Genomic DNA, 115,343 nt, shown 5'->3' on the forward strand with positions numbered 1-115,343 from the left:
TGTTTGATTTTCTTATCTATAATCAGTCTCCTTTTGGGGATCATCTATGGTATTTAGGTTCCTTACTCTATGCGCTGATTATCATGTACGTACTTTGCAAAATAAAAATCAGCAAATACGCACTGTTTTTTGCTCCAGTACTGTTAGGGTGTTATATATATTTGGCAAACACAGGGGATCTAGAATTTTATATTTATAGAAACTGTCTAATCGTTACGCTGCCATATTTTATGATGGGGTGCTTAATACGTAGATATGAAAAGAAATTTTTGCCTAAAATACATGGACTGGTATTTGTTGGATTAGTTGTAGTTCTATCAATTACTAATATTCTGGAATTTTATTATTATCAAACGTTAGCTAGGACATTTGTAAGTGCTGAACTATTAATTTATATGTTGGTGCTTCTCCTGCTAAAATATCCTCGGTTGGGAAAAGGGTCTGTTGTTGAGGCAATTGGAGCAAAGTATTCCTTATTCATTTACATATTTCATATGATGCCGGTATTGTATTTATATAAAGGAGTCCATACTACACCAGACTGGTTTGATTATTGTGCACCAGTCATCGTGTTTGTTTTTTCTCTTCTTGTTGCAGTAATTCAAAGTGTAAATTCAGGAGAAAAATATTCTTAAAAAAATAAGTAAAGGCTAAAATAATTTTGTAAATCCTGTAAACCTTAATTGATGAAGGTTACAGGATTTTTTGTCTGCTGTTATAATTTCTTGTGAGTTGATTTTTTCAACCAAAGTCAACTGTAAATCCATTGAATTTTAAGTTTAAATTAGTATAATGAAAGTGTGAGGTGGTTAAATGAAAGAGATTAATATAGCAGCCGTGCTTGCGGATAAGCGCAGAGAAAAAGGAATTACCCAAGAGGATTTGGCAAGGTATATTGGTGTGTCTAAGGCTTCGGTGTCAAAATGGGAGACGGCACAAAGCTATCCAGATATTACATTATTGCCGTTGCTTGCTACATTCTTTAATATTAGCATTGATGAATTAATGGGGTATACAGCACAGATGTCAAAAGAAGACATTAATGAGTTATATAAAAAGCTGTCATTTAGATTTGCAACGGAGTCATTTCCAAATGTATTAGCGGATTGCAAAAAAATAATTAATAAATACTACTCTTGTTTTCCGCTTTTGTTAAAAATGTCTATTCTTTTGATAAACCACTATATGATGGATGAAAATAGTGAAAAACAAAAAGCAATTTTAGGTGAGGCAGTTGAATTATGTTTTCGGATTGAGAAGGAAAGTGAAGATGTCTGGTTATCAAAAGAAGCTGTCACTATACGAGCCTTTTGTTATTTGCTGCTTCAACAGCCTCAAGATGCCCTGGAGCTGTTAGGAGAAACAATTCGTCCTATTTCAATGGACGAAGGAATTATGGCACAGTCATATCAAATGCTGGGTAATACGGCAAAAGCAGAGGAAGTGATACAGATTCAAATGTATCAGCATCTCATGGCGTTAATTGGCTCTGTGCCCATGTACTTATTGTTAAATGAAAATGATGAAAAAAAGGTTGATGAAATTTTACGGCGCAGCATGGCATTGAAAGAGATTTTTGATTTAGATAAGCTGCATCCTAATACAATGGCTCAAATATATTTTGCAGCTGCACAGACTTATAGTAATAATAAGAAATACGAAGAAGCCTTAGAAATGCTTCAAAAATATACAGATTTATGTACAAAGAACTTTTTTCCGTATTCATTGCATGGGGATATATTTTTTAATAAAATTGACGGGTGGCTTGAAGAATTTGACTTAGGAAATAGTTCTCCTCGTAATGAAAAAGTGATAAAAGAAAGTATGCTGCAGTCTGTAGAGAGCAATCCAGCATTTAGAGTATTGGAAGAATATCCAAAATATAAAAACATACTGGAATTACTTAGACAGAATAACAAGTCATAAGAAATAGAATGATACCAGGAGGTAAAGAGAATGGAGTTATTTCAAACATATGCAGCAGCCATCATACCGCTGCTGATTCTTGAATATGGGCTGGCAATCGGTGCATTGATTCATGTAATAAAACATCCGAATTATCGCTTTGGAAATAAAGTGATATGGATTATTGTGGTACTAGGTATCCAGGTAATAGGTCCTGTTGTTTATTTTGTTTTTGGCAGGGGAGAAGAAGAATGAATATACTATGTAATGAACAGGTTTCAAAAAGATTTGGGAGTCATCAGGTTCTTGACAGCGTAACATTCTCCATTCCAGAAGGTTCTGTTTTTGGCTTTTTAGGACAAAATGGAGCAGGTAAAACTACTATGATGAAATTGATATTAGGTTTGTTAAAACCGGACAAAGGAACGATTAGAGTTTGCGATGAAACGGTAACATATGGACAGACAAAAACTAACCGCCATATAGGTTATCTTCCAGATGTGCCAGAATACTATGGTTATATGAAGCCGAAAGAGTATTTGAAAATGTGTGGTGAAATAACAGGAATGTCTCGTGAAGAGATAATAAAAAGGAGTCAGGAATTATTGGGGTTGGTGGGACTGGAGCAGGCGGATAAAAAGATAGGTGGATTTTCCCGCGGAATGAAACAAAGGTTGGGAATTGCACAGGCTTTGCTAAATGAACCTAAGCTGCTTATTTGTGATGAACCTACATCAGCACTTGATCCAATCGGAAGAAAAGAAATTCTAGATATATTAGGACAGATAAAGGGAAAAACCACTGTGTTATTTTCAACACATATTTTATCAGACGTTGAACGGATTTGTGATAGGATTGCAGTATTGCATGACGGGAAGCTGGCACTCTGTGGAACTTTGGCGGAAATGAAAGAAAACCACAAAAAGGATAGCATACAAATTGAATTTAATACAATAGAGGAAGTAGAAAAGTTTATGAACTCCAAGTTTATGATGGAATATTTGGATTCTAGTCAAAAAAAAGAGAACAGTATTGTGCTGCATGGAAAAGATATTAACACAATGGAGCGTGCAGCAATTTGTACACTGGAAAGTGAAATGCTGCTGCCTAAAAAACTTGAGGTGCTGGAGCCAACATTAGAGAGTTTATTTATGGAGGTGACAAGGTGAAAGCATATATAACATTTACAAAAAAGGAATTTAAAGAGATGGTTAGCACCTACCGGTTATGGATCATGATAGCTGTTTTTTTGCTTTTAGGGTTGATTAATCCCGTTACAGCAAAAATAACACCAGAGCTATTAAAAAACTTCCAGATGGAAGGTGTTGAAATAATAATAGCAGAGCCAGGTCCAATGGATTCATGGATGCAATTTTTTAGAAATATTCCTCAGATGGGACTTGTTGTTTTAGTAATCTTGTTTAGCGGTATTGTTTCAAACGAATTTGTTCAAGGTACCCTTGTTAATATGGTAACCAAAGGATTATCAAGAAAAACAATAATTTTATCAAAGTTTACAATGACTGTTGTTGTATGGACGGGCAGCTATTTAATTTGTTATGGAGTATCTTATTCATACACCGAATACTTCTGGGGTAATAGTAAAATAGATAATTTGAATTTTTCAGTATTTTGTCTATGGGCATTTGGAGTAATACTAATAGCTTCTCTTATTTTAGGCGGTGTTCTCTTTAGAAAAAGTTATGGAAGTCTGCTTTTTACAGCAGGTTTTGCAGCGATTCTTTTTACTCTGGGAATTGTGCCAAAGCTATCGAAATATAATCCGATTCTTCTTGCATCAAAAAATATGTCTTTGCTTCAACATCATATGCAGGTACAAGATTTCATTTCTTCTATAATGGTAACTGGAGTGGGAACTGTACTTTTTGTTGTTGCGGCAGTATTACTATTTAATAAAAAGGAATTGTAATAAGAAAAACAGAAAGGCACCAAAAATTCTATCTATACTATACCACAAAAACCATAAAAAGTCAATAGTTGTAATAAAACAAATGTTCGGTTATAATACGTAAAAGAACATGGGGGTGCCAAAATGAAAAACGATTTCAATTTACCAATTATGGCTTTGCAGAAAGAACAGGAAGTACTAGCTGTAAAAAAATGCAACGAATATACAAAGAAATTTGGCATGACATTATCGGATGCGGAAATAAAAGAGTTAATGCAGTGCAGGTTCGATGCATTAAAAAGTAATGGAAGAATTGAGTTTGGCATGGGCATTTTGCCAAAGCTAATCTATGAATTTTGTGATTCGCCATATATTTATCAGGACAATTATGTTGAAACTTTAGAACAGTTACAGGATATTTTCTATTTCTTTAAAAATGAGTCGATGGATGAACTAAGTGATGACGAGTTGATTCAAGCTATGAAAAAATATTTTGATAACGAGTGTCAAGGCTCTATTGAATATCTGGCAGAGACTAAATTACATGAGTTGTGCCGCGCTATCCGCTTCGGGAACAATAAGGAACAATGGGAGGCAGAGGATAATGATTGAGCATACTATGGAGGAAATTCTTCCACTTTTGGCAAGGCAGGTAAATCGTTATACAAGCGGAGACAGCAGCTCGGTAACGAATGAAACGGCAAAGGATATTCTGGCATCGATTTATTATTGTATGGATGCGTATGAGAAAGCAGGGACAGAAAACCAGTTGCAGGAGATTATATGTCAGCGGGAAGCACCTGAAATGGTTTTTGAAAAGGGGCTAATCATTGAGAAAAGAAAGTTTCAGAAGGCAAAAGGGCTGATGGAAACTATTCAAAAGGAAACCATGGCGATTGAGAACCAGGCTATGCAGGATACGATTTACTATGGAATTCCTCTCTTTTTTCAGAAGTATGATATTTGCTTTCATGCATGTAACGATGCAGGTAGTATTGATTACCCATTATGCCATGAGATATACAATTTATGTGGAATCGATTTTATATGGGAATATTTAAAAAATCTGTCGCTGGAAAACAAATTAATCAATCGGTTTGCGCTAAAGGATATCAATGAGATACTATGTGGCTATAGTGAAGAGTATGAAAGTCTTCTAATCAACGTGTTTCAGCTTGTACTGCAAAACGTTCTTGGTTTGACTATTTTGAATCAAAATTATCAACGACTTAGTATTTTTCCTGATGAAAGAGCGTATTTGCAAAAATACTTAGAAAAACTAAAACAGAAAGAGTTAGAAAACCTTTTGTGTCATGGCGCGGAAAAAATTTGCAGTGAATTTGGACTGGATGAAACATCGGTTTTCTATTATAAAAAGGCAGCGGTCAATTTTTCATTTCAATTAAATAAAAATTTATCTTTTCAGAAGATACAATCAGATTTTATCACTGGAAAGTTATTAAAAACAGAACAACAGACAGAATTTGAAGAAGGTGGCAAAATGGAGGATTCACAGTTAAGAAAGCTGATAGATGAAATGAAGATATGCAGACTGACATCCGATAAGACTGAAATGGTAAAACGTTATATTCACAGCTTAAGTGATTTAAAAGAAATTTTAGGAGAATGCTTTTGGGGAGAGGAATTTAAGGAAGTATTATCTCTTTTATCAAAAGAAGAAATTAGTTTTTTAAAAAAGGAAATTGAACTAGAGTTAGAATTTCTTTTTGGAAAAGTAGAAGAACTAGAGCCATGGAAACAAGAATTATTAAAAATAGAATCAAACTTTATACAGAATTCTTCTACATTATGACAAAACATATAGAAAAACCAAAGGGGAAATGGTATAATTATTTTAGTTGTTTAATATAACTAAATACGTGTGTGCATAGGAGGAGTTCCATGATAATTGGGGAAGTTCAAGGTAGTAATGCTGCTAATGTCAAGAAGGGTATTGAAATATTCTCACATAAATTAGGTTCATATTTAGAGACTTATATGAAAATAATGGACTTTCAGGGAAAAGAGATTTCAGAAGAAAGTAATTATAATGCAAAGGTACTTTTAAATTATCTTGCATTTCCAAATCAACCTGCTGTACTAAATGAGTACAGTAAAATTCAGGATAATGTAGATGAAGACTCACAGAAAATTTTTTCAAATAATATAAGAATCATTATGCAGCTGATAGGACAGATTGCGGAATGTATGATAATGGATAAGTGCAGTAAGGATCCTGCTGCTAATATGATTTGTATGAATACAGCATTGAAGAAGAAAAATATTTTTGAAAGGGACGAATCAATAAACTACGATGAGTATGTTTCGTTTTCACCATCCTATCGTTATATTTTGAAGGAAGATGAAGATGGCACTTTTAAGAAAAGGCTGGTATCCGATTATTCTCCCAAGCAGGCAAGAAAGGATATTTCCTGGTGCAGTAAGGAAAATTTTGTTTCTCAGTTTAAGCAATTAGGTGAAAATAATATTCAGGAATACATAAAACTGAATGTAATTGCCGCAATGTCACATCAGCATGTTATGCTGACGGAAGCTGATAAGAAGGTACCAATCATATATTTTGGACTGAGTGACGATTATTATCAGCTTATAGCCAAGTACCCAGATCATTTCATTGTACCAATTGAAAGGGTAGGTAAGGAGCTTGTAGCAAAGTGCCATGAATATTTTCGACTATTGTGTGCATTTTTATCTGGAATAGAGAAGAAGATAGAGATTAAGGATATTCATGTACTAGAGAATATGCAGCTGATTGAGGCATTTCAGGTAAAAGAGGATGATTTAGCTGTTGCCGTAAAGAATAAGAAAGTTTTTGATTTTATAATTAAGGAAATAAAAGAGTACGATACACCAATTGAAATGGGTGTGTAGAGAATAAGAAGAAAAGTACACTTTAGCTAAGGATGCCAGAGTGTGCTTTTTTTACACAGACAGAATACCTTGCGCAGCTGGGAAAAAAATATTATAATAGGTAAGAATTTAAGAAATGTATAATAGTGATAGCGGGAGGAATCTATGAAAGACTATGCATTAAAAAAGAAAATGATACTTGTTACGTATGCATTTGCGCTGTTATTTGTAGTTGTCAAGTTTGATTTAGTATGTGCGGTATATGAAAACGTAATGGGGATATTATCACCTTTCTTTTTAGGTGTTGTTTTGGCATTTATATTGAACAAGCCAATGCAGCTATTTGAAAGGCTTTATGGGAAAATAATGAAAAGAAGGTCATTGATAAAAGGTCTTTCACTGGCAACAGCATATATTGCCTTTTTTCTTGTTATCTCAATGATAATTGTATTTATTGTACCACAATTAACAACAAATATAAAAGCGTTTGTAGAAAGCTCTGGCGACTATATCAGCCGTCTTGAAATATGGGCATTAGATATTGCAGAGCGTTTTAATCTGGAAACATTAGATTTAAGTAATTTATTCTTGGAATTAAACGATATTATTAAGAATCTTGCTAGTTGGGTAATAAATTATATTGGCACTATACTGCCGACAGTTATTTCTGTTACGACAAATGTATTTTCCATGCTGTTTAAAAGTATTATTACCATTGTATTCTCAATTAATCTATTGGCGGGGAAAGACAGATTACTAAATCAAATTCATGTGCTTCACAAAACGTATTTACCAGAAAAATGGTCAAAGCGCTGTGAAAAGATAGGAGTGCTGATTCCTGATATCTTCGGTAAGTATTTAGTTGGACAGGTGACAGAAGCCTGTATATTAGGAGCATTATGTTTTATAGGAATGAATATTTTTCAATTTGATTATGCTGTTCTAATTAGTACGTTAATAGCAGTAACTGCATTGATTCCGGTGGCTGGAGCCTGGATAGGCGGTGGTATTTCATTCTTATTATTAGCATTGATTTCACCAATGAAGGCGCTGATGTTTTTACTATATCTCGCTGTTTTGCAGCAGCTTGAGAATAATCTAATTTACCCAAGGGTGGTAGGAAGCTCAATTGGATTGCCTGGTCTTTGGGTTATTTTTGCCGTCACAGTAGGTGGGGGACTATTTGGGCTGCCTGGTATTATGTTGAGTGTACCAACTATGTCTGTTATCTATACATTAATAAAAGATGATGTAAGGTTTCGTGGGAAGAAAAATTGAAGTTACGGTTTTGTTGTGATATAATGTGAAACAGAAAAAATTGCATTTGCCAGGAGGAAATATGATTAATAAATTAGTTGACAAGATTCAAAAAACAGAAGCACCTATCGTGGTAGGATTAGATCCTATGCTATCGTATGTACCAGAGCATCTAAAGAATAATGCCTTTGAAGAATATGGTGAAACTCTTGAAGGGGCAGCAGAAGCTATTTGGCAGTTTAATAAAGGAATTATTGATGCAACATATGACTTGATTCCAGCAGTTAAGCCTCAAATTGCTATGTACGAGCAGTTTGGCATTCCTGGACTGGCGGTTTTTAAGAAAACTGTTGATTATTGCAAGGAAAAAGACTTAGTTGTAATTGGAGATATTAAAAGAGGAGATATTGGTTCTACATCGGCAGCCTATGCGGTTGGTCACATTGGAAAAGTTTCCATTGGTTCAAAGTCATATGCAGCTTTTAATGAAGATTTCGTAACGGTAAATCCATACTTGGGATCGGATGGAGTAAATCCATTTATTGATGTGTGTAAGGAAGATAATAAAGGTATTTTTGTTCTTGTTAAAACATCAAATCCATCCAGTGGAGAGTTTCAGGATCAGATCATAGATGGTAAGCCATTGTATGAACTGGTTGGTGAAAAGGTACGTGAATGGGGAGAACTTCATATGGGAGATGCGTATAGCTATGTAGGAGCTGTAGTTGGTGCTACTTATCCAGAGATGGGTAAGGTCTTAAGAAAGCTAATGCCGAATACTTATATTTTAGTACCCGGATATGGTGCACAGGGTGGACTGGCAAAGGATTTAGTTCACTATTTTAATAAGGATGGATTGGGAGCAATAATTAATTCTTCTAGAGGAATTATTGCTGCTTATCAGCAAAAGCAATATGCTAAGTTTGAGCCAGCAGAATACGCAGATGCATCCAGGCAGGCAGTTCTTGATATGAAAGCTGATATTTTGAGCGCTTTAAATTGTAAATAAAGGAAAGTAGAAAGTTTTAGGAGAAAAAGAATGGCAGATAAATTTAGAGCTACTGCTCTTATTACAAGTTTAATAGAAATAGCAGATGGTATTTATAGTATGTGGATTAAGGAAAAAGAAATTGCATCACATGCGAAAGCAGGACAATTCGTATCGCTTTATTGCAAAGCAGGACAATTACTGTTGCCACGTCCTATCAGCATATGTGAGATAGATCCAGAGGGAGGAACCCTTAGACTGGTTTTTCGTGTTGCAGGTTCTGGGACAAGAGAATTTTCACTTTTGCAGCAGGGCGATTTTATCGACGTATTTGGACCGCTTGGAAACGGCTTTATGCCTATGGGGAAGAAAGCAATTTTAATAGGTGGAGGTATTGGCATTCCGCCTATGCTTCAACTGGCTAAATCATTGGAATGTGAAAAGACAATTGTACTTGGCTATCGTGATAAGGAACTATTTTTAAAGGAAGAATTTGAACTTTTAGGAAAGGTGTGTGTATCTACGGAGGATGGTTCTTATGGAACAAAGGGCAATGTCATAAATGCTATTACAGAAAATAAAATAGATGGAGATATAATTTTTGCCTGTGGACCAACACCGATGCTTCGAGGAATTAAGCAGTTTGCACAGGAAAAAGGTATTAAGGCACAGCTTTCTCTGGAAGAGAAAATGGCTTGCGGAATAGGTGCCTGTCTAGCTTGTGTCTGCCAGTCAGAGAGAAAGGATCATCATACGAATGTAAATAATAAGAGAGTATGTAAGGATGGTCCAGTTTTCTTTGCAGAGGATATTACTATTTGATAGGAAAATGGAAGCAGACAGGAGAGATAGATTATGAATATGAAAGTAAACCTTGCGGGGGTAGAACTAAATAATCCGGTTACAACAGCGTCAGGAACTTTTGGCTCTGGAGCAGAATATAGCGAGTTTGTTGATTTGAATAAACTAGGAGGTGTTGTTACAAAAGGAGTTGCCAATATTCCATGGACAGGTAATCCGACACCAAGAATTGCTGAGACGTATGGAGGAATGCTTAATGCAATTGGACTTCAGAATCCGGGAATGGATGTTTTTGTAGAAAGGGATATTCCTTTCTTAAAGGAATTTGATACAAGAATAATTGTGAATGTTTGTGGTAAAACGGCAGAGGATTATTGTGAAGTAGTAGAACGTCTTCAAGAACAGCCAGTGGATTTGCTTGAAATAAATATTTCATGTCCTAATGTAAAAGAGGGTGGAATTGCATTTGGTCAAAATCCAAAGTCAGTAGAAGAAATAACAAGTAAAATTAAACGAATTGCAAAGCAGCCAGTTATTATGAAGTTAAGTCCTAATGTCACGGATATTTGTGAAATGGCTAAGGCGGCAGAAGCAGGAGGAGCAGATGTGCTGTCTTTAATCAATACATTAACAGGGATGAAGATAGACATAAATAAGAGGGCATTTGCACTTGCCAATAAGACAGGTGGATTGTCAGGTCCTGCTATTAAGCCAGTTGCGGTAAGAATGGTTTATCAGGTTTCAAAGGCTGTTAAGCTTCCTATTATTGGAATGGGTGGAATTATGAATGGGGAAGATGCCATTGAATTTATGATGGCAGGTGCCACGGCTATCTCTGTTGGTACTGCCAATTTTGTGAACCCTGGAGCAACTATGAATATATTGCAGGGAATGGAAGAGTATTTAAAGAAGAACCATATTGAAGATATTAATGAAATTATTGGATGCGTATAAATGGAGGGAAAGATGGAACAATATAAAAAAGAATTTATTGAATTTATGGTAGACTGTAATGTACTGAAGTTTGGGGATTTTGTCACAAAAAGTGGAAGAAATACGCCCTTTTTTATTAATACAGGCTTTTATAGAACGGGAAAGCAATTAAGACGCCTTGCAGAATATTATGCAAAAGCCATTGAAGGAAAATTTGGATTAGACTTTGATCTTTTATTTGGTCCGGCATATAAAGGAATTCCTTTGAGTGTTGCCACATCAATGGCAATTAGTGAGCATTATGACAAGGATATCTTGTATTGCTCAAATCGTAAGGAAGTAAAGGATCATGGTGATACTGGGATCTTGTTAGGAAGTCCAGTAAAGGATGGGGATAGAATCATTATTATTGAGGATGTTACAACTTCTGGAAAGTCTATTGAGGAAACAATGCCAATTATAAAAGCACAAGGTGATGTGAATGTTATGGGACTTGTAGTTTCAGTAGACAGAATGGAACGAGGAAAAGGAGAAAAGAGTGCGTTGTCGGAAATAGAAGAAAAATATGGAATTGGCACAACGGCAATTGTTACGATGGAAGAAATAGTTGAACATTTATACAATAAGCCTTATAATGGTAGTATCATTATTGATGACAAAATAAAAGCAGCGATTGAATCCTATTATGAGATTTATGGAATAAAATAGTTATTATGTAAATAGAACGTAAGGAGGTTTTCATATGGGAGAAAAGGTTTATAAGACTATGAAGTCAGTAGGAATTGTTAATTTGGTTATGGGAATTGTTTTAATTTCAATCGGTGTTGCAGTTGGAACTGTAATGCTTGTAAGTGGTGGAAGGTTAATAAAAAATAAGTCAGAGGTTTTGTTTTGATGGTGTGAAAATCTGTCGAATCAACACATAATAAGAATATTAAAAACTAAAATACCCTATTTACATTTTTATGTTGATAGGGTATTATTATGTGCATAAGAGATTTCTTTGTTCTATTTTTCTGATGGTTAGCCAGTCTGATGAGATTCACGTTCTATCTTTTATTAATCGTATATTTGGCATAAGAGTTTTTAGTAAGGAGGTTTTAGGTGGAATTTTATAAATTCATAGGTGAACCTTGCTGTGATTTTATTTTGTATTTGGCTGCATTAAGTACACAAATCAACAGAAAGGTTGCTGTTTTAGATTATACAAATAATCGGCGTATTATAAATATGCTGTCTGAGGAAATACAGTCATCAAATATGATTCATTTTAAAGGATATGATGTTACTAGTAATTTGGAATATGATCCTGGCTGTCAATATGACCATATATTTGTAGTGTATGATTTTACAACAGATAGTCTGTTAGAAAGTCAATTTAGATTTCCATGGAAAGGAATATATGTTATTTCAGATGTGCATAAAAGGAATCTTCTTTTAGCAGTAGAAATATTATGCAGTGACGAGGCAAAAGGAAGATTAATTCTGAGAGATACTGGGTTGGGGAAAATTTCATATGAGTATATTAGCACCAACTATCTTCCTTCAGGAGAAAAATGTATAGTAATTGAATATGATGAAGAAGATTACATAAGACGAGTTGAATTAGAGTTTGAAGTAAATCAAAGAAAAGTATGCTTATCAAAATCTTATAAGGATGCACTTATAAAAATTGCAGAAGAAATTACAGGAGAACCTATGACAAAAATGAAAAAAGCTTTTCAGCAATTAGAAAGGGGAAAATAAGATTGAAGATAGCGTTTTGGAGTAATGCCAGAGGAAAGTGTGGAACAACAAGTAATCTGGCTTGTATGAGTGTTGCATGTACTCTTTTAAAAAGGCAAAAAATGGTTTTGTTTGAAAACCACTATAGTATTAACTCGTTGGAATATGCATTTTGTGGTTCTCGAAACAGAGTGAAAAACCTGCTAAGAGAGGAGGGTTATTATTATGATGTAACGGGGCTAGAATATCTGATAAAAAGAGTACAGTCAGATATGTTTTCGGATAAAGGCATTTCAGAATTTACGAACCAGTTTCTTGATCAGTCTATTTATTATCTTCCAAAAAACCCAGGGCTTAATAAAGAATATTTTGAGTTTGAATTAAATCAGGTCTTATCAAAATTGTTGGTGCTTTTAGAAACATTTGCTGATATGGTGTGGGTAGACACTGCATGCAATAATAATTTAAGCACAATATCGATTTTACAAGATGCAGATATAGTTGTTGTGAATTTGTGTCAAAGCAAAGCAGTTTTAGAACATTTTTTTGAAAATTATCAGTCTCTTTTGCCAAAAGCAGTGTTTATTCTTGGAAATTATCAGCCAAATTCCTTTTATAATGTAGCAAATGTACGTAGAAAATATCATATTTCAAAAGAAATAATTGGAGTGATACCCTATAATCCACATTTTCAGGATTCTCTGTCAAATGGTTCTGTTATTGAATTTTTAACTAGAAATTTTGCCTGTGACGGCAAAGATGAAAATTTTTATTTTATCGATCAACTAAGACGTTCTGCAAGTATTCTCTTAAAAACTGTGCATCAAAAGAGGGAGGTGTCAGTACGTGTACATTAGAAGGAAAGAAAAAAAATGTATGGAGATAAGTGAGTTAACAATAGAAAATCTGGTAAGGGAAGTAGGATGTGCATTTGCAGCAATGTTGAGAGATAATCCATATGAGATAGTCAGAAATAAACTGGAACTAAGTCTAAGGGTGAAATTTAAGTCGGAATTAAGATCAGCATTAAAAGCCTGTTCTGTTGGTGATATCCAGGCAAAAAAGTATATTAAGGAACATATTAAAGAGCTGCTGGTGCAGAGATTTTCTATTCAAGAGCATAATATAGAAAAACTTATTCCGTTTACCTATGAAGAAAGGCTATCCGTTCAAGAGAAGTTTGATATATTGTTGTATATGTATAGCAAGAAGCATGGAATAAAAGCATTTGAAGAATTGCTAGTAGCATATAACCTTGATTGTCCAAAACGAGATGAACTTGGAGAAAGCTTTTATGAAATAACAGAGGACGAAATAGCAGAAGTATATGCTTGTGAAGGTTTTATTCAGCTGAATTTTATGGACAAGTTAGAATTACTGGCGCAGAGAATATATCAAGAGTATAAGGGGAATGGCGTTTTAGACAACCTAAGAGAAATGAAGATAGATGGATTAAGCGGAGGTGTATCAGGAAGAGCTTTCCATGAAAGCATATGGGTTTTTTATATGGGGAAATCGATACACTTAAGCTTCCTCAAATTTTCATCCCAGACAGAGTTTATTCGTGTCTGCAAAAACATATACCGATATAATCAGCCAGGACAGCTTTCTCAAATGAAAGGATACATTGTGAATGACATGATGGATGGTTCAAGAGTTTCAGTAGCCAGGCCTCCCTTTTGCGAATCATGGGTCTTTTTTATCAGAAAGTTTGATGTACCAGAGAATTTGTGTCTGGAGAGTTTATTAAAAGATAGAAACAATTGTTTACCAATAGCACTTCTGCAATGGATCATAAAAGGAAATCAGGTGACTGCTATTACTGGAGAGCAGGGAAGCGGAAAAACTACCTTACTTATGGCAGTAGTTCGGTATATTAAGCCTAGTTTCAATATTCGGGTTCAAGAGTTAGCATTTGAATTGAATTTGAGAAGGCTCTATCCCCAAAGAAATGTCGTGACATTTCGTGAGACAGCAAATATTTCAGGGCAAGAGGGATTAGATTTTCAAAAGAAAAGTGACGGCGCAGTTAATATTCTGGGGGAAGTGGCTTCTCATGATGTGGCATCATGGCTGATTCAGATTTCACAAGTGGCATCTCAGTTTACTCTCTTTACGCATCATGCTAAGACAACAGAAGATTTAATACTATCACTTAGAAATTCATTGTTGCAGGCAGGCGGATTTTCAAATGAAATAGTTGCCAAGGAGCAGGTAATAAATGCAATTCGGTTTGATGTTCATATGAAGAAGGAGTTAAATGGACATCGATATATTGAACGGATTTCTGAAATTATTGATTACTCAAAAATAGAAAAAAATGGGGTAAACAGTGCAAAAGTAAACTATGAGTTACGCAATATCATTGTATGTGAAGATGGTGAATATAAAATGAGAAACAGAATGAGTGAGCAATCAAAGCAGCTAATATTAAGTCAGCTTTCAAGGGAAGAAAAGGCGTTGTTCTTAAGAGAAATCATGGAGTGGGAGGAGAGTTTTGAAAAAAAGTTATAAACAAGAAAAGGATGAGTTTTATTTCTATTTACATCAGATATTGGCCTATAAACCTATCCTAAACAGAATATTCTATTACCTAAAAAGAAGTCTAATCCTACTAAAGCCTAACCACGAGTATAGTATCTGCATAGAAGCAACGAAGTTATTTATCATTTGTTTCTATGTGGCAGTGGGCATTTTTTGTGGAAGTGTTTTTCTCTTACAAAATGGTTTATTTCAGATTTTATATGTTATTGGTGCAGTAGTTCTTTTTATTAGGCATTTTATTTTTCTGTATTTAGAACAAGAGGAGATTAAACTATTAAAGCAGTTTCAAAAATTCATTGGTTTGTTACGTCATAATTATCATAAAAGTAAAATGCTTGAGGAAGCTTTGGAAGAATCCATAGTGAAGGCAGATTTTGAGATAAGTCTTCATATGGAATGTATCTATAGTTTATTGAGGAGGGAGGAGGAAAGTGTCAAGGAGTATCAAAGAACCGCACCGAATAGGCTGTTTGTCTCATTTTATGCACTGTGTTTTGTGATTTTGAAATATGGTGATACAGAGTCAAAACAATATTCAGCATTCTTAAACAATCTGGAACAGCTGAAAGAAGAAATCTATATTGAACTTTTAAAAAGGGAGAAGCTGCGCCATAAGTTTTCAGGCCTTGTTTTAATTGTATTACTACCTATTTTGTTTATGAATACAATTCGAGTATGGGCGTTATGGAGCGTGCCAGAGCTGTATCAGTATTATAATAGTGTATATGGCGTAATGGTTCGTGTCCTTGTATTAGTAAGTACAGTTCTTGCATATGAAATGATAGCTTTACTGAGAGGAGAAAACCAATATCGGGAACCAGAATATGTAATTTTAAATAAAGTAAGTGAAATAAAGTGGATTGATAAATTATTAGACATTGCAATTCTATGGTCAGGTAAAAAGGTAAGGGCATGGTATTCTCGTATTCAGCCATTTTCAAAACATTTGACAATACGTATTTTTTTATTACAACGATGTCTTAGCTCTTTTCTAGGAATGTTTTGTTATATATATCTTTTGTTATGTTTTGACTTGCAAGATAGTCAAATACCATTCTATGTTCTTTTGGCAGTATTAGGAGTTTTACTAGCATCTTATTTTCCGTGGATTATTATATCTTTCAAAAGTCTCTTTCAAAAAGAAGCAAAAGCTTTAGAAATAGCGAATATGCAATATATAGTGTTGGTACTTTACCCTGTTAAATCTATGGAAGTACAAATTTTATTAGAGTGGATGGAGCTTTTTTCGGATTATTATCGTCTGTCAATGGAAAGCTGTGTAGATGACTACTCCAATCTTGGAGAGGCAGCATTGGAAAATTTGATAGAGAAAGAACCTGATAGTGAACTTGTAAAGATTGTGGATGCAGTCAGCTTATGTGAACAGATAGGAGTTGAAAGGGCTTTTGAAGGTTTGGAATCAGACCGTAAATATTTACTGGAAAAGAGAAAACAGGATAACGAAATGCATTTATCAAATAGGGAAGTATTAGCTAAATGTTTAACCTATCTGCCATTAATACTACTTATCGGGCTTTATTTAATAGTACCCTTTGTTCTAGAAAGTATTTCCCAACTTAAAGAGTATATTTTACAGTTTGAAGCAGCAATGCAATAAAGGAGGATTTATCAATATGGAAAATAGTTTAAAAGGTTTGCTTCTGGCAGCTGGTACAATTATTACATGCATTGTAATATCTCTTGGTTTTTTTATTGCAAGAGAAGCAAGGGATACAGCAGCAGGAGGTGCAGGGCAGATAAGTAAGTTAAATGCGGAGTTTAATGAAAGTGACAAAGTCATGTATGATGGGCTATCGGTTTCAGGAAGTGAAGTAATTAATGTTATTAATAAGTTTCGCAATAATGAGCTGTCAGTCAAAGTTATAACAAACAAAGCAGCATATTATTATAACTGGCTTCTTAAAAACGGTGATACAGAATTAGGCGAAAACAGTAGTATATCTATTAAAGAAGCGCAGAAACCCACCAGTGATAATTATATTAATCCTAATGCCCAGTTTTTAGGAACAATACTAAGAGATGTTAATAATGCTATTATTGCAATTGAATTTTCACAAATAGACTAGGAGAGTTATATGGAAAACGGGTGGAATATGTTATTTTATATGTTTGGTATTTTCATGTTTTGTGGAGCACTTAGTTTGTTTTCGTCTCTTTTTCAAAATGTTAAATACTTTGAAAGACAGGTAAAGGAAAGTATGTATAAGCAGCATGTAATAAGCAGCAGGGTTTATGGCTTTTAAAAATACGGATGGAGGATAATTGTTTTGAATGCATTCAGTAAAATGATTGAAATCATAGTTACAGTTTTTTTATTATTTCTTGTGCCGTTGCAGTATATTGAAATGAAGCAGGATTTAGTCTGTCAGGTATATGTTCAGAATGAGACAATCTATTTTGTTGATTCTGTAAGAAATTTGGGCTATGTAAATCGGTCCATGTATCAGTTGTTTCAAAAAAGAATTGAGCAGACAAATCATGTATATCATATTAATTTAGTTCATTATAAAAGGCTTCAGTCAGAAGAGACAGGAGGAAACCAATATGTTGGAACATATACAGAGTTAATTCTGGATGAATTATATGGGGAAGAGGATACCAAATACTCAATGAATAAGGGAGACTTTTTTTCTGTGGAGATTGTAAATAAGGATAAGACATTATCTACCAGAATTTTTGAAATGCTGATTGATAAAACAGTTACAATGGATGAAATATATGTTACATATGGTGGAGGAATACGAGATGAAATTATCTAATATGGGAATAATTTTTGTGGTTATAATTCTGCCCTTTTTCGTATTAGATGATATACGAACAAGGGATTTAACTGCTATTTCAACAAAGCAGACAGAATATAATTTAGCTATCGATAATGCAATAGAAGCAGCATTGTTCGAATGTATCGAATCAGATGATGGGAAAAATGCTGCTTTTAATAAAAGAGAAGTAGTTGAAAGGTTTTTTTCCTGTTTGTATTGTAATTTTGGAATTATGGAGAATGCAGCAGCTAAGCGGTACTGCAATTTATATGTTCCTGTAATTTGCCTGGTAGAAGAAAATGGGTGCTATTTTCGATATTATAAATTGAAGCAAAATGAGAATGGGGATAAAGTATATGAGGCGGAATTTTCTGACAAAATTTTATTTGAGAGCACGATTGAGCATTTTATTGTTTATTTTACGTTAACAGATTATTTATATGTAAAAGATTGTACTACCAAAGAGTATATAGAAGGAAAATATTTGGATTTGCAAAAAGAAATGCCGACACTTTTAAAGTGGAATCAGGATGAATTTGAGGAGCTGAGAAAAGGCGTAATTATTCAGACACTGGTTGAAAATATTACTTTTTTTATTAATCAACATAATAAAATTGCCAAGCAGTTTCATATTCATTATGAGTTTCATCTGCCTGTCATTGAAAAAGAAGACTGGTACAGGACAGTTAACAGCATTGGCATGCTTGTGCTATTTCAGGGGTATCCATATGGAGCTGGTGACATAGGAAAGTATAACAGAATGGCATTTGGGGGAGCCAGGCTAAAAAAAGAACCGTAAGAATTCCAATATTAGCAAGTCCTTACGGTTAGATTATCACTTGGTTAATTGTCTTCTACATCATCTTCTTTTGGCAAAATCAGAATATGTATCTTGTCTATTCGATTTTTGTCAACAGAGCGGACAGTGTACACAACATTATTATCTGTTACAGTCTCACCCTCCTCAGGAAGATGATCCAGCAAATTTATAATATGACCTGCAATTGAATCATAGTCATCAGATTCAAGAGAAAGCTCTAATATTTCATTTATATCAAATAATTTGGTAGATCCATTAACAAGATATTCATTTTCACCAATCTTCTGAATAGAGTCTTCTTCATCAGAGTCATATTCATCTCGAATTTCTCCTACGATCTCTTCTAAAAGATCTTCTAAAGTAATTAAACCTGCTGTAGCACCATATTCGTCTAATACAATTGCGATAGAACGAGATGCTTTTCGAAGTTCAATCAGAAGTTCAGGGGTCTTCTTAAATTCATAAGTAAAGTATGGTTCGCGTAATAGTTCTCTCATATTAAAATTTTCAGTTGAACCTTGATAAAAAAATACATCTTTTAAATTAATGATACCAACCACATTATCGCGGGAACCCTCATAAACAGGCATTCTTGAAAATTTATCTTTTGAAAACACTTCAACAAGCTCACTGTAACTATAATTGATATCAACAAATTCCATATCAATTCTGGGAACCATAACGTCCTTTGCAATTGAATCTCCAAAATCAACAACATTCGTTATCATTTTGCGTTCTTCACTTTCAAGAACTCCTTCTTCATGGCTTACGTTCACAATAGTACGTAATTCGTTTTCTGTAATAACATGTCCTCTATAGTTTGGGTCAATACGAAGTAATAGTAAAATAGCAAGGGACAGTTTATTAATTATAAATATAAAAGGAGTAAGTATTTGAGTTATCAAGTAAATAATTGCACTATATGAAAGGGACAATTTTTCTGCATAAATGGTGGCAACTGATTTAGGCGTTATTTCACCAAAAATCAGTATTAAAATGGTTAGTACTCCAGTTGAGATTCCGACTCCAAGGCTGGCGTTTTCTGCCAAACCAAAATTTTTACACAAGCTGATGGCAAAGGTAGTGGCAATTGAAGATGCAGATATATTAACTATATTATTTCCAATTAAGATTGCACTTAATAATTTTGTTGGATCTTCAATTAAATTACTTACCGTTTTTGCGCCTTTCACATTTTTTTCCACTAAACTTCGAATGCGAATTTTATTAACGGTAGTTAATGCTGTTTCGGCAGAGGAAAAAAAGGCAGAAAGTAATAGCAATACTATAAGGATTATCAGCTGCGTGACGTCACTAGGGTCCAAAATATCATCTCCATTTCTAATATCAATAAATTTAATAAGGCCAATGTACTCCACATTTTACAATATTTTCAATAGGCTTGTCAAGAGAAATATTAACATACAATATATTTTTAAAAACAAAGTACTATTTTTAGAAAGGCAATTATTACTATTGAAAATGATTTTCATTTTGGTATAATAGAAATAGAATATACAGCTGGAGGAGAATTCATGAGAAAGAAGTCACATATATCTTTAGCAAAGTATTTATTAAATAGTGCAGGTATGGAAGCACTACAAAAGCATAAGAAAGCTTTCTATGTAGGAAGTATATTGCCAGACTGTGTACCATCATTTATTACCAGGAGACATTCTATTGAGGAGACGTTTGCGGTTTTGCGTGATGAAATATGTAAAATAACAGAAAATTACAAAGTTGAGAAGGGTGCTGGAAGTTATTATTGCAGGCACTTAGGTGTTATAACACATTATGTTGCTGATTATTTTACTTTTCCCCACAATGAAATCTTTTCAGGAAGTATAAAAGAACATTGTATTTATGAGAAACATTTGAAACATGCATTAAAAGAATATGTTAATAGTGATACAGCTCAGAGAATCAGGGAAAAAATGCGAATTTTTCATTCTGTTGATGAACTACTTGCCTATATCTGGACCATGCATGCTGAATATTTAAAGGCAATAAAGGAAGTAGGAATTGATTGTCACTATATTGTTGAACTTTCACATAAAGTAGTCGATGCCATATTACAATTTTTAGAGTACAGTTTACATGAAAAGCAATTATATACAAAAGGATGTTCCCAGGGGTAAGGCTGGGACATCCTTTTATCTTTCATACATTTAATTATCTTCTTCTGCCTGAAAACTTAAGACTTGTCTTTTACGAGCTAATTCATCACTTTCAAGATATTCATCATACGTAGTAATTTTATCAATTAATCCGCCAGGAGTAAGTTCCATAATACGGTTTGCAATTGTCTGAATGAACTGATGATCCTGTGAGGTAAATAGAACAACACCAGGGAATTTAATCAGTGCATTGTTAAGTGCAGTAATTGATTCCATATCCAGATGGTTAGTAGGTTCATCCATAATTAATACATTAGAACCCATAATCATCATTTTAGAGAGCATTACACGAACTTTTTCACCACCAGAAAGAACATTTACTTTCTTAACACCGTCTTCGCCTGCAAACAACATTCGTCCCAGGAAACCTCTAACATAAGTAACATCCTTTTCAGCCGAGAATGGCATTAACCAATCAACAATAATTTCGTCACCAGAGAAATCTTTTGTATTATCTTTTGGAAAATACGCCTGAGATGTTGTAATTCCCCATTTATATTCTCCTTCGTCAGGTTCTAATTCTCCAGATAGTATTCTGAATAATGTTGTTGTGGCAAATGTATTACTTCCTACAAATGCGGCTTTATCATCATGACCGATAATGAAAGAAAGATTGTCAAGGACTTTCACACCATCAATGGTTTTAGAGAGATTTGTCACAGTCAAAACTTCATTTCCAATTTCACGAGTTGGACGGAAGTCAATGTATGGATATTTACGGCTGGAAGGACGTATGTCATCCAGCTCAATTTTTTCCAAAGCTTTTTTTCTCGAAGTTGCCTGCTTGGACTTAGAAGCATTGGCACTAAAGCGTTGAATAAATTCTTGAAGTTCTTTCATCTTTTCTTCTTTCTTTTTATTCGCTTCTTTCATTTGTTTTATCATTAACTGGCTGGATTCATACCAGAAGTCATAATTACCAGAATACAATTGAATTTTTGCATAATCAATATCAGCAATATGTGTACATACTTTGTTTAGAAAATAACGGTCATGGGAAACTACAATTACCGTATTATCAAAGTTAATTAAAAATTCTTCGAGCCAGCGGATAGCATCAAGATCCAAGTGGTTGGTAGGCTCATCTAATAGCAGAATATCAGGGTTTCCAAACAATGCCTGTGCCAATAATACTTTAACCTTCTGAGAACCAGTAAGATCAGACATTTTAGTATAGTGGATATCAGATTCAATTCCAAGGCCATTAAGAAGGGTTGCTGCGTCAGCTTCAGCTTCCCAGCCATTAAGAGTTGCAAACTCACCTTCCAGCTCACTTGCACGGATACCATCTTCTTCTGTAAAGTCTTCCTTTGCATAGATAATATCTTTTTCTTTCATAATGTCATAAAGACGTTGATTTCCCATAATAACTGTATCAAGTACGATAAAATCATCATATTTAAAGTGATCCTGTTTTAAAAAGGAAAGACGTTGACCTGGAGTAATAATGATATCGCCATTTGTAGGCTCTAATTCACCTGAAAGAATCTTCAAAAAAGTTGATTTTCCTGCACCATTAGCTCCAATCAGTCCATAACAATTTCCTTCCGTAAATTTTATATTTACATCTTCAAAAAGGGCTTTTTTTCCTAATCGTAATGTAACATTACTTGCTTGTATCATAGTTATACCTCACTTTATAAAATGCTCTTCTATTTTTCGAATCAGATTTAATACATATCACTCCCTATTTTACAGTAAAATCAATATTTTGCAAGTCTTTTTTGAATTTTAAGTTTTGTGTGACAGAAGCTTTATAACTTGTATTGCAATTATTTTCATAGTATAATGATAGGCAGATGTTTAATTAGAGGAGTTTTTTGCAGATATGAATTTATTAACACTTGAGAAAGTAAGTAAAAGTTATACAGAACGGTTATTATTTAATAGAGTTTCTTTTGGCCTTAATGAAGGCGAAAAAATTGGTATTATTGGCATTAACGGCACGGGGAAATCGACATTGCTTAAAATGATGGCGGGATTAGAAGAACCCGATGAAGGAAATGTGACAAAGGGAAGTACAGTCAAAATACAATACTTACCTCAGACACCAGAATTTGATGACACCAAAAGTATTTTGGATAATGTAACTGCCAATTTAAAGAGTGATAATGAGCATTGGAATCTGGAAGGACAGGCAGCAGCTATGCTGATAAAACTGGGAATTACAGAACCAGATATATTAGCAGGAACATTGTCTGGAGGACAGAAAAAGAGGGCAGCACTTGTCCGGACCTTATTAAATCCAGCAGATATTTTGATATTAGATGAACCGACAAATCATTTAGATAATGAAATGACCGAATGGCTAGAAGAGTATTTGACAAAATTTCAAGGTGCCTTGTTGATGGTTACCCATGATCGATATTTTTTGGATAAGGTAACAAATAAAATACTAGAGATTGATAAAGGGAATTTGTACAAATATGAGGGGAATTACACTGATTTCCTAAAACTAAAGACAGAACGAGAGGAAATGGAACAGGCATCGGACAGAAAAAAAGAAAGCATATATCGTAAGGATCTGGAGTGGATGATGCGTGGTGCAAGGGCGCGGTCTACAAAACAAAAGGCGCATATTCAGAGGTTTGAGGAACTTAGAGACAGAGAAAGACCAACAGAGGAAAAGACAGTTGAGATGAATTCCGTTGCATCGAGGTTGGGAAGAAAAACAATTGTTCTAAATGACATTTCAAAGGCATATGGTGATAAAAAATTAATCGAACATTTTACGTATACCATGGTAAAGGGGGAACGGTTAGGCATTGTTGGCCATAATGGATTTGGAAAAACTACGCTTTTAAAAATAATTAATGGAATAATTGAACCAGATTGTGGAATAGTAGAAATAGGACAAACTGTAAAAATTGGGTATTTCTCTCAAGAAAATGAATATATGGATCAAAACAGCAAAGTAATTGATTCTATTAGAGAGGTTGCTGAATATATTGAGACTACTACAGGAAGAATCAGCGCTTCACAGATGCTTGAGAGATTTTTATTCACTGCCGATATGCAGTATTCTCTAATTGCAAAGCTTTCTGGTGGAGAGAGAAGGAGACTGTATCTGCTCAAAATTTTAATGGAGTCTCCTAATGTGCTGATATTGGATGAGCCTACCAATGATTTGGATATACAGACTCTTACGATTTTAGAAGATTATTTAGATCACTTTGAAGGAATTGTGATTACGGTATCTCACGACAGGTATTTTCTTGATAGAATAGCAGAACGTATACTGGCATTTATGGGTGATGGGGAAATACGTCAGTATGAAGGAGGTTTTTCCGATTATAAGGAAGCGGTTGCAGAAGAAAACAGCACATTTACAAAACCTGTAAAGAAGGAGACAACAGCAAAGAAACCAAAGCAGGAAAAAACAAAATTTAGTTATCATGAGCAAAGAGAATTTGATGAAATAGACGATGTGATTGAAAAGCTGGAAAATCAATTGGCTGAACTTGAAAAGGAAATTGTAAATAATTCTAACAGCTATATGAAGCTGCAAGAACTGATGAAGCAGAAAGAAGATATTTCTGGGCAATTAGAAGAGAAAATGGAGCGTTGGGTTTATTTAAATGATTTAAAGGAACAAATGGATTTGTCAAAAAACAACCGTTAGTTAGGATGGTGGCTTATTTGAAAGTAGGAAGAAAAGATTTTGATAGGGCAGAAAAAGGAACAGGATTGCCACTTGGAGCATATGTAAGACAGGACTCATATGTTCAGTTTTCTGTTTCAATTCCTGACCATGACAATTGTATACTTCATTTGTATCGTAAGGGAGGAGAGAAACCTGTTCAGTCATTTACTATGGATAAAACATGGAAAAGAGGCACAATATTTTCCATTGTAATAAAATTGCCAAATATTGAAGAATATGAGTATTTGTATGAAGTGGGGAATCGCTACTATTTAGATCCATATACTAAATTGCTTACAGGACGAAGTGAGTGGGGAAAAGTAATACCAATGGATGAGGTTTTCCAGGTTAGAAGCAAAATTGTCTCTAGCAAAAATCAAATATGGATGAATGATTTTTTACAAATACCTTTTGAAGAACTGATTATTTATAAGCTTCATATAAGAGGTTTTACGAAAGACCCTTCGTCCAGGGTAAAGCAAAACGGAACCTTTTGCGGAGTTGTGGAGAAAATACCATATTTGAAAGAATTGGGAATAAATGCAGTAGAACTTATGCCTTGTTATGATTTTGATGAGATAATTCAAACAACGCAATGTAATGTGTTTGGTATATCTTCTTCTATTTCAAGAAGCTTGCCAAGGGAATATGTGAATGAAAATGATGGAAGTATGAAGATAAATTACTGGGGTTATACGGATAAAGCCTGTTACTTTGCACCAAAGGCATCTTATTGTGCAGAACCTTTATATGCATGCGATGAATTTATGGAAATGATTTTAAAGTTACATGCAAATGGAATAGAAGTTTATATGGATATGCACTTTGCAGCAGATGTCAATCAGTGTTTAATTGTAGATTGTTTGCATTACTGGGTTTACCAATATGGAATAGATGGATTTGTGCTGAATCAGGAGGCCATTCCACAAAAACTTTTAGCTACCGATCCTGTGTTGGGGAATATAAAATTGTTTACTGGTTCTTGGGATGCAGCAGATATTTATAAGGAATATAAAGAGCCAGCATTTCGAAACCTATGTGAATATAATGATGGATTTATGATAGATGCAAGAAAATATTTAAAGGGGGATGAAGAGCAGGTTGCCAGATTTTCAGATCGGATAAAGCGAAATCCTGGTATGTTTGGTGTGGTGAATTATATTTCAAATACAAATAGCTTTACTTTAATGGATATGGTTTCTTATGATGTGAAGCATAATGATAAAAATGGTGAAAATGGAAGGGATGGTACGGAGTATAATCATAGCTGGAATTGTGGTGTGGAAGGAAAGACAAGAAAAAAAAGTGTATTGGAATTAAGACGGAGACAGATAAAAAATGCTTTGCTTATGCTGTTTTTTAGTCAGGGGACACCATTAATTATGGCTGGGGATGAATTTGGTAATTCTCAGGATGGTAATAATAATCCATATTGTCAGGACAATGAAATTTCATGGTTAAACTGGAGTGGCATAAAAACAAGCAGTTGGATTTTAGAGTATGTAAAAATGCTGATACGGATTAGAAAAGAACACAGGATCCTTCACATGCCTTCAGAACTTAGGATGATGGATTACATTTCGTGTGGATGTCCTGATATTTCGTTTCATGGAACAAGGGCATGGTATTTAGACTGTTCTAATTACAGCAGAGAACTAGGGGTTCTACTTTGTGGACAGTATGCGAAGATTGACAGGAAGCATTGTGACAGCGATTTTTATATTGCATTTAATATGCACTGGGAGGCTCATTTGTTTAATCTTCCCAAACCATTAAAACAATTGACTTGGAAAGTGCTGATGGATACGTCAGAGCCAGAGGAAAAGCAAGATGAAGAAATAGAAATAACAGAAAAAAGCTACGAAGTAAAGGCAAGAACAATTGTTGTTTTCAGTTGTCATGAGTGATAGAAAAGAAGAGGGGAATGGTGACAAGACCACTCCCAAAATATCTTTTCTCTAGCAATTAAAAAAGCATTCAATTAGTTTTTCCAAATCTTCTTGATCAGATGTTCCCATTAACTCACGGGCAGAGTGCATGGCAAGGAGTGGGAGTCCTAAATCTACCGTTTTTACAGGGAGCCAGGAAGAAATAATAGAGCCAAGAGTACTGCCACTTGTAGCGTCAGAGCGATTTACAAATTTTTGGTATGTAATTTTATTTGTCTGACAGAGCTGCTCTACAATTGAGAGTGCTTCTGGATCAAAAGCATATTTTTGATTGCTGTCAAGTTTTAAAACGACACCTTTTCCTAATTCAGTGAAGTTTGAAGGATCATTTTTGCTAAGGTAATTTGGATGAAGGCAATGAGCTACGTCAACGGAAAGAATTAGGCTCCTGTCTATTAATGTGTTATATAGTATGCTTTTCTCCAAATTTAGACATGTAAAAATTTTATCTAGCAATATATTTGTCAGTGAGGAATCTGCACCTTGTTTTGTTCTGCTTCCAATTTCTTCGTTATCAAAGAGGGCAATCATATTGATATTATTTCTATTTGTATCTGCTAAAAGACCTTTTACACATGCCAGTGCAGATGTCAGATTATCTAAACGGGGGGATGAAAGAAAATCTTCTTGCAAACCAATTAGACAAGGATGTTCTGCATTATATATGGTTAAGTCAAAAGTCAAAATATCTTCAGGTGATATCTGCAATTCTTGTGCAAGAAAATTCAGAAAAAAATTATCTTTGTTCAAAGTTTCATTTAGTAAACCCAAAACAGGGCGCATATCGGTCTGTTTATTTAATTCGATTCCTTTATTCACTTCACGATTTATGTGAATGGCAAGATTTGGTATAGTAAGAAGAGGCCGCTTAGCATCAAAGAAAACTACTTTAGGCGCATAAATAGAATCGCTTTTTAAGCAGATTTTTCCTGCGACAGAAAGAGGCCGATCAAGCCATGTATTTAAAATGAGACCGCCGTATGCTTCTGTATTAATCTGGAGATAGCTATGTTCTGAAAGCTCTGCTTTTGGTTTAATGCGAAAACAGGGGTGATCGGTATGTGCTGTAGCCAGGCGGAGATGAGGGCAATTTAAAAGCTCATCCCCTAGAGTAAATGCAAACAATGTGCTGTCATATGGCGTAGTAACGTAGCTTTTTCCTTTTTCCAATGTCCATGGACTGGTAAAGGGAAGTTCTTGAAAACCTTCGTCAATCAGCATTTCTTTGCATTTTTTTACTACATGATAGGGAGAAGTTGCACAGGCGATAAAATCTATTAAATCACTGGTAATATGGTTCATAAAAGACCTTCTTTCTATATGATAATGTGTATTTTTATTTTATTAGACATATGCTATAATTTTAAAATAGTAAAGCTGTTTTGTCAATTTTAGCGAAGAAAATCTGGAGGGATATATGCTCTTAATAAAAATTATTGATGTAAAATCATTTATGACAAAGTTATTGGTTCAGTCTGTATTTGATAATTTTCTGTTATCGGAAGCAGAAATCATGACGTGCAATTTGTTTCAGATAAATGGGAAGGTGAATGAAGAATGGTTTAATGCAGACGAAAAGGAAATAATAGGGACGGAAGAGTATATGAGATGGGGAGAACTGAAATCTATTATTTATGAGATGATTAAGGGGAATAAAAGGCCGGCTTTTTTTAAGCTGGTTTTAATGCTAAATACAGAAAATAAGAAAAAACTGATTCATAGAGTATCTGGACAAAGTGAAAATGAAGTATCTCAATTCTTTTTAAATATGAAATATGAAAAAGATGAAATTCTTATTACAACAGGTGTGGGATATACTATTTTTACCATGAATCGGATATGGCAAAATCAATGGGATTCAGATTTAAAAAAATATTTGAAATATTATGAAATAGCTTATGAAGAATTAACATAAAATTATTAGCACTCACTCTAATTGAGTGCTAATTTTTGCTTGACTTTTTCCAAATTACGTATTATTATAAGAATACAAATAATAAAAATAAGATGTCTACATAAAGACAAATATAATAAAACAGAAAAAGGAGTGTGTACAATGATTCAAGAAAATGGAAGTTTGTCAATTAATTCAGAAAATATTTTCCCTATCATAAAAAAGTGGTTATATTCTGATCATGATATTTTTATTCGTGAGTTGGTATCAAATGGATGTGATGCTATTACGAAGCTAAAGAAATTGGATATGATGGGTGAAGTAACTATTCCAGATGATTACAAGAGTCAGATTAAGGTGATTGCTAATGCGGAGGATAAAACCTTAAAGTTTATTGATAACGGAATAGGAATGACAGCTGACGAAGTAAAAGAATATATTAATCAGATTGCTTTTTCAGGAGCTTCCGATTTTTTGCAAAAATATAAAGATAAGACAAATGAAGACCAGATAATTGGACATTTTGGATTGGGTTTTTATTCTGCATTTATGGTTGCTGATAAGGTGACAATCAATACTCTATCTTATCAGGATGGAGCAGAAGCAGTTTTGTGGGAATCTGATGGTGGAACAGAATTTTCAATGACAGCAGGTGCTAAAGCGGAATGGGGAACGGAAATAACTCTTTATTTAAATGAGGACAGCTATGAGTTCTCTAACGAATACCGTGTTAAAGAAATTTTGGAAAAATATTGTTCTTTCATGCCAGTTGCTATTTATTTTGAAAAGGCAAATCAAGAGCAGGAATTTGAAACAATTGATGCTGCTGAAGTAACGGAAGAAGATGTTGTGGTTGAAAGAATTGTGGAAGAACCAAAAACAGAAGAACGTGAAAATGAAAGCGGTGAGAAAGAGGTAGTTGAGGTTTCACCACGTAAGGAAAAGGCAAAAATCCACAAACGTCCTGTTTCTATCAATGATACCAATCCATTATGGGCTAAGCATCCAAATGAATGTACAGATGAAGACTATAAGGGATTTTACAGAAAAGTGTTCCATGATTGGAAGGAACCATTATTTTGGATTCATCTGAATATGGATTATCCATTTAATCTGAAGGGTATTTTATATTTTCCAAAGTTAAATACAGAGTATGATAATTTGGAAGGTGTAATTAAATTATATAATAACCAAGTGTTTATTGCAGACAACATAAAAGAAGTAATTCCTGAGTTTTTAATGTTGCTAAAGGGTGTTATTGATTGTCCAGATTTACCACTAAATGTATCAAGAAGTGCTTTACAAAATGATGGCTTTGTTAAGAAAATCTCTGATTATATTACGAAAAAGGTGGCAGATAAATTATCTGGCATGTTTAAGGTAGATCGGGAAAACTATGAAAAATACTGGGATGATATCAATCCATTTATAAAGTACGGCTGTTTGAAAGATGAAAAGTTTAGTGAAAAGATGGAAGAAGCTATTATTTTTAAAAACTTAGATGACAAGTATTTGACAATTTCAGATTATATTACTGCTGTAAAAGGTACAGATGCTGCTGAAAAAGAGGAGTCTGATGCAGAAGCGGTTGTAGTGGAAGGTGAAGATTCAGAAGATAAGCCAGAAGAGAATCCAGATATTGTTTATTATGTTACAGATGTGCAGCAGCAAAGCCAGTATATTAATATGTTCAAACAAGAAGGTTTAGATGCGTTTATTCTGACACACAATATTGATCAGCCTTTTATTACACACTTTGAGCAGAAAAAGACATCTGTTAAATTCCAAAGAATTGATTCTGACTTGACAGATTCTTTTAAAGATGAAGCAATTGATGAGGATGCAATAAAAGCAGAGACTGAGACGTTGTCGGAAATGTTTAAAAAAGCTTTGGATAATGATAAACTTGAAGTAAAAGTAGAAAAACTGAAAAATGAAGCTATTTCTTCTATGATTACGCTTTCTGAGGAGAGCCGGAGAATGCAGGATATGATGAAAATGTATTCAATGGGTGGAATGGATGCTGGCATGTTTGGAGGCGGAGAAACTTTAATTCTCAATTCAAATAATAAACTGGTTAAGCATTTGTTAGATAATAAAGAAAGTGAACATGTAAGTATTATCTGTCAACAGCTGTATGATCTGGCAATGCTAAGTCATAAGCAGCTAAGTGCAGAAGCAATGACTAATTTTATTGCAAGAAGTAATGAGATAATGTCGTTAATTGTAGAATAGTTTTTGTATAGACGGAAATTTTATAAATAAGAACAAAGGGAACAGGAAATAATAACACTGTTCCTTTTCTATTTTTATGTGGTATAACGTTGACCAAAAGAGGTTTTTGTGTTAATATTATGTGGTAATAAAAACCACATCACGTAGAGGTTAAATGGAGGATTTATAATGTCATATAAAATTATAGGAGATAGTTGTACAGATTTACCAGAAAAGCTAAAAGAAAATGAGCATTTTTGCTTAGTACCACTATCCATTACAATTGATGGTTATACGATTATCGATGATGAAACATTTAATCAAAAAGATTTTTTAGAAAGAATGGCCGCGAGCCCTAATTGTCCCAGTTCAGCATGTCCTTCACCAGAAGACTATATGAAATTATTTCATGGAGAAGAAGATATTTTTGTTGTAACATTATCTTCTCAGCTTAGTGGTTCTTATAATAGTGCAGTATTAGCTAAAAATTTGTACTTAGAAGAAAATCCTTCAAAAAATATTGAAATAATTGATTCTCGCTCAGCATCTGTCGGTCAGACATTGATTGCAATGAAAATACAAGAATTAGCAGAAACAAAGCTGAGTTTTAGTGAAATAGTCCGAATGGCGAATCAGTTCCGGGATGAAATGGAAACATTATTTGTGTTGGAATCTCTAGAAACTTTAAGAAAGAACGGGAGGTTGTCAGGGATTAAGGCACTAATTGTAAATGCATTAAATATAAAACCAATTATGGTGGGAACAAAAACTGGTGAAATTGATAAAGCAGATCAGGCCAGAGGCATGAATAAGGCTCTTGTTAAAATGGCTGATATTATTGAGAAAAATGCTGTAAATGCTAAAAATAAAGTTTTGGCGATTGCACACTGCAATAATTATGAGAGAGCATTGTTTGTAAAGGATGAAATATTGAAAAGAGTTTCCTTCAAAGATGTTGTTATTGTAGATACAGCAGGAATCAGCAGTCTTTATGCTAATGATGGTGGAATCATAGTTTGCTATTAAAATCGGTAACCCATAGCATTTTCTGTCATATAATGTGGTATAACTAGTAAAGGTTTTGTACCTTGTATGGAAAATGGAGGAAGTGCAGTGGGAGAATTACTTTCGATCAATGAGTTAAGTTATTCCTATCATAATTTGACCGCAGAAACTCTTGCGTTAGAAAATATTAATTGCTCTGTTAATGATGGAGAATTTATTGCAGTTGTAGGACCCAGCGGCTGTGGAAAATCTACTCTATTGTCATTGATAGCGGGATTAATAAAACCAAGTAGCGGATCAATTCTTATAAATGGAAAAGAGACTAAAGTATCAGGAAAAAATATTGGTTATATGCTTCAAAAAGATCACCTTTTAGAATGGCGGAGCACATTTAAAAATCTTACATTAGGTTTGGAAATTCAGCATAAACTGACAGAGTCAAGTTATATTTTAATCAATGAAATGCTGGAAACCTACGGACTGATTACATTTAAGGATGCAAAACCGTCAGAGCTATCGGGAGGGATGCGACAAAGAGTAGCCTTAATTCGGACTTTATTGCTTGAACCTGATATTTTACTGTTGGATGAACCATTTTCAGCACTAGATTATCAAACCAGACTGGAAGTATCAGATGACATATGGGGAATTATCCGAAAGGAAAAAAAGACAGCTATTTTGATTACCCATGATATTTCAGAGGCCATTAGTATGGCAGACAGAATTATTATTTTGACCGAACGCCCTGGAAGGGTTAAAAAAGAGATTAATGTGAATCTGACCATAGAGGGAGAGCGAACCCCATTCAAGGCAAGAAGTGCGCCAGAATTTAAAGACTACTTCAACATGATATGGAAGGAGCTAAATCAAAATGCGAACCTTGTCTAAACGAAAATTGAGATTGGCTGCTGCGGATACAGCAATGTCTCTGGAGCAGCGTCAATATGTTCAAGAATATTTAAATAGAATGAAAAAAATCCGATTCTATCAAGTTGCTATTTTTGTTGTTTTTGTTGGGGTATGGGAAATTTGTACCCGTGTAAAAATTGTGGATCCTTTTGTTTTCAGCAGTCCAGGCAGAGTTATGGAAGCTGTTTTGGAGATGGCTAAAGACGGAAGATTATTTTACCACATGGGAATTACATTGTTTGAAACCTTTTTGAGTTTTGCTCTTGTCAATCTAATTGGAATTCTCGTTGCTGTTTTACTTTGGTGGAATGAAAATATTTCTAAAATACTGGAACCATATCTTGTGGTTCTTAACAGTCTTCCTAAATCTGCACTGGCGCCTGTTTTCATAGTATGGCTTGGAAATAATATGAAAACAATTATAATTGCGGCAATCTCGGTTGCCTTTGTTAAAAAAGTACCATTATGAACTGTTAGAGGAAATGAACTTCAATATTGAGATGTTTATCTACTATAATTTTGTCAACGATTCCAAGCCAGAAGGTTTTCTTCTCTTCAGGATTAAAGTTATTATATAAGTCAATGAAATTGCTGTCTGAAAATTCTTTTTGTATGCTATTAACAGAATGAGTGATACAAGATTTTTGAAGCTGTTTTGTTATGGATTCATATTCTATCCGGTAGGAATCCTTATCAATTAAGTTATCAAGATATAGTTCCTTTAACTTTTCTAAACGATTGACTAACTTTGTTGTATTAAGACGGTTTTTCTTTTCACAGTGGAAACTTTCTATATGAAACATTTGCTTATTCAAATCTTGGATTAGTTTTTCTAGTAACACTTGTTCCAGCTTTTGTTCATTCATTCTTTTTATGTGAGGACATTTTTTAGTGGACACAGCTTGATTGCAACGATAGTAATGAAATTCTTTGTCACCATACTGATTATGATTTATGTTATACATAGCGGATAGGGTATGACCACATTCCTTGCATTGAAGAAGAGTAGAAAATAAATAGACTCTTCCTGCTGCTAATTGATTTTTAAATACGCGCACTTCTCTATATTTTTTAATTCGTTCAAACTGTTGGTGGGAAATAAGAGGCTCATTAAATCCGGAGATTCCTTTAAATTCACCAATATAGATTGTGTTATCAAACATACGCCGGATGGTGTACTCGTAAATATTACAGCCATGTAATTCTCTTGCCATACGCTGACATCCGGCGATGGAATGGTGCATATCATAATAATGAAAAATATCAATTGCAACCTGCTTTGTTTCATCATTTACCAGCAGTTTAGAATTTATAATTTTATACCCAAGGGGAGCCATAGAGGCAGGTGTCTCCCCACGGGCTCGCTTGCTTTCAAATACTGCTTTAATACGTTCGGACGTTCTGTCGGCTTCGTCCTGAGCAATGGAAAGCATAATATTAATGTGTAGTCTTCCATTGGCAGTAGAGGTGTCATAGCTTTCGAAAATAGTTTTCCAATTTACCTGATTTCGTTCAAGTACTTCCTGAACTTTATAGTAGTCCGCAATATTACGAAACCAACGATCTAACTTAGTAAAAATAATAAGATCAATACATCCCTTTTCTACATCGGATAGAAGCCGGTTCAGCTCTTTACGATGACCTAATCTTTTTCTGGCAGTTACTCCTGCGTCTACATAGGTGCCTACTATACACATGTGATGTTTCGCCGCATAGTCTATTAAGGCGTCCTTCTGTGCTTCTAGTGATAAGCCATGTACTTTTTGTTCTTCGGTGGAGACACGAATATATAGAGCAACTTTCTGCATAGAAGTCCTCACGAAGGTTTTATTACTATATTTATAACGTATGTATGAATTTTATGTATCAATAAGTTGAGATTCTAAGCTATTAGTTGAGTATCTGCTTTAGCGATTCTGGAATAGATTTATAAGGCAGACGGATGACACTAAATTTTTGTGGCTTAAGGTGTTTTTTTGATGACAATGGACTATCTACACTGCCATCATCAGTAGCGTCTGGATGGGTGTGGATATAAAATGTATAGACATTGGGATGTAAAGTTACTGTTATTTCATTTTCAAATGTTTTCATTTTTTCGGAGCTAATATCTTGAGTCTGGCCCTTTGTAATGATAATATTAGGATTATTTTGTATTTGAACTGACAAAGTCCTAATCCACTCGGAAAATGCGGTATTTATATCTATTACATTTAATGCATTTGCTGTGAAAATAGTTTCATAATTGTTAGGGCCAGCGGCTTGGGTAAGCTGTGGCAATAAGGATACAACAGTAGGCCAAGAAATTGAATGATTTACTATTAATTGCAATGTTGCCTGTATTTCTTCATATCCACCAAGTGTCGACTGTAAATGCTCAATATGTGCAGGGGAAAGAGAACAATTTGTAAACATCTGATCTGTAATCGTAAGGCATTGTTGAAGAGTAAGTCCGTAACTAATCAAATTCAGCAAGTTTTGGGTGTGAAACATCCAGCTTTTAATATTATTGAAGTTGATGTTTATCTGCATTAAGTCAGAATCAGTAAGTGTATTTAAATCATTTAAAGCTTGCATTTTCAGAACTTTAAGGTTAAGAATATCTAGATGTTTAATAACCTTAATGTGAGCAAGGCTATCAGCATCATTTTCTTTAATTACATCGATACCAAGATCGTCAATACAAAATAAAAGTTTAGTGATATCATCATTGAGTTTGTGATAACAAGCTACGATACAGTCTAGTTTATAACGATTTTCAGATGTATACATATAATCTTTATTCCTGAGTTCTTGAAGTGGATATAGACTGTTAATACGAATAAGTAATTGTCCTTCTTTCTTATCTTCAAAGTTTCCGAAGAATTCTTCAGAATCAAATGCTTCCTCTGCCTCGTCAGAATCGGATGATTCGTCTGGATCGTCTGCTTTATTTTGTTTTTCTATGATGTCTAAAAATTCACCATCATTTTGATTGTTTTCCCCTTCCTCTTCTGAAAGGGTTAGTTTATCGCTAAATGCTATCGCAGCTTGAATTAGCTGTTCTTTTGATTCAAAAGTCTTTACTTCATCAGAGTCGATCCAATTCTGAATTATATGAGTTACGGCATAAGAATGCTCATAATCATTTAAGGCAAGCTCATCTATACTAGTAACCTCATGTAAAGAAATTTCAGTGGCAGGCTTCTTGCCTTTAGCAGGCTTCTTGCCTTTAGCAGGCTTCTGAGGTTTGCCGATTTGAACCTTACATTGAATAATGTCTTCCGGGCTGTTTGGATAAAATGTGTCATTTTCAAAAATATCAGCAAACATATTTTTTTGATTTGGCTTATTAAACTTATTTGAAAATAAAAAATCACCTTGGGGGTGGGAGGTGCTGTTGATAGTAGCAGTTTCCTGACCAGGCTGAAACTCTTTTTTTTCTTCCGTTACAAATTCATTCAAAATTAAAGCCCCTTTCTATAACTATTTATCTAAATTATATATTAATTTACAATGGGAGACAACAAGTTATATGCGATTTTATAATAAAAAAGAGAAACAAGTACAAGGCTAGGTCATAGAATATCTGGAGGTGATATTATGACTAATAAATTAAACAAGAAACCTGATCCAAATAAGATAGTAATAGTAATTCAGCAGATTTTACAAGAAAGAACTTTAGCTGAGAAAATAAAAGTAACTATTTGCGGAGCTTCAAATAAAACAGTATAATGGTATTTTAGTTTAAAGTTGCTTATATTATAATGCAATGTTATAATAAATGCACGCTAGCTAACTGGAAAATAGTAGAAGGACATAGGGATATTATTTTTAAGGGGATGTGAAATATGAAAAATGGAGTAATAGTAAGTGTTATCTGCAAAATAATTACCATAATTATAGGGGTTATGGGTTTGATTGGAAGTTTTGTAAATGCTAGCACATGGGGAACATATGGAACTGGAGGAGTCATTATTTTTGTTCAGTCACTATTTTTAACTTTTTTGGGGTGCATTGTTTTTTATAGTCTCAGTATTATAATTGACTTTCTTATTGACTTAAATGAAAGGGCTTATGATATACAAGTAAATATGGAGAGAAATATTAACAGGTCAAATCCCAATTTATCAAACTCTCAGTTGGATCTTTTAAGTTTAAATAATGGGGATGAAACCAATATGCTTGATGTCGATACATGGAAATGTAAGAAGTGTGGCACGGTAAACAGAAAAGCAAATTCTTTTTGCAAAGATTGCGGTACATATAGATAGAATGGAAAGTTACTTTAGCAAGATAGTTTTATTACTCAATAATCACTATGGTACTTTTTTTACAATCTCGGTTGCAGTATTCGGTACCATAATTACATTATATACTGATTTTAAATCAACGGAAGAAGATAAATTAAAGCTTATTTATACTCTAGGTGGTACGAAAAAAGATGTATTATTTCGGGTTGTATTGCCAGGAAATATTCTTACTATTATAAGTGTAATGAAAGTAAACATTGGATTATCGTTAGTTGGTGTAATTATTGGTGAGTTTCTGGCTGCAAAAGCGGGGCTGGGATATTTAATTATATATGGATCACAGGTATTTAGTTGTGACTACATACAGATTCAGTACAGAAATGTCATTTAATTGCTTTGTAGTCTACATTTTAGCATAACCCCTGGCCAATATGCAAGTAAAATGAATCAGGTCAAATAATAAATATTATAGGGTGAGGGATGTATAATGAATTTGGTGTGGCATATAATATTTGCCGTTACTTTTATTATTTTAATTATTAGGATAAATAAAGCAAATGAACAAAGTACTCAGTATATCCGAATTAAGAAAATATTAATTGCTTTATCCGTAATAATTTATATTTTAGGTTATATAACAGTACTTAATTATTTATATACTATAGCTATTGGATATGTAATTAATTTATTTTTATTAGTATTAAGTAAAAAGAAAACAGACTAATAATTTAATGTTTTAATTTCAGTATCCCTCAATCAATATTTTATAAGCAATAAAAAAAGGATAATCAGAATATGTTTGGTTGTCCTTTTTTTGTTGCTTATAAAGCAACAAAATGCACATATTACCTTTTTTCCTAAGCCAGAGTCGCGCAGCTCTGGCTTAAATTAGTTATGAAAAGGAAAAAGGTAAATTAAAATTTGAAAAGAGAAAGAAGGAGATTGTTTATGTGTAAAGTACTGGCTATTGTTAATCAAAAAGGTGGAGTTGGTAAAACAACCACAGCATTAAATCTGGGCTATGCATTGTCGGAGAGCGGAAAAAAAGTGTTGTTAATAGACCTAGACCCGCAAGGAAGCTTAACAATATCTTGTGGATATGATAACAATGACAACTTGGTAACAACTATTGCATCCCTAATGGCAATGACTATGGAAGATAGGCTGTTACCTGGAAAGAATGATTATATTCTTACAGTTGGTTCAATGGATTTAGTCCCATGTAATATAGAATTATCTGCAATTGAAGTTAGCCTGGTAAATGCAATGAGTAGAGAAAGTATTTTAAAGGCAATTATAAGTGAATTGAAAGAGGATTATGATTATGTAATTGTTGATTGTTCTCCAAGTTTGGGAATGTTAACAATTAATGCATTGGCAGCGTGTAATGGAGTTTTAATCCCAGTAACTCCAGAGTATCTTAGCGCAAAAGGTTTAGAGTTATTATTAAAGAATATTTTAAAAGTTAAAAAGAGGATTAATCCTAGTATTGAAATAAAAGGAATTTTATTAACTATGTATACAGAACGAATGAATTTATCAAAAGAGATTAGAAGCATGATTGAAACAGCATATGGAAAAGTTTTAAATATCTATAGTACGCATATTCCTAAGTCAGTAAGAGTTGGAGAATCAGCATTAAGCAGCAAAAGTATTATAGAATTTGATCAAAAAAATAAAGTAGCGTGTTCTTATCGCGAATTTGCCCAGGAGGTGTTAGCAAATGACGCAGCCAATTAAGAAGTTAACAAGCCTGGATGACATGCTTGGATTAAGTGGCTTTTCTGAACAGAGTGAGGATACAGAAAAAGAAGGAGCAGTTAAGGAAATAGACATTGAACGGCTGGTACCTTTTCAAAATCATCCATTCAAGCTCTATGAAGGAGCAAGACTGGATGACATGGTGCGAAGTGTAAAGGAATTGGGGGTTTTGTCACCCCTAATTGTGAGAACTATAAGCGGAAGATTTGGTACTTATGAAATACTGGCAGGTCACAATAGATGGAATGCTGCCAGGGAAGCAGGACTAAATAAAGTTCCTGTAGTGGTCATGGACGGACTTTCAGAGGAAGAAGCAATGCTCATCGTGACCGAGACAAATTTAATACAAAGATCCTTTAGTGATTTGTGTCATTCTGAGCGGGCATGTGTACTTGCAAAACACTATGAGGCACTAAAATGTCAGGGTAAGAGAATGAGTCTAATTGATGAAGTAAAAAAACTCTTAAATGCGGATGAAATAAGGGATGAAGCAACTTGTTGCCCAGTGGGCACTAAGTTGAAATCTAGTGATATTACAGGTCAATATTATGATTTAAGCGGAAGAACAGTAGCTAGATATCTTCGCATTCATGAACTAATAAATGAGTTAAAAGAATTTATCGATTCAGAAGCTATTTGCCTTCGTGCAGGAGTGGAGCTTTCTTATTTGTCAGAGGATAACCAGATATATCTGGTGGATTTTCTAAACCAAAATGCCTATAAGATTGATATGCAAAAAGCATCTGAGTTGAGGACATTAGAAAAACGTAGTCGGCTAGATAAAGCCACTATGGAAAAAGTCCTGAATGGAACCTACAAACCGAAAAAAGTAGGTTCCAATTCTATTTTAAAGAAAGGAATTAAGCTCAAACCAGTTATGATAAAAAAATATTTCAATGAGGAGCAGAGCCAGGAAGAGGTGGAGTTAGAAATAGAAAAGGCACTAGAATTTTATTATCAGCATAAACCAAAGGAGTGATGAAGTGAAAAAGAGCAGAAAAAAAGGACAGGAAGATAAAAAGAAGGTTATGAAAGACAGACAACAAAACATAGCAGAATGTTTGATTGAAGCAGCAAAAGATTGTCCTGTAGAAGAACTAAAGAAGTATTTATCATAAGGAAGAAGGTGATAAACTGTGAATCAGGAGAAAATTTATTTGAAGGTACCATATAAAGAGAAGGAACAAGTTAAAAAACTGGGTGCCAAATGGGACAGTAAAAGTAAGTTATGGTTTATTACAAATGAACAGGACAGCACCTTATTTTCCAAGTGGATCACTGAGGACGAAGTAATTGTTCCAGATAAGACAGAGGAATTAATTAAGCAGTTAGAGCAAGGCGTACAGGAAGTATTTACAAGTGGTTCCTTTCAGAATTATTTAAATGTATGTTCAAAATTTCATCAATACTCCTTCCTAAATGTAATGCTAATTGTATTACAGAATCCAGATGCAGGAATGGTAAAAGGATACCGAGCCTGGCAGGACGATTTGGGAATGAAAGTGCGAAAAGGAGAAAAGGGAATACGTATTCTGGCACCCATGTTTTATACAACGCCAATTGAACAGACAATGGAAAGAATAGATAATGCAAAAACAATGTTTACAATAGGAAACATTCAAATCATTAAAAATGCCGATAGCAGTTATAAGCTGCGTGTAGGGAGCAAAGTAGTGGAAGGAATCACCCGAGAAAAGCTCAAAAAGTTTATGCAGGAAGATGTGATTGGAAAAGAAATTATTCGATTTCAGGACGTGTATGTATTTGATATCTCTCAAGTGGAACCCATATATATTCAGCAGAAAGAAGGAGATAAGAAGATTCATCCTAAGGCGAAAGCATTTTTAGAAGCAATATTGAAGAAACCCAAAACAATTGAGGCTGATAGTCAGTTAGTAAAAAAGTTATATCAGGCGGTATGGAAAATTTGCCGGATACCTATAAAAGAGAAGGAAATCAAAGAAGCAGGGTTACTGGGGTATTATTCTAGAGAAACAGATGATATTACGATTAAAAAGGGCTTAAATCAGATAGACAAAACCAGGGTGCTGATTCATGAAATGGTACATGCAAGGCTTCATAATCCCAATACAAATTATAAGGAAAAAACACGGAATACTAGAGAAATAGAAGCGGAAAGTGTTACCTATATAGTATCTAAAAAATATGGGTTTGATTTAGCGGATGTCTCTTTTGACTACATCGCTGGCTGGAGCAAAAATAAGGAAGTAAAGGATCTTCAGGAAGTGTTACATACAATCAGAAAGGAATCCCAATCTATAATAAAAGAAATTGACAAGGAAATCTATAAACAACAAATACTGGAGGTTACGGTAGAACAGGAGAATGAGTGGGAAATAGAAGCAGGTTAACCTTTTTAGAGAGGAGTAGTCATGAAGGGAAAAGAATTACAGGAGCTGTACTACCAGGGCGTGCAGAGGCTAATTCATAATTCAGAAGAATGGATAAAATTTTTACAGTATGCAGGCTGCATGTATAAGTACGATTTCAAAGTATTAGTTACTGCCTATATGCAGAACAGTAAGCTGACTCAGTTAGCATCTTATTCAGCCTGGCAGAAGGCAGGCAGAAAAGTAAGAAGTGGTGAAAAGAGCATTGTGGTGCCTGCGGAGAACCGATTTGGCATGGATTATTATTTTGATAACAGTCAGCTTCAAGAACCCATAAAAGCATGGATATGGAAAATAAACAAGGAAAGTAGAGAGGACTTTGAAACACGCTTTATTGAGAGAAATAAGCAGTATCTGGACCATACTATTAAAACCGCTGAGGATATTAGAGCTTGTATCATTATGGAGCAGTTTAAGTCAGTTATTAAAAATGAAAATGATACAGCAGCTGAAATATTATTGAGAAATCATGAGTTAGTTTATAAGAGTATGGAATATATGGTTCAATATCGCTGCAATTTAGAGCAGACAGGAAAGGAAAACTTTTCGGAATTGCATCACATTAATACAGAGGAATTAGATTGCATGGGAACTGGCATTGTAAAGGCAGCAAGAGAAATCTTGTTACAGTCGAAGGAAATTGCAATGGAAATCAGAAAGGAGCAAGAAAATGAACGGAGACAGAAAAACAGAAATAGTGAATGGGATGGAAATGGAGTACGAGGAGTGGGAGGGCATGTGGTTTCCAGTGGTGGAAGGCAGACAAGTGAAGGAGATTCTGGAAGACAAGAAGAACAATTAGAAAATGTAGAGCAAAAAGAAGCAGCTAATAAAGAGGAGGCTTCTTTTTCTATATCATCCAGATACTATGAAATTGATGAAAAGACAGCTACATTAGCACATAGTATGATGTCTTTTGATGATTATAAATTAGGAAGTAAAACGAATGAGTATAGACGTTTGGTAGATGAGGTATATAAAACTGCTGAAAAGATTAAGGAACAAAAGCCAGAGGAATCGGAGAAGGCTTATAGGCTTGCAGAAAGGTATGCTAGAAAACTAGCGGATAACTTTAATGCTGCAAGCCGGATTGGAACTATGTGTCCTTCCGTGATGATTTCAGGAGCCAGTAATTTTCCAGTCAGAAAAAAAGAAAAGCAAAACATGGCTGCTAATAAAAATCATAAAGAATTTTTAGAAATTGAAAAAATAAAGGATAAGCTTGACAGCATTTTAAATGGTCGGGAAGTAATTAAATCTGATGATGAAAACGCAATTAAAAAGTTAAAAGAAAAACTGGAAGGGTGTCCATACATTTCCAGTGAAATGGCAGAGAAATTTAATAGCAATTTGAACAGTAGAAAAGATGCAAAACCATTTCCTAGTTACATACTTCAAAATAACAATCAGAATATGCGCACTATAAAAGAAAGAATTGCTTCCCTAGAAAAAGTTCAAGATAAAGCAGAACAAGTTCCAGAAGAGGTAACTAAATATTTTAAAGTTGTTCGAAATAAGGACAATATGAGGTTACAACTGTTTTTTGAGGATAAGCCAGGGGACGGTTTGCGTGTGGTATTAAAACAAGGTGGATTTAAGTGGTCTCCCAGTCAGGGAGCTTGGCAAAGACAGTTGAGCCAAAATGCGGAGATTGCACTAAAAAGAATAATGGAGCAGTTGCATCAAGCGGAAGTGTCAGCTTCGCAAGACATGTATCAAGAGGATTTGGAAGAAGAAATGGAGATATGAAATGATTCATTCAGAGTCAGAGAAGGAGGTGATGCGGAAAAAGAAGCAATAAAGCTGGTTTAAAAAATGTAGGAAGCAGAGCAGGAACTGAAAACGGTATTTTAGAGAGGTGATTTTTTGATGGATGCAGTTAACGGAGATCTGGAGAAACTATTTAATACACATACGCATGAAGAAAGGAGTAACACGATGCCATCGAACGAAAGACCCGAATTGATAGCTGGCGATATCATTTCATTCAAGAATAAGCTGTGGAGAGTTGAGAGCAATAACGGGTTCATGCTATCGGCTAATAATTTAGACCCAAACGATAAACACATCACTTTTAGTTGGATTGGAAATATTATTGGACATGAATATACACTTGTTTCAAGAGTGGGGCAAGAAATTACAGCACTAGACGAAGAAAATAATAGCCGTTTCCCTGATTTAGTTTTAGTTGCAAATGTGCAAGGTATTGAATTTTATTCAAACCCAAACAATCCTACATTACTTATTACCTATAATGAGAATTACACGATTGAGGCTGATGAAGACGCACAGAGAGCGTGTAAACGTATTTTTGAGCATTACTACAGCGAAAATTTAGCAGAAAATATTGAAAATCAGCAAGCAGAATGGGATAGAATTGGCACCCAGATTGCTACACGTTATTACGAGCCTCACTATGAGGACGGTGATTTTATGAATAAGGAGGTCATTCAAATGGCAAAGAAAAGAGTAAAACCAGTAGGACTGGAGGAAAGAGAAGAGGCAAAGCATCCAGAAGTGGAACTAGCCAATAGTATCAGTATTATGGACTATGCAAGAAAGAAAGGATACGTCATTGACTTTGAAAACGACAGGGTGGCAGAAATTCAGGACGTTTTGACAGATAATCTAATTTCCGTGAATAAGAAAAACAATTCATGGGAAGTAGAAGACGCAGATGGTACAACGGCACATGGTAATACAATCAGGTTTGCGAAAAGAATGGGCGAAATGCATTGGACAGCAGCCATGGATACGCTGGTGGAAGACAGGGCAAAGTACCTATCAGCAGAGGAATATAATACAGCTTATGAGAAGGAACACCAGCCAGAGAAAATAGAAAATGTGATAAAAGACAAAGAGCCAGTTCCAGAACATTCAGAAAGCCAACCACAACCAAAGATTCAGGAAAAGCAGACTCAGGAAGAGAACCAGGTGCAAGCGGAACAAAAGGCACCAGAACAACCAGTTCCTAAGTTAGCTGAATCAGATATGGAAAAAGAAGAAGAAGAAGAGATCTTCCACTCTCTCCACTCGCCGAAAAAAACGTTTAGTAGAGAGCAGCTGGCAGAAATTATTGCTGGTACAAAAAAAGGACTTGATATTAAGGTGTTTGACAAGCTGGAGCTGGCACCTGTACAAATGAAAGAATTAAGGCTTGCATTAGAAGATGGTGTAGACCTTAGCAAGTTTGCATTTGCTTCGGTACCAGCCGCCTACGTAAAAGAAGTAAGATTAGCAGTAAAGGATGGATTAGACATCAAACCGTTCCGGTTAAAAAATAAGGAATGCGTCTTTACGACAGATCAGGCAAAAGAAATCCGCCTTGGAATGAAACATGGGTTAACAGCGGAACAGCTGAAGATAATTGCTAAAAAGGAACTAGGTGCAGATGTGATGAAAGAGCTGCGGTTAGGAATGCAGGATGGACTGGAAATTATGAGCAGCTTTAATACTGGGAATTATACCGCAAAAGATATACATACAATACGAATGAATTTATTTGTAAAACAAGTGATGGAAACTTTGAAAGAGCAGCTTTCTAAATTGTACAATACGATTCACGAAGCATTGAGTAATCGTCTGAAGGTGCAGCATCCAGACCTGACACAGGAAGAAATCCAGCAGGAAGTATCCATGGACATGAAAGATACGGTAAAGGAGATTTGTGAAGCCATTGAAGATGAAGTTGCAGACAAGTCCATTGAGGAAAAGAAAAATATCCTGGTGAAGGTGTTTGATAAGGTAGTGGAAATTGGAAATGCCATTGAAGAAGTAACCAATGAAGATAAGGCAACCGCATTTGAACATGCAGCGGAAAAGTATATTGATACGGTGGAAGAAAAGTCATTGCAGAAAAATGCAAGGGAAAGCCTGAAGGAGGGTTACGTGGAAGAATTCTTCCAATACGAAGAGAACCATAATATTCAGATTGCAGAATTCTGTCAAAAAGTAATTGCGGATACCAGTCTGGGAAATGACCAGAAGGTAGAATTATTACAAAAAACATTTGGAAATTTATATGGAGCAAAGGCAACTCAAAGCTTACTGGAGCATTTACCAGAACCACAGCCCAAAGTACCAGAAGTAGTACAGGAAATGGAGATTCAAACAGAGTATGTAGAAGAATCTGAACTGGAGCCATAACAGTAATTGTTACGGTTCCTTTTTTATGTATGGGAGGTGAAAGGGTTGATTTATTGTGATAGAACACCCAAAGAATATAAAAAATATACACAGGAGCAGATTGATCGGGCAGACCAGACCGATTTGTATGAACTGGCAAAATACCGGGGATATGAAGTCCGGGATAAAAGCCATAAGTTAGCAGAAATCCGGCACCAGGGAGGACTTGATATTAATAGGAACAAGAATACTTGGTATTGTCACAGTGCCCAAACAGGTGGCGGACCAATCCAGCTTCTGATTTATATGGAAGGATTGAGCTGGCTGGAGGCAGTACAGAATATTCTAAATGAGGAAGGCGCATATGAAGTTTTTATTCCAAATCAGGAGCAGGATAGGGAAAAGGAAACGAAGGAAAACTTTCAGCTGCCCGAAAAAAATACCACCTATAAGCATGTGTTTGCTTATTTGGTTAAGACAAGAAAAATACACCCTGACATCGTAAATGAGTTTGTAAAGAATAAGCTGCTTTATGAAAATGACAAAAAGAGCTGCATGTTTGTTGGAAAGGATACCGAGGGAAAACCTCGGTATGCTGCCATACGAGGTACCAATACAGTAGGAACTTCCTTTAAAGGAGAAGCTGCACAATCAGACAAGCGTTATGGCTTTGCTAGACCAGGTAAAAATGGTGTGCTAACGATATTTGAAGCACCCATTGATGTATTAAGTTATATGACTATCTATAAGATACATGGCTTGGAAAAAATGATTCAGGACGAGCATTTACTAAGCCTGGGCGGTGTCAGTGACATTGCCCTGGAACAGTATTTATATGATCATCCAGAAGTAACAAAAATCAAAATGGGATTAGACCAGGACGAAGCAGGAATAGAAGGGTGCAACAAAATAGCAGAAAAATATGCTGACCGCTATGCAGTAGAACGGATTCATATGAAAGAAAAGGACTTTAATGAGGTGTTGATTCAAGATATTAACCGTATTCTGGCTAAACAGGAGATAAAAAGGATGCAGGAGCAACAGCTGGAACAGGAGGAGCTGGAGGCGGCGATATAGGAGAAGAAACAGAAAGGAAGTGAAATTTTGAATTTAGAAACATTAGCAATGAATTACTATGAAAAGAAAAAGGAGAGTATTCTAGACATCATGGAAAGACATCCCTACAATTATTATACATTCATAGATTATGAACAAAATGAAGCAGGCGGGGCTAGATCTTTTATATCTTATGCATTAAGGGAAATGAACTTACCAGAAGAAATTAGAAATGCGGTTGATGCCATAGAAAAAGATTTTAGTCAGTTTATCTTTATTAAATTGAATGAGCAGCGTCAAGTAAGTAATTACTTGTTTCAATATTCGTTGGCAAGGAATATGCAAAAAATAATTGCAAAACCAACGGATGAACAAGTTCCTATGCTTAATTTTTTTCAAAAAAATCTGAAAGATGCAGAAACTCAAATGCATATCCTCAAAGAAAGTCTCCCTGAAAGTTTTGACTTAAATAAAGTTGCTGCTTATTATGAGGTTTGGGAACAAGATTATCGTAAAACACAAGAAAAGCAGCGGAGAAATGAACTTAAAAAACTGGAAGAAGATATGGAACAAGATTACTGAAAGAGTAGTAACAATCACTAGATAGAATGGAAAGGAGGGAGCGTATGGCATATCAAAAGGATTTTGTACTTGAGAGTAAAGATAATGGTAAGTCAGGCATCATTAAGTTGGAAGAAGTGCGTAGTCAGAAGGAGCAAACACAGCAAAGATTACAGGCTTATAGCAATTTGAAAAAGAAATAGGAAGGAAACTATAATTGAATTGGGAGGAGGAGTGCTATGAGAAGATTTGCTATTGGAGAAGAAGTCAGGATGTCATATGACAGTTATGATCGTCAAGATATAATTAAGGCGGTAATTCTGGATACCAAATACATATGGCCATTTAAGATGTATGCAATTGAATATCAATATAAGAATGGAACGGAAATATTGACAAGGATAGAATGGTTTTTTCCTTGTTACATTGTGAAAATACATAAGAAATAAAAATTTCTTTTTCCGTATCTAATCAAAAATCTAAAAAACTGATATTTAACTGGCAAGCTTCCCCCTTGTACGACTAACGTCGGACAAGGAGCTTGTCGGGAGACCCGAACCCCAGATGTGGGAAGTATCCCACGCCCTCTAATAATAAAGTGAAGAGATAACTCAGAACTTTAAGTAGTCGATAGTTTCATTAGAGACTTTATTCCGAAAGAAAGTGAGAAAACATGAATAAAGAGAAAGTTAAGAAAATTATATTAACCATTTCAATAGTATCTATGATAGGAACAATGTTAACAGGGTGTGAAAGAGAAGCTGATAGAGTGTCATATAATGTCTCTCAGCAAGCTGACAATTTTAACGTAATCAGACGTCTAACAGTTATTAATGCAAGAACAGATAATCCTATATTTGAGCTTATCGCGGCTTTTTCATTAAAGGTTGATCAAGAAGACAATCAACTTGAAATTATATGTGAAACAGGTGATGGAGAATACAAAAAACATTTTATTGGTTTAAATGATTGGACATTATATGTTGTAGAAGATATTAGTGGTGCTGATGTGAATAAGTATCATTACGAGGTCAATTTTTTACCAGATATGATAAATCCAATTACATTTACTAATGAGGATTGATAAATCAGCTGTTTTAGAAATATAGGGTAATGCATGATATAGGGCAGCAAAGGTTATTTAATTGAAAATAGAAGGAAAGGAAGAAAAAATGTTAAAAATTATTATTAAAACAGACAATAAAAAGGATTTCACTTGGATAGTAGCGGAATTTGTGAAAGCATTACAAAACGATTGTCCTTTTCATTACTCTGAAAATAAGCCAGAGTGTTGTTCTGAAGATTGTCGCTGTGAGAGCTGCGTGCAAGAAAATGTTATTTGGGGCAATTCAGTAACGAGTGCCAGTGAGAAGTTAGAAATTGATATCCAAACAGATAATCAGAAGGATTTTTTATCGGTTGCAGAAAATTTCATAAGGGTATTAGAGAACGATTGTCCTTTTAGTAACTCTGAAAATAAGCCAGTATATTGCTCGGAAGACTATTGTGAAAATTGTGCTGAAGAAAATATTAGTATAATTAATTCCGTTTTAAGTTTGAATGTTATAGAAGAACAGTGGGAAGAATAGGAGATTATGTATGAAAGCGAGTATACCAGAGAAGGAAGTACTTTTTACTTTCATTCCTACTGATGCAGAAATGGAACAGAAATGTTTTTATTAGTCGAGAGCAAATGACTGAGTGCATTAGGAAAATGCAGGAGAAAGATAACGGCTATTATCCGCACCTATCTGATTTTGTTGAAAAACAATCTACAGAATTTAATTTAAATAGTATTTTAGAGAAAATGCAAAAGGAATATGATAAAGATAGAAGAGAAGTGTATAGTGAACAGGTAATTGCTATTATTAAAGACACTATTAAACTGTGTATGCAAATTGTACAAAGTAGAGGAATTGAAGAATAGGGGGAATTTCGATGAAACCAATAAAACGAAAAGTTGTCAAGGCAATCATCCAAACAGTATTAGGTTATGTAAAAAATATTTTTGTAATCATTGTGAAAACATTCATTTATAGCCTTACCACGACAGTTATTGTTTCCGTCATGTATCAAAATGGTTGGTGGGTGCATGGGTTAGGGCAAGGAAAAGTTGATGAACAAGGCTTTTGGGCATTAGTATGGATTTTTTATCCTATCTATCTTGGGAGTTTGCTTATGGTAAGTTATTTGATGGGAAAACCTCAAAAAATAATTTTTTGGAAACGAGAAAAAATATACCATGCATTATTAGCACATCCATGTGAACTTGATTTTCAATTGCTTAGTCAAAAAGAGCAGGACTTTGCAATTTCGTTAATTCAAGAACATCAAGTTAGTGAGGAACATTTTACAGAGGAACAAAAAAAGTTTTTAGAGTGGAGGATGTATGAATAGTCGAATTCAGGAGATTTACATATATGTAAAGAAAGTAAATCAACAAGCTGAACCAATCAGTAAATTCAGTTGAGGTTTTACAAAATTACCGTTATAATATAGTCAAAGGAAGGTGAGCAAATATGATGTATCCATACATGACTTTAGCTGATGAAACAGAAATATTGCATTCGCAGCTTCTTACGGATGATAATGGAGAAAAAAGAGTGGTAGTACATTTTGAACGTCCAACAGAAACTGGGTTTGATATGGCAAGATGTTCGCTACCATCTTATCAATGGATTAAGCGAGACGGATTTACAGAGGAAGAGATTCATAAATTTGAGATGATAGTAAAAAGCAATGCGCATTTGTTTTTTAAATATGCGGAGAATGGAGGAATCCAGATTGCCTAGTCTCTTTCAAATCGGAAGCTATAAAGTGTTTTTTTGGTCAAATGAAAATAATGAACCAATTCATGTTCATATCAGTAAGGGAAAGCCAGCAGCGAATGCCACTAAAGTTTGGCTTACTTCTGGTGGGGGATGTGTTTTAGCAAATAACAATGGAAAAATTCCGCAGAAAGAGCTAAATGAATTGTTGGAAATTATAGCAGCCCAGTACTTTCTAATATGTAGTGAATGGAAAGAGCATTTTTGTACAGAGGAAATTGCTTATTATTGTTAAAAAATATATATTGAATCACAAAGCTACCAATACATAATAGGTTGGTAGTTTTTTTATGCCTAAAATGCAAGGAAGGAGGTGATTAGTTACCTTGTAATTAGCAGCAAACTTAAATCAAGATCAATAGGTTAAGAGCAAATAAGATAGAGCAATCTGTCTTATTTTTTTATAGTTCGGAAAGGAGGCGGTAGGAAAAAATAAAAGATTTTTACCCAAGAACCTATAATAACAGACAAAAGAAAACAACTGGAGGTATACATAATGAACTATGAAACATTCAAAGCAATTGTAGCAGACAGAATAAAGGATTTTCTACCAGAGCAGTATGGTGACTATGAAATCAGGATTCAATCCGTTCGCAAGGTGAACCAAAAGCTGGACAGCTTGTCACTGGTGCCACCAGAAGGAAAAAGAGCGGCAGTACCTTCTCTTTACTTAAATGAACTATACGAAGAGTATCTGACTGGTGGTGATTTAAACAAGGTATTGTTACATACAGCTGAAACAATAGAAAAGGGCTTTCAACAGGCAAAAACAATGGGATTAGGAGAAATGGATTTGCGAAAGCCAGAGGAACATCTTGTGATGATGTTGGTCAATACAGAGCAGAATAAGCAACTGTTGAAAGAGGTACCCAATCAGCCCTATCAGGATTTGTCGATAATTTACCGCTGGGTAGTGAACAGCACCCTGGAGGGGATGTCCAGCTTTATTGTAACAAATCAACTAATGGAGCAGCTTGAGTTATCTCAAAAGCAGATACAACAGATGGCAGTAGAAAATACAAAAAGGATGTTTCCTCCGACAGTAAGAACGATGGAAGAAGTCATTGTTGGCATGATAGCAGAGGAAGGAATGCCAGAAGAATTGGAACAGGTGATGAGCAATGAAGATAGCAGTATGTATGTGATATCCAATGCACAAGGCATAAATGGTGCAGTCAGTATGTTATATGAAGAAACATTGCACAAGGTAGCAGAAAAAATAGGCGGAGACATTTATATATTGCCCTCAAGTACCCATGAAGTCCTTGCGGTTCCAGCAGGTGGAGATCCAAATGAATTAGCAGAAATGGTAAGAGGTATCAATCAGACTCAAGTAGCGATAGAAGAACAGTTATCCAACCAGGTATATTACTACGACAAAGATTTACGGACACTTTCCCTAGCTACGGATACACCATATAAAGAACTTTCCAGACAGGAAAATGAAGCAATCAACGCTATGAAAATGGAAGAAGCAAGCAGGGCAAATTGGGAACGGCTGCTTTCTGTGGATGCAGAGCCAGAGGATGAGTGGGAACTAGAATTATAAATACAAATGGAGTGGAGGATGAAGAAATTGGGTAAGCAAAGAGCAATTCGGCCAACAAGGAGGCAAAAAGAAATCATAGAAAACAATCATTTAATTTCAGCCAATTGGCTTGTGGTATCCGAGCAGGATGATTGTATGTTATTAGAGAGTAAAAAGAATGGAAGAACTAGAAAAATAAATAAAGTATCCTAAGAACTTGAAAATGGATTGTCAGGGAGGTGATGGATTGCAGGAAAATACGAAAGAACTTTTTCAAAATGTAATTCGTATGTCTAACGTGGAACTGGAGGAAGAGTATAAGCAGATTGCAGCATTTAATCATGTATTTCTTGGAGCAAAGGAAAGTCTGGATAGTTCGTCAGGCTTTTCTTTTTGCATTGTGGAAAAAGATTCTGAAGGAAATACTATTTTCTACCATTGCACAGAGGAGTTTCAAAATGCAAATACGTGTTTTTTACTTCGGTCTAATCTGGCATTGCCCAGGGAAATGGAATATGAATATGAGCAGGAACCTGGATAGAGGGAGTGATTATGAAAACCAAGAAAATTAGTGTCCGGGTAACAGAGAAGGAGAAGCAGTATTTAAAGGATAAGGCAGCACAAGCGGGATATGAGACAGAAAGTGAATATATTCTTTTCTGTTGCTTTGGTCATCCTCCAACTGTTATAGCCAAGGAACTTCTGGTTGCTTGTTCAAATGGCAAAACATCAAAACGGATAGAAGTTCGAGTGACAGAAGAGGAAAAGAAAGCGATCTTAGAAAAAGCAGCACAAGCAAACATGAAAGAAAGCAGATACATCCGTAACTGTTGCCTGGGAAAAGAAATTGTTGTAATAGAAGACCTAAAAGGATTTGCAAGAGAGCTGAATAAGGTTGGCACGAACCTGAACCAGATAGCCAGACTTTGTAATGAGGGGTTGATACAATGCCCTGATATAGTAGAGACAAAGGAGGAACTAAAGAAAATCTATCAGGAATTGATCAAATTGAATAAGAAAACACAGCCAAGCAGGTGATGAAATGGCGATTGTGGAGTTTATTGATGGCAAGAAAAATAAAAATGGGCAAAAGATTACCTATAAGTCACTGGCAAGTGTAAAGAGGTTAATCCATTACATCTTGCGAGAGGACAAGACCAATGAAAACTTGATGGGAGGTGTCTATTGTAATTACAATACGGCATACGATGAATTTGTCCTTACCAAGTCCAACTATAACAAATGCCCCAAAACAGAAGGTGAGATAACGGATAATAGACAAGCAATTCATTTGGTGCAAAGCTTTGACAAAGGAGAAATTACGTCAGAGCTTGCTAAGAAAATTGCAGATGAGTTTATTCAGCATAACGAGTTTGAAGGGTTTCAAATCGTATATGCAGTGCATACCGATAGGGAACATATTCATACGCATTACGTCATTAACAGTGTCAATTACGAAACAGGGTACCATTGGCATAAACCAAAGGATATCATTCCAGCTTTGCAAAAATGGAATGATGAGCTTTGCCAGAAATATGAATTATCTATTACCCAAAAGAAAAAGGAACATGTTAAATCTGGAGAGTACCGGGCAGGACAGCAAGGACGCAGCTGGAAAGCCGAGACGCTCCATGCAGGGCTAGCAGTGAAGCAGGTTGCACAAAACAAAGAAGAATTTATTTCTCTGATGGGGCAGTTGGGGTACAAAATCCGTTGGGAAGATAGCCGTAAGGATATTACCTTTACAACTCCAAATGGAAAAAAGATTAATAGTGACAAGCTCGGGTTTCCCAAGAAAAATTATTTGCCACTGACTAAGGAAGCCTTAGAAAAGCAATTTGCCCTCAACCGCCAAATAGAACAAAATAAAAACCTAAGTGTAGTAAGAGAACACCAACAGTTGAAGCAATCCTTATTGCAATTTGCAAATCAAATTGCAAAAGATAATGCATATAATGAGTATCCTTTTCAGAGACAGTGGCATGGTAACAAGCTAGAAGGTGAGGCATTAAGAGAGTGGTTACATGAACAGGCAAAAGGCCAGGGCTTTAACTGGGAACAAGAATATTAGAAACGAGGTGAAAAGATGATACTAACCGATCATTTTGGAAAAAAAGTAAATGCGGAACATTTTACTCTAGAAGTATCAAAAGGATTTATAGAAGGAGAAAGCGGATTACAAACTATCATTTCCCTACAGGGAACCCATCATTATTTCAAAGAAGCTCCCAATGGAGAAATTGGAATTGTAAAGGATAAAAGAGCTCTACTGGAACGAATGACATGTAATGACAAAAATATTAATCTGCTGTTAGACCGAAAGGAACAGCTCAACAAAGAAGTGACAGCAATAAAAAGAGAATTAAAATTAGCAATAGGGACTCCCTTACAGTATGGTCCATGTGAGTATCTTAAGAAAGAACAAAGTTGGCTCATAGAAAACGGCTACCGTTTTCGGGAAGAAGATGAATTTGACTTTCATAAATGGAATACAGAACCAGAACAGGAACCAGAGCCATGAAAAAAAAGGTAGTCACGGTTCTTTTTATTACGTTAGCAGGTACTTTATTTGCTTTATACTATTTTGCTATTTTAGACAGCTCGCTTCGAAAAACAGTACTAGATTCTTATATGCCAGGATACATAATCAAATACAATGCCAGAAGTCCAAATGCTGCTAAGCTATATGGACTTTCTTTTAGTATTGGAATCTTTTTAAGTACAATGAGCCTGTTTTGGAATAGACAGAATTACAAGAGCGAACAAATAAGAGTGACAAATAGAATAAGCACACCAGCTCCGGCAGGAGAAGGACAATGTGGGACGGCAAGATGGTTAGATAAATCAGAATTTAAAACATCCTTTGAACATTTTGAATTGGATCTATTACCTTTTGAACAGTGGATGAAGCATAACCTGGATGATATCAAAGGAAAGGAAGAGGGCAAATATCTGGCGGAGGTATCCATAGAAAACGGTGGTGTTGTACTGGGAAAAAATGATTTGAGAAAGAATAGAGAGTTAATCTATTTTAATGGGGATGACTCACATATACAAGTCATTGGGGCAACACGATCTGGAAAAGGACGTACGGTTGTAATTCAATCTATTTGCACCATTGGATTATCAGGAGAAAGTCTTGTGATCACAGATCCAAAAGGGGAACTGTATTGCTACACTAGTTACTTCCTAAAAAATTTAGGGTATGAAATCGTAACCATTGATTTCAAAAATCCTAAAAAAAGTACCCATTATAATTATTTACAATCCATTATTGATAGTGTAAATGCAGGAAATATTCCAGAAGCAATTGATTTTACATGGGATTTGACTGCTCAGTTGGTAGGAGAAGCAAAAGGTGAGAAACTTTGGAATAATGGTGAAGCATCCATTATAGCAGCTAGTATTATGGCTGTTGTATATGATAACAGACATCCAGAAAATCAGAAGTATCAGAACTTGACTAATGTATTCTATTTTATCTCACAGATGTGTACACCGATAGCAGTAGGAAAAGCGATGATAGTTCCACTCAATCAATATATGAAGGATTTGCCAGAAGAACATCCCTCAAAGGGTTTATTATCCGTGGGTGAAATTGCTCCCTCCAAAACAAGGGGAAGTTTTTACACGTCAGCGTTGATGACGCTGCGTTTGTTTTCAAGTCCTTATATTGCAGAAATGACATCAAAAACAGATTATAACACCGCTGACATAGGCAATAAGAAAATGGCTGTTTTTATCATCCTCCCAGATGACAGAAGTACGTATTACGAACTTGCAACATTATATGTGGCACAGCAATATCAGTTTCTAAGTAAAGCAGCCGATCAGAATGGAGGACGTTTAGAAAAGAGGGTCAACTATATATTAGACGAATTTGGAAATTTTGCAAAAATATCATCCTTTATGAGTATGATGACAGTAGGAGCGGGAAAAGGTATGAGGTTCAGCATTTTTCTTCAGGATATGGCTCAGCTGGATGCAAAATATGAAAAAGAAAATGCAAAAACCATAAGAGGAAATTGCGATACATGGATTTACTTAAAGTCAAACGATCCGGATTTAAATGATTTAATGGCAAGAAAACTTGGAAAGTATACTATCTCAACGTATTCTTTAAGTTCGTCTAATCAAAGGTATGTAAACCCTTCTACCAGTAACAATGTAAGTCTGATGGCAAGAGATTTACTGACAGCAGATGAAATTGGCAGGATTAGAAGACCGTACACGTTAGTTACCAGCACCAACGATCCAGCAATCTTCTATGCACCTGATTTATGTTCCTGGCATTTTAATAAAATACTGGGATTAGGTAGTAAAAAGCACAATCAGAAGATTATGGCAGAGAGGGAAAAGCTGAGACTAGAGAGAACGATTGATGCGAAGATTGCGCTATGGGGTATATGGAATGAGTATAAATCCAGTATACAAAGGGAGCAGGAAGAAACTCAAAAAAAGAATTTTGAGGATGCTGTTATAAAACAAATGATGGAATCAGGCGGACTATTTTAGAAAAAAGGAGAGCATAAATGCGTAAAAAGAAAATAAGGTATCCCCCAAGTCTTTCTGAAAAAATAAAATCAATGATAAGGAGTGAAAAAAGAAAAAATGAAATTAAATAACAGAATAGCAAAATTGGTAAAAAAAGCAGCCGTAATCTATTATATGGCTGCTTTCACTTTTTCTAAAACGTATGTAGTAAAAGCAGAGGGTGAAGCGAGTGAAGGAGGCGGATTCAAAAGCAGTAAACTTGCCACAGGAACTGTTAATCTAATCAATGATTTATCAAACTGGCTTTTAATCTTAGTTCCAAGCATCGGACTAACCTGTGCCCTTTATTTTTTTATCCGGAAAAGTGCGGCAAATGAACAAGAGCAGCACCAGTGGGACAAACGATTGAAAATTACATTTGGATGCATAGTAGGAGGTACGGTAGCATCCGCAATGATTAGCACCATAACAGGTTATTACAAATAATTGAATGAAAGTGGAGGAATTAGAAAATGAAAAAGAATAGCGATAGAGTAAATGAATGGGTAGTAACCATTCAGAGTAAGGCTATGAGTCAGATGAAGAAGGTAATGGGAAAATTACAGGAATCAGATGGAAACTTTGTGGAAGAGGCACTGAAATATGTAATTGCAATTGTAATTGGAGGGGTGCTTCTCACTGGTCTTTGTAGAATTTTTAATGTTAACATTTTAAAAGGACTGGAAGATGGGGTAAATAATTTGTTTAATTATAAAGCGTAGGAATCGAGTATGGATTTAAAAGATATCTTTATAGACGGATTAAAGGGAGTTTTAAGTGATTTAATGAATGATGCACTGGGAGAATTCGATTCCGTTTTGGGAGACATCGTTTCGATTGCCCTAAAAGCAGAGACTTATATGAAAAGCAACATGGGAATGAGCTTTGATGAGTTTTATGCCGTTATGTATCTGTTTGGGATTTACCTGATTATCCTTAAATTTTTAAAGAAAGGCTTTAATACCTATGTCTTGTGGGTAGATGGAGATCCCGATATGGAACCGCTCACTATGTGTATCAGCTTTTTTAAAGCTATGGTCATTGCCATTTCGTTTGCCACCTTATTTGATGTGGGAGTGAATATTGCAGAGGATATGATTGACCGTTTATTAAACAGTCTGAACAATGCAAATGTAACAATTGATGCAAAACTGGCTCCTAGTGCAGTAATAGGTTTAACAAAAGGCGGACTTTTTATGGTGATAATGGCTGCTGTATATTTAATCCTGTATATAATGCTCTGGATACAGTTTATCAAGAGAGGTCTGGAATTGTTTGTTCTGAAGGCGGGCATGCCCATTGCCTGCGCAGGATTAATGGATTCGGATGGAGGCGTATTCAAAGTATATGTGAAAAAAATTGTCCAAGAGCTTCTAACCGTTTTGGTCCAGATCTTATTTCTGAAATTTTCACTGGTATTCATGCTAAATAAGCATGTCATGTTTGGAATTGCTGCTATTAGCTTTGCAACAAAGGCACCACAATTTTTATCTGAATTTATTATGATGTCCTCAGGAGGAGGGGGAGGAATGGGAAAGATTTCCCAGGCATCTATGATAATCAGAAATTTTAGAAAGTAAGAGAGGTAGAAATGGATACCTTACAAGAAGTAATAAACTATTTAATTGAACTTGCCGATGCAGGAGCTTTAGCCAGAATACTGTACTGTTTCATCCGGATTAAAATAAATCCAGATGAGGCAAGTGCCTATTTAAAAAGAATAAAGCACGCCATATGGTTTGTGCTTCTAGCCAATATGGTTTGGACATTCAAGATTTTAGCAGAAAGCTATTATAAGTAGAGGTGAAACATAAGTGAAAGAGCAAAAAGAGGCGTTATACATGCCACAGGGCTTAAAAAAAAGAAGGGAGTATTTTGACGGATATGGGCAGAAAGAATTTGGCATTACCCTGATTTCGGTGCTAATTGCAGTATTGTTCAGTTTTCTGGCATATGGGTTGTCTGGAAATCGGGTGGGTGCCATATTTCTTGTTTTGGCAATACCAGCGGGAACCATACTCAGTATTACGAAAGATGGATCGAACATAAGCATTACGGATCAGATTCGGTTTATGGTAGAATTCAGAAAATCACAAAAAAAATATAGGTATATCGCCAGGAATGAGTGGGAGTAAAGATGCCAGTAAAAATAGTAGATACCATCGTATTACTCTATGCAGCGTATCGGGACTGGAAAACGATGCAGGTCAAGGATTGGATTCCGATAGCGGTTATTCTTCTGGCATTGTTTGAACATCTTTCCGTATTTCCCTGCCAGTTTGCCGAAGCAGTGCTTATAACGGCACCATTTTTGTATGTGGCAGTCAAAACAAATCAGTTAGGAGGAGGTGATATCAAATTTATCTTTGCCAATGCCTGTATGCTTGGACTTCAAAAAACATATGCAGGATTGCTGATTGGTTTTGGTATGGTTGCGTTTCTGTATCAAATCAAAAAAATGATAGGTAAAAATGTGAACGAACACAGAAAAATCCCGTTACTTCCTTACTTGGTAACGGGATTTTTACTGGAAATGTTTCGATGAAGAAAGGTGGAATAGAATGAAGTTTTTAAAAAATAAAACAGTAGTGGGAATCGGGTGTATTATTCTGGCATTAGTCCTTTGCTTTCTGATTACTCCACTATATAACCGTCAGTTAGATGGAAAAACAGAACTGGTCAAAGTGACGAAGGATATTAAAAAAGGAACTCGGATTACAGCAGATATGGTAAAGCTAGAAAAAGTGGGAAGTTACAATCTTTCCAAACAATATGTAAAGAATCTAGAGGCGGTAGTGGGAAAATACGCAGCGGATAATCTGTTTGCGGATGAAAATGTATTGACGGAGCGGTTACGAAATAAACCATTGGCCAGTGATGAATATCTGGAGGGACTGGATGGCAGCAAGGGAGCCATCAGTGTTACCATTCAGTCTTTTGCTGCGGGATTGTCAGGAAAACTATTTTCTGGTGATGTCGTTTCTGTTATTGTGACCAATGAGGAAACAACAAGTATACCGATTGAGCTTACGTATGTAAAAGTACTTGCCTGTACGCTTTCAAATGGAAACGATATTGATGAAAATACAAGGGATGATAAAGAAGAAAGCAATACAGCAGATACGGTAACGCTCTTGGTTAGTCCAGAACAGGCAAAATTATTGGCAAATCTGGAGGCAAACCAGAAAGTCCACCTAGAACTGATTTACAGAGGAGAGGAAGAAATAACAAATCAATTTTTAAAACGACAGGATAAGATTCTGGAAGAAATGAAGGAGGATACCGCCAATGAATAAGAGTGGAAAGATGGTTGCTATATGGGGAAGTGGAAATGTGGGTAAAACCACAACATCTATCAAACTGGCTTTGGCTCTTGCTAAGAAACAAAAAGAGTCCATAATTTTATTAACCGATATCAATGCACCAGATTTAAAATGTATTCTGCCAGGCTCAAAAGAGTTGAAATCAATGGGCGAAATCTGGAACATGCCCAATCTGGATGAAACCGCTCTATATGAAAAATGTGTGGTTACGCCTAGTGAATCTATTTGTATGATGGGATATGCTCCAGGTGAGAATGCCTTTTCGTATTCTGACAGCACAAAAGAGAATGTATTTCGGGTGTATGAAGAAATGAGAACCATAGTGGATTATGTAATCATCGACTGCGTTTCCAATTTGGCTTACAACATGCCTACCGCAGTAGCACTGGAGATAGCAGATTATGTAGTCAGAATAGGAGAAGCAACGACCAAGTCATTTAGTTTTTTTGACTCCAATCTGCCTTTACTGGTAGACAGTAGATATGGAAAAGAAAATCATATTCGGGTTCTTTCAAAAGTAACAAGTGAACAGCCAGTAGAAGTAGCTGTGAACTATTTGGGATGTGATTTAAAACTTCCTGATGTAAAAGAAATAAAAAAACAAGGGATGGAAGGAACACTATTTGACAAACTGAGTGGCAAGGATGGTACCGCTTATGATGCAGGAATACAAAAAATAGCAAGTCTGGTATGCCAGGAGGTGTAAGCATTGGAAGTAAAAAATGTAATTGATCGAAGTGACACCAAACAGATGGAATTTCCGAAGCTGTTTGTAAGAACACAAAAGCATATGTCAAAGAATTGTTCCATCCTAATTGATGCCATTGATAAAAATAAAAAAGACAGCAATGCAATGAAACAGTTAGAAAATTATATAAGGAAATATCTTCAGGACAGAAAATTGGTTGCAGAGGATATGACGTTGGACGAAACAGTTAAGCAGTTAATCAATGAAATGACACAATTTTCAATTCTGAATGAATATTTAGACCCTGGCAGAAGTGATATAGAAGAGATCAATATCAATGCATGGGATGATGTGAAAGTAAGTTACAGTGATGGAAGAATCGAAAGAGCTGCACATTTTTATTCTCCCAAGCATTGTGAAGATATTATTCGAAAGCTGTTAAGGCAGGAGTCAAAAATTACCTTTGACAAGTCAAGACCAATTGTAAGAAGCCATTTGAATGAAAATATAAGAATTACGGTGATTGGAGGGGAATGTGTGGATAGGGCAGTGGGACTTGCTGCTTCTATCCGTATTATTAATCCGAAACATTTCAGGAAAGAGGATTTTGTACAGAAAGGAACAATTACAGAGGAAATGTTAAATCTGTTAACCGCCTTGTTTCTGAATGGTGTGAGTATGTGTGTCACAGGAGAGACAGGTTCTGGAAAAACAACGATAATGAGTTATCTGCTGGAACAGATACCCTATCATAAGAGGGTGATCACCATTGAAGAGGATGTGAGAGAGTTTACTCTGGTTCGGCGAAATGAAAAGGGAGAAGTACAAAACAACGTGATACATATGGTAACAAAAAAATCAGAAGATATGACGTTGGCAGTTGACCAAGAGAAGCTCCTAGAGACAGCCATGACGATGAATCCTGATTTCATATGTGTTGCGGAAATGAAAGGAAAGGAAGCACTGGCAGCACAGGAAGCGGCAAATACTGGACATACGGTGGTGACCACCACACATGCCCGATCCTGCCGCCTTACTTATGACAGAATGGCCTCTTTGTGCAAAAATGGAAACGATGACAGCAAAACCCTTGTGAATATGGCAAAGAATGCTTTCCCGATTGTCATATTCATAAAAAAGTATCCAGACAACGTAAGACGTGTAGAAGAAATGACAGAGTGTATCATGAAAGAGAACGGAACCTGCCAAATCAATACGTTATATCAGTTTGTTGTGAAAAAAAATACCACAGATGAAGCAGGCAGAATCCGATTGGAAGGAATCTTTGAAAAGAAAAACAACATTAGCCAGTATATGCAGAAGGTTTTGAAGGAAGGTGCTGTGGATAGTCAGCTCATCAAAAATATAATGGAGGGATAGAATGAAGACATTGTTACAGTTATTTGCGTTTCTGTTTCTGTCACTGGGAATTGTTATTCTGCTAGAAATAAGCAGAAAGGAATTTATCCAGGGAATGGAAGGCGTGTTTTTATGGAAACCAAAGAAAAAATTGAAAACAAGGGTGCTGGAAGCGACCGGAAAGAAAAAGAAAAACTGGTTCACGAATTTGATTCAGGAAAGCATGATTATACTACAGCTGAATAAAAAGGAAAAACTGTTCCCTATTACTTGTGCCGTGGCAACCATTCTTTCCCTGACAGGGGTTTTACTTGCATTGCTGTTGCAGAATTACTATTTGGTTCCTGTTTTGGCAGTAGGTTTTTTAATGGTTCCCTTTTTATATGTAAAGATTCTGGGGTTCCGTATGAAAAAACTTTTAAATGAAGAGTTAGAAACAACATTATCCATTATCACAACCAGTTACATCCGAAGTGAAAACATAGTAGATGCAATGGAGGAAAACATTGATTATGTCAATGCACCCATACATGATGTTTTTCAGCAGTTTATTTTTGAGGCAAACCTCATAAATCCAGATATACGGAAATTAATTCGGAAGATGAAGAAAAAAATAGACAACGACACCTTTGGGGAATGGTGCGATGCTTTGGTAGCCTGCCAGGATGACAGCAAGCTGAAAAGTACCTTACTGCCCATTGTAAAAAAACTCTCTACCGTGAGAGTGGTGTCAGCCCGTTTGGATACCATGCTTTACGAACCAGTAAAAGAATATATTACAATGGTAATCTTAGTGGTGCTCAATGTACCACTGATGTATTTTCTAAATAAGGACTGGTTTCGTATTCTTGTGTACCAGAAATCAGGAAAAATAACATTAGCAGCATGTGCGGGTGTCATTTTCTTTTCCTTATTTTCCGTAATCAAAATAACAAGACCAATCGAGTATAAACGATAGGAGGGATGCAATTGTTATTCATAATAAGAGTACTAACATTTTTGGGAATGGCATATGGAAGCTATACCTTGATTACCAGCGTATTGAAACTGCCCACATACAGGACAGAAAAAACGGCTCATATCTATACCAAAAAAAGCAGTTTAATACAACTGGAACTGATGATACAGAGAATGTCGGCATGGCTTTCTCAATACATTCATTTAGATGAATACAAAAGAAGCAAGCTGGAACAGGAGCTGAAAAGTCTGGGAATTGAAAAGACACCAGAAATCTTCAAGGCAACGTCCGTTGTGACAGCCGGGCTAGTGCTTACCCTTATCATCCCTTGTCTCTTAATTATGCCTATTATATCAGTTGGTGTAGTGGTGCTTTCTATTTTGGTCTACTTTAAAGAAGACAATCAGTTAAGGGAAAAGATAGCAAAAAAGCGGGAAGCCATTGAACTGGAGCTGCCCCGCTTCTGCTCCACAATTAAGCAGGAGCTGATGGCTACTCGGGATGTCCTTACTATTTTAGAGAATTATAGAAAAAATGCAGGGGCAGCAATGAAAAAGGAATTGGATATTACCTGTGCTGATATGCGTTCGGGAAACTATGAATCTGCGTTACTGCGTTTGGAAGCCAGAATTACATCCGCAGCCTTATCGGATGTGATCAGAGGGCTGCTGGGAACTCTTAGGGGAGATGATAACAGAGGGTATTTTGAAATATTGTCACATGATATGGACAATATGGAGATACAGAGGTTGGAAGCACAGGCTGCTAAACAGCCAGGAAAGATTAAAAAGTATCTGATGCTTCTTCTAGCCTGTATGCTTGTTATGTATCTGCTCATTTTAGGAATGTATGCCATGCAAAACTTAACTTTTTAAGTGAGAAAGAGGTGGATTCATGAGAGTAAAGAAAAAATTAATGGAGCAAGAGGGTGCAGCAATGATTGAAATTTGTATTGGCGTCTTGGTTGCTGGAATGATTCTAACATTAATTTTACAAACAATATCGGTCATGATATACCGATACCAGATGGGGACTTTTGCTGATAAGGTCGGAGAAATTATATCGGTATCAGGAAAATATGACAGCGAAGTGCAGGAGGTGGTAAAGGAATATGTGGAGTCAACCAATCTACAAAACGTAGCGATATCATTAGAAGGAACCGAGTATATGGAGGGAACGGAAAAGATTCAGTTGAATTCCTGCATCCGAATAACCGTTTCTGCCTCTTATCAGATTGGATTTGATTTTGCCAATGTTCCAATTTCACTAAGAAATGTTTCCCAGACAAGGAGTGATGTGTATTGGAAATAAAAAAGAAACTGAAAGAAAAGGATGGCAGTACAGTAATTGATGTAGCCATTCTATTTTTTGTGGGAATGTTATTGTTTTCTGCCGCTTTTGAGTATATACGGGTTCAAATCATTGCCTACAACATAAAGGAATCATTTGAAAATGCAGTCCGAACAGTAGCTATTGAAAATTATAATGAAATTTATGCCGGATTGCGAGAAGGAAAGGAAATAGGTGGTCAGTATGAAGGGGGAGCGGAAGGAGGTGGTGATAGTACAGAAGAGCCAGAATGGGTAGCAATCAACGATTATGGAAATGTTTCTGATGAATTAGCGGAGTTGTTGGGCAGAGAGGACTTAGAAACAGGTGCTGAGTGTTACATACGGGATATAGAAACAAAAGTACAAGATGCAACCGATAGTTCCGAATATAAAGTGACTGGGAATTTGGTAGTGATAGTTCCCATTCATCTGATTGGAATTCCTGCTCAGGCGAAAGTTCCGATTCAGGTAGAATATGTTTATAAAAAAATGTATTAAGTATTATTTAGGGAAGAAGGGAAAATATGAGTGAACTACTATTGATTATTATGGGTTTTGTGATATTCAGTTATGCAGGATGGAATTACTTCTGTATTGTTCAGAAGAAACAGAAGCATTGCGGTATTATGAATATTCTGCTATTTGGAACGATACTTGTGTTGCCAGTAATTCGAGTATGCACTACACAGAACTGGTATGGCTTAGTTGTAAAGAATGAGGGGCGTTTCCTTGTATTAACTATGCTATCTTTTGCACGTATGTTTCATTTGGAACAATGGAATTCGCAAATATCGAATTTTGCCTATGGTTCTTTTTTTTCTGTTTGTGTTTTTGCCAGAATGAGCATTATGGTAACTGATGTTAGGGAAAAGAATATGGCTGACTACAGTGACAACTATATGAAACAATTGGCTGGTAATGTTCTTTTGGCTGCGCTGCTTAGTATGTTGTACCAGCAGCGTATCATCAGACTGTATTATTGTGTGATTTTCTATTCTATTTTGGTTGTTCATTTACTTTTGGCATGTTATTTACAACGAAATTTATACCAGATTAGGAGAAGGAAAGGAGATAGGTGGTTAGCAGGAAGGCGGGCGAGGATGAGAATGGTAATAGAAAGAAGGAGGAAAAATGTTTAATATATGTGAAATCACTGTGGGAATACTCAGTTTTCAACTTCTGGTGTATACACTTGGATATATCGGTGAGTTACTTAACCGTTCGGTAAGAAAGGGTGTTTTAGCAAAGATTACTATTTTAATCATACCCATATCCTATATCGGAATGACTATTTTGCACAGAGTGGCAGGTATTTCTATGACTGATTATCAGGATGCACGTATAATTTCGATTGTAACAGTAATGTTATTAACGTTTTCTAATAAAGAAGATGCATTTAAAGGACCTGTTGTAAGTAAGCTTGTGATACTTGTTATCATAGCTGGAAATTACATTCAGAAAAATTTAAACGATATACAATATGTGCGTGAAACGGTCATGATTCCATTTGATTTAATAAGCATTGCATATTTTGTAATTTCATGCTATTATAAGCATAAAAATGCAAGGAAAAGAACAAATGAAATTAGCAAAGAGATGTTTAAGTAGAATATGTAAATGGCAAACTGAAGCGTGGAATAAAGAAAATATCATAATAGGTAAAAATATTAGGAATGTAGAAATATTAGCATGCTGTTGTATAGGCATATATGCTTTGAGTGAGCGTGGAGTGCAACACAAGTTATTGGCATTTTTTTTAATTTTATATTGCATACTTGATGTGATTTTAAGATACACGAGTGGTTGGTGCGTATCGCTTTTAAAATGCTTACTTGTTATTACTTTAGAGTTTATGTGCTATGTTGTTGGAATGAGTATGATTTTAGTAGTAAGAATATGTCTTGGTATTTCGTTTAATATAGGACTCGCAATAGTACTCACTGTTGAATATATAAAATATTGGATAAGGCTTACATTTACGGTTCAGAATGAAATATCTAAATTAGCAAATGAACTTGTTTCAGTGCTCTGTACTATTATTTTCACAGTAGGTACTTATATTGTTAGCATTGGTTTTAGTGATGTTCCGTCATTTAATGTAATACAAAAATCATATAAGAATATTGAAGAATTAATGGGAGCTATTACAAATAATCAGGAATTAAGTAAGCAAATATTTCTCAGTTGCTTTAAAATGATATTTGAACTTTCTTTTTTGATGTTATTACCTACTTTGTGTTTATCCTTGCTCTGCACAGCTTTAGTTGATATTATGCAATATTATTTGAAAAAAAATAATTTGACTGATTATTGGGGCACACTCGAAAGAATGAAAATAAACAGAAAAAATAAAATATAGTTTTGTACATAGAAAACACCTTAGTAAGGTGTTTTTTTCGTACAAAAGTTTGATAATTTCCCGCAAAGCCTTGTAAATACTGGGTTTTCGTGGTATAATAAGGTATGGGGAAATTATAACTATTCAAGAAAATATTAGAAAGAAGGTTATAATTTTGTATCAGAAAATCAAAAGCTTTTTTAAGAAAAAGCAGAAATATATCATTGGTATTGCGGTTATTCTATTACTGGTTATCGTTTACAAAGCCAACAGGGATTTAAGTCAGAAAGAGGTTTCTGTGGAAGAGCATGTAGTAGAGAAGAGTATAGTTTCAAAAGAGCCAAAACTACATTTAGCCGACTATGACGAACTGGCGAATCAGGATACAGAAACAGAACAGCCAGAAGCTTCTGGTTCTGATATGGAAAGGAAAACAGATGAGAATCCAGATGTAGGCTCAGATTCAAAGAAAATAAAGGTAATGGATGAGTCAGAGGAAACCATGAAGGATGAAACCATAGAAAATGAGTATGATGGAGAGCCAAATGCAGACAGTATAGAGTTCTTTGAAGTGGAAGTGGAAACTGGCAAGGATGTTAATGGAGATGTTGCTCCAAGCGGTGAAAAAGTAGGTACTTGGGAGTAAAAAAGAAGGAGTGATTGGTTATGAGAAAAAAAGTTTTTGTGCTGATGGGAGTTGTAGCAGTAGGAGTCAGCGTTTTATGTGGTTATACATTTGCAAACCGAGTAAGGCTGATATCTAGTAAAGTTACTACTGAACTTGGTGAGCCACTAGTCAGTAAAGTGGAGGATTTTGCAAAGGGAGATTTAAGAGAAGCAAGTGTTGATTTATCTCAGGTAGATATAAGCAATATAGGTAGTTATCAGGCATATATAGATACTGGAAAAGAAAAGCTTGCATTCACCGTTTGTGTAAATGATACGAAAGCACCTGAAGCAAAAAGCAACGAGGGGTTGACTTTTGAAACAGGTGAACTGATTGTTGCAAAAAATCTCGTAACCAGTATTTCTGACAAGAGTAGTGTAACAGTCGTATTTGAAGATGGAGCAGAATCTAAAAGTTATGATACAGCTGGAACTTATACAGAAAAAGTTGCAGTGACGGATGCTTCAGAGAATAAAACAATCATAGAAGTAACCTTTGTCATAGTTAGTGATACCATAAAGCCAGTTCTGCATGGATTAAAAAATAGAACGGTTTATATAGGTGAAACAATTGAGTATCTGAAAAGTGTGACCGCAATAGATAATAAGGATGGCGATTTGACAAATAAAATTGAAGTGGATAGCACGAAGGTAGATTTGTCAAAAGCAGGTACGTATACGGTTACGTATTCCGTAGCAGACAGTGCAGGCAATACCGCCAAAAAGAATAAAAAAATAACGGTTAAAAAGGATAAGGCACCTGTATTAAGCGGTATTAAAAACAGAACTGTATACGTAAATGGAGCAATTGACTATCTAAAAGATGTAAAAGCGAAAGACAAACGTGATGGAGATTTGACAGATAAAATAAAAGTGGATAGCACAGAGGTGAATTTGTCAAAAGCGGGTACGTATACAGTAACGTATTCCATAACAGATAGTGCAGGCAATACCACAATGAAAAAGGCAACTGTTTATGTGAAAACGAAAGTAACAGAAACTTCTAAGCCAAAGTCCTCTAGTAACAATAGTTCTTCTTCAGATACTGGTAGTTCTTCAGGGGGATTTAAATTCTTTCCAGGTAAACCAGCAGGTGAAGATGTGAATGGAGATGTAGCAGCGAGTGGCGAAAAAGTAGGTACCTGGTAACAATAAAATAGGTTTTTAATGAAAGGGTGTAGTTAAAAACTACATCTTTTTTTTGGAGGTTTTGAGATGAAACGATTACTAATAGGCATATGGTTAATAGTAATATTAAATTTTTTAAATTGTACAATGATAAGAGCAGAAACCAATATGAACGGAGGCGGTTCTGGAGGAGGAACAGAAGCAGGAACAGCAGAAAATCAATATTCATCAGGTGATGATGGAGTAAGATTGACTGTAATTGATACAAGCACAAAATGTAGAGCAGAAGGAACAAAAACTATTGATTACTATAGAATTGTTAAGGACAATAGAATAATTATACATTTTGGAAAAATAAGTAAGTTAGAATATATGGGCGTAGGAGGTTATTCAAATGGTCGTAATTTATTGCAATCCGAAGAAAAATATATAATAAATGATCAAGGACAACGAGTAGCATATCAAGTAGAGGATCTTCCCACTATTGTCAGCAATTCAAATAGTACATCTAATATAGAAGAAATTAAAGCATATTTTAACGATTCTGCCAGATTAAAAGTAATTGCTTCCAGAGTAGGGATATCCTATGAAGAGTTTATAAATGGCAATTACAAATTAATTATTGAACCTATGATTTATATTACCTTTCAGGGAAACTACATTGCCTTAACGGCACATGAAGCTGCAAAGCTTGATATAGCGTTAGGTGGTTCCCTGAACTCTGGAGGAGAGCTAAGAGCAAAGTTTGTGTCCTTTACACATAAAAACTTGCCCTTAGCTATTTTTTTGGAAAAAAAGGAGCTTGGTATCAAACCCTGGACCGGTTCCAAATCGGCAAGAATAGACAATGGCAACATTTTAACTTACCTGGGCATTGGTATCTTAAGTTTTGCTCCTGAAGGAAATGAGGTGGGTTTGGATGCAGGACAGTATGTGTATAGACCCGACACGGATGTGATAACAACAGTAATCGTAACTGTATCTGGAGGTGACGAGGATGGAGCAACCTGTGACAATCCGATTACAGTGCAGTTCAGTGGTGACTATGTACAGACTACACAAGTAACTGGAATTACCGTTCCACAAGGTGGGAGCAGACCAGTATGGATTAAGTGGCACACACCTCAAATTACAGAAAAGATAAATACTACTATTACAGCTGAAATAACGGGAGGAAGCACATCTCCAGCTACGGTGTCTATTCCTGTAACAATTAGTCCTCTGGTAAGAAAAGAGCCTGAAAATCCTACAGCTGATTCTAAACCGTCAAAACAATTTTCATTGAAAGCAAATCCACAGTTTCCAACAACGAATGCGTTAAGCAAGTACAGTGAACCAGTAACACAGTTAAGTTGGCATACTTATACTTGTACAAAACGTTGGGAATGGACAGGTGATTATTACGAGGATGAAGAGGGAAATAAAATGAAAATATATGAAACGGTTTATGAGTATGCAAAGAATTCTTATAGTAGTAAAATCACATATACAAAAATAAAAGTAAGTGCAGATCGCAATACAGAAGGTGCTAATCAAAAAAATAGTAGTGTTAGAAGTGGATATGGAATTGAAGTGACAATTACTTCAAATGTATCAGGAAGTAGTCAAAACTGTACTGGGATTCAAAGTGCCTGTGTTTATTTCCCAGAATACAATTATCAAAAATACAGAAGGGATGCAGTGCCGTCAAAATCATCCTTACAGTCCGTATTGGAACTACCAATAAACCAGTACTCATTAAATGGAAGCAAGGTACATTTTACTCCTATCTACTTTCCAGATGGAGATTACAATGTTTATGTAGAAGCCTTTGATGCATGGACACCGTCTGGAATGCTATGCAACATAGGAGAAGGCAGTATAAAAATGGAAGGAAATCTTTGGGATGATTGGTATGTGAAAAAAGAAATTCAATTCAAATAGCAAACCTAGTATGTAAAAATAATGACGAATTATTAAAAAATAAACTTGATTAAGGAAAAATAATGAAATATAAAGGAGGGAGAAAGAAATGTTTGATTTTTTATATCAAAAGGAGTTTTGGATGGAAACTATATTAATGGTATTAGGTGGGATTATTGGTGGTGCAATAGGTCCTTTAATTTATTACACTAGAAAGATTCACGTGATTTTAGAGGATGTGAAAAGACTTGTTGCACACGATGATATGAGTCGTGAGCACGGTGAGATTAAGGATGTGGTCAAGGAAACAAATGGTCAGGTTATTAACTTAGTAAAGGATAAGAATCGCCAGATAACTGACTTAGTAAAAGAGAGTAATGAAATCACACGCTCTGTAAAAGAAATGTACATAGCAGATAGAGTAAGCTCTCAGTATCAGTATGAAAATATGACGGAGAAACAAAAAGATATCATTGACAGTATGTCAAAATTAAATGGGTTTTCGGATGAGATGAAATTATTGGTTGGTGAAAATAATAATCTCAAAGAAGTCAATTCTCAACTGAGGTTAGAAAGTAACACACTGAAAGCAGAAAATGTACAGCTGAAAGATATTATAAATGGTCTAAGTCCAGAGAATGAAATGGAACGATAACTCAATAAAGTTACTAAAATGGCAGTTTCTTATAGCAAGGAGCTGCTTTTTTCATGCAAAAAAGGAGGAAAAACAATATGAACAAAGTAATTTTAATAGGAAGATTAACGAAAGATCCTGATGTACGCTATGCACAGGGAAATAATGCTATGGCGATTGCCCGGTTTACACTGGCGGTGGATCGAAAGTACAAAAACAACGGACAGGAGGAAGCCGATTTTATCAGCTGCGTTTCCTTTGGGAAGACAGCTGAATTTGCAGAGAAGTACCTGAAGCGGGGAACAAAGATTGCCGTGACAGGGCGAATCCAGACAGGCAGCTATACCAACAAGGATGGTCAAAAAGTTTATACCACAGATGTTATTTTAGAAGAAATTGAATTTGCTGAAAGTAAAAATGCAGGGAATCAGACAGCACAGAGAATCGAACCAAGCCAGGCTGACGGAGATGGCTTTATGAATATTCCGGATGGCATTGACGAGGAGCTGCCATTTCATTAATGTTGAGGAGAAAAGAGATGAAAAATTTAATCATGCCCATAACGGCTATTTTGTTGTGTCTTGCAGCAATGGCCGTCATGTATTTTATACAGCATAAAAAGAAAAATAAATCAGCTGAGCCCAAAAACATAGCGTCGGAATCTGCTCAGGACTTTGTGAACATAAGGGAAATTCGTGATATCTTTCTCTATACAAAAGATGATTACTTGCTTACCTATGTGAAAGTGCAGCCAATCTCATTTGATTTGCTGACAGAAGAGGAACAAAAGCAGTTAGCAAGAAGAATAACAGATGAATTTTCACAAATGAGGCTCCCATTCAAATTTTTAGCGGTAAGCAGACCAATTGATATTGGACCAATTGTAAATACGTACTATGAGCTGATGTCAGACTCGAATGATCAAGTGCAAAAAGAATTATTAAGAAACGCAATGAAAATTGTTAGTAATTTTTCTCTTTCAGGAGAAGTTGTCCAGAGAGAATTTTATTACATGCTCTGGGAACGAAAAGCAGAGGATACGGAAAAGGAATTAAAAAAAGCCACTGGCGAATTCCTGGAACATATGGAAAGTGCCGGACTGAAAGGAGAAATTTTAAAAGCAAATGAAATCATAAAATTATGCAACCTGGTTAATAATCCGGCGTTTGCATCAATTGAAGATACTTCAGTCGAAGCAACGATTCCATATTTGATAAAATACTTAACGACTAGGGGGCAAGGAGAATGAATTTAAAAAAATCAAACATACGTAAGGGTGAAGAAATAAACAATGCATTATTAAATGCAGTTTCGCCAGTAGGACTTTTCTTTGGACGGAATCGAATGGAAGTAGGAGAAAATGTGGGAAGAGTCTATGGAATTATACACTATCCAATGGATATTGCATATGGATGGCTTTCAAAGCTGACCAATATACCAGGAACAATTGCAAGTTTTGTGTTTACACCCATGGAAAGTGGGGAATTTATTGAAGCATTAAACAAAAATATAAGCCGGCACAGGGCAATTGAAAAGGAAGCACAGGATGCTCTGACAAGAGACCGGGCCAAAAAGGCGGCTGATGATGGGGAAAAGCTGATGATACAGATAGACCAACATGGAGAAGCGGTTGGTACATTAAGCATGAGTATACTGGCGATTTCACCAGAAGAAGAAAAATTGACGAAGGTTTGCAGAAAGACAACCAGTTCCTGCCTGGCTTCCAAAATAAAAGTAAGAATGCTGACTGATTTACAGAAAAATGGGTTTAGGCAAATCAGTCCGTTTTACACGATTGACCAAGATGTACAGCAGATAACAGAACGAATTGCGCCGTTATCTGCTGTAGCAGGAGGGTTTCCCAATGCCAGTTCCGGACTGAATGATGAATCTGGTTTTTACATGGCAGTGGATGGAGCAGGGGGATTAATGTTCCTAAACCTATGGTTAAGAAAAAATGACAGAACATGCAGCGATATTTTGGTAACAGGAATAAAAGGACAGGGAAAGTCCACAGCAGTAAAGCATATTGCGTTAAATGAATATATGCTTGGAACAAGAATCATTTTTATTGATCCGGAAGCAGAGTATGGAGAGGAATGCAGAAAATTGCAGGGGGACTGGATTAACGCTGGGGGAGGGATTGGTGGAAGAATCAATCCGTTACAAATTGCTGCCATTCCCAGAGAGGAAAACGATAAAGTATATACGGATGAAGGGAATGGAATGGGCGATCTGGCATTGTATATTAAGCATCTGGAAATTTTCTTTTCACTGTATTTGCCAAGTTTGACGGATATGGATCGTGCTGTTTTAAAAGACAGCCTAATAGAACTTTATAATCAATTTCGGATTTATTGGACAACAGATATTTCAAAATTATGCCCAGAGGATTTTCCCATCTTGTCCGATTTATATAACTTGCTGAAAAGCAAAGCGGATAAGGAAGAAGCGGTACGAAAGGATGGGGATGTAAATTACTATAAAAAACTTTCCCTTCTGCTGAAAGATGCGGCAGAGGGAGCGGATTCTATTTTGTGGAATGGCAAGACAACGCTTCATGCAGAGTCTAGGTGTGTCTGTTTAGACACAAGTGCCCTTCAGGGTTCCAGTGATAATGTAAAGCGAGCACAATATTTTTTAATTAATTCATGGACCTGGCAACAGATGAGCAGAGATAGAACAGAACGTGTTATGACATTTTATGATGAGGCATATCTGATGATAGATCCGAATATCCCACAGTCGCTTGTTTTTTTACGAAACTGCATGAAACGGTCAAGAAAATACGAAGCAGCAATGGTAATAATATCCCACAGTGTAAACGATTTTCTTTCGCCAGAAGTAAAGATGTATGGCCAGGCACTTGTCGATGAGCCATGCTATAAAATCATGTTTGGAACAGACGGAAAAAATTTAATGGAAACCAAGGAACTATACAACTTAACCAATGCAGAAGAGAATCTACTGAGCAGTAAACAGAAAAAGCATGCACTAATGATGATTGGCAATAAACGCATGCATGTCAAATTTGATATTCCAGAGTATGAATTAGAGTACTTTGGAAAAGCAGGAGGTCGGTAAAATGGAGCTGGCTACTGCGGTTAAAATAGCAAAGATTGCGGCAGAGCAACTGAAATCGGAGGAAAAAAGGCACAGGATATTTATTATAGCGGTTTCCCTTGTAATCCTAGTCCTGTTTCTTTTCTCTTCTGTCATCTACCTGGCAATGCATCCGTTGGAATCCATGTCAAACATGTTAAAAGAACAATTGGCAGGGGTAAACGATACAATCTGTGTTCAAGAAGATGATGTTCTAATAAAAAAATATCCGGATATCGAGCAGACCATATGGCAGTTCTTAAAGGGACTTGGATTTACAGATGAGGGAGCAGCGGCAACTATGGGAAATATGGTGGTGGAAAGTTCCTTCAATCCAGCTGCAAACCATAATGACCATTATTTTGGCCTTTGCCAGTGGGGTGGTGGCAGATGGCAGGGAAATGACTTTAGCCTCACTGGCTTTTCCCAGAAATGTGAGAAAGAATGGTCAGATTTACAGGTGCAGCTTACTTTCTTTTATATGGAATGCAGTACATATTATGCAAATGTATACCTCTTGATGGGCAAAACAAAGGATGTAGTCTATGCTACGGATTATTTTTGTACGTATTACGAGGGCTGCGTGGGAAGTAGTGGGAACTGGGCATATAGCACTGTAAACGGGAAAGCATATCAAGGGCTTGCGAATCGAAGAAGGTATGCAGAATGGTATTTAAAAAAATATGGGTTGGGTGGTGGATAAATGTAAATAGACTGGCTAAAGAGCCAGTCTTAAAAAGGGGAGTTTATGAAAAAATTTAATCTATATTAAAAGGATAATTATCTTATTAGGCGAGGATAGCAACGTTGCGCGCTTTGTGTTGCTGCCCTCATTGATTTTATAAATACATCATACCGTGAAAGTATGTTTAGAAATTGAAGAAAACGTGAAAGAAGTGTGAAAGATGATATTTTATATTGCAGGTGAAAAAAATAAAGAGGTATTTGATTTCATTAATGACATTTATATGTTTAGCAGAAAGGTTTGGACAGAAGAAATGTCTGAAAAGCAATTTAGCCTTTTTATTAAGCAGGACTTGAGAAATCTGGATGTTGAATATTTGATTGTAGATTACTCCGTCTTGAAAATGGAGGATACCCAGCTGGAGCAGGGAATACAAATTTTTAAAATGTTAAATCCATACAGCAAAGTGATTTTGTATGTTACTGCTCCAGGACAGAACATAGAGATAGCAAAGTGCATTTTGCTTTATCCAAGCGATCCCATAGAAGAAAAGATAACCAATATTTTAACGAAAAGTAGTGTGCTTCCCCAACAGGAGGAGTTTTTAGAAGAACCAGAGCCGAAAAATGAAGAAAACAATAGTGCAAGTGTACAACCAGAATCTATACCAGTTCCAGAAAGTAAAATAGTTGAGAACCTATATGAAAAGGTAAATACGAAAGTGAAAACGTCAGAGGGAAAACCCCTTAGCAAGCGGGTTTTGCAAGTAAAGGAAAGGCAGTCACAGCCTGTTCAGGAAGAAAACATGGCTAAAAAGCAACCTCTTTTAAATCTGGAAAAGTATTATTGTGAGCAGAAAGAAACTGTTCAAGTACATAAATGGAATTGTAAAAATGAAATTATTGCCGTTTTGGGTACAGAAAGAAAAGTAGGTACCACAACGGCAGCTTTTCATTTGTGCCAGTATTTAAACAGTTTTGGTGCAAAAGTGGTATATACAGAAGCAAATCCACATGGTCATTTGCAACAGATTGCAGATGCGTATTCATTTGAAGAAAAAGAAGGAAACTTTTGGAAGAATGGAGTTACATACTATCTAAATTCACAACTAGATATGACAGCAGACAATCATTTTGTGCTCCTGGACTTAGGCTGCATCCAGGAGAGAACGGACTGGGTTCTGAAGATTATCCAGGACATTGCCAGTGAGATTATAGTGTTGTCCGGTAGCCAGATCTTTGAAATGGATGCATTAAAGGAATGTCTTAGGAAACTTTCCATTATGGAAAAACCAATTCATGTGATGATGCATTCTTCCGAACAGGAGTTGTGTCAAATCAGGAAGCAATTTGAAAATGAGGCAGTAACCATCTGCAAAAATACGTATGAAGCTTCACTTGTAGCAACGGTACCGTTTGCGCAGGAGTTTCAAAAGATGTTTGAAAAGTATAAAGAATAGGTAACGATAAAATTAGGGACAGGGTGAATATTATGGGAATGAAAAAATTTAAAATGTTAAATATCATTTGTAACAGCTGTGAATTGACTTCTAAGGAAAAGCTAGTGGCACAGTATTTTGTATACAAGTCAAATCGTGCAGGAGCCTGTTATCCTTCCGTATCTACCATTGCGGAGCATTGTGGCGTTAGTGAACGGACAATTCAGCGTGCAACAAAAAAACTGGAGGAACGTGGGCTTATCATGATAGAAAAGCGTTTTAAATTTGGAAAACAGACCTCAAATCAATACACCCTGAACATTCTTCTCATTGAGGAAATAGAAGCGGGAAAAGAGGTTTTAAAAGGGGAATCAGATAAAGTGAGTAGTATTCAGGAAACAGGGGAACTTGTGGCATCAGAATATACGGAGAATGAAGATGGAGCATGGGAGAGTTGTACCATAGACCTGGATGAGTTGCTACAGGTGGAAGTGGATCTGGAGGAAGCAAGATACTTTATGCCAGTTGAGATTGTAGAAGAAGTAGTGAAAGATGAGAGCGTGGCTTCTATAGGGGGAGAGATGGAGTCTGCTATGAAGCAGGAGAAATTGGTACTAGTAAGTGTAACAGATGAAAAGAAGAGGGAAGAAAGGCAGATTGAAGTAAAGCAGGATAAGAAATTAAGCACAGTGGAGAGTAAAGCAGATTGGAAGAGGGTATGGAGTGATTACAAGCCAGGAATCGTTAAAAGGAAGGTAATAAGTAGGGTTAGAAGGCTAAAAATTTGTATCAGGAATGGGATTAGAGGAATGGGAAAGTTAAAATTATGTGGAGTTATGGGAGCTGGCATGGAAAGTGCGACGGCTTCTCTTTATTTTCCGCCGTAGGGGTGTCATGGTGACACCCAAATTATACAATAAAAGACTAGATATTGAAAAAGAAAATATTATATATAGATTTATTCCAAATAATAGTGTATAATTTTGGTGTGAAAGTGGATCGTTTTACCTGAAAAATAATTTAAAGTATAGACACTGTTATTAAAGTAATATCAAAAGTCAGTCATTTATTAGCAACATAAATCGAGAATGATAACTTTGAAACAATAATTATTAGTGTAATATTTAACGGTAAAAATAAATTTATGAAGGTACTTTTATTGATGCAAGGCATGAACTTTTTAATGTTAGAGTAGAAAACATAAAATCCAAACGATTTTAAAAAATAAAGAAGAACAAGAGTAGTTTTGAAAGAAATTGTATTGTACTAACTCCAACAACTCTATATTATTTAACTAGCCTATTTAATGAAAATGAACAAAATTATCTATATACAGATGAATAACGAAATTTAGAAAAAGACATTGATGAATCAATATTACAAGAATAATATGAAAATATTTAGAAAGCTATGATTAGGTGTCTCAATGGTTATCTTTAATTCATGGAGCAGATTAATTCGAACTGATTAGAGGGACTAATGAATATAGGACAATAGATGTTTAGAATTTTGTTGAACAAAGTATCCAAAAATTCCTGAATAGTATATAATACAAAAGAGAGCAAGAATTAATTTAGAGTATTGAAGCTTAGGATTGCTGGATGAAACAAATGGTTGTTTTCCGTAAATTCTTTGAGGAAAAGGCTTTCTACAACATTGTTATGCAAGATCTTATTAGATGAAGCGTACAAAGACCATAAAAGTAAAAAAGCACAGAATAAATTATTTGTTGCTAACAGTTAATTGCTAGCAATACTTTGATTTTTCAATAGGGATACGGTATTTATTTAATAGACGAATTACATGTTTTTTATCTTTTGCTTGGATAATAATATGTATAAGTTGAAAATTAGTCATAAATATCCCCCCTTTTTTAAAGACACTATTAATATATATTCAAAAAATATAAAAATAGAACGGAGGACAATATGAAATTATTAAATATTTTACATATTTCTGATGCACATATACAAAAAAAGGATGAATCTGAAATTAGAAAAATTGTGGCGAAACTAATCAACGATGTTTTGAAAGTTCAGAGAGAAAAGGGTATAAAGATAGATTTAGTCTGTTTTACAGGTGACTTAATACAACGAGGGGATAAGGCAAATAAGGACGAAAAGCAGATGGAATTTGCTAACATGATATTAGTCCAGCCTTTATTAGATAAATTAGGCGTTGAAAAAGATAGATTTATTATTGTTCCAGGAAATCATGAAGTGGATACTAGTAAGATAGTAAAAGCAATGGAAAAAGGGCTATTAGTTACTTCTTTGGAAGAAATAAATGAAAATATTATAGATATGAATGCGTCTTATCTTGAAAGACTTGATTATTTTTATAAAGAATTAGATTCTTATTATGAAGATATAATAAGAGAAAAGATAGGATATGCGTTTGTTCGTGAAATAAATGGGAAAAAAATAGGAATTGTATGTATTGATTCAGCATGGCGTTCATCTGGCAGAGGTGAATGTGAAAGGGGGCTTATGTATGTAGGACAAAAACAGGTAAAAGATTTGTTTAAGCATATAAAAAATACAGATTTTAAAATTTGCATGATGCATCATCCTTTAGATTGGTTATCAGATTTTGAATCTACATTAATTGAAAGAGAAATGACAAAATTCGATATAGTATTAAGTGGGCATGTTCATGAGAATGATAATAAAGAAATATGCAGACAAAATATGAAAACAATATATAGTACAGCTGGTAAGTTATACCCTTTAGATTATGCATGTGGGCGCAAGGTAGATGGATATAATGGTTATTCTATTTTAAATATAGATTTTGAAACAAATTTGTGTACCATTTTCATGAGAACATATTTTGCAATGGGGAGAGAAGATTTCGACATTGCCATAAATGTAAATGAAAATGGTAAAACAGTATATCCGTTAAATGGAAATACCTCTGAAAAACAAATGGAGTTCAATATTATAAATGGAATTCATAAATATTTTAAACATATGTCTGAAACATTTTCTTTAATTAAAGAGATTGATTCGCAATCTCCAATGACGCTTGACCAAGTATTTGTTGATCCGATTCTTTCAGAGGAGTCTGAATATGTAAAAGAAAATATGGACGAAAAAGACCAAGTATTATTAGAAGAATTATTGGATGAAGATAGTAATATTATTTTTTTGGGAAAAAAAGAAAGTGGGAAGACATCACTTTTACAAAAAATAGGATTGCTATATATTGAAGATTATGAAAGTAAAGGGATTATTCCTATTCATCTAGATATGAGACAGCTTCCTAAAAAGAAAGATAGATTAACAAACGCAACAAAATATTTTGTCATGAACAATATGCTTGATGATGCAGATATTAATAAAGCTAAGGTAATGGAATTGGTCAATGATGGAAGAATGGTTTTCTTAATTGATAATATTGATATTTCAGATGAAGTGCAAACTATGATGCTTACTAAATTCGTAAAAGAGAATAAAAATAATAGATTTTTCTTAACAATAAAGGAGGATTTTTTTCAATCACTTGATATAAAAAAAATACCTGAATATGGTGAAAACTTTAAAAAGTTATATATTCATTTTTTTGGAAAAGCTCAAATTCGAGAATTGGTAACAAAATGGGCTGATAAAAGAGAAGATGTAATAGATGTTAATGATGTAGTAGAAAAAATCGATGGATATTGTAATCAAATCAATTTTGCAAAAACTCCGTTTAATGTGTCAATATTTATGGTTCTTTGGGATTCTGACAAAAATTTTGTTCCACAAAATGAAGGAATAGTAATGCAAAATTATTTGGAAATATTATTGGAAAAATTGTCACCTAATGAAAGTGATAGAAGTACATATTCTTTTCAAATTAAACAACATTTTCTGAGTAATCTTGCATATAAAATGTTTCAAAAAAATGAATACTATTTTACTAAGGAAGAGTTTGATGATTATTTATATGAGTACCATAAAAACAAAGGTTATATAGAATCAAAAAGCAGATTTTCAGTTTTGTTTTTTGAAAAAGGAATACTAAGCGTTTTTAACGATTTAGTTGTTTTTGGTTATACAAGTATACTAGAGTACTATCTGGCCGTACACGCAAAGAGTAACAATGAATTTTTGCAGATTATTTTAAAAAAAGGAAACAGAATTAATTTTCGAAATGAAATATGTTTTTATTCAGGACTTACGCTAGATTGCAAAGAATTACTGGACAGTATGGCGGAAACAATAATCGAATCTATAATAGAGAGTATTGATGTAGCTGAAAAACTAAATAAGCTTGAAATTATGGCTGCTTTTAAGCTACAAAAAGATGAACTAGTAAAGAGTTTAAATGAAAACCGTCCGACACAAAAAGAGATTGATAATATAAGTGATATGACAAATACGAAAAGTGTAATTTTTCCTACCGAACTAAGTAAGAAAAAAAGCAATATAAAAATAGATGCTGTCAAAATAATAAATTCTAAAACAGAAGAGAATAATGAGGAATTGAGTGAAAAAGAAACGGAAGATTTTTATGCTTTATTACAAATGTACGGAAGTGTACTTAAGAATGCTGAACTATTAGATAATAAATATAAGATCAATCATTTGGAAAATTATATGTATGCAATGAATATTCTTCTTGGGGAAATATTTCAATTATCAGAAAAATTTAAAGAAAAACTAAGCATTGAACATTTCAGAAAAGATATAGACGGAGATGAAAATGTATTAACAGTACAAGAAATTGAAGAAACGAAAAACTTATACATGGAAGCGGTAAAAATTTCATGTCCTATTGCGATTCAAAATATGATTTTAGAAAATGTTGGTACTCCTAAATTGGAAAAAGCTATAGATGATTTGTTGTCAAAGAAAACTGATAAACCATTTGAAAAATTTATGTTTATATTTCTTAAGTGTGATTTAAAAATAGGAAATGTTATGAATGAATTAAAAAGATATATACAAAATGAGTCGTCAGAGAGCATTCTGAAATTAATTTTAATAAAATTAATCTTTTATTACAGAATGCGTTTCTTTGGTACTAATTTAGTAATAGATAATTGTCTTCTGGATTTAATTATTGCAATTCAAATTAAACTCAATCCTAAGGACAATGATAAAATAACAAAGTCGATTAACAGTAACAAAGCCATTGTAAGAAAAAAACTTGCGAAGCAAATTAATAAATGTGGGACATTAAATTAATAGGAATTCATGTTACTTTACACTTAGAAGATGTGGGAAATGGTCAGGGCTACCCTAGTAATCTGGAAAGAATAGAATTGATTAGAGATTAAATTTTGACAAAGAACAAAGAACAAAGAAGAAGCAGCATCTATTAGAAAACAAGTTGTACAACAAGTAAAAATATTATTCAATACACAATTACAAGAACTTACTAAAATATCATATCAAAAAACGAATTTTTATAAGGAAAAATCATCTTCTTATGAAGAAGCCTATAAAAGAGTTCAATACTTAAAATAAGTTGGGATGGTGATTATGTGAATGAGGAAAAAAACAGATATGATTTGACTTCAGCAGATACAAAAATTATAGGTTTTGATTTTCAATACTTTTATTTCATAAACGAACTTTTAAAATTAGATGCTGGACAATCAATTGGATTTGAAGCAAAAGATGATGTTCATATAGAATTACCCTCAAATACGAAAGTGATTATTCAACTAGTCCAACTAAAGCATACTGTTCAAAAAAATGCAAAGGAAATTCCGACTAATCTTACAGATAAAGATGATGATTTATGGAAATCATTATCAAATTGGTGTAAGGTTATTTGTGATAAGTCAGAAGCAAGGAAAACAAATAAGGCTCAATTAACATATTTAAAAAATACTGAATTTATTCTTGCGACCAATAAGAACATATCTAAAAATAAGTTTATTTCTAATATCAATAAATTTATGAATAGAAAATTGAAATATTCAGAAGTGATAGATTATTTGTCTGATTTAGAGAAAAATACCAAAGATGAAAACATAAAAAGTCATATTCATGATATCTTGGATCTGAATTCAAATGTTTTAGAATCTTTCATTAAAAAGCTACATTTTATAGATACTGGCAATGAAATAATTGCAAGTATCAAATTAAATATACAAAGAAAAATGATTGCAAATGATAGAGTTAACGATGTATTCAATGAACTATTTTCTGAACTTAAACAGGACTTTTTTAAGAATGTCAAGGCGGGAAAACATCAAATAATTACATTTGATGAATGGATGAAAAAATACACCTGCATTTTTGAAAAAAATCGTAATACAACCTTGCCCGTAAGATTCTTTAAACCAGTATTTCCAGATGATTTATTTAAACAGACTTTTATAAAAGAATTGATAGAAATTGGTGAAATAGAGGCTGACGATTTATCTCAAGTAGCGGAATTTTCAGAGTTTATGCTTAATGTACAGATGAATCTAAATCAATGGTATATTGATGGAGAAATTACAAATTCTGATTTGGAAAAGTTTCATAAAGCAGCTATCTCTATTTGGAAGAATTTACACAAAAAATCACATAGATTAACTAAAACTAATTTGGCACTAAACAATATTAATGCATTAAATTGCTTGGATGATATTAGAGTAAAGGAACTTAAAATGCTTACCACCGATTTAGGAATAGATTTAAGTAATGGTGAATTTTACTATTTATCTAATGAAAGTAAGATTGGATGGAAAATAGAATGGGAGGCGAAGTACTAAATGGAAAGCATACATTCGTTTCAGAGCAATGAAATCTTAACAGGAATAGCTATTCTCAGTGTTTTGAGAAATACAAAGAAATTGGAAACAACAAAGTGCTTATTGATAGAACCTTTGTTGAGTTATAAAAGTATTAGAGATTATCTTAAAAATGCTAATAGTAAGGTTAGAAGCATTGAAGAATTAATGGTAAAGCAAAATATTGTTTTCTCAAATTTTAATCGGAGGTTTCAAGAAAAATTACCTTTGTCAATTAATTCTATTCTGCTGATGTCACAATTAAAATTATTACATATAGAAAACAATAATCTTCTCTTTACTGGTGATAAATTCGATTTTAATGAAAAAACATTAGGTAAAGCCGCACAAGATATTATTGCTACTAGTAGTAACTTGGTTGAAATACTAACGAGGGAGGCGGCAAGTAGTTTGTATCTAAGCTTGCGTGTTGAATTATGAATATGACATTTTATATTGAGAAAATAATTTTATGGTTAAAAAATGGTGATCCTAGAGTTTTGAAATTTAAGAATGATAAAGTAAATGTTATTACTGGTAACAGTAAAACTGGAAAGACAGCAGTTCTTGAAATCATAGATTACTGTTTGTGTGGAAGTGAGAGTAATATTTCATATGAGCATATTGGCGAAAATGTTTTATGGTATGGGTTGAATTTTCATATCAATAAGAAATTATATACAATAGCACGTGGTGAATTTAAAAACGAAACAAATTTGTCCACAGACTATTATTTTTCGCCAGTTGGAGAGATTCCAGATTTACCATGGTCAACTATAGGTGAATCTCAACTAAAGGAAATTATTGAGCAAGAATTTTCAATAAATACAAAAGTAACATTTGGATATGGTGGTAAAACTATAAAGCAGAACTCAAAAATATCTTATAGATATTTTATGCTATTTAATACGTTATCTGGAGATGTTATTGACCATAGTAAAAATTATTTTGATAAAATGGATCTTTCTAGGTATAGAGAGGCATTACCACGTATTTTTGATTTGGCTTTAGGAATTACTACTATTGAAAATTTGATGATACAAGATAAAATTGCTATCGTTGAGCGAGATATACAGAAATTTGAAAAAGATAAAAACTTGTTAGAAAAAGAGATTGAAAATCGAACTACAAGCCTAAGCATTATTATAAAAAAAGCGAAGGAAGCAAAAATTATTTCTCCTAATTTGATAGAGTTTGATGAATGTGTAAGAGATCTTAAAAACATATTAGCGACAGGGAATCTTTCACTAGTTGAAGTTAAAGAGAACAAAGAAATTGAAGAATTGAAACAAAAAAAGCAAAAGGTTGAAATACAGCTTACTAAGTTAAGACGTTTTAAAAATCGATATGCGACATATAAAAAAAGTTTAGGTGCGGAAGAAGTTGCACTTAAGCCTATAAAATATATTAACAGTACGTTTTCAGATAATATTTCTAATGATGAATATAGACAATTTCTTAATGTTCTTGAATTTGAACTTGGGAATATTAAAAAAGCTATAAAAGATAAAATGCCATTTGAATATGGCGTTGATGACAAAATAGAGGGACTTGAAAAAGAGTTAAGTTGTATAAGGGCAAAACTGGAGTTAATGCCAGATATCGATGATACGGTTAAAAATGACAAAGAACGCCTTATCTCTATTGGTGAAATAAAAACAGAATTTTTGAAAATAATTAATCAGGAACATTCACCGGATACAGTTGATGAATCAATTAGAGCTAAAGAAAAGGAACTTCTGGAATTAAAAGATGTATACAATTCCCCAGAAGAAAGCAAAGCAACCATGATTGACGCATTAAATGATTATGTGCAAACATACATAAAAGTTGCCGAATCTGCTTTGGATGAATATGGTGCATACTTAGCAACATTTGACTATAACAAAAAGGTTCTAAAATTACGCAAAAGTAAGGCAACAACTACAGCGAATATTACAAGCAGCTCTGATCACCTGTTTATGCACTTGTGTTTGTTTTTAGGGATGCATCAGTTAATAATAAACAATCAGGTTCCATATATTTTGCCTTTCTTAATAGTTGACCAGCCAAGTAGACCTTATTTTAACAACAGTACATTTGACTATAATAAGAGCAAAGAAAACCTCTCTAAAAAGGATGACTGGAATAAAGTCAAAGAGATTTTTAAACTGATGGATACTTATTTTGATAATATTTTAAGTGAAAACCAACATTTTCAAATTATATTACTTGAACATGTTTCGACGGATGCATGGAAAGAATGTAATAACATTCACTTGGTGGAAATATTTGACGGGACAAATAATGCACTTATTCCTCCCAAAAATAATTAGGATAATAAAAGGTATTTGTTTGCATACGAGGAAGCAAGTATTTAGAACTGCTATAATCATTACCATGATTTAGAGCCACTGTCACGAAAGGTCACGCAACAATAGAAAAAGCTGTTAAGCAGAGGCATGACCTCTGTTCAACAGGTAGCTCTACCAACTGAGCTATATCACTCATTCCACTAATAATGCTGATTGCAAGTGAAGAAATCGTGTAATAAAAAGCACCCAATAGTTTCATAATCATCCCTGGCCTTTCTGTCATTAAGACTGAAAAATAATACATTAGTATGGCTACAATAAGTGGAATGATTGCAGTGATAATTGGATTCGAACCAATGCACACCCTTGCTTAACAACTCTTAATTATCATTATACACATTTATAGAGGTAAGGCAACAAATATCTGTGTTTTTGGAACACCTTTCTGCATCACAATTTTCTGTATTTTATTGTACAATAGGCACTGATTATTAGCGTAAGCGTCAAAACATAGCGTCATTCCTAAACAGTGTTTTTATTGGTATCCTTTCCTAAAAGACATTTAGGGAGGTTCATTATGAATACAGAAGAATCCATTGAATTATGGAAGAAAAGGTTCTCGGATAGAAAACTTAGTGGTCAAAAAGTTGATATCTGGTGTGAAGAAAACAATATTTCCAGACATGCCTATTATTATTGGCACCGAAAAATCCAAGACAGCAAGCAAATAAAAGAAAAAAAGAATACTTTTGTAGAAGTATTCATTCCTTCTTCAGAGGCTGTTTTAATTTCCAAAGAAAACAAGATAAATAATTTAGTAATTACATGGAATGATTTTTCAATTACCATAAGAAAGTCAGCGGATATACCAATCGTTGCAGAACTGATGCATAGGCTGGTGACACAATGTTAAATCGTCTGGTAACAGATACAAAACATATTTATCTTGCGCTAGGAGCAACTGATTTTCGGAAACAGATCAGTAGTCTTGTTTCTCTTGTACAACTTCAGTTTGAAATGGATCCATTTTTAGAGTCCAGTATATTTATCTTCTGTAATAAAAAACGGGATTCTATCAAGCTGTTAAGGTATGATAAGAATGGGTTTATTCTGGCACATAAGAAGCTTTTGGAAAAAATGAAATTTCAATGGCCAAAAGATTCTGAAATGGTAAAAGAAATTACCAGCAAACAGGTAGAATGGCTCTTGGAAGGATTAGAAATCGAGCAGAAAAAAGCACATCATGAAGTAAAAATCAACATCCATAATGCGTGCTTTTAATTCTGAAAAAATGACGATAAACAGCCCTAAAACCAGCTAAATATCGGCGTTTTTCTGCTACTCAGACCCCTTGATTTCATGGTGAAAACGGCTGCTTTATGGTATACTTGTCTTAGTAAAAAGTAAAGGAACAATATACCATGACTGAACAGGAAGAACTCCTAAAAATGCGTGCTCTTTTAGCCGAAAAAGAACAGGTTATAGAAGAACAGAAAAAACGGATTGAAAAGCAGCGTATCCAGATAGACAACATGATCCAGGCATTGCTCCATGCAAGAAAGAAAATTTTTGGCGCTTCTTTTGAGAAGACACAGACGGATGGGTAATTAAGCCTGTTTGATTCCGTGCAGGAATTAGCACAGGAGCTGTTGAAAGAACAGAAAAAGATTACGGTCAAAAGTCATGAAAAGACTCCACGCAAATCTGGAATCAGGGAAGAAATGCTTTCTGGATTACCCAAAGAGATGGAAGAATATATTATCAATCCGGAGGATACCTGTCCAAAGTGTGGAAGTCAGTTAAAAGTCATTGGGAAACAATTAATAAGGACTGAAGTAGAATTCATTCCTGCAAAACTGAAAGTAAAACAGATCGTGCGTCAGGTAGCAAAATGTGAAAACTGCGGGACAAAGGATAGTGCAAATCAAACGCCAGTTTTTGTAAAGGCAGCAATCCCTGTACCAGTTCTGTCACACTCCATTTCAACACCATCCATGGCAGCACAGGTCATGTATCAGAAGTTTGTAATGGGGCTTCCGTGTAACCGGCAGGAGAAGGACTGGTTCCATATGGGACTGGTACTTACAAGAGCAGATATGGCAAACTCCATCATACGCTGCAGTGAAGAATGGCTGTCTCCAATTTATCATAAGATTCATGAACAGCTCATGTTCTGTAAATTGCTGCATATGGATGAGACAAGAATCCAGTGCAACAAAGAAGAGAACAGAAAGGCCTATGTTCGACCGAAAGGAACTGAGAGATTTCTTAAGAGAAAAGGAAGGATTGGAGGTAGAAATAAGGCAGGGAGTCTACGACCGGCTCTCACAGGGAGAAGGAAGTGTGGCAGAGGGGGGTGAGATTACAAGGAAAGGTACATTAAGAATCTACCAGTTAAAGAAAGACAGTCTGATCTTAATGCAGTTTATCAGTCTGGCAGAGAGAAAAAAGGGGATTTGGATTGCCGCAGGCAGCGGAGTATGAACTGGTATATGAAGGAGAAACAGGGTCTTTTGATTTGGAAGCCATCTGGGATCAATTCCAGTGGAATCCCCCAAAGGAATTGGATGGACACACGCTTTCCATATCAGATATCATTGTACTTACGGAAGGAGAGATTAGCAGGAAATTTTATGTGGATCTTACCAGTTTCAAAGAAATTTCATTTAAGCAGTAGAACATATGGAAGAACACCATCAAAATCAGAGGGTGTTTTTTCAGCAGAAAATCAAATGGAGGAAATTATGGCAGAAAGAAAAACAGGGGAGACAGCTCCCGAAAAGAAGCAGGCGCAGGAACAAAGGGTCGCAGATCAGGAGAATCCGGCATCACTGCTGGATGTCCGTATCCATTCCATACGACTAAATGAAAGCATTAAGGCAACGGCATCGGTAAACATAGGCGGTGCGTTTGCCATACGCGGAGTAAAGGTAGTGTATCAACAAAGGAATCGTACCGCAATATTATTATGTAGAGGATGACCATGAACCCATTATACCAAAGGAACTTTTTTACCGGGTACAGGAAGAAATCATGAGAAGAGCATCCCTATGCAAGTCGGCTGAAACAAGAAAGAAAAATAAGAAAAGCAAATATTCTTCTGCCTATGCATTGACCGGTATCGTAATCTGTGGGGGATGCGGTCATGAGTACCGTAGGGTAACCTGGGCACGTAATGGAAAAAAAAGATTGTATGGAGATGTACCAACCGTCTGACAAACGGTGTTAAGAGCTGCGGAAATTCAGAAACACTGGAAGAGGGAGCATTAAACAGAGCAGTTATGGAAACCATACATAGGATTGTAAGCAACGAAGGAGAGTTTGTGGGAGCTTTCCGGCAGGATGTCATAAGGGTAATTGGAAGTTATGGACAGAGTAAAGAACCGGACGAATATGATGCTAAAATCAGGGAAAAGCAGGAGGAGATGGTGGCATTGATCGCTGAGAATGCCAAAGCAGGTTCCTATAGTGAGGCGTTTGATAAACGATATCAGCAGATAGTGGAAGAAATCAATGTTTTAAAAGATGAGCAAATGGAAGTTAAACGAAAGGAAAGGCTGGAAGAGAATTATGAGCAACGGATTAAGGATATGGATAACTTCATACAAAACATTACCTACAAGATACCAGAGTTTGACAACGACCTTGTAAGAAGATTAATAAAGACCATCAAAGTAGTCTCTGCCGACAAGCTGATGATACAGTTCCAATCAGGAATCTGTATGGAGCAGAATATCAGTTATGATTAAAAACCGGCAGAAATGACAATGGAATAGAGAAAGGTTATTCCTGCCGGTTTACGGTAAGAATAAAATGCCGGGAGGGATCGGGCGTTTTATTGTTGGCGTAAGAGGGGAGATGCCAGACAGATGGTGGATAATTTAGCTGTTTTTTTGTATTATCGTGGAATGGGAAAATAATCCATGTAGAAGAGACGCAGATTTGAACTTCCTTTGATAAGGCACATGAATTGTTTTCAAAAATTCTCTTCTCCAATATTTGAAAGAGTTGTAAGTGTATGCTGGTGAAAATATAGAGATGGGATTATAATAGGTATAGGCTAAAAAGATATAATGGCAAATAAGCACGGTATGAAATTTATAAGATAAGTTTACAGATGAAGAGCAACCGTATTTTCTGTTGGAGAATATAGGGGTATCCCGATACAAAAGTACAGAAAGTGACTTTTGATGAAAAGAAGAAGTATATGAGCGAAAGATAAATTTAGGGAGGCAATTACATATGGGAATTCATGGATTTTTTAAAAAAAGAAATATTGAAAAGTTCGAAACAGTAGGGATAGAAGAGGTTGATTTCTACCCGAAAGAGAAAATATTCTACTACAATTTTACAAAAGATACATGTGAAAAATTACGGACAGGAAAATGCAATATCGAAGAAATTTTTCAATATAAAGACGATCTTGAAGAATTTGAAAAAAGATGTGACGGTTTCAAATGCAGTAATTTGGCTTTATCTCTTTTAAAGAATGGATTCGTGCATCACCAGGGGACAGGCATTTTGATATTTAAGCATTCTTGTGGACATTACTCTTGTAATAATGGGCAACACCGAACTTGTCTGGCTGCTAAACTTGATATTCCTGTAAAGGCGGAGCTTATGGAATTAGAAGATCCTTGTGTTGCCTGCCAATATGGGCATGAGTCATTATAGTTTATTTATATGAACTAAAAGCTATAAACTTATCAAATATATAAACAGGAATTTGCCATTTTAATACTGCGAATTATCTCAATTAACTAGATTGAAAAATCTGCCTATTGGGGAGTTGAACAGAGAAATAAATTGGTATTGTATGGGTGTAGTATAAGAAATAAAATAAGGAAATATTGTTGTTGAAGTATCAGGAAAGAATGCGGAATGGAAATCTGTGCTAGAGATATTCTTGAGTATATAAAAAATTAAGGACTGATTGCATAGCCAGAAATTGAGGTGTTGCTATCTAAAGAAACTACATTATTGATTGGATAAGATGGGGTACTGTCTTGATATAGCAATTTTGATTTTGGAAAGTTGGGAAGATATATGAATAGATTTGAAAATGGATTTGATTCTTATCAAAAAGCAATAGTAGAACTAGACAAAAGAGGTGAAAATGAATTTAAATTAAAGGCTGTTATTATTAATTTTCATCATGCAATTGAAGTTTTATTTAAACATATTCTGTATTCGAAAAGTAAATGCTTAATCTATAGGGATATGAATAATTGGGTAAATGCAGCATTCGATAGAAAAATTTGGAATAGAAATAATCAGAAGGAAAATACTGATTATACCATTAGTTTTGATGAGACTGTTAAAAGGGTAATTGTCATCTATGATGAACAAATTGATCAATATGCTTATAATGGCTTTTTAAACTTGAGCAAGTTACGAAATGCGCTAACACATGATGAGATTGAACTAAAAACAGAATCAGTGGAGCAGATTGTGGTAACTCTTACCCCAATTGTTACTGCAATATTACAGAAGCATTTGTCTGGAGACGAAAAAGAAAAATTTGATAATTTTGTTACATCTGAAAAGTATAAGAAAATATTACAACAGCTTATAGGAAAAAATGTGGCATGGCGAATTACCACTATATCTAATTTATTAGAATTATATTCTAATAGAGATTATGAAAGTTTGACGGGAAATGAAATTAGACATTTGGAATTAACAATGTCTATATTGAATGTGATGGTAATAAAAGAGGACATGTTTTGCAATATAGATGATGAGTACTATATAACATACATTTCTTATCTTAAACAAGAAATTTGTGATGTACTCATCTGCTATTTAGAAACAATCAAAAAGAATGAAGAAATTAAAACTGTAATTAAGAGAACAAATATTATCGAAGATATTGTACAGGAATATTTAATTAATGCTACTTTGTATGTATATGGTCTTTTGAATAATCAACAATATATATCATTTAAAAATGAAGAGATAATTTATAAAATTTTAGATAATAATTCCTTTGTTAATAACAATGATATTTACGCACTGTTACATTGCATTGAAAAGATTGTAAATGTGCTTGTTATGATTACAGGAACTAAAAAAAGAAAAGAATTGTTGGAAAAAATATACCTTGATGAATCACAAACGGATACTATTGAATTGATTTATTCAACATTGATTAGTTGGTATAAAAAAAACTATTGGTTCAATAGCATAAACATAACAAAACTTGACGAAACCATTCGAGTTGAAATTGAGTCCGACAGAGTATTAAAAGAAGTATGCCAAAAAATATGGGATGATAAACTGTATCAGGAGCTCGTTGGAGAATTTGGCGAATGGGGAACTATTGACCGAATAGATGATATTATAGTTGAACAACTGGAAACAGTAGTAAAGTTAGAACATAATATAATTCTTGTATATTATGTCTCATTTTCTACACAGACTTATACTGACCATGAATACTATGATAATGGTGGGGAGAACTGTTTCATAAAAGTTGTTGGCTATATGGAAGATAATAGATTTATTATTGATGAAGCTCAGTACATGGGAACAGCAATTGGATTCCGATCCTTTACATTTGATTGAACTAAGAGGCTGCGCAATGATCTGATGAGGCTGTGGTGCAGTGATTTATTTTTTCTAAGGTACGCGCCTAATACAAAAGCGCTTCTCTTGCAGTTTATGGAGGTGTTATGGTTTTATGGACAATACAGCATAAGTGTGCATATGAAGAAATGAGAAAAAAAGGAGTGCTTAGAGCAAATGAAGCACGCATTTGTGACGATTCCTTTAAAGAAACCTATTTATGGTTATCAAGCCAAATGATCAAACATATCGGTAATTTGCCGGAAGGTGTTATCTTTCCTGTATGGGCATGGTATCAGTGGGAAGAAAAACGAAAAAGGCTTGATATGAGAATCCATGGTCGCAACTGGGGAACGAAGGGCTCTCCAATTGTTTTGTTAACAATAGATGTCCCAGATAATTTTGTATTGCTCTCTGATTTTGATTATTGGCATGTGGTTTTGAATAACGGAGATATCATATTTCCGTACTGTGAGAAACCATTTATTCCTAAGTAGAAAAGCAAAAAAGATGGGAGAATATATTTAATATAGATTGTAGTTATGATGGAGAGCCACATCCATTCCTTACAACACAAGCTACACTATGGGAAATTAGATGGGAATGGGTGATAAAAGCCGAACATTTTATATCTCGATAAACTTGAATTTATAATACTGATTTTTACATAAAAAAACTATGCAAAGCAGACCGGAATAGACAAATTGGAGGGCACAAGGCATGACGAGGACATATGACGATATCATCAATTTACCGCACCATGTTTCAGCGACACGTGCGCGGATGACAGCTATTGACCGAGCGGCTCAATTTTCCCCCTTCGCTGCATTTACCAGTTATGATGCCGCTATCAGAGAAACAGCAAGATTGACAGATGAGAGAATAGAATTGGATGAATATAGAAAGGGTGCTTTAAGCGATAGGCTACAAACCATAGCAGATCGGATTAAAGAGCATCCTGAAATCGAAATTACCTACTTTCAGCCGGATGTGAAGAAGAATGGCGGTGCCTATGTTACTACTATCAGTAAGGTTAAAAAGATAGACAAATATGAAGGGGTTATCATTATGACCGATGGCACAGTAATACCCATTGATGAAATAATTAGCATAGATGGGCAGATATTCAAAACTATGTATGATGGATAAAGACGGATAAAATTTGAATTTATATTCTAGATATGTAGAATATAGTGGTTGAGTTTGTGGTACAATTACAGGAAATACTTATTTGAAAAAGGTTTATGCAAAGAAGACATTCGAAAAAGGCGTCTTAATAATAAAATTAGAAGAGGGGAATTACTTTGGCATTAGGTACAGCTCACGAAGGATATGAATATCAAGACTATTTGACTGTTGGTTATGTAATACAGGAAATAATCAGTGGTACTAAAAGTGTTTTTTTTATTGATAAAAAGGATACAGAGCATGATAAGTTTGATGATTTGAAAATAATTGATGGTTTGATGGCTAAGTGTATTCAGGTCAAATATAGTAATGAAGATGTTGCACATAAGTTATCGCGTTATGATTTATCAAATGGAAACGGTCACGATACAGCTCTAGATACTTTGTTTTTTTCATGGAAAGAACTAAAAGAGAAGTATGGGGATGTTACTTTTAAATTATGCGTGGCTTGGGACTTGCCGGATCAAACTGATGATATATTGGATGTTCTTCAAGAGGAGATACATGTTAATGCCTTTAGTAACAAGCATTACAAAATATTACCAGATAAAATATGGCCTAAAGGAAAGAAACCTAAAAGTGGATGGAATAGGTTTAGTAAAGCTTCTTCAGAAATAGACAGAAAAGAATTTATTTTATTTTGTGAAAATTTTAGTATTGAAGTAAATTATCCGAAAGCTAGTTTGGATTTAGATAGTCCAGGAGAGTTGGAAAATATCCTATTTGATTTTGCAAAGAAATTGGGAGTAGGAATATATCCTAACAATATTTCAATAAAGGATTTTATATATAGATTTGTATCCTATGTAAAAAGTATTCGAGCTAAGGGTGGAAGAACAACAGTAGAGGATATAATACAAAAGGTTGGATTGATAACTAATTATGGGAAAATAGAGCATAATTTTCAAATTGACGAAGGCCTATTTGTTAGAGATCCAGAACAAATAGACAGGCTACTGGCATGCTTAAAGCATAATAATAAGATCATATTCACAGGTGAACCTGGAGCAGGAAAATCATGGTTCATAGAGGATTTTGTTAGGGAGCTTAAGCGAAGAAAAAAGAAAGTGATAAGATTCAATTGTTATCTAAGTTTGGATGATTCTAATTCTTTAAGAAGGATAAGAAAAGATGTATTTTATGGAAATTTAATTCATGAAATATTGGAAGAATTTCCAGAATTAATGGAATTTAAAGAATCTACATACGGAGCAAATAAAGAGGAAGTAGAAAGCTTATTTAAACATATAAATCAGGAATGCTATTTAATTGTGGATGGTCTTGACCATATAGAAAGAGTTTATGAATCTAAAAAAGGTAACATAGAAAAGGGGAAGACTGATATTATTGATTCCATTTATCATCTTGTGTTATCAGCTAATATAAGAGTTTTACTTTCTTCACAACCGCTAACTATATATGAAACCTTTTATGAAAATGGATTTTATCCTTTAAAAATAAATGCTTGGGGGAAAGATCAAACAAGTCTTTATCTAGAAAAGTGTAATATAAAAAATGAGATATGGGCATCTGGAATAGATGTACTAACTGCCATCCAGGAAAAGTCAAATGGTAATGCGTTGTATATTAGTTATTTGGTTAAAGAAATCAAAAAAATGGCTATATTTCAAGAAGATAAATTTAGAGAATTACCTCAATACTCAATTGGCTTAAAAGAATATTATCATTATTTATTTGTACAAGTCAGTTTTGACGCTATATTATATTCACTGGCAGGATTGGAGTTTTATGTCACTAATGAAGAACTGAAAGAAATTACTGGTTTGGGAGACAATGTCGATACGGTTTTGGAAAACATTTCTCCTGTATTGCGAACTAATGTGATTTCTGGAGGTATTATAATATATCATGAGAGTTTTAGAAGATTTATTGTTGATTATTTGAGTGAAAAAGGAGGCGATGTAAAAAAGATTATCTATAGAGACATCATTGAATGGCTGGATAGAGATGGACTATTTGGAAAACCGAAATCCTTTCATAATTTATTAGAAATACTGGTAAGTATTGAGGATTATTCTAAAGTCATGGCATACCTAAATATAAACTATGTTCATGATAGTATGTACTTTGGATATTCCAGAGAAAGTATTCTCAAAAATTATAGGTATTTCTTAAAATCAGCTTGCTTGGTAAAAGAGTTTTCAAAAATTGCCTTACTTTCTGAAATAGGAAACATGTTAGATTTAACAATGTATGAAATAGAAAGTATTAATGAAGATTACATGGAAGCATTGGCCGATATTCATGGAATAGAAAGGCTAAATTCTATTTTAGAATTTAACGGAAAAGCAACGTATGGTTTAAAGGAAGGTTTAGAAGGATGTTATATTTGCTCAAAAAGAAGAAGAAACACTTGGTGGAATTTATACTGGGAAAATAAAGAGCAAATATCTTTAGACGAGATGAAGTATTATGTGAGATATGTTGTAGATAAAAACGGGATAGACATAATTGATGATATTTTGAAAAAGATGAATAAAAAAGGATATTCAAATTTTCGAAAATTAATATTCTCTGAAATCATAACATATATTACGGTCGATGAAATAGCATATAAAATTGAGAAATATAATTTAAAACAGTGGAAAGAAACGTATGACGAAGCCAATGACTGGTTATACGGTCAGAAATACGTAGCTGAACAAAAATGTTTAGATTTACTTGAACGTATTCGTAATATTGGGCATATTGGAGAGGATGACAGCTCATTATTAGTGGATTTTTTTAAAAGTATTGGAAAAGCAATTCGAAATAATAAAAACCGTATATACCTAAAAGCATTGAAGAATTTTGCGGATATTAATTGGTTCTACAATTGGTGTATATTTGTCTTAGAAATGATAGAAATGAGTGAAACAGTAAGGCAAGGCAATTGTGAGTACAGTGAGGAAAAAATTATAGAAATATATCAGCAGTTGTTAAAGGATACGGATGTGTTTAAGGGAAAGCCTAGCACTTGTGATTTATATGGTGCTTCAGAATTGATAAAAGAATCTATGCTTAAGCCCTTAAAATATATTACAACGAAACAAGCCTGGAAACAAATTATTGATATACTATTTACTATTTCGCAAGAAACTACTACCATTTTAGATAGCTCTTTAGTAGGACCATTACCTGACTACAAATTGATGGAGATTCTTAAGGATATACTTGCAGAAAATAATAGTGAGTATGTGATGGGAGTAGTTAGAAAAATTATTGCATCGGCCAAAGAAGGAGGGTTATACGGAACAATTTCTTCTTTTTGCTATAAAGCAGCAAGCATGGAAATGAAAATTGGAAATTTGGATATTGCAAACGAGTATTATAAAGAAGGAATTAAGTATAGTTTGTGTTATTCAAGTCACAAAGAAGTATCTTTAGAGCAAGTGATCGATTCATACCCACTCTTCTATAATATAAAAACCGAAAAAGCTATTGAATATCGAAATAAAATCACTGATATGACTTTAGCAGTTTTGAGTCATACTGATGGTAGAGTAACAAAACGATTTTTAAATAGGTGGTTTAGTCAATTGCTAATGACAGATACCAATTATGCAGTTAACTTTTTAAGTGAAATTCAATTGCGGTGGGAACGAAGCTGGATTGTGGAAGAAATGATAGAGGATCTGATAGAATGGATGGTTAGCAATGGATGTAGTTTTCAGGCCATATATCTAATAGAAGCTTTGCCTAATAGCATGAATAATTCAATTATTCAGTATTCTGTAAAAGCTATTAGAGAATTGATGAAGTGTGGAAAAGAAAAAGATGCAAGGCGTATGTACATCAATATTATCTCTAGACTAAACTTTAAATATATGCATAGAGAAACTGGCATTGATATGGAAAGTCTGATTGAACTAAGTGCTATAGGGGATCAATTTGGCATAAATGTGAAAACATTAAATGCATGGTTGCTGAAATGGAGAAGTATAAGTGTTAAAGCAAAGTGTGAAACAAGAAAAACGCTACAAATTAGTACTATACCTGTTTTCTCTTCAATGTCGTTTGATAATATGCTTGAATGGCTTTCAAACAATATTGTAACTGAAGATATTATTAATGCAGTGATATATTGGTTAGAAGAAAATAATTTATTAGAAGAAAATAATTTATTAGAAGAAAAACAAATTATGCAGCTTATTTGTGCTATGGTTCATGCTGAGCCGTTTAGTTATAATTATGATAAACATTTAGATTATATTAAAATCATATTGGAAAACGCTGGATTAAATAAAAAAATAAAGGCCTATGGATATGTCTTGATTTTTACGGCATCAAAAAGCAAATGGAATCAAAACTTACATGATAAAGAGTCATTTTCAAAAGCTATAACATATGATCGCGTAACGGCATTGGATACATTGTTTGATGAACTATATATAGAGATGGCTAAATTAGGAGTTACAATTACCACTAACTTGATGGCAGCATTGATGGAAATTCAGTATGATAATGAGATTATATCAGAAATGTGGTGTAATACTTACGATGTTATGAAGATGCGTTTACCCAATGAAGCGAAGTACGATTTAGAGATTAAAAATGAACATTCACTGGATATAGGGCTATCGTGTGTTATTTTAGGTCGACTAATTCATGGTGAAAAGGAAAGAATGTTATCATCAATATCGTATTTAATAGATTCACTTGATTCTCACCAAGATGAAAGAACTATAATGCCGGTAAAATGGTTTTTAAGAAATTTTGAAAGGTTTAATTATATAAGTCAATTAGCAGTACTGCAGTCCATATTACATGGGATGGAGTTATATGGTGAGGAGTACGTCTTAAATTTCAAATCAGAGTTAGAGGAACTTTATGGTCATAAAGATATGATGATTGACTTAATAATTGGTAACATGATTGAAATAGAGGAAGAGAACGTATCATATGAATTAATGGTAGAAGATTTTGTTGAGGAAAATATAACCGATGGACAGAGACAAGCGTGGGTTTACTTTAATAAGCAGTTACAACTTTTACATGACGTTGATCTGGATTATACCGATGTAATAAGGATATGCTGCAGTAAAGAAAATATGGAAAAAGAGAGAGGATTTTTTGATAATTACCGTAAAACTAGGGTAAAGAATACAGTTGGAAAATCAATATTATTGAAAAATATTATAGGTAAATTGTATGAGATATATGGGAAGCAGTATTTTATAGAATCATTATGCGGGGATATGCTAATAGATTTTAAGTTACTGTGTTATTATAAGCGAGCACGAAGTATAATACCTAATCATAATTTTTACAAATGCAATGAAGAAGGAAAAATAGAGATATTAAATGATATTGAAGAAGATTTTATCTCTATTGCATTTCATGAAATGAGAAGAACATTAGCATATAATGAAACAAAAGAGAGTGAGATATATAGAGCTTTGGTAAAAGCAAAAGCTGATGGTGTACCAGTAAATGAAAATGTTCGAATTGGCTTTACGGATTATGTAGATGAAAATCAGAATGCACTCATTATCATGACGAAAAATCAGGATGATTTTGAAGATGAGATATTTTTATGGCCAAATGATGAGATTTTTAATTTATTTATAACTAAAATTATATTTGATAGTGAACAGATGGAGTTTGTTGGATATGATTGTGACGATAATATTGTAATTCGTTTTCATACTTGGCGAGGTGAATATTATGGCAACAATGAATTTTCTAATAAAGAGATTCCGCTTGTTGAAGGAGAAGAACTTTTGATGAGTGCAGAATATGTTAAAAAATTAGTAAAGTCATATGGAAAACTCTACATACAAACAAATGTAAAAAACAGACAATACTAAAGCTTTTTTGAAAAATTAAAAAGTGATATAACTTTGACTGGAAGTGGATATTGACAGAGTAGTTATCATTAAAAGCAAATAATTTAAATGAGTAGAAGAATGCCTCCAAGTCAAAATCCAGGATACTAAACTAAAACAATAGCATCCTGGATTCTTTTTAGTGTTTCTTAAATTTTTTTGTTAATCCTTCTGGAATCTTTGGCTGATGGAACCAAAATAAGCATGCAGTATTTACGTTGGCTTTTAAAATTGTTTCTGCAAATTGAATGGTTCTTTCATTTCTTTTCTTTTGTAAGTTCATAATTTTCGCCACCTTTCATTTTGAAATTTTATTTGAAAAATTTTTTCTCTGTGAACGTGATAGAAAGAAGACTTCTCCTGTTTTCATGCGAACGGTAGTCCTGTTGGCTAGTAGTATTTCATATTTATTAACTAAAATACCATTAGTGACTTCAAGAAAATTATCTGTTAGTCGTTCCTTGATATTTTTAAGTGTGTCGTATATAAGAAATTCTTCTGCTTTTGTCACTATTTTAACTTGCTGATTTATTTTTTCCAGGTACACAATGGATGATTGTGAAATAGTGATCTTATCTCTATTGTGTGTGAAAGTGATACTTTCGTCTGGAGATTTTTTATAAAGACCTTGGTAGTGAACAATTGCTTTGACAAAAAGTTTTTCAAATTTTTCAGGATTGAGAGGTTTCTGAAGAAAACCAAATGAAAGAATATCAAAAGCATCCAGAGCATATTCACCATGACTTGTAATAAAAATGATTAGGCAGTATTTATTTTTACTAGTTATCTGCTGGGCAATTCGTAATCCATTAGTGTTGCCGTTGGAGAGGTCAATATCTAAGAATGCAATGTCAATAACTTCATTTTTAAGTAATAGTTTAAAATCACTATTGATTTCCTTGAATTTAAATATTTTTGGATTCAATTTGTATTTTTGACAAAGTTCCTTTATGCAAGTATAATTAATTTCTAAATTAAGCTTGTCATCATCCAGAATGAGAATATTCATGTGAAGCACCCTCCTTTTTACTAAGTGGAATGACTACTCTAATTAAAAAATACTGTTCGTCAAAATCTATTTCCGTATAGCCATCGTATTTTTTTGAAATTTTCCGAATGATACTAAGTCCAAGACCATGTTCTGTCTTATTTGACTTGGATGTAACAAGTTCTCCGCGTCGATTAATGTATGGCTTAGTCTTTATGGAATTTTCACATTCGATACAATACTGATGTTCATTAATCCAGTTAACACTAAAGTTTATGTATCGGCTATTTGATATGGAAACTTTTTCAGCAGCTTCAATTGCATTATTAAGAATATTGGAAAGAAGAGAATTCAAATCAATATCCTGCATGCCGAAATTTTCCATTGTTATAATTGTTTCAAATTGAATGTTCTTCTCCTTAGCCAGTTTCTTTTTTTCGTGAATGATTACACACAGTAATTTATTATTGAGTGTTAAAATATCTTTTGTTTTTTCAATATCTAAGCAGATAGAATCAATATATTTATTTAACAAATCATTTTTTCCTTCCTGGGACAATGATTTAATATATTGAAAATGTGAACGCATATCGTGTCGTAACTGTCGGAGCGAATTAAGATTCTCTGAAATATGCTCATTCAGCTGATAATCCTTATCCAGTTCAATCATTTTAAGTTTATATTCATTTTCACTCTTAGACTTCTTAATATAAAGAAAAACGCTGTAAATGCTGCACAAAGTTCCAATCGTTATCTGAAGAACTGCAACAGTTAATACGATACTGATTCTAGCGGAGCGGTTGTTAAATAATAAAATACTAGGGATAGAAAGTAATGCATTAAAAACAATTAGAAAACTCATTTCTTTATAATTTTTAATAACTCCCCAAAAATTGCGACTTGATTTATTAAATCTGGAACCGTATAATGCAATAACTATTTGTAAGGTTACAGACATAATTGTAGCAATAGCATTTGGATAACCCAACACTGAAAATTTTTCAATTGAAGCATGAAAACATATGGAACATACCGCAAAGGATATAATATCCGTAAATACAGAAAGTATATACATAAGTCCAAGGACAAATATTCTTTTTGATAAAGAACCATTAAAAAATAGCTTTGAACAAATAATCAGATATAGGAAAACTATTATGATAAAAGATAAATTTAATAAATCTCCCACAACTGTATTTACATTAAATGATATGTATTGTTTGATTAAAACTAATATGTATGCAATGCTCCATAGCCCAGGTAAAATTATTTTTGGAACATTGGACTTTAATGTTAAGAATTTATACATAAAGAGAATAAAAACAAAGGAATTCAACCCATATGTACTGCAAAGAATAATCATTAGCATTATATTTTTCATTCACTCACCTCATGTAATATCTATATTAAAATAGTACGTGAAAGACAACAAATTGTCAATTTAGTAATATGCAAATTATGATGAAAAATAGTACAAGTTTTATAATAAGTGTATCTGAAAAGTGTAAAAATTGAAAACTAGAGATACAAAGAATACAGCTTATATTGAAATATTGAAAATATTAGAATAAAATTGAACTAATTAAAAAACATTTAAGATAAACACTAGGGAGGTCTATTGTTTGAATCAGGATGAAATGATAGCAGAGTTTTTAAAGAATTGGCTTATAAATGCAAGCCCAATTAAGAGGAGAACTATATATTGGTTTATTAAAAATATGAAGTAACATGAGTAGATTCTGGGTCTACTCATGTTGAAATATTTCTTCAAAAGATTTATATAGTTGGATAAAAAGCTCATCTGGAAGTTTTGAAAAAGCTATAAAAAATTTCTTTTTTGCAGAATTATTATCTTCAGAAATTAGTTTGCCCATAAAAGCTGCTAATTCTTCGTCAGGTGAAAGGTAATTGAATATATGCCCCTCTCCTTTTGAAAGCCAGTTTTCATTAACATTAAATTCAAAACAAATGTCCTGAAAAACACGCTCAGTAACATTCACTCTTCCTATTTCAATACTTCCCAAATTGGATCGGCTCATGTTAATTCTTTTTGCAAATTCTTCTTGAGTTAGATTCAATTCGCTTGTTCTTAATTGTTTTATACGTTCATAAACTTTCACGCTCGCACCTCCTAAGAAAAAGAATAGCATATTAGAAAATATGTGTCAATTAAAGATGTTTTTATGCTATTAAAACACCAAGAAAAGGTTGACAATGTGTTTAACACACGTTATAATGTGCTTAAAGAACATTACGAGGTGATTCATTTGCAATTAAATGATAAGCAAATATATTTAGAAAAAGCTTCACTAATTTGGGATGAGCTAACTGAAAGACAAAAAGGCAGGTTAGAAGGGCAATTAGAGGTATACGAAAATTTAATTGAAGAAAAGAAAAAAGACAATGGGTTTAACAACAGATAAAAAAGCCCGACATGTTGTTGTGAAAGGCTTTCCCGAGAACACACCCCTTATTTACATACTCCCCTAATAAGCGATACTGATACTAGACTCCCCTCATATTAGTATCGCTTAATTAAAAGTAGCTATCACTTTTCAGCAGAGCATTATAATTAATGTTTTGCTTAAGATTGATAGCAAATTATTTTATAAATCAATCTTGTTTAAAAAGGATACTGAAAAGAAAACGTGTGAACTTTGACAATTCTATTTAGCTGAAGGAGCCAGGAAGTTTGGAACCGTGTTTTATTGTAAAGTTTGTCTCGTTTTTCTTCCTGATGTGTTGTGTTCTAATTACGTGATAGGAGGAGCAGGCACATAAATGAAAAAGATGGTGCTGCCAAACGATCTGGACACCGCCAATAACATGCAAAGTTATATTTACATTGAAAAAGGTTTTTCTGTACTTACACAGAAAAGGGTTTAATGCTGCTACAGGTTTGCCTGTACTGGTCACAAGTCCAGATAAAAGCAGAGTGGACAGATACATAATATTTAATGGTTACATTAAAATGGTACAACTTTCAACTTTCTTAGTTGTTCATAAAATATAATATGAGAATAAAAGTAGAAGAGAGGAATGTGCATGAATGGAGTGTACATAAATGAAAGGCAGAATGACATAAAATCGAAAGAATACAAAAATGACATGATATTTATTTTAAGAGAATTGCATCAAAGAAAAAAGCTATCAGAGAAAGAATACTATAGAGCGGTGGAACTGGTACGAAAAGGTGAATACTAATAGGTATTTGACACTACATGGCTGATTAGGAGGGACGTACATGAAAGCTGTTATCTATTGCCGGGTAAGCACAGAGGAAGAAGCACAGGTAAATGCTCTAAAAGATCAGGTGCAGGAAGCAATTGCAGTAGTACGTAAACAAAAATGGAAGTTAGCCGATCAATATATTGATGAGGGCAAGTCAGGTACAACCACTAATAAGCGTAATGAGTATAATCGTCTTGTTTCAGATTTGGAGGAGCTAGAGGATAAATTTGATGTGATTGTAGTCAAGTCCCAGGACAGACTTATGAGAAATACGAAGGAATGGTATCTATTTGTTGACAAGTTGGTGCAAGCACAGAAAAAATTATTTTTTTATCTAGATAATAAATTTTATACACCAGATGATGCATTAATAACAGGTATAAAAGCGATTCTTGCAGAGGAATTCAGCAGGGATTTATCCAAGAAAATTAATAACGCACATAAACACAGACAAGAAAAAGGAACGAATGTAAGCATCACTTCTAACACATGGGGTTACGACAAGATAAATAAAAAAGTTGTAATCAATGAAGAAGAGGCTGAAATTGTCCGCCTGATATATAATCTATGCTGTGAAGGATATGGCAGTAGGATAATTGCCAAGCAATTAGAAGGTAGGGGAATAAAAAGCCGTTCTGGAGGAAAGTTTCAAGAAACAACAATTCGAAGAATTATCCGAAATCCTTTATTTAAGGGAACGGCAGTTATGAATAAGCACCATCTTGATTTCAACACTAAAAAAACAGTACACATGAAAGAATCTGAATGGATTTATCATGAGAATATTATACCAGCAATCGTAAGCGAAGAAATTTGGCAGAAGGCAAATGAAATGATGGATAACCGTGCTGTACAGGAAAAGACAGAAGCTTTTGTGAAGAAACAAAGAGGACGTAATATTGGAAAACATTTTCTAAGCAGTAAGATTATATGTGGAGATTGTGGTTCTGTGTACTGGTTGCGGTTTCGGAAAAAAGCCAATGGAGAACAAATTTTGGAATGGTCATGCAGCGAGTATGTGCAAAGAGGAAGAAAGACAGCCTCAACGCGAAGTGTTGCGACGGATAGAGTCGGTGGATGTGACAATATTCATATGAAAGATAACGATTTGCAGGAAGTCTTATTTAAAATAGGTCAGAAAATTTTTTCCCAGGAAGGATTGGATCAGATGCAGAAAGCATTAGTAGCGGTAATACAAAAGGCAATCAGTAGTGGGGATGATTGGAATGCTGAGGTACTGAAAAGAAATCAGGCAAATATTATGAAGAAGCGGGAGCTGCTGTTAGACAAGATGCTGGATGGTATTTTATCAGATGAGCTGTTTCAGTCCAAAGACAAAGGGCTGAAACAGGAATATGATGAAATTACTGAAAAAATATCTAATATAGAACAGGTGAAAAAGGAAAAAGAATTTAGCCAAAAGCGTATTGCAGAGATAGCAAGCGAAATAAGGGATATAAATGACAAGGCATTGATAGTATCCAAGATAAATGATCATATTACTAAGATAACCATATTTCACGATTATGGATTGGTTTCCCTTGATTTTTGGGAAGATGTGAAGTTTTATATAAAGAAAATCAATTATAGAAAAGTAGAAATTACGCTTTAAAACTATCTGTATGTGAACACAGGTATTTAAACTAGACTGGGTTATTATGTCAATTGTTTTGCTCTGTATTGTGGCAACTGCACTTTATAAGGGATTGGCGATTGTAGAAAAGCGGTTTAAGGAAAAATAGGTGGTTCTAATTATCGAACACTCGTGCTATAATAAAGTGGGTTATGCGAAATAAAAACTATATTTAAATACGAAGGAGAAAGCAAATATGACTAATGTTTATGAAGAATGTCCACTATTTGAAAATAATAAGTATTTATTAAGATATGTAAGGAATGAGGATTGCAAAGATTTGTTAAAAGTATATTCAGATGAAAAATCAGTTCCCCTTTTTAACAGTGATAATTGTGAGGGGGATGATTTTTACTATACAACATATGAGAGAATGGAGAAAGCCATAGAATACTGGCATTTTGAATATGATAGAAAAGGCTTTGTGCGTTGGTCAATTGTTGACCAAACTAACAATTCGGTTATTGGTACAATTGAATTATTTCATAGAAAAGCTAACGATTATTTTACGGAATGTGGTTTGTTAAGATTAGATTTAAGAAGTGATTACGAAAAAGAAACGGAAATAGAAAGTATTTTGTCTCTAATTATTAAGCAGGCATATGATATATTTAATTGTGACAAGGTGGCAACAAAAGCTAAATCAAATGCATTAGAAAGAGTAGATGCACTTGAAAAAATGGGTTTTAGAAGTACCACTGAAAAATTAAAGGGTCATGATGGAACCGAATACGATTCGTATTATGTAATTAAAAAATAGATAAGTACCATTAAAATTATTTGTTTCATCCAACATGTAGTATCACTAATGTCAAAGCATTTATAAGGCTGCCTAGTGGTTAGGCAGCCTATATGTGATATGTATATTAAAAAATTAAAAAGGGCTTTGTGCGGAAGAATACACCATAGTTAAGGATGCATCTGTAGCTGGTGTTATTACAATCATATATTTTGTATCCGTAGAAGTTGGCTCTAGCTGAAAATGAGCAGATTTTGTAGGAGTGGTAACTACTTTGCTATAAACAGTTCCATAATTTAACTGCACAATGTTTACTTTAAAGCAGGTTGGTTCTGAAAAATAACAAGATGTAGTAAAGGATAACCCAGCTGATACTCTCCACCAAATACCATTATCGCCATCAGATATAATCTCACCATTATCAGCACCTATTAATTGGCAAGGTAGATATTTGTAGCATCTTATAAACTCACCAGTAGAAGTATTGCTCCAGTCTGCAACTAAAATAGGGTTTTGGCTAGTTGAAGCATGAGTAATATGGGGATTTGAGAATAATACTGTAGCGCATAATGCAGCTAGTAAAACTTTTTTAAATAAATTTTTCATAATGTTTACCACCTTTCTTTATGATATGATGCAATTATAGATCAGCAGATGTATTATGAAAATGGGGTAAATTAACAAAAATTTCAAGTAAGAAAATGTATTTTTGTAATAATAAACATACAATATTGTAAAAAAAGTAAAAAAGTACAAAAACATCAAAATAATTATTGAAAAATTTTCCATTATTTTATACGCCTTTATGATTGTAGGGTAGCCACAGAATAGGTTGTTCCACTTTTCTTTACTTGTATTTACAATTTATTCGGATAATTATTATATTTAAAATGATATGTTATATCTGAGCAGTATATTTGCGTTAGCTATTATGTCAGCAACCGTTATCTGATGGCTAATATCAAGATGCAAATAGTTTCTTATATTCTAAAATGTTTAGGAAAAAATAAAAAATAAGGAGGTGTCGCAGAATAGCTGATTTTTAGCTGCGGAGCGACCCTCCTTTTTATGTACCTTTATATAGTTACTTCTTTACGATGTAGTTTTGGCCTCTGTTGTTATCAATAAAGAACTGTCCACTTACTTCGTACGTTAAATAAAATTCTATTGTTTCACAATCTTTCAATTCTGTAGAAAAGGAGAACATATCACAATTATTTACTGTTGGTGATATTAATGTCTGATGAACTCCAACTTGTGTAAACTGAGAAAAAAATGCGGAACAGCTGCTATAGGCTGACATGTTATCTTCTTTATAATAAACAGTGACTTCTTTTTCATATGCAATATTACTTACAATAATATTTCCGCCGAAGGTATTGTCTTGTGAATAAAAGGCATTCCAAAGGCTGATGCCTACATTCTGTCCAAGGTATGGGCCATCACAAGAACCAAGGTGATAATTTTTCCAAAAGTTATTATCCCAGATACGTCCAGAAGGAGTGTCCTGATACAAGGCAAAATCTGTATCAATAGGAAGTACACCAGGTGACGTTGGTTTATAACCGCCTATACCAACTGTATCGTGATATTCCCAAATACAGCCTACTTTTGTTGCATATTTAAGTGTCATGGCAACAGTATTCCAAACAGAGCCGTTTCTGTAGTAAATAAATACAGGATATGTTGCTGGGTACTGTGAGATAGCAGTAATACTTTTACTGTAGCTCCCTAAACCATTATAATCACTAAAACTTGTAAATGTTGAATCTATTTTTAATGCTTTCATATTCTCCTCCTTGTATCCTTTGGATTTTATATAATTATAGAATATAATGGAAATGTAGTCAATATAAAACAAAAAAAGTAATTATTATATTTCTATTAATAATATATATAATTAATAAAACTTTATGAGGTATTTCAGTGCTTTATCATAACGTATTAATAAAAAAATATACTAAACAAACACTTAATAGTATGTTAGAATCATTCTATACTCAATGGAAAAATCGTTACGTCAGAGAAGTCAAAGGAAATCATTTTCTTCAGGAATATATATACTATTCATATGATCAGCCAGATTTCTGGCCAGCCATAACCTGCTCAGAGGCAATGGGGTACGGAATGGTGATTTTTTCAATTATGAGCCGGTTTGACAAGGAAGCCAAGAAACATTTTGTTAAACTGTATCATTACGTTAAAAGTTATCCAAGCTGCTTTAACAATAATCTGATGGCGTGGCAGCAAATTCAAATGCCAGATGGAACGATTAAAAATGTAAGCATTGAAACTTCATCTGCAACAGATGGAGACATGGACATTTGCTATGGATTGTTTCTTGCGGATAAGCTTTGGGGAAGCCATGACGGAATACGCTTTGGGGATGAAGCATTCAGACGTATGAATGCGTTAATGGATAGTTGTGTGAATAACCAGTACAACATGTTATTTTTAGGGGACTGGGTGCCTTGGGACAAAACATCTAATTTTCAATATGTAACCAGATGCTCTGATTTCATGCTTTATGTAATTCGGAATTTCATTTACTATGACCGGGCAAATAGATGGAAGTGGGAGAGTTTGTATCATTCCTTAGCTGAAATAATAAATGACCAGCTATCAGGTTGCAGCAAAAATATTGGACTTATGCCAGATTTTCTTTTAAAAGTGAATGGAAAATCAGTTCCTGCCCCTTTTCAGGTATTAGAGTCAAAGCATGATGGAGATTACTATTATAACAGCTGCCGTGTTCCATGGAGGTATGCAATGGACAGTATTCTCAATCATACAGAACCAGAAAAGCAGCTGAAGATAATGAACTCTTTTATACGAACGAGTACAGGAGATAATCCAGATTCTATTATGTCTGGTTATTATGTAGCAAATGGCATACCAGGACTTGCGTTTGGTGAAGCAGATAATCTTGCATTTATTGCTCCATTTTTAGTTAGTTCTCTGGCGGAATCAGGAAATGAGGACTGGACACTTAGGCTTTGGGAAAAGATTATGTCAAAGTCCATTGAGCAATGTTGCTTTTACGAAAATACTTTAAAATTATTGGCAATGATTGCAGCAACTGGAAACTGGCTGGATCCAATGCATTTATAAGTAATGGAATTTAGCGTGTGATAAAAAATTAATATGGAGATTTAATGAGATACGAAAATATAATAACAGGAATATTTATTGACAGGCCAAATAGATTTATTGCCTACGTAAAAATAGGGGATGAGGTGTGTCAGTGTCATGTAAAAAATACAGGAAGATGCAAAGAATTATTAATACCAGGAAAATCTAAAGTCTATTTGGAGGATCATGGTGCAAATGCTAAAAGAAAAACCCGGTATTCTCTGGTTGCCGTAATAAAGGAGACCGAGAAGGAAAATATATTAATCAATATGGATTCACAGGCACCCAATAAGGTTGCCAGAGAATGGCTTGAGAGTGGTGGGCTTGAAGGGAATATTACGTATATTAAGGCAGAAAAAACATTTGAGGATTCCAGATTTGATTTGTATTTTGAATATGATGATGAGAAGAATCAATTGTGTAAGGCATTTATGGAGGTAAAAGGTGTTACCTTGGAGGAGAATGGGGTTGTCCGGTTTCCAGATGCACCAACTCAGCGGGGAGTAAAGCATTTAGAGGGGTTAATGAAAGCAAAGAAAGCAGGATATGTGACATATCTGTTGTTTGTTGTGCAAATGGGAAAGTTTGAAAGGTTTGAACCAAATGGCAGCACGGATCCTGTTTTTGCTAATACTCTTAGAAAAGCAGAAGAAGAAGGTGTGATTGTAATTGTTAAAGGGTGCAGGATAACTCCCGATTCTTTGCAAATATTGTGATGTGAGGTTAGAGGAATGAGTAAAAAAATACTATTTAATAATAACTGGGAATTTACCAGACAGGAAATTGGTTGTGATATTCATAAAATTGAGAAGGATGAATGTATGTGGAATACAATTGATATTCCACATGATTGGGTAATCTATGATTCAGCTATATTTCATGAGTCATGTGAAGGCTGGTACCGAAAGCGATTCTCGATTCAGCTGCTGCCAGAAGAAAAGATGCATTATATTCTTCGTTTTGATGGGATTTATATGGATAGTTCTATTTATGTAAATGGTACTAAAGCTGGAGAGTGGAAATATGGCTATTCGACTTTTGAACTAGACATTACCAGCTTATTAAAAAATGGAGATAATGAAATTTTGGTTCGTGTAATTTTGCAGGTACCTAATTCAAGGTGGTATACTGGTGGAGGAATTTATCGGAATGTTTGGCTGAAAACAGTTTCTGATGTACATCTGGCTGCCGATGGGATTTATATTTCCACCGAAAAAATGAAAAAAAATTTGTGGAAGGTTCATGCATCATGTGAAATTGCAAATGCTTCACAGGAGGAATGTGTAGTTAGATACACCATTTATAATCAAAATAGAGAAATGGTTACCACGGTGGAAGGCAACAGCCCGATTCAAAATTTGTCAGTTGATTCACCAGTACTATGGGATATTGATTTTCCTTATCTGTATGTTATGAAAACAGAACTTTTATACAAAAATAATGTAGTAGATGAGGAATGGTCCCAGTTTGGCTTTCGCACAATTCGATTTGATGCGGATACTGGATTTTATTTAAATGAACGTCATGTTAAAATTCATGGTGCTTGCCAGCACCATGATTTAGGAGCACTTGGGGCAGCAGTTAATAAGACGGCCATAAGGCGTCAGTTATCGCTGCTGAAAGAAATGGGCGTTAATGCTATTCGCACAGCACATAATATGTGTGCCCCTGAGCTTTTAGAGCTTGCAGATGAAATGGGGTTTTTAGTCAATGAAGAATCATTTGATATGTGGAAAAAGCCCAAAAATCCTTATGACTATGCTCGTTTCTTCGAGGAATGGATGGAGCGGGATGTGGCTGCCTGGATTCGAAGAGACCGAAATCATCCTTGTATCATTATGTGGTGTATCGGAAATGAAATTTATGATACTCATAGCAGTGAGCAGGGAACAGAACTAACAAAGATGCTTTTGGAACAAGTGTATAAGCATGATCCCAATCATAATGCTCCTGTGACGATAGGTTCAAATTACATGCCATGGGAGAATGCTCAAAAATGTGCAGATATTGTAAAGCTGGCAGGTTATAATTATGGGGAAAAATATTATGAATTGCATCACAAGCAGCATAAAGACTGGATGATATATGGAAGTGAAACGGGATCGGTGGTGCAAAGCCGTGGAATCTACCATTTTCCATTGAAGTCACAAATCCTTTGCGATGATGATGAACAATGTTCATCCCTTGGCAACAGTATTACCAGTTGGGGTGCCAGAAGCATTGAAAAATGCATTATAGATGATAGAGACGCCAATTTTAGCGCGGGAATGTTTATCTGGAGTGGATTTGACTATATAGGAGAACCAACACCATACCACACAAAAAACTGCTATTTTGGTCAACTTGATACAGCTGGTTTTCCTAAAGATTCCTTTTATATTTACCAGGCTGAATGGACTGATTATAAAGCTGCACCAATGGTTCATATCTTTCCATACTGGGATTTTAACAGAGGACAGCTGATTGATGTACGGGTATGCTCCAATGCGCCAAAGGTTGAATTATTTTTCAATCATTGTTCCCAGGGAACTTTTGAAATAAATCACCGCACAGGGAAAACGCTCATTGGTGACTGGCAGATTCCTTATTGTGAAGGGGAATTGCGTGCGGTTGCATACGATGAAAATAATAATATAATTGCAGAAGATATCCAGCGTTCTTTTTCAGATGCAGCTCAGATTGATTTAAAGCCAGATAAGCAAAGGATGCTGGCTGATGGTCAGGATCTTATATTTATTGAAATATCAGTAAAGGATAAAAATGGTAATCCTGTCTGCAATGCTAATAACAGGGTAAATGTAAAGGTTACGGGAGCAGGACGGCTGATTGGCCTGGATAATGGTGACAGTACAGATTACGAATCCTATAAGGGAACAAGCCGCAGATTATTTAGTGGCAAATTACTTGCTATTATTGCATCAAAAACGATTCCAGGTGAAATCCAAATAAAAGTGACTTCAGAGGGTTTACTTGATAAAAGTATGATTTTTACATCACAGGAATGTATCGTTCCTGAGGGCATATCTGCTTTAGAAGAAAATAAGGAAAGTAATCGGAATCTAGAGATACCCATACGTAAGCTGGAAATCATGAGTCCTCTTGGAACAAGCCTGAATAAAGAACAAGGTGAAGTTGAGGTCGAAGTGAAACTTTATCCAGATAATGCAACCTATTCAGATATTGAGTGGCGGCTGACCAATGCAACAGGGGTAGATACTAATATTGCAGCTATAGCAGCTTCTGGGAAAAAGGCAAAAATAACAGCGCTGGGAGATGGTGAATTTTATGTCCGTGCTACTGCACAAAATGGAAGTGAAAAAATAAGGCTGATCTCAGTATTAGATTTTAAAATCAGTGGATTAGGAACGGCTTATTATAACCCTTATGAATTTGTATCGGGAAGTCTCTATACCAGAAGTTCTGGTGAAATTGGAAGTGGAAATGAACGTGGAGCAGCAACAGCCAGAGATGGAGAAAGCATTATCGTTTTTGATAAGCTGGATTTTGGAAACTTTGGTTCAGATGAAATTACAATTCCTATTTTTGAACTGGGCAGCAAGGCAACTCAGATTGAAATATGGGAGGGGGCTCCATATGACGAGGGAAGCGAATTGTTGGCGGATGTTATTTATCACAAGCCGTCTATCTGGAATACGTATCAAGAAGAAACCTATCAATTAAAAAAGAGACTGTCAGGTATTACATCCATAGCATTTTTACTAAGAGACAAGGTGCATATGAAAGGATTCATTTTTAAAAAGCTGGAAAAAGCATATGAAAAGCTTTCGGTGCTATCTTATAGCAGTTTATATGGAGATTCTTATCAGATAGATCAAGACAGTATTACTGGAATTGGAAATAATGTTACAATTGAATTTGATGAAATGGACTTTGGAACGTCTGGTTTTCACAAATTAATAATTTGTGGACGATCTCCTATTGAAAAAAATACAATACATGTTCGATTTTATGGAGCTTCTGGTGAAGTGAAGCAATTGGCTGAATTTGAATATGCGGAAGAATATATTGAAAGAGAATTTCTCATGGATAGCGTAACAGGATTGCAAACAGTATCTTTTATTTTTTTGCCAGGCTGTCATTTTGACTTTAAATGGTTTAAATTTCAATAGTAAAATGATAAAAAAGTAAAAGGCTATTGGAATAAATTTGAAAAAAGTAAATAGTAATTATTAAAAACCAACAAAAAAGGAATTGATTTTTTGTTGGTTTTTAATAATTAACAAAAGCATACTAATATGGTAATATACTAGTATACAAGTTGCAGGAAAAACTGCTGGGAGGAGGATACCATGGGTAAGAAGGAAAAATCGATGGAGAAGCAGAAAAGGAAGGAAGAAGTAATCTTAATGAAGTCAGCAAAAGTCCCTCTGCTAAAACATATACGAAGAGAATGGAAGTTGTATGCATTTTTGATAATTCCTATTGCGTACTACATAATATTCAAATATCTGCCGATGGCAGGAAATATCATTGCTTTTCGTAAGTATCGGGCTGGAGGACCTATTTTTGGTATAGAATGGTCAGGACTAAAATATTTCAGGCAATTTATCAGGGACAGGGCTTTTTGGAATGCCTTTACCAATACCTTAATTATTAACTTTTCGTATTTACTGGTTCGTTTTCCGGCAACATTAGCTTTTGCATTGCTGCTAAATGAAATAAAAAATGTTCGATGGAAAAAATTTGTACAGACGGTTTCCTATTTGCCACATTTTATAGCGGTTGTTATTGTATGCGGTATGGTAAAAGAATTACTTTCTACCAGTGGTCCAATCAACGCAATCATTAAAGCATTTGGCGGAGAACCAATTAGTTTTATTCAATTACCAGAATGGTTTGTAACAATTTTTGTTGGCTCTAGTGTATGGCAGGCTCTTGGATGGGGAACTATTTTATATTTGGCAGCCATGGCGGGGATTAATACCGAATTGTATGATGCAGCTAAGGTTGATGGGGCAAACCGGTTTAAGCAGGTATGGCACGTAACAATTCCAGGTATTTTACCAACTATTACAACAATTCTAATACTGGATATTGGAAGCATTGTAGGTTCGGGAGGAGTTTTTGAACGAATTATTATGCTCTATAATCCAATGACATATTCAACCGGAGATGTAATTTCTACTTATGTTTACCGAATGGGTGTGGGGACAGGAAATTATAGTTATGCTACGGCAGTAGGACTTTTTGAAGGCATTATTGGACTGATTCTTGTAAATGCAGCTAATATGACTTCACGAAAAGTAACAAAAAGCAGTTTGTGGTAGGAGGGAAAATATGAAAGTATCAAAATCGTATCGAATATTTCAAATAATTAATACAATTATTATGATTATTATTGTGGCAGCTACTTTATATCCATTTTTATTTTTGGTAGCTCAGTCATTTAGCTCAGAGAAGGCAATTTATAACGGAGAAGTAACAATTTTTCCAGTTGGATTCAATATTGAAACATATAAGTCCATTATTAAACAGGGAGATTTCCTGCTGTACTATAGAAACACTATATTGTATGCCGTATTAGGTACAATAATATCATTGTTTTCCACAGCAATTCTGGCATATCCACTATCAAAAGATAAGTTGAGATTAAATAAAGTAATTACGCCATTTGTAATATTTACCATGTACTTTGGCGGTGGACTGATTCCAAACTATGTACTTGTTAATTCACTGGGTATGAGAAATACAATATGGGCATTTCTAATTCCAGGAGCAATCAGCACATATTATGTATTATTAATGAAATCGTTTTTCGCAAGTCTTCCACAAGAACTGGAAGAGGCCGCGTCAATAGATGGACTGGGTACATTTGGAATTTTTATAAAAATTGTTTTTCCTTTATCAAAACCAATTATGGCAACAATGGTTCTATTCTATGCGGCGGGTTTATGGAGTAACTGGTTTACACCATTTATTTATTTTGACAGTAAGGATAAATGGCCAGTTGCGTTGTATTTAAGACAGATTATCTATGGCGCCACAAGTACCAATGAAATTTCAGCAGGATTGGATCAGGCACAGTCAATTGCAGCATCTGTTAAGTCAGCATCAATGGTGCTTATGGCATTACCGATTATTTGTATATACCCATTTATCCAGAAATATTTTGTTCAGGGTATGATGATTGGTTCCGTAAAAGGATGATATTTTGGCATTTCATATGATTAAGATGCTAAATATAAATATGTATTTTAAAATAAGGAGGAATTTATGATGAAATTAAAGAGAGTCATTTCGGCATTATTAGTTTTAGCAATGGTTTTCAGTTTAGGTGCATGTAATAACAAGGAGGACAAGAAAACAGATACTGATTCGGGAACAAGTGACAGTGGAGCTGCTGCTACGGAAGAAGAATTAGATTATACCTTTGGTCTTGATACAACCTTTAAATCAGATGAACCTATTACATATTCTATGATGTATAGTGATCATGAGATTTACCCTTATCAAGAGAACTGGCTGGTCTGGGATAAAATAAAAGAGATGACAAATGTCAGCTTTGATTTGAACATTATTGCACGTGCAGATTATGATGATAAAAAGTCATTATTAATCAATTCGGGAGAGGCTCCCTATATTATTCCTAAAACATATGATGAATCTGCGTTTATTACTGGTGGAGCTGTAGTTCCAATTAGTGAATGGGTGCAGTATATGCCAAACTATATGAATTTTGTAGAAACATATCAAATGGAAGATGATTTAAAGCAAATAACAAAAAGTGATGGAAAATATTATAAATTACCTGGTATGTGGGAAGTTCCTGCTGGAACAGGTAGTGAATATACACTAGTTGTAAGAAAAGATATTTTTGAAAAAGCTGGAGTAGATGTAACGGAATTAGAAAAGGACTGGACATGGGATGAGTTTTATGACTGCTTAGCAAAAGTTCAAAATTATGTTGGTGGCAATCCAATCTGGTCTGACAGATGGAAAGGTGATTCACTTCTGAAAGTAGTAGGTCAGACTTATAATGTACCAGCTGGATGGTCTCTTGGTGATGGTATGCAATACGATGCTGAAACAGATTCCTGGTATTTTGCAGAAACATCAGAGGACTATAAGGAATTTGTAACATTAATGAATAAGTTTATCAGTTCAGGTATTTTAGATCCAGAAACTTTTACACAAGAAGATGCGACTGCTGAAAATAAATTTAAGGCTGGTGAAACATATGTAATTGGTTCTAACAGAACAGTTTTGTCTATGTATGATCAAGGCTTAAAAGAAACATTAGGCGAAGGTAATTATGAGTTATATTCCATTGTCCTTCCAGTTGCAAAAAACAACTATCAGACTGAAAATTCCAGATTGGAAAATGGTATTATGATTAGTCAGAAAGCATTAGATGAGTTAGGAGAAGCTGGTTTTATTAAAATGCTTCGTTTCATTGACTGGTTATGGTATTCAGAGGAAGGAAAGATATTTACAAAATGGGGCGTTGAAGGGGAAACTTATACCGTTGACAGTGAAGGAAATTATACTTTAAATTCTGATATTACTTACAACGGACTGAATCCAGAAGGAACTAAGCAGTTAAATGTTGATTATGGTTTTAGCAATGGTGTATTTTCTTATGGCGGAACTTTAGATCTCGCAAAATCCATGTTAGCAGATGACTTGAAAGATTTCTGTGAAAGACTGAATTCTTATAGAACAATTAAACCATTAAATCCACCTGTTGTAGGAGATGAAGATCAAACAGAAGAAATGAATCTGATTAAGACTCCTCTTATGGATTATGTAAAGAGTGCTACTTTACAGTTTGTTACAGGTCAGATGAATGTGGAGTCAGATTGGGATAGTTATGTTGCATCCTGTGAAGCAAATAACAGCCAGAGATATATTGATATGTATAAAGAAATTTATGATAGTCAGAAATAAAAAATAGCCTGGCAGAAAAAGATTCTCTTGCTAATGAAGGGAACATTACAGGAGAATCTTTTCTATGAAAGGCTTCAAGGAGAATGATTATATGAAAATGATATTTCGCTGGTTTCCAGGTGGCGACGACAGCGTTACATTAGAGCAAATTAAGCAAATACCCGGTGTTACAGGGGTAGCTGCTATGCTGTCTGATATTCCGGTAG

At 34.5% G+C, this 115,343-nt stretch carries 122 protein-coding genes and 1 pseudogene (2 of these 123 running past the window's edge); 111 read left to right on the plus strand and 12 right to left on the minus strand.

Annotated elements, in window-relative coordinates; all coding sequences use genetic code 11:
- The 22 genes from BM305_RS07795 to BM305_RS07890 form a co-directional block, all read left to right on the plus strand.
- Nucleotides 1–635, plus strand: partial view of an acyltransferase family protein gene (locus tag BM305_RS07795; RefSeq protein WP_092560134.1) — the 3' portion only. Its footprint begins 337 nt before the window's first position; the window shows 635 of its 972 coding nt (coding positions 338–972); its start codon lies beyond the left edge, outside the window; its stop codon occupies nt 633–635.
- Nucleotides 636–813: 178 nt separating this feature from the next.
- The gene (locus tag BM305_RS07800) at nt 814–1,926 is read left to right on the plus strand and encodes a helix-turn-helix domain-containing protein (RefSeq protein WP_092560135.1); all 1,113 of its coding nucleotides are present in this window, start codon (nt 814–816) and stop codon (nt 1,924–1,926) included.
- A 30-nt stretch (nt 1,927–1,956) separates the two neighbouring features.
- Nucleotides 1,957–2,160 carry a PLDc N-terminal domain-containing protein gene (locus BM305_RS07805; protein WP_092560136.1) on the plus strand — a complete coding sequence of 68 codons (204 nt, stop codon included), beginning with the start codon at nt 1,957–1,959 and terminating at the stop codon, nt 2,158–2,160.
- Complete coding sequence (locus BM305_RS07810) at nt 2,157–3,074, plus strand: ABC transporter ATP-binding protein (protein WP_092560137.1); 918 nt, start codon at nt 2,157–2,159, stop codon at nt 3,072–3,074. Before BM305_RS07805 ends, BM305_RS07810 begins: the two co-directional genes overlap by 4 nt.
- Nucleotides 3,071–3,835: an ABC transporter permease gene (locus BM305_RS07815; protein WP_092560138.1), complete on the plus strand. Its 765-nt coding sequence runs from the start codon at nt 3,071–3,073 to the stop codon at nt 3,833–3,835. The genes BM305_RS07810 and BM305_RS07815 overlap by 4 nt, the downstream gene beginning before the upstream one ends.
- A 123-nt stretch (nt 3,836–3,958) precedes the next feature.
- Entirely contained in the window at nt 3,959–4,426 is a 468-nt protein-coding gene (locus BM305_RS07820; RefSeq protein WP_092560139.1) for a DUF6323 family protein, read from the plus strand.
- The gene (locus tag BM305_RS07825; protein ID WP_092560140.1) at nt 4,419–5,627 is read left to right on the plus strand and encodes a DUF6179 domain-containing protein; all 1,209 of its coding nucleotides are present in this window, start codon (nt 4,419–4,421) and stop codon (nt 5,625–5,627) included. Before BM305_RS07820 ends, BM305_RS07825 begins: the two co-directional genes overlap by 8 nt.
- Before the next feature lie 89 nt (nt 5,628–5,716).
- Nucleotides 5,717–6,706: a hypothetical protein gene (locus tag BM305_RS07830; RefSeq protein WP_092560141.1), complete on the plus strand. Its 990-nt coding sequence runs from the start codon at nt 5,717–5,719 to the stop codon at nt 6,704–6,706.
- Between the two features lie 144 nt (nt 6,707–6,850).
- Complete coding sequence (locus tag BM305_RS07835) at nt 6,851–7,963, plus strand: AI-2E family transporter (protein WP_092560142.1); 1,113 nt, start codon at nt 6,851–6,853, stop codon at nt 7,961–7,963.
- 61 nt (nt 7,964–8,024) lie between these two features.
- Nucleotides 8,025–8,951, plus strand: coding sequence for an orotidine-5'-phosphate decarboxylase (pyrF, locus tag BM305_RS07840; RefSeq protein WP_092560143.1), 927 nt, complete (start codon nt 8,025–8,027; stop codon nt 8,949–8,951).
- 30 nt (nt 8,952–8,981) lie between these two features.
- Nucleotides 8,982–9,752, plus strand: coding sequence for a dihydroorotate dehydrogenase electron transfer subunit (locus BM305_RS07845; RefSeq protein ID WP_092560144.1), 771 nt, complete (start codon nt 8,982–8,984; stop codon nt 9,750–9,752).
- A gap of 33 nt (nt 9,753–9,785) precedes the next feature.
- Nucleotides 9,786–10,685: a dihydroorotate dehydrogenase gene (locus BM305_RS07850; protein ID WP_092560145.1), complete on the plus strand. Its 900-nt coding sequence runs from the start codon at nt 9,786–9,788 to the stop codon at nt 10,683–10,685.
- Between the two features lie 12 nt (nt 10,686–10,697).
- On the plus strand, nt 10,698–11,372 hold the full coding sequence (pyrE, locus tag BM305_RS07855; protein ID WP_092560279.1) for an orotate phosphoribosyltransferase: 675 nt from the start codon (nt 10,698–10,700) through the stop codon (nt 11,370–11,372).
- A 34-nt stretch (nt 11,373–11,406) separates the two neighbouring features.
- Complete coding sequence (locus tag BM305_RS18975) at nt 11,407–11,559, plus strand: hypothetical protein (RefSeq protein WP_177214620.1); 153 nt, start codon at nt 11,407–11,409, stop codon at nt 11,557–11,559.
- A gap of 209 nt (nt 11,560–11,768) precedes the next feature.
- A complete protein-coding gene (locus BM305_RS07860) occupies nt 11,769–12,410 on the plus strand; it encodes a hypothetical protein (protein WP_092560146.1) in 642 nt (213 codons plus the stop codon).
- A 2-nt stretch (nt 12,411–12,412) separates the two neighbouring features.
- A complete protein-coding gene (locus tag BM305_RS07865) occupies nt 12,413–13,246 on the plus strand; it encodes a hypothetical protein (protein ID WP_092560147.1) in 834 nt (277 codons plus the stop codon).
- On the plus strand, nt 13,236–14,903 hold the full coding sequence (locus tag BM305_RS07870) for a P-loop NTPase family protein (protein WP_092560148.1): 1,668 nt from the start codon (nt 13,236–13,238) through the stop codon (nt 14,901–14,903). The genes BM305_RS07865 and BM305_RS07870 overlap by 11 nt, the downstream gene beginning before the upstream one ends.
- Entirely contained in the window at nt 14,887–16,551 is a 1,665-nt protein-coding gene (locus tag BM305_RS07875; RefSeq protein ID WP_092560149.1) for a hypothetical protein, read from the plus strand. The genes BM305_RS07870 and BM305_RS07875 overlap by 17 nt, the downstream gene beginning before the upstream one ends.
- Nucleotides 16,552–16,567: 16 nt before the next feature.
- Complete coding sequence (locus BM305_RS07880; protein WP_092560150.1) at nt 16,568–17,020, plus strand: hypothetical protein; 453 nt, start codon at nt 16,568–16,570, stop codon at nt 17,018–17,020.
- Between the two features lie 9 nt (nt 17,021–17,029).
- Nucleotides 17,030–17,197, plus strand: coding sequence for a hypothetical protein (locus tag BM305_RS18980; protein ID WP_177214621.1), 168 nt, complete (start codon nt 17,030–17,032; stop codon nt 17,195–17,197).
- Nucleotides 17,198–17,221: 24 nt separating this feature from the next.
- Nucleotides 17,222–17,713: a hypothetical protein gene (locus BM305_RS07885; RefSeq protein WP_092560151.1), complete on the plus strand. Its 492-nt coding sequence runs from the start codon at nt 17,222–17,224 to the stop codon at nt 17,711–17,713.
- A complete protein-coding gene (locus tag BM305_RS07890) occupies nt 17,700–18,515 on the plus strand; it encodes a hypothetical protein (RefSeq protein WP_092560152.1) in 816 nt (271 codons plus the stop codon). The genes BM305_RS07885 and BM305_RS07890 overlap by 14 nt, the downstream gene beginning before the upstream one ends.
- 44 nt (nt 18,516–18,559) lie before the next feature.
- On the opposite strand, the gene BM305_RS07895 is transcribed toward BM305_RS07890, so the two are convergent.
- Nucleotides 18,560–19,861 carry an HlyC/CorC family transporter gene (locus BM305_RS07895; RefSeq protein WP_092560153.1) on the minus strand — a complete coding sequence of 434 codons (1,302 nt, stop codon included), beginning with the start codon at nt 19,859–19,861 and terminating at the stop codon, nt 18,560–18,562.
- Nucleotides 19,862–20,071: 210 nt separating this feature from the next.
- On the opposite strand from BM305_RS07895, the gene BM305_RS07900 reads away from it, so the two are divergent.
- Nucleotides 20,072–20,674, plus strand: a complete 603-nt coding sequence (locus tag BM305_RS07900; RefSeq protein WP_092560154.1) for a zinc dependent phospholipase C family protein — start codon at nt 20,072–20,074, stop codon at nt 20,672–20,674.
- Between the two features lie 30 nt (nt 20,675–20,704).
- Here the strand turns inward: BM305_RS07900 and BM305_RS07905 are convergent, their stop codons facing one another.
- The gene (locus tag BM305_RS07905) at nt 20,705–22,336 is read right to left on the minus strand and encodes an ABC-F family ATP-binding cassette domain-containing protein (protein WP_092560155.1); all 1,632 of its coding nucleotides are present in this window, start codon (nt 22,334–22,336) and stop codon (nt 20,705–20,707) included.
- A gap of 205 nt (nt 22,337–22,541) precedes the next feature.
- Between BM305_RS07905 and BM305_RS07910 the strand changes: the two genes are divergently transcribed.
- Nucleotides 22,542–24,335: an ABC-F family ATP-binding cassette domain-containing protein gene (locus BM305_RS07910; RefSeq protein WP_092560156.1), complete on the plus strand. Its 1,794-nt coding sequence runs from the start codon at nt 22,542–22,544 to the stop codon at nt 24,333–24,335.
- Between the two features lie 17 nt (nt 24,336–24,352).
- Nucleotides 24,353–26,263 carry an alpha-amylase family glycosyl hydrolase gene (locus BM305_RS07915; RefSeq protein ID WP_092560157.1) on the plus strand — a complete coding sequence of 637 codons (1,911 nt, stop codon included), beginning with the start codon at nt 24,353–24,355 and terminating at the stop codon, nt 26,261–26,263.
- A 51-nt stretch (nt 26,264–26,314) separates the two neighbouring features.
- On the opposite strand, the gene BM305_RS07920 is transcribed toward BM305_RS07915, so the two are convergent.
- Nucleotides 26,315–27,607: a M18 family aminopeptidase gene (locus tag BM305_RS07920; protein WP_092560158.1), complete on the minus strand. Its 1,293-nt coding sequence runs from the start codon at nt 27,605–27,607 to the stop codon at nt 26,315–26,317.
- Between the two features lie 115 nt (nt 27,608–27,722).
- Between BM305_RS07920 and BM305_RS07925 the strand changes: the two genes are divergently transcribed.
- The 5 genes from BM305_RS07925 to BM305_RS07945 all read left to right on the plus strand — a co-directional run bounded on the left by BM305_RS07925 (nt 27,723) and on the right by BM305_RS07945 (nt 32,796).
- Nucleotides 27,723–28,220 (plus strand): DUF5721 family protein, encoded by a 498-nt coding sequence (locus BM305_RS07925; RefSeq protein ID WP_092560159.1) that lies wholly within the window; start codon nt 27,723–27,725, stop codon nt 28,218–28,220.
- Between the two features lie 141 nt (nt 28,221–28,361).
- Complete coding sequence (gene htpG, locus BM305_RS07930) at nt 28,362–30,434, plus strand: molecular chaperone HtpG (RefSeq protein WP_092560160.1); 2,073 nt, start codon at nt 28,362–28,364, stop codon at nt 30,432–30,434.
- 168 nt (nt 30,435–30,602) lie between these two features.
- On the plus strand, nt 30,603–31,439 hold the full coding sequence (locus BM305_RS07935; RefSeq protein WP_092560161.1) for a DegV family protein: 837 nt from the start codon (nt 30,603–30,605) through the stop codon (nt 31,437–31,439).
- 66 nt (nt 31,440–31,505) lie between these two features.
- Nucleotides 31,506–32,306: an ABC transporter ATP-binding protein gene (locus BM305_RS07940; protein ID WP_092560162.1), complete on the plus strand. Its 801-nt coding sequence runs from the start codon at nt 31,506–31,508 to the stop codon at nt 32,304–32,306.
- Nucleotides 32,290–32,796, plus strand: coding sequence for an ABC transporter permease (locus BM305_RS07945; protein ID WP_092560163.1), 507 nt, complete (start codon nt 32,290–32,292; stop codon nt 32,794–32,796). The genes BM305_RS07940 and BM305_RS07945 overlap by 17 nt, the downstream gene beginning before the upstream one ends.
- A gap of 4 nt (nt 32,797–32,800) precedes the next feature.
- Here BM305_RS07945 and BM305_RS07950 read toward each other — a convergent pair whose 3' ends face one another.
- Together BM305_RS07950 and BM305_RS07955 are read right to left on the minus strand one after the other, a co-directional pair.
- Nucleotides 32,801–34,135, minus strand: coding sequence for a recombinase family protein (locus BM305_RS07950; RefSeq protein WP_092560164.1), 1,335 nt, complete (start codon nt 34,133–34,135; stop codon nt 32,801–32,803).
- An 82-nt stretch (nt 34,136–34,217) separates the two neighbouring features.
- Nucleotides 34,218–35,771: a hypothetical protein gene (locus tag BM305_RS07955; RefSeq protein WP_092560165.1), complete on the minus strand. Its 1,554-nt coding sequence runs from the start codon at nt 35,769–35,771 to the stop codon at nt 34,218–34,220.
- 138 nt (nt 35,772–35,909) lie between these two features.
- Between BM305_RS07955 and BM305_RS19625 the strand changes: the two genes are divergently transcribed.
- The 56 genes and pseudogenes from BM305_RS19625 (at nt 35,910) to BM305_RS08220 (ending at nt 83,944) form a co-directional block, all read left to right on the plus strand.
- Entirely contained in the window at nt 35,910–36,041 is a 132-nt protein-coding gene (locus BM305_RS19625) for a hypothetical protein (RefSeq protein ID WP_272481952.1), read from the plus strand.
- A gap of 116 nt (nt 36,042–36,157) precedes the next feature.
- On the plus strand, nt 36,158–36,580 hold the full coding sequence (locus tag BM305_RS07960; RefSeq protein WP_092560166.1) for a hypothetical protein: 423 nt from the start codon (nt 36,158–36,160) through the stop codon (nt 36,578–36,580).
- A gap of 61 nt (nt 36,581–36,641) precedes the next feature.
- Nucleotides 36,642–36,950, plus strand: a pseudogene (locus BM305_RS07965) (ABC transporter permease); the annotation flags it as partial.
- A 557-nt stretch (nt 36,951–37,507) separates the two neighbouring features.
- Nucleotides 37,508–38,299 carry a ParA family protein gene (locus tag BM305_RS07975; RefSeq protein WP_092560168.1) on the plus strand — a complete coding sequence of 264 codons (792 nt, stop codon included), beginning with the start codon at nt 37,508–37,510 and terminating at the stop codon, nt 38,297–38,299.
- Nucleotides 38,283–39,299: a ParB N-terminal domain-containing protein gene (locus BM305_RS07980; protein WP_092560169.1), complete on the plus strand. Its 1,017-nt coding sequence runs from the start codon at nt 38,283–38,285 to the stop codon at nt 39,297–39,299. Before BM305_RS07975 ends, BM305_RS07980 begins: the two co-directional genes overlap by 17 nt.
- Nucleotides 39,300–39,303: 4 nt before the next feature.
- Entirely contained in the window at nt 39,304–39,438 is a 135-nt protein-coding gene (locus BM305_RS19630; protein WP_272481953.1) for a hypothetical protein, read from the plus strand.
- A gap of 39 nt (nt 39,439–39,477) precedes the next feature.
- Entirely contained in the window at nt 39,478–40,692 is a 1,215-nt protein-coding gene (locus tag BM305_RS07985; RefSeq protein WP_143099148.1) for a DUF5710 domain-containing protein, read from the plus strand.
- A gap of 21 nt (nt 40,693–40,713) precedes the next feature.
- Nucleotides 40,714–42,480, plus strand: a complete 1,767-nt coding sequence (locus BM305_RS07990) for a hypothetical protein (protein WP_092560171.1) — start codon at nt 40,714–40,716, stop codon at nt 42,478–42,480.
- A 189-nt stretch (nt 42,481–42,669) separates the two neighbouring features.
- A complete protein-coding gene (locus BM305_RS07995) occupies nt 42,670–44,877 on the plus strand; it encodes a hypothetical protein (RefSeq protein ID WP_143099149.1) in 2,208 nt (735 codons plus the stop codon).
- Between the two features lie 45 nt (nt 44,878–44,922).
- Nucleotides 44,923–45,933 carry a DUF3991 domain-containing protein gene (locus BM305_RS08000; protein ID WP_092560173.1) on the plus strand — a complete coding sequence of 337 codons (1,011 nt, stop codon included), beginning with the start codon at nt 44,923–44,925 and terminating at the stop codon, nt 45,931–45,933.
- A 27-nt stretch (nt 45,934–45,960) separates the two neighbouring features.
- The gene (locus BM305_RS08005) at nt 45,961–46,494 is read left to right on the plus strand and encodes a hypothetical protein (RefSeq protein WP_092560174.1); all 534 of its coding nucleotides are present in this window, start codon (nt 45,961–45,963) and stop codon (nt 46,492–46,494) included.
- A 44-nt stretch (nt 46,495–46,538) separates the two neighbouring features.
- Nucleotides 46,539–46,676, plus strand: coding sequence for a hypothetical protein (locus tag BM305_RS18985; RefSeq protein WP_177214624.1), 138 nt, complete (start codon nt 46,539–46,541; stop codon nt 46,674–46,676).
- Nucleotides 46,677–46,712: 36 nt separating this feature from the next.
- Complete coding sequence (locus BM305_RS08010) at nt 46,713–46,922, plus strand: hypothetical protein (protein ID WP_092560175.1); 210 nt, start codon at nt 46,713–46,715, stop codon at nt 46,920–46,922.
- A gap of 224 nt (nt 46,923–47,146) precedes the next feature.
- Nucleotides 47,147–47,557: a beta-sandwich lipoprotein gene (locus tag BM305_RS08015; protein ID WP_092560176.1), complete on the plus strand. Its 411-nt coding sequence runs from the start codon at nt 47,147–47,149 to the stop codon at nt 47,555–47,557.
- A gap of 88 nt (nt 47,558–47,645) precedes the next feature.
- Entirely contained in the window at nt 47,646–48,062 is a 417-nt protein-coding gene (locus BM305_RS08020; protein ID WP_092560177.1) for a hypothetical protein, read from the plus strand.
- Between the two features lie 62 nt (nt 48,063–48,124).
- Entirely contained in the window at nt 48,125–48,400 is a 276-nt protein-coding gene (locus tag BM305_RS08025; protein ID WP_207649464.1) for a hypothetical protein, read from the plus strand.
- An 11-nt stretch (nt 48,401–48,411) separates the two neighbouring features.
- Complete coding sequence (locus BM305_RS08030) at nt 48,412–48,870, plus strand: hypothetical protein (RefSeq protein ID WP_092560179.1); 459 nt, start codon at nt 48,412–48,414, stop codon at nt 48,868–48,870.
- Between the two features lie 137 nt (nt 48,871–49,007).
- Complete coding sequence (locus BM305_RS08035) at nt 49,008–49,265, plus strand: hypothetical protein (protein ID WP_242940491.1); 258 nt, start codon at nt 49,008–49,010, stop codon at nt 49,263–49,265.
- Entirely contained in the window at nt 49,243–49,536 is a 294-nt protein-coding gene (locus BM305_RS08040) for a DUF4160 domain-containing protein (RefSeq protein ID WP_242940492.1), read from the plus strand. The genes BM305_RS08035 and BM305_RS08040 overlap by 23 nt, the downstream gene beginning before the upstream one ends.
- Nucleotides 49,537–49,797: 261 nt before the next feature.
- Nucleotides 49,798–50,850 (plus strand): DUF5688 family protein, encoded by a 1,053-nt coding sequence (locus BM305_RS08045; protein WP_092560182.1) that lies wholly within the window; start codon nt 49,798–49,800, stop codon nt 50,848–50,850.
- A gap of 27 nt (nt 50,851–50,877) precedes the next feature.
- Complete coding sequence (locus BM305_RS18990; protein WP_177214626.1) at nt 50,878–51,042, plus strand: DUF6906 family protein; 165 nt, start codon at nt 50,878–50,880, stop codon at nt 51,040–51,042.
- A gap of 34 nt (nt 51,043–51,076) precedes the next feature.
- Nucleotides 51,077–51,370 carry a hypothetical protein gene (locus BM305_RS08050; RefSeq protein ID WP_092560183.1) on the plus strand — a complete coding sequence of 98 codons (294 nt, stop codon included), beginning with the start codon at nt 51,077–51,079 and terminating at the stop codon, nt 51,368–51,370.
- Between the two features lie 11 nt (nt 51,371–51,381).
- Nucleotides 51,382–51,867 carry a plasmid mobilization protein gene (locus BM305_RS08055; protein ID WP_092560184.1) on the plus strand — a complete coding sequence of 162 codons (486 nt, stop codon included), beginning with the start codon at nt 51,382–51,384 and terminating at the stop codon, nt 51,865–51,867.
- A 4-nt stretch (nt 51,868–51,871) separates the two neighbouring features.
- Entirely contained in the window at nt 51,872–52,900 is a 1,029-nt protein-coding gene (locus tag BM305_RS08060) for a relaxase/mobilization nuclease domain-containing protein (protein WP_092560185.1), read from the plus strand.
- Nucleotides 52,901–52,915: 15 nt separating this feature from the next.
- The gene (locus BM305_RS08065; RefSeq protein ID WP_092560186.1) at nt 52,916–53,350 is read left to right on the plus strand and encodes a hypothetical protein; all 435 of its coding nucleotides are present in this window, start codon (nt 52,916–52,918) and stop codon (nt 53,348–53,350) included.
- On the plus strand, nt 53,347–55,344 hold the full coding sequence (locus BM305_RS08070; RefSeq protein WP_242940493.1) for a VirD4-like conjugal transfer protein, CD1115 family: 1,998 nt from the start codon (nt 53,347–53,349) through the stop codon (nt 55,342–55,344). Before BM305_RS08065 ends, BM305_RS08070 begins: the two co-directional genes overlap by 4 nt.
- Before the next feature lie 96 nt (nt 55,345–55,440).
- On the plus strand, nt 55,441–55,809 hold the full coding sequence (locus BM305_RS08075; protein WP_092560188.1) for a hypothetical protein: 369 nt from the start codon (nt 55,441–55,443) through the stop codon (nt 55,807–55,809).
- A 26-nt stretch (nt 55,810–55,835) separates the two neighbouring features.
- Nucleotides 55,836–56,084 (plus strand): DUF6133 family protein, encoded by a 249-nt coding sequence (locus BM305_RS08080; RefSeq protein WP_092560189.1) that lies wholly within the window; start codon nt 55,836–55,838, stop codon nt 56,082–56,084.
- A 9-nt stretch (nt 56,085–56,093) separates the two neighbouring features.
- The gene (locus BM305_RS08085) at nt 56,094–56,942 is read left to right on the plus strand and encodes a conjugal transfer protein TrbL family protein (protein ID WP_092560190.1); all 849 of its coding nucleotides are present in this window, start codon (nt 56,094–56,096) and stop codon (nt 56,940–56,942) included.
- Between the two features lie 11 nt (nt 56,943–56,953).
- A complete protein-coding gene (locus BM305_RS08090) occupies nt 56,954–57,163 on the plus strand; it encodes a hypothetical protein (RefSeq protein WP_092560191.1) in 210 nt (69 codons plus the stop codon).
- A 13-nt stretch (nt 57,164–57,176) separates the two neighbouring features.
- A complete protein-coding gene (locus BM305_RS08095) occupies nt 57,177–57,497 on the plus strand; it encodes a hypothetical protein (protein ID WP_143099150.1) in 321 nt (106 codons plus the stop codon).
- A gap of 2 nt (nt 57,498–57,499) precedes the next feature.
- Nucleotides 57,500–57,907 carry an A24 family peptidase gene (locus BM305_RS08100; protein ID WP_092560193.1) on the plus strand — a complete coding sequence of 136 codons (408 nt, stop codon included), beginning with the start codon at nt 57,500–57,502 and terminating at the stop codon, nt 57,905–57,907.
- 16 nt (nt 57,908–57,923) lie between these two features.
- Nucleotides 57,924–58,658: a Flp pilus assembly protein CpaB gene (gene cpaB / locus BM305_RS08105; RefSeq protein WP_092560194.1), complete on the plus strand. Its 735-nt coding sequence runs from the start codon at nt 57,924–57,926 to the stop codon at nt 58,656–58,658.
- Nucleotides 58,651–59,391: an AAA family ATPase gene (locus tag BM305_RS08110; protein ID WP_092560195.1), complete on the plus strand. Its 741-nt coding sequence runs from the start codon at nt 58,651–58,653 to the stop codon at nt 59,389–59,391. The genes cpaB and BM305_RS08110 overlap by 8 nt, the downstream gene beginning before the upstream one ends.
- 3 nt (nt 59,392–59,394) lie before the next feature.
- Entirely contained in the window at nt 59,395–60,753 is a 1,359-nt protein-coding gene (locus BM305_RS08115) for an ATPase, T2SS/T4P/T4SS family (RefSeq protein ID WP_092560196.1), read from the plus strand.
- Nucleotide 60,754: 1 nt separating this feature from the next.
- Nucleotides 60,755–61,690 (plus strand): type II secretion system F family protein, encoded by a 936-nt coding sequence (locus tag BM305_RS08120; protein ID WP_092560197.1) that lies wholly within the window; start codon nt 60,755–60,757, stop codon nt 61,688–61,690.
- Between the two features lie 11 nt (nt 61,691–61,701).
- Nucleotides 61,702–62,565 (plus strand): secretion protein F, encoded by an 864-nt coding sequence (locus BM305_RS08125; RefSeq protein ID WP_242940494.1) that lies wholly within the window; start codon nt 61,702–61,704, stop codon nt 62,563–62,565.
- A gap of 19 nt (nt 62,566–62,584) precedes the next feature.
- The gene (locus BM305_RS08130) at nt 62,585–63,001 is read left to right on the plus strand and encodes a DUF4320 family protein (RefSeq protein WP_092560198.1); all 417 of its coding nucleotides are present in this window, start codon (nt 62,585–62,587) and stop codon (nt 62,999–63,001) included.
- Complete coding sequence (locus BM305_RS08135; protein ID WP_092560199.1) at nt 62,992–63,519, plus strand: hypothetical protein; 528 nt, start codon at nt 62,992–62,994, stop codon at nt 63,517–63,519. Before BM305_RS08130 ends, BM305_RS08135 begins: the two co-directional genes overlap by 10 nt.
- Nucleotides 63,520–63,545: 26 nt before the next feature.
- The gene (locus BM305_RS08140; RefSeq protein WP_092560200.1) at nt 63,546–64,160 is read left to right on the plus strand and encodes a hypothetical protein; all 615 of its coding nucleotides are present in this window, start codon (nt 63,546–63,548) and stop codon (nt 64,158–64,160) included.
- The gene (locus BM305_RS08145) at nt 64,153–64,629 is read left to right on the plus strand and encodes a hypothetical protein (RefSeq protein WP_092560201.1); all 477 of its coding nucleotides are present in this window, start codon (nt 64,153–64,155) and stop codon (nt 64,627–64,629) included. The genes BM305_RS08140 and BM305_RS08145 overlap by 8 nt, the downstream gene beginning before the upstream one ends.
- Complete coding sequence (locus tag BM305_RS08150) at nt 64,601–65,380, plus strand: hypothetical protein (RefSeq protein ID WP_092560202.1); 780 nt, start codon at nt 64,601–64,603, stop codon at nt 65,378–65,380. Before BM305_RS08145 ends, BM305_RS08150 begins: the two co-directional genes overlap by 29 nt.
- Before the next feature lie 154 nt (nt 65,381–65,534).
- Nucleotides 65,535–66,005, plus strand: coding sequence for a hypothetical protein (locus BM305_RS08155; protein ID WP_092560203.1), 471 nt, complete (start codon nt 65,535–65,537; stop codon nt 66,003–66,005).
- Nucleotides 66,006–66,025: 20 nt separating this feature from the next.
- A complete protein-coding gene (locus BM305_RS08160) occupies nt 66,026–67,174 on the plus strand; it encodes an immunoglobulin-like domain-containing protein (RefSeq protein ID WP_092560204.1) in 1,149 nt (382 codons plus the stop codon).
- Nucleotides 67,175–67,240: 66 nt separating this feature from the next.
- Nucleotides 67,241–69,076, plus strand: coding sequence for a hypothetical protein (locus BM305_RS08165; RefSeq protein WP_092560205.1), 1,836 nt, complete (start codon nt 67,241–67,243; stop codon nt 69,074–69,076).
- A gap of 88 nt (nt 69,077–69,164) precedes the next feature.
- On the plus strand, nt 69,165–69,710 hold the full coding sequence (locus BM305_RS08170) for a hypothetical protein (protein ID WP_092560206.1): 546 nt from the start codon (nt 69,165–69,167) through the stop codon (nt 69,708–69,710).
- A gap of 77 nt (nt 69,711–69,787) precedes the next feature.
- Nucleotides 69,788–70,210 (plus strand): single-stranded DNA-binding protein, encoded by a 423-nt coding sequence (locus BM305_RS08175; protein WP_092560207.1) that lies wholly within the window; start codon nt 69,788–69,790, stop codon nt 70,208–70,210.
- A gap of 17 nt (nt 70,211–70,227) precedes the next feature.
- Complete coding sequence (locus BM305_RS08180; protein WP_092560208.1) at nt 70,228–70,938, plus strand: hypothetical protein; 711 nt, start codon at nt 70,228–70,230, stop codon at nt 70,936–70,938.
- Nucleotides 70,935–72,773 (plus strand): VirB4 family type IV secretion system protein, encoded by a 1,839-nt coding sequence (locus BM305_RS08185; protein WP_092560209.1) that lies wholly within the window; start codon nt 70,935–70,937, stop codon nt 72,771–72,773. Before BM305_RS08180 ends, BM305_RS08185 begins: the two co-directional genes overlap by 4 nt.
- Before the next feature lies 1 nt (nt 72,774).
- Nucleotides 72,775–73,494 carry a phage tail tip lysozyme gene (locus BM305_RS08190; RefSeq protein WP_092560210.1) on the plus strand — a complete coding sequence of 240 codons (720 nt, stop codon included), beginning with the start codon at nt 72,775–72,777 and terminating at the stop codon, nt 73,492–73,494.
- 202 nt (nt 73,495–73,696) lie between these two features.
- A complete protein-coding gene (locus BM305_RS08195; RefSeq protein WP_092560211.1) occupies nt 73,697–74,935 on the plus strand; it encodes a hypothetical protein in 1,239 nt (412 codons plus the stop codon).
- A 32-nt stretch (nt 74,936–74,967) separates the two neighbouring features.
- Nucleotides 74,968–75,801, plus strand: coding sequence for a helix-turn-helix domain-containing protein (locus BM305_RS08200; protein ID WP_092560212.1), 834 nt, complete (start codon nt 74,968–74,970; stop codon nt 75,799–75,801).
- Between the two features lie 1,041 nt (nt 75,802–76,842).
- The gene (locus BM305_RS08205) at nt 76,843–80,088 is read left to right on the plus strand and encodes a metallophosphoesterase (protein WP_092560213.1); all 3,246 of its coding nucleotides are present in this window, start codon (nt 76,843–76,845) and stop codon (nt 80,086–80,088) included.
- 299 nt (nt 80,089–80,387) lie between these two features.
- Nucleotides 80,388–81,611, plus strand: coding sequence for a hypothetical protein (locus BM305_RS08210; RefSeq protein ID WP_092560214.1), 1,224 nt, complete (start codon nt 80,388–80,390; stop codon nt 81,609–81,611).
- On the plus strand, nt 81,612–82,070 hold the full coding sequence (locus BM305_RS08215) for a three component ABC system middle component (protein ID WP_092560215.1): 459 nt from the start codon (nt 81,612–81,614) through the stop codon (nt 82,068–82,070).
- Nucleotides 82,067–83,944 carry a DUF3732 domain-containing protein gene (locus tag BM305_RS08220; protein ID WP_092560216.1) on the plus strand — a complete coding sequence of 626 codons (1,878 nt, stop codon included), beginning with the start codon at nt 82,067–82,069 and terminating at the stop codon, nt 83,942–83,944. Before BM305_RS08215 ends, BM305_RS08220 begins: the two co-directional genes overlap by 4 nt.
- Before the next feature lie 91 nt (nt 83,945–84,035).
- Here the strand turns inward: BM305_RS08220 and BM305_RS19325 are convergent, their stop codons facing one another.
- Nucleotides 84,036–84,287: a hypothetical protein gene (locus BM305_RS19325; RefSeq protein WP_092560217.1), complete on the minus strand. Its 252-nt coding sequence runs from the start codon at nt 84,285–84,287 to the stop codon at nt 84,036–84,038.
- Nucleotides 84,288–84,500: 213 nt separating this feature from the next.
- Between BM305_RS19325 and tnpA the strand changes: the two genes are divergently transcribed.
- From tnpA to BM305_RS08285, 14 genes are all read left to right on the plus strand, one after another.
- Entirely contained in the window at nt 84,501–84,836 is a 336-nt protein-coding gene (gene tnpA, locus BM305_RS08230) for an IS66 family insertion sequence element accessory protein TnpA (protein WP_092560218.1), read from the plus strand.
- Nucleotides 84,830–85,204 (plus strand): IS66 family insertion sequence element accessory protein TnpB, encoded by a 375-nt coding sequence (gene tnpB / locus BM305_RS08235; protein WP_092560219.1) that lies wholly within the window; start codon nt 84,830–84,832, stop codon nt 85,202–85,204. Before tnpA ends, tnpB begins: the two co-directional genes overlap by 7 nt.
- A gap of 140 nt (nt 85,205–85,344) precedes the next feature.
- Nucleotides 85,345–85,530, plus strand: a complete 186-nt coding sequence (locus BM305_RS08240; RefSeq protein ID WP_092560220.1) for a hypothetical protein — start codon at nt 85,345–85,347, stop codon at nt 85,528–85,530.
- Nucleotides 85,531–85,548: 18 nt separating this feature from the next.
- Complete coding sequence (locus BM305_RS08245; RefSeq protein WP_092560221.1) at nt 85,549–86,283, plus strand: IS66 family transposase; 735 nt, start codon at nt 85,549–85,551, stop codon at nt 86,281–86,283.
- Nucleotides 86,267–86,407: a hypothetical protein gene (locus tag BM305_RS18995; RefSeq protein ID WP_177214628.1), complete on the plus strand. Its 141-nt coding sequence runs from the start codon at nt 86,267–86,269 to the stop codon at nt 86,405–86,407. Before BM305_RS08245 ends, BM305_RS18995 begins: the two co-directional genes overlap by 17 nt.
- Nucleotides 86,385–86,600, plus strand: coding sequence for a YodL domain-containing protein (locus BM305_RS08250; protein WP_092560222.1), 216 nt, complete (start codon nt 86,385–86,387; stop codon nt 86,598–86,600). The genes BM305_RS18995 and BM305_RS08250 overlap by 23 nt, the downstream gene beginning before the upstream one ends.
- Entirely contained in the window at nt 86,557–86,904 is a 348-nt protein-coding gene (locus tag BM305_RS19745; protein WP_330393442.1) for a hypothetical protein, read from the plus strand. The genes BM305_RS08250 and BM305_RS19745 overlap by 44 nt, the downstream gene beginning before the upstream one ends.
- Before the next feature lie 52 nt (nt 86,905–86,956).
- Nucleotides 86,957–87,139, plus strand: a complete 183-nt coding sequence (locus BM305_RS19000) for a hypothetical protein (protein ID WP_177214629.1) — start codon at nt 86,957–86,959, stop codon at nt 87,137–87,139.
- 65 nt (nt 87,140–87,204) lie between these two features.
- On the plus strand, nt 87,205–87,672 hold the full coding sequence (locus BM305_RS19005) for a Site-specific recombinase (protein ID WP_177214630.1): 468 nt from the start codon (nt 87,205–87,207) through the stop codon (nt 87,670–87,672).
- 493 nt (nt 87,673–88,165) lie between these two features.
- Nucleotides 88,166–88,597, plus strand: coding sequence for a hypothetical protein (locus tag BM305_RS08265; protein WP_092560223.1), 432 nt, complete (start codon nt 88,166–88,168; stop codon nt 88,595–88,597).
- Nucleotides 88,598–88,969: 372 nt separating this feature from the next.
- Nucleotides 88,970–90,490: a hypothetical protein gene (locus BM305_RS08270; RefSeq protein WP_092560224.1), complete on the plus strand. Its 1,521-nt coding sequence runs from the start codon at nt 88,970–88,972 to the stop codon at nt 90,488–90,490.
- 107 nt (nt 90,491–90,597) lie between these two features.
- Entirely contained in the window at nt 90,598–90,987 is a 390-nt protein-coding gene (locus BM305_RS08275) for a DUF3841 domain-containing protein (protein ID WP_242940495.1), read from the plus strand.
- A 223-nt stretch (nt 90,988–91,210) separates the two neighbouring features.
- Nucleotides 91,211–91,639 carry a YolD-like family protein gene (locus tag BM305_RS08280; RefSeq protein ID WP_092560225.1) on the plus strand — a complete coding sequence of 143 codons (429 nt, stop codon included), beginning with the start codon at nt 91,211–91,213 and terminating at the stop codon, nt 91,637–91,639.
- 155 nt (nt 91,640–91,794) lie between these two features.
- Nucleotides 91,795–97,488, plus strand: a complete 5,694-nt coding sequence (locus tag BM305_RS08285; RefSeq protein WP_092560226.1) for a P-loop domain-containing protein — start codon at nt 91,795–91,797, stop codon at nt 97,486–97,488.
- 157 nt (nt 97,489–97,645) lie between these two features.
- Here BM305_RS08285 and BM305_RS08290 read toward each other — a convergent pair whose 3' ends face one another.
- The 4 genes from BM305_RS08290 to BM305_RS08305 form a co-directional block, all read right to left on the minus strand.
- Complete coding sequence (locus BM305_RS08290) at nt 97,646–97,789, minus strand: cyclic lactone autoinducer peptide (protein WP_092560227.1); 144 nt, start codon at nt 97,787–97,789, stop codon at nt 97,646–97,648.
- A 15-nt stretch (nt 97,790–97,804) separates the two neighbouring features.
- Complete coding sequence (locus BM305_RS08295) at nt 97,805–98,515, minus strand: LytR/AlgR family response regulator transcription factor (protein ID WP_092560228.1); 711 nt, start codon at nt 98,513–98,515, stop codon at nt 97,805–97,807.
- Nucleotides 98,493–99,875: a sensor histidine kinase gene (locus BM305_RS08300; RefSeq protein ID WP_092560229.1), complete on the minus strand. Its 1,383-nt coding sequence runs from the start codon at nt 99,873–99,875 to the stop codon at nt 98,493–98,495. The genes BM305_RS08295 and BM305_RS08300 overlap by 23 nt, the downstream gene beginning before the upstream one ends.
- Nucleotides 99,876–100,239: 364 nt before the next feature.
- Nucleotides 100,240–100,614 carry a helix-turn-helix domain-containing protein gene (locus BM305_RS08305; RefSeq protein WP_092560230.1) on the minus strand — a complete coding sequence of 125 codons (375 nt, stop codon included), beginning with the start codon at nt 100,612–100,614 and terminating at the stop codon, nt 100,240–100,242.
- Nucleotides 100,615–100,656: 42 nt separating this feature from the next.
- On the opposite strand from BM305_RS08305, the gene BM305_RS08310 reads away from it, so the two are divergent.
- The 4 genes from BM305_RS08310 (at nt 100,657) to BM305_RS08320 (ending at nt 104,118) form a co-directional block, all read left to right on the plus strand.
- Nucleotides 100,657–100,917: a hypothetical protein gene (locus BM305_RS08310; RefSeq protein WP_177214631.1), complete on the plus strand. Its 261-nt coding sequence runs from the start codon at nt 100,657–100,659 to the stop codon at nt 100,915–100,917.
- Between the two features lie 622 nt (nt 100,918–101,539).
- On the plus strand, nt 101,540–101,698 hold the full coding sequence (locus BM305_RS19010; protein ID WP_177214632.1) for a hypothetical protein: 159 nt from the start codon (nt 101,540–101,542) through the stop codon (nt 101,696–101,698).
- A 40-nt stretch (nt 101,699–101,738) separates the two neighbouring features.
- A complete protein-coding gene (locus BM305_RS08315) occupies nt 101,739–103,337 on the plus strand; it encodes a recombinase family protein (protein WP_092560232.1) in 1,599 nt (532 codons plus the stop codon).
- Nucleotides 103,338–103,554: 217 nt separating this feature from the next.
- Nucleotides 103,555–104,118, plus strand: a complete 564-nt coding sequence (locus BM305_RS08320) for a GNAT family N-acetyltransferase (RefSeq protein WP_092560233.1) — start codon at nt 103,555–103,557, stop codon at nt 104,116–104,118.
- A gap of 114 nt (nt 104,119–104,232) precedes the next feature.
- Here BM305_RS08320 and BM305_RS08325 read toward each other — a convergent pair whose 3' ends face one another.
- Together BM305_RS08325 and BM305_RS08330 are read right to left on the minus strand one after the other, a co-directional pair.
- Entirely contained in the window at nt 104,233–104,703 is a 471-nt protein-coding gene (locus BM305_RS08325; protein ID WP_092560234.1) for a hypothetical protein, read from the minus strand.
- A gap of 478 nt (nt 104,704–105,181) precedes the next feature.
- Nucleotides 105,182–105,886, minus strand: coding sequence for a hypothetical protein (locus BM305_RS08330; protein WP_092560235.1), 705 nt, complete (start codon nt 105,884–105,886; stop codon nt 105,182–105,184).
- Between the two features lie 191 nt (nt 105,887–106,077).
- On the opposite strand from BM305_RS08330, the gene BM305_RS08335 reads away from it, so the two are divergent.
- The 7 genes from BM305_RS08335 to BM305_RS08365 form a co-directional block, all read left to right on the plus strand.
- Complete coding sequence (locus BM305_RS08335) at nt 106,078–107,208, plus strand: glycosyl hydrolase family 8 (protein WP_177214633.1); 1,131 nt, start codon at nt 106,078–106,080, stop codon at nt 107,206–107,208.
- 44 nt (nt 107,209–107,252) lie between these two features.
- Nucleotides 107,253–107,945 (plus strand): DNA/RNA nuclease SfsA, encoded by a 693-nt coding sequence (gene sfsA, locus BM305_RS08340; protein ID WP_092560237.1) that lies wholly within the window; start codon nt 107,253–107,255, stop codon nt 107,943–107,945.
- Between the two features lie 15 nt (nt 107,946–107,960).
- Complete coding sequence (locus BM305_RS08345; protein WP_092560238.1) at nt 107,961–111,359, plus strand: glycoside hydrolase family 2 TIM barrel-domain containing protein; 3,399 nt, start codon at nt 107,961–107,963, stop codon at nt 111,357–111,359.
- A gap of 180 nt (nt 111,360–111,539) precedes the next feature.
- The gene (locus BM305_RS08350; RefSeq protein WP_242940496.1) at nt 111,540–112,517 is read left to right on the plus strand and encodes an ABC transporter permease; all 978 of its coding nucleotides are present in this window, start codon (nt 111,540–111,542) and stop codon (nt 112,515–112,517) included.
- A gap of 10 nt (nt 112,518–112,527) precedes the next feature.
- Nucleotides 112,528–113,397 (plus strand): carbohydrate ABC transporter permease, encoded by an 870-nt coding sequence (locus BM305_RS08355; RefSeq protein ID WP_092560239.1) that lies wholly within the window; start codon nt 112,528–112,530, stop codon nt 113,395–113,397.
- A 69-nt stretch (nt 113,398–113,466) separates the two neighbouring features.
- The gene (locus tag BM305_RS08360) at nt 113,467–115,137 is read left to right on the plus strand and encodes a type 2 periplasmic-binding domain-containing protein (protein WP_207649465.1); all 1,671 of its coding nucleotides are present in this window, start codon (nt 113,467–113,469) and stop codon (nt 115,135–115,137) included.
- Between the two features lie 64 nt (nt 115,138–115,201).
- Nucleotides 115,202–115,343, plus strand: the start of a protein-coding gene (locus tag BM305_RS08365) for a mannonate dehydratase (protein WP_330393444.1). The gene runs 965 nt beyond the window's last position; the window shows 142 of its 1,107 coding nt (coding positions 1–142); its start codon is at nt 115,202–115,204; its stop codon lies off the right edge, out of view.

Source organism: Anaeromicropila populeti, assembly GCF_900112775.1.
GTDB lineage: Bacteria > Bacillota > Clostridia > Lachnospirales > Lachnospiraceae > Anaeromicropila_A > Anaeromicropila_A populeti.

Bases quoted from the DNA above. Each gene is read 5' to 3' on its own strand.
- BM305_RS07800 (WP_092560135.1), top strand. From the start codon at position 814: ATGAAAGAGATTAATATAGCAGCCGTGCTTGCGGATAAGCGCAGAGAA.
- BM305_RS07805 (WP_092560136.1), top strand. From the start codon at position 1,957: ATGGAGTTATTTCAAACATATGCAGCAGCCATCATACCGCTGCTGATT.
- BM305_RS07810 (WP_092560137.1), top strand. From the start codon at position 2,157: ATGAATATACTATGTAATGAACAGGTTTCAAAAAGATTTGGGAGTCAT.
- BM305_RS07820 (WP_092560139.1), top strand. From the start codon at position 3,959: ATGAAAAACGATTTCAATTTACCAATTATGGCTTTGCAGAAAGAACAG.
- BM305_RS07825 (WP_092560140.1), top strand. From the start codon at position 4,419: ATGATTGAGCATACTATGGAGGAAATTCTTCCACTTTTGGCAAGGCAG.
- BM305_RS07830 (WP_092560141.1), top strand. From the start codon at position 5,717: ATGATAATTGGGGAAGTTCAAGGTAGTAATGCTGCTAATGTCAAGAAG.
- BM305_RS07835 (WP_092560142.1), top strand. From the start codon at position 6,851: ATGAAAGACTATGCATTAAAAAAGAAAATGATACTTGTTACGTATGCA.
- pyrF (WP_092560143.1), top strand. From the start codon at position 8,025: ATGATTAATAAATTAGTTGACAAGATTCAAAAAACAGAAGCACCTATC.
- BM305_RS07845 (WP_092560144.1), top strand. From the start codon at position 8,982: ATGGCAGATAAATTTAGAGCTACTGCTCTTATTACAAGTTTAATAGAA.
- BM305_RS07850 (WP_092560145.1), top strand. From the start codon at position 9,786: ATGAATATGAAAGTAAACCTTGCGGGGGTAGAACTAAATAATCCGGTT.
- pyrE (WP_092560279.1), top strand. From the start codon at position 10,698: ATGGAACAATATAAAAAAGAATTTATTGAATTTATGGTAGACTGTAAT.
- BM305_RS18975 (WP_177214620.1), top strand. From the start codon at position 11,407: ATGGGAGAAAAGGTTTATAAGACTATGAAGTCAGTAGGAATTGTTAAT.
- BM305_RS07880 (WP_092560150.1), top strand. From the start codon at position 16,568: ATGGAAAATAGTTTAAAAGGTTTGCTTCTGGCAGCTGGTACAATTATT.
- BM305_RS18980 (WP_177214621.1), top strand. From the start codon at position 17,030: ATGGAAAACGGGTGGAATATGTTATTTTATATGTTTGGTATTTTCATG.
- BM305_RS07890 (WP_092560152.1), top strand. From the start codon at position 17,700: ATGAAATTATCTAATATGGGAATAATTTTTGTGGTTATAATTCTGCCC.
- BM305_RS07900 (WP_092560154.1), top strand. From the start codon at position 20,072: ATGAGAAAGAAGTCACATATATCTTTAGCAAAGTATTTATTAAATAGT.
- BM305_RS07905 (WP_092560155.1), bottom strand. From the start codon at position 22,336: ATGATACAAGCAAGTAATGTTACATTACGATTAGGAAAAAAAGCCCTT.
- BM305_RS07910 (WP_092560156.1), top strand. From the start codon at position 22,542: ATGAATTTATTAACACTTGAGAAAGTAAGTAAAAGTTATACAGAACGG.
- BM305_RS07920 (WP_092560158.1), bottom strand. From the start codon at position 27,607: ATGAACCATATTACCAGTGATTTAATAGATTTTATCGCCTGTGCAACT.
- BM305_RS07925 (WP_092560159.1), top strand. From the start codon at position 27,723: ATGCTCTTAATAAAAATTATTGATGTAAAATCATTTATGACAAAGTTA.
- htpG (WP_092560160.1), top strand. From the start codon at position 28,362: ATGATTCAAGAAAATGGAAGTTTGTCAATTAATTCAGAAAATATTTTC.
- BM305_RS07935 (WP_092560161.1), top strand. From the start codon at position 30,603: ATGTCATATAAAATTATAGGAGATAGTTGTACAGATTTACCAGAAAAG.
- BM305_RS07940 (WP_092560162.1), top strand. From the start codon at position 31,506: ATGGAAAATGGAGGAAGTGCAGTGGGAGAATTACTTTCGATCAATGAG.
- BM305_RS07945 (WP_092560163.1), top strand. From the start codon at position 32,290: ATGCGAACCTTGTCTAAACGAAAATTGAGATTGGCTGCTGCGGATACA.
- BM305_RS07950 (WP_092560164.1), bottom strand. From the start codon at position 34,135: ATGCAGAAAGTTGCTCTATATATTCGTGTCTCCACCGAAGAACAAAAA.
- BM305_RS19625 (WP_272481952.1), top strand. From the start codon at position 35,910: ATGACTAATAAATTAAACAAGAAACCTGATCCAAATAAGATAGTAATA.
- BM305_RS07960 (WP_092560166.1), top strand. From the start codon at position 36,158: ATGAAAAATGGAGTAATAGTAAGTGTTATCTGCAAAATAATTACCATA.
- BM305_RS07975 (WP_092560168.1), top strand. From the start codon at position 37,508: ATGTGTAAAGTACTGGCTATTGTTAATCAAAAAGGTGGAGTTGGTAAA.
- BM305_RS07980 (WP_092560169.1), top strand. From the start codon at position 38,283: ATGACGCAGCCAATTAAGAAGTTAACAAGCCTGGATGACATGCTTGGA.
- BM305_RS07990 (WP_092560171.1), top strand. From the start codon at position 40,714: ATGAAGGGAAAAGAATTACAGGAGCTGTACTACCAGGGCGTGCAGAGG.
- BM305_RS07995 (WP_143099149.1), top strand. From the start codon at position 42,670: ATGCCATCGAACGAAAGACCCGAATTGATAGCTGGCGATATCATTTCA.
- BM305_RS18985 (WP_177214624.1), top strand. From the start codon at position 46,539: ATGGCATATCAAAAGGATTTTGTACTTGAGAGTAAAGATAATGGTAAG.
- BM305_RS08010 (WP_092560175.1), top strand. From the start codon at position 46,713: ATGAGAAGATTTGCTATTGGAGAAGAAGTCAGGATGTCATATGACAGT.
- BM305_RS08015 (WP_092560176.1), top strand. From the start codon at position 47,147: ATGAATAAAGAGAAAGTTAAGAAAATTATATTAACCATTTCAATAGTA.
- BM305_RS08020 (WP_092560177.1), top strand. From the start codon at position 47,646: ATGTTAAAAATTATTATTAAAACAGACAATAAAAAGGATTTCACTTGG.
- BM305_RS08025 (WP_207649464.1), top strand. From the start codon at position 48,125: ATGCAGAAATGGAACAGAAATGTTTTTATTAGTCGAGAGCAAATGACT.
- BM305_RS08030 (WP_092560179.1), top strand. From the start codon at position 48,412: ATGAAACCAATAAAACGAAAAGTTGTCAAGGCAATCATCCAAACAGTA.
- BM305_RS08035 (WP_242940491.1), top strand. From the start codon at position 49,008: ATGACTTTAGCTGATGAAACAGAAATATTGCATTCGCAGCTTCTTACG.
- BM305_RS08040 (WP_242940492.1), top strand. From the start codon at position 49,243: ATGGAGGAATCCAGATTGCCTAGTCTCTTTCAAATCGGAAGCTATAAA.
- BM305_RS08045 (WP_092560182.1), top strand. From the start codon at position 49,798: ATGAACTATGAAACATTCAAAGCAATTGTAGCAGACAGAATAAAGGAT.
- BM305_RS08055 (WP_092560184.1), top strand. From the start codon at position 51,382: ATGAAAACCAAGAAAATTAGTGTCCGGGTAACAGAGAAGGAGAAGCAG.
- BM305_RS08060 (WP_092560185.1), top strand. From the start codon at position 51,872: ATGGCGATTGTGGAGTTTATTGATGGCAAGAAAAATAAAAATGGGCAA.
- BM305_RS08065 (WP_092560186.1), top strand. From the start codon at position 52,916: ATGATACTAACCGATCATTTTGGAAAAAAAGTAAATGCGGAACATTTT.
- BM305_RS08070 (WP_242940493.1), top strand. From the start codon at position 53,347: ATGAAAAAAAAGGTAGTCACGGTTCTTTTTATTACGTTAGCAGGTACT.
- BM305_RS08075 (WP_092560188.1), top strand. From the start codon at position 55,441: ATGAAATTAAATAACAGAATAGCAAAATTGGTAAAAAAAGCAGCCGTA.
- BM305_RS08080 (WP_092560189.1), top strand. From the start codon at position 55,836: ATGAAAAAGAATAGCGATAGAGTAAATGAATGGGTAGTAACCATTCAG.
- BM305_RS08085 (WP_092560190.1), top strand. From the start codon at position 56,094: ATGGATTTAAAAGATATCTTTATAGACGGATTAAAGGGAGTTTTAAGT.
- BM305_RS08090 (WP_092560191.1), top strand. From the start codon at position 56,954: ATGGATACCTTACAAGAAGTAATAAACTATTTAATTGAACTTGCCGAT.
- BM305_RS08100 (WP_092560193.1), top strand. From the start codon at position 57,500: ATGCCAGTAAAAATAGTAGATACCATCGTATTACTCTATGCAGCGTAT.
- cpaB (WP_092560194.1), top strand. From the start codon at position 57,924: ATGAAGTTTTTAAAAAATAAAACAGTAGTGGGAATCGGGTGTATTATT.
- BM305_RS08110 (WP_092560195.1), top strand. From the start codon at position 58,651: ATGAATAAGAGTGGAAAGATGGTTGCTATATGGGGAAGTGGAAATGTG.
- BM305_RS08120 (WP_092560197.1), top strand. From the start codon at position 60,755: ATGAAGACATTGTTACAGTTATTTGCGTTTCTGTTTCTGTCACTGGGA.
- BM305_RS08130 (WP_092560198.1), top strand. From the start codon at position 62,585: ATGAGAGTAAAGAAAAAATTAATGGAGCAAGAGGGTGCAGCAATGATT.
- BM305_RS08140 (WP_092560200.1), top strand. From the start codon at position 63,546: ATGAGTGAACTACTATTGATTATTATGGGTTTTGTGATATTCAGTTAT.
- BM305_RS08145 (WP_092560201.1), top strand. From the start codon at position 64,153: ATGTTTAATATATGTGAAATCACTGTGGGAATACTCAGTTTTCAACTT.
- BM305_RS08150 (WP_092560202.1), top strand. From the start codon at position 64,601: ATGAAATTAGCAAAGAGATGTTTAAGTAGAATATGTAAATGGCAAACT.
- BM305_RS08160 (WP_092560204.1), top strand. From the start codon at position 66,026: ATGAGAAAAAAAGTTTTTGTGCTGATGGGAGTTGTAGCAGTAGGAGTC.
- BM305_RS08165 (WP_092560205.1), top strand. From the start codon at position 67,241: ATGAAACGATTACTAATAGGCATATGGTTAATAGTAATATTAAATTTT.
- BM305_RS08170 (WP_092560206.1), top strand. From the start codon at position 69,165: ATGTTTGATTTTTTATATCAAAAGGAGTTTTGGATGGAAACTATATTA.
- BM305_RS08175 (WP_092560207.1), top strand. From the start codon at position 69,788: ATGAACAAAGTAATTTTAATAGGAAGATTAACGAAAGATCCTGATGTA.
- BM305_RS08180 (WP_092560208.1), top strand. From the start codon at position 70,228: ATGAAAAATTTAATCATGCCCATAACGGCTATTTTGTTGTGTCTTGCA.
- BM305_RS08185 (WP_092560209.1), top strand. From the start codon at position 70,935: ATGAATTTAAAAAAATCAAACATACGTAAGGGTGAAGAAATAAACAAT.
- BM305_RS08190 (WP_092560210.1), top strand. From the start codon at position 72,775: ATGGAGCTGGCTACTGCGGTTAAAATAGCAAAGATTGCGGCAGAGCAA.
- BM305_RS08195 (WP_092560211.1), top strand. From the start codon at position 73,697: ATGATATTTTATATTGCAGGTGAAAAAAATAAAGAGGTATTTGATTTC.
- BM305_RS08200 (WP_092560212.1), top strand. From the start codon at position 74,968: ATGGGAATGAAAAAATTTAAAATGTTAAATATCATTTGTAACAGCTGT.
- BM305_RS08205 (WP_092560213.1), top strand. From the start codon at position 76,843: ATGAAATTATTAAATATTTTACATATTTCTGATGCACATATACAAAAA.
- BM305_RS08215 (WP_092560215.1), top strand. From the start codon at position 81,612: ATGGAAAGCATACATTCGTTTCAGAGCAATGAAATCTTAACAGGAATA.
- BM305_RS08220 (WP_092560216.1), top strand. From the start codon at position 82,067: ATGAATATGACATTTTATATTGAGAAAATAATTTTATGGTTAAAAAAT.
- tnpA (WP_092560218.1), top strand. From the start codon at position 84,501: ATGAATACAGAAGAATCCATTGAATTATGGAAGAAAAGGTTCTCGGAT.
- tnpB (WP_092560219.1), top strand. From the start codon at position 84,830: ATGTTAAATCGTCTGGTAACAGATACAAAACATATTTATCTTGCGCTA.
- BM305_RS08240 (WP_092560220.1), top strand. From the start codon at position 85,345: ATGACTGAACAGGAAGAACTCCTAAAAATGCGTGCTCTTTTAGCCGAA.
- BM305_RS19745 (WP_330393442.1), top strand. From the start codon at position 86,557: ATGTGGATCTTACCAGTTTCAAAGAAATTTCATTTAAGCAGTAGAACA.
- BM305_RS19000 (WP_177214629.1), top strand. From the start codon at position 86,957: ATGAGAAGAGCATCCCTATGCAAGTCGGCTGAAACAAGAAAGAAAAAT.
- BM305_RS19005 (WP_177214630.1), top strand. From the start codon at position 87,205: ATGGAAACCATACATAGGATTGTAAGCAACGAAGGAGAGTTTGTGGGA.
- BM305_RS08265 (WP_092560223.1), top strand. From the start codon at position 88,166: ATGGGAATTCATGGATTTTTTAAAAAAAGAAATATTGAAAAGTTCGAA.
- BM305_RS08270 (WP_092560224.1), top strand. From the start codon at position 88,970: ATGAATAGATTTGAAAATGGATTTGATTCTTATCAAAAAGCAATAGTA.
- BM305_RS08275 (WP_242940495.1), top strand. From the start codon at position 90,598: ATGGTTTTATGGACAATACAGCATAAGTGTGCATATGAAGAAATGAGA.
- BM305_RS08280 (WP_092560225.1), top strand. From the start codon at position 91,211: ATGACGAGGACATATGACGATATCATCAATTTACCGCACCATGTTTCA.
- BM305_RS08290 (WP_092560227.1), bottom strand. From the start codon at position 97,789: ATGAACTTACAAAAGAAAAGAAATGAAAGAACCATTCAATTTGCAGAA.
- BM305_RS08295 (WP_092560228.1), bottom strand. From the start codon at position 98,515: ATGAATATTCTCATTCTGGATGATGACAAGCTTAATTTAGAAATTAAT.
- BM305_RS08300 (WP_092560229.1), bottom strand. From the start codon at position 99,875: ATGAAAAATATAATGCTAATGATTATTCTTTGCAGTACATATGGGTTG.
- BM305_RS19010 (WP_177214632.1), top strand. From the start codon at position 101,540: ATGAATGGAGTGTACATAAATGAAAGGCAGAATGACATAAAATCGAAA.
- BM305_RS08315 (WP_092560232.1), top strand. From the start codon at position 101,739: ATGAAAGCTGTTATCTATTGCCGGGTAAGCACAGAGGAAGAAGCACAG.
- BM305_RS08320 (WP_092560233.1), top strand. From the start codon at position 103,555: ATGACTAATGTTTATGAAGAATGTCCACTATTTGAAAATAATAAGTAT.
- BM305_RS08325 (WP_092560234.1), bottom strand. From the start codon at position 104,703: ATGAAAAATTTATTTAAAAAAGTTTTACTAGCTGCATTATGCGCTACA.
- BM305_RS08330 (WP_092560235.1), bottom strand. From the start codon at position 105,886: ATGAAAGCATTAAAAATAGATTCAACATTTACAAGTTTTAGTGATTAT.
- BM305_RS08335 (WP_177214633.1), top strand. From the start codon at position 106,078: ATGTTAGAATCATTCTATACTCAATGGAAAAATCGTTACGTCAGAGAA.
- sfsA (WP_092560237.1), top strand. From the start codon at position 107,253: ATGAGATACGAAAATATAATAACAGGAATATTTATTGACAGGCCAAAT.
- BM305_RS08345 (WP_092560238.1), top strand. From the start codon at position 107,961: ATGAGTAAAAAAATACTATTTAATAATAACTGGGAATTTACCAGACAG.
- BM305_RS08350 (WP_242940496.1), top strand. From the start codon at position 111,540: ATGGGTAAGAAGGAAAAATCGATGGAGAAGCAGAAAAGGAAGGAAGAA.
- BM305_RS08355 (WP_092560239.1), top strand. From the start codon at position 112,528: ATGAAAGTATCAAAATCGTATCGAATATTTCAAATAATTAATACAATT.
- BM305_RS08360 (WP_207649465.1), top strand. From the start codon at position 113,467: ATGAAATTAAAGAGAGTCATTTCGGCATTATTAGTTTTAGCAATGGTT.